Here is a 95,718-nt window from a genome sequence, read left to right as displayed (position 1 = left end):
TTGAGGCTGGTAACGACGGTGATGTCAATGATTTCTTGGAGTCGTTGATTGGTCAGCGTGGTGAGGATGGCAAGTCGGCGTATGACTTGTGGATTGAGGCTGGAAACTCTGGTTCTGAGCAGGATTTCTTGGATTCCTTAAAGGGTGACAAGGGTGATCAGGGTGAGCCTGGTAAGTCTGCTTATGAGTTGTGGGTTGAGGCTGGCAATGACGGTGATGTCAATGATTTCTTGGAGTCCTTGAAGGGTGATCAGGGTGAGGCCGGTGAGCCTGGTGTAGATGGTAAGTCTGCGTACGAGCTGTGGGTTGAGGCTGGTAACGACGGTGATGTCAATGATTTCTTGGAGTCGTTGATTGGTCAGCGTGGTGAGGATGGCAAGTCGGCGTATGACTTGTGGATTGAGGCTGGAAACTCTGGTTCCGAACAGGATTTCTTGGATTCTCTCAAGGGTGAGAAGGGTGATCAGGGTGAGCCTGGTAAGGATGGTGAAGACGGCAAGGACGGCACTGGCAGCTCGAATGCCGGAATCGGTTCCGGTAGCTCGATTGGTAAGTGCACCACTGAAGAAGCCGCTGGTTTGATTGCTCTGCTGGGTGTTCTGGGAGCTGTCGGAATTGCAAGTGAACCTGCAGTATCCGATTTCCTGAAGAAGACTGGTAACACGAGTGCTGAAATCTTCGGGCCACTGAAGCTCTCCGGTCCAAACCGTCCGGCATGGTTGGTCTCAGTAGACCACGCGCTGGCACGAGTCGGAACCTCCTTTAGCGAATTGGCTGGTCCTTTCGCTCTGGTTGTTGGCGCGGTTGCTGCACTGGGTGCTATCGGTGCAACCTGTGCGCCAGGAAGCAAGAACTCCTAAGCCAAGTTCTTAACAAGTAGATGAAGTAATAGGTCGCTTCCCCATCTAATACCAAGATGTGGGAGGCGACCTTTTGCTATTGGTGATGTGTCACATAAAAGAGCGTTTTCCGGAATAGTTTCGCCAGGATGGTAGTTGCCAGGATTAAGAAGCTATTTAAAAACAACACAAAGGATGCGCCGTGGCGGATACTCCCAACCTCATGCACGACTTCGGCTTTGATAAAGGTCAAGGTCTGGAATTTGGTATTTATACTCTAGGTGACCACCTTCCCAATCCGAATGATGGTTCCCGGGTTAGCGCCAAAGAGCGGGTGCAGGAATTTATCCGCTACGCGCAAGCTGCTGAACAGGCAGGGCTGGACTACTTCGGATTAGGTGAATCGCACCAGGAATTCTTCGCCTCCCAAGCTCACGCTGTCATCTTGGGTGCTATCGCGCAGGCAACGTCCACTATGCGCATCGGTAGCTCCTCGACGATTATTAGTACCTCGGATCCCGTCCGCGTCTATGAGAATTTCTCCACGTTGGACCTCATATCCAACGGACGTATCGAGCTGGTTGCGGGGCGCGCATCACGCGTGGGACTCTTTGAACTTTTAGGATATGACCTTCGCGATTATGAAGAGCTCTATGAAGAAAAGCTTGAGTTACTACTGCAGATTAATCGTGAAGAATCCGTAACGTGGTCCGGACAATTCCGTGCACCTTTAAATGAGGCCGAGGTTATCCCGCGGCCGACTGAAGACCGGCTGCGCATCTGGCGGGCTGTTGGCGGCGCACCAGGTAGCGCGATTAAAGCCGGATTCGCTGGTGTGCCAATGGTCATGGCGCACCTCGGCGGAACTACCTCCATCTTTTCCCGCACAGTTGATGCTTACCGACAAGCAGCAGAACACGCTGGGTTCGACCCCGCTACCCTGCCAATTACTACCGCTGGTTTCTTCCACGTGGCAGAGACCTCGCAAAAGGCACTGCAGAATACCTATCGCTTCATGAACGACGGCATGATCCGCACCAATGGGCAAGGTCTGTCGAAGCAAATGTACGCCCAAAACGTTGACCCCATGAGTATTGCGAACATGGGAAGTCCGCAGCAGGTTATTGAAAAAATCTTGCATCAGCACGAAGTCTTTGGACATCAGCGATACACTGGACAGATCGACTTTGGTGGTGTGCCATTTGATGAAGTCATGAAGCAGATTGACATCATCGGCGAGGAAATTCTGCCAGCCATTCGCAAATACACGGCTGCCGATACACCGGCTACAGATGAGGAGAAAGATAATTAATGCGCGTCGTACTGATTTCAGGCTCTAATGTCGGCACCAAGACCAAAACAGTATCGGAGTATTTAAAGCAAGCTTTTGCAAGCTACGAGGCTGATATCGACGTCGAAATCATTGATCTGGCCGAGGTCGACATGGTCTTTTCCGATGGCCGAAACTACACCGAATACACCGGTGATACAGGAGTTATCGCGCAGAAGATCATGCAAGCTGATGCGTTAGTCATCGGCACGCCTATCTTCCAAGCTTCCATCCCCGCGGCGTTGAAGAATGTCTTCGATATCTTGCCCACTAATGCCTTCCGCGACAAGGTCGTCGGGATGTTTGCCACCGCCGGTTCAGCCAAGCATTATCTCGTATTAGCGCAGCAGCTACAGCCCATCGTGACCTATATGAAGGGCCAAGTCGTGCAACCTTATGTCTTTGTTGAAAGCGCCGATCTGCTGCGTGGAGAAATAGTAAACCACGATGTCCTCCAACGATTGGATCGTCTAGTAGAAGACACCGTGGTGTTGACCCAGACCTATCAAAAGATCCGGGATGAAAAAGACGCCGAATACGGCTTTTAGTGTTCGCCCCCTGCAAACTCCTCGATGATCTTTGCATTGAATGCTGGCAGATCATCCGGGGTGCGGGAAGAAACTAGCCCGTTATCGGTGTGCACTTCCTCATCCACCCAGGTAGCGCCAGCATTGCGCAGGTCGGTCTGAATGCTAGGGAAAGACGTTAGAGTACGGCCCTTGAGCACATCGGCATCGGTTAAAATCCAGCCGCCGTGGCAGATAACGCCGGTTGGTTTCCCAGCGGCGAAGATATCAGCCACAAGCTTCACAGCGTGGGAATCCATGCGAATCTTATCGGCATTGCCGGTGCCGCCGGGAAGAATCAAGGCATCGAAATCCTCTGCCTTAGCTTCCGCAGAAGTCTGATCTACCTGCACTTCCGTGCCATTCTTACCGGTAATTGGCTGGTTCTCAGTCGAGATAATGGTCACCGTTGCGCCAGCTTCTTTGACTGCATCTACTGGGCTGGTGAGTTCCGAATCTTCGAAACCATGGGTTGCGATAACTGCTACTTTTCGGTTGCTTAGTTCTGCCATTGTTCCTCCTCCTTTGGTGGAGACTACGTGCTGACAGCCCCCAGCCTAACTACATCATCTTGGTCTTCGCCAGCGCTTCATTCAGGCTCGAGGTGTACTTGGCCAAAGGCTTGCGCAAGATCACGCCCAGAATCAGAGCGGGGATGATAAAGAGCAGCAAGGTAGCTATCGCAATCCAATAGTCGGCGTCATAAATACCTGCGAGTGCTGACCTGAATGCCCGGATCGCATAGGTTGCCGGTAGCCACGGACTAACACTTTGGAACCAATGCGGCAGAAGCTGCAGAGGGTAAGAACCCCCAGCACTGGAGATCTGAATAACCAGCAAGAACACCGCCAGTGCCTTACCGGTATTGCCCAAAGCTACTGTGAGCGCGTAAATCAGCAGCATGAAAATACAGGACGTGACCCAGCCAGCCAGTACCAGCAGGAATGGGTGGGCAGGTTCGAGCTTGACGAAGAAGATAAGCCCCAAGGTCAACAACGTGGATTGTGCTAGTCCAATGAGGGCGAATGTGCCGTAGCGTCCGAAGTACTTGGCAAAAGGTCCGATCTCTTCCGGCTCTTCTGGTTCTGCTGGCTCTACTTCTACATCTTCTTCAGAGTCATCTTCGTGGGCAGCACGGGATGGGCGGTGCTTGGTGAGCTTAGCGACGACATCGGTGCGCAGTGCGACCGATGCAAGGATGGCACCAACCCAGAGTGCGAGAGTTGTGTACAGCGGAGCCATACCTACGCCGAAGCTCGCAACCGGGTAGATGGCCTGGCGGTCGACTTCCACCGGAGCGGCAAGTGCCTGTGCGAAGGCTTCTGGGTCATCACCAACAATTGCGGCGATCTCTGATAGGTCTCCAGTCTCGCTGGCGGTGTTGATCCGATCGCGTAGATCATTAAGCCGGTCGGCATTTTGATCGAGCGTGGCACCGACATCGTCAAGCGCTGCACTCGCCCCTGACAAGGAATCGGTGTTGAGCTGAATATCGCCTTCTGGTAATTCGATGGTGTCGCCAATACCGCGCAGGGTCTCCCCTAGCTGGCTGATCTGGTCACGAATTCCAGAGTTGCGGACATCCTCGATGGCGCTGGCTGCTTGCTCTAAGGAAGAGAAATCAGGACGCTCGGAACTGCCGGAGTCTGCTGCAGCGCGCAGGCGATCGCGCACGCTTTCTTGGGCCGCGATGGCTTCATCTAATTGGCCGCGAATGGTAGCCGCCTCTGCTGGCAGCACCGGACGAAGGCGGGTGTTGATGGTGTCCTTGAGCCCGTTATAAGCATCGATATTGAGCTGGACATTGTCCGCCAAGGTATTCAGCGTCTCCGAGCGTGTTTCACGTGAAACGTCGGCGGTGTCGTAGAGCGCATCGATGCGGTCGCCTACCGTGGCATAGCTTTCGCGGGTGGCAGATAGCGCACCGTCGAGGGCATCGGAAGAGGAAGAAATATCAGCGATACCGTTGCGGGTGGTGTCGGGAAGTTCTGGCAGTGGTGCATCGACAATGCGCTGCGCGCTTTCAACCAGCGGGATGGCAGATTCGGTTAAATCGCCCATCGTTCGTGCCGTGCGTGCACCATTGCGCAGCTGCGTCTGCAGGTTCTCAGCGCGGGCCTCAATGCGATTGAGGGCATTTTGGGTGTCATCTTGGTCGAGGAAATCCGACAGTGAAGACACCAATCCCAAGGAGACATCACCGACGGTGCGGGTAAAAGTCTCTGAGATATTGGTCGTGAGTCCCTGGGCGCCTTTATTAGCGATAGTTGGCGCTAGCGCATTCTTTTTCTCATTGGTGTGCAGCGCGATTTCAGCCGGTTCTGAACCATTGGCGTAGAAGGTCAGCATGTCGTCGCTGAAGGAATCGGGCAAGATGATCGAGGCGTAGTACTCCCCTGACTTCGTGCCTTCTAAAGCATCAGCAGCATCTGTAATAACCCAATCCATTTGGTCATTTGCGCGAAGCTGGGACAGCACTTGTTGACCAACGTTGACCTCGACGGGGAAGAAATCGCTGGTGTAGCCTTCATCCTCGCTGGCCACGGCAATCTTTAGGTCCTTGGTATTACCAAAGGGATCCCAAGCGGCAAGTACGTTAAACCACGTAAAGAGCAGCGGAATGATGATGAGAAAGAGCAACAGGCACGTTGCCATGACGCTGCGGCGAACTTTGGAAAAGTCATTTCTAATGACAGAAAGGGCATCACGCATTACTTCTCCCCTTCCGTACTTGCTGTGGTTTCTGTAGCTGCTGCTGAAGCTTCGATGGTGTGTAGTCCGCCGGCCTGGGCAGAAACAGATTTGTGCAGCGTCTGGTCATCGAGCTGGACGATTTCCTCGGACTGCTTCAGGGACTTGCGAATGTAATCGAAGGTGATGACCAAACCCATGAGCAGGAGCGTCCAGGCGGTCCAGAACCCAAGCAACAGAGCTTTGGCATCGGGAAGCGCCCATGCGGCAACAGCAAGGACGATGATGCCAACTACACCGATGCCTGCGGTGATGTGGATGCGGCGGGTGTAGCGATCGGCTTCATTTTGGATGCTTTCGGCGAACCCCTCGCGGTCTTCTAAAGCGCGAACGATGTCCGCGAGGCGGTAGCCATCACCGACGATCTGCACGTTCTCAGATTCAATGAGCTCGCTTTTGGCCATCTCTTGGTTAAAGACGGTGCTGAAATGCCCGAGCTTTCTGCGCAGGACGATACCCAGGAAGAAGGCGACGACGCCCATGAGTGCGAGCATTCCCATAAATTGCAGATAGTGGGTGCCGTAGAAGCCACCGATGGTTTCGCGCAGAGCATCGATGCCGTAGGAAAATGGCAGGAAAGGATAAATAGCCTTGAAGAATCCGGGCAAAAGCTCAATGGGATAAAGGCCTGATGCGCCGGGGATCTGCATGATGACCAGCAATACGGCGATAAATTTGCCCACCAGTCCGAGCGTGGAGGCCAAGGCATAAATGATGCTTAGATAAGCCAAGCCCACTAGGACGGCGGTGCCGATGAAAGCAAAGGCATTGACGGTTTGTACACCGATGATCAAGTTGCCGGTAGCAACGATGCTGGCTTGGAGTGCGACCATAATCGCCATCAAGATGAAGCGGCCGATATAGGCTTGGCGGACGCTTAAGCGCTTAAACCCTTCGGTATCAACCTCGACGCGGAAGACGACCATGAGCATGAAGGCGCCAATCCACAAAGACAGGTTGGTAAAGAGCCCCGCCATGGCAGACCCATAGGAGTTGACCTCATAGACGGGTTCGCTACTAATGGTGACTGGCTCGGCAAAGAAAGAGCCAATATCGTCAGCATTAAGCCCGGTGATGGTTTGTAGTGCCTCGGAGTTGGAGCTGGCGGTTAGTGCCAGGATATCGCTGCGGACATCGCGTACGCCGTCTTCTAAGCCGGCCAAAGTAATATCAAAATCATCCAGTGCCCCGCGGGTGGACTCTAATTGTGAGACCACTCCGTCGATGAGGTTATTGGCCTCCCCAAGGGTTGCGCGTTGGCCTTCTAATGAGCCTGCGAAAGAACCGGCCATGGTGCTGAGATTGCTCAAAGCGCTATTAAGTGAGGGGATGCCATCGCCGACGGCATCGCGGAGGGCCTGGGTCGCCGCGCTGGTATCTTGCGCGGCGGCATCGATGGCACCAGCGGCCTCGGAAATAGCATCGGCGGTATTGGCCGTATCGGAATTCAAGCTAGTGACATCGCTAAGCAAGCGCTCACTGGCGGCATTGCTGGCTTCCAAACGTTGCAGCGTGTCTTCTAAAGGCGCCGCTAGTTCGGGGCTGAGTGCGCTGTCATTGAGTAAGCCTTGCACTTGTTCGATGGCAGATTTACCAGCCTGGATGGCATCGTTAGTCTGCTGACCGGCAGTGTCCAAGCGCCCACTAGTTTGCTGCAAGGTGGCATTAATATCGGCGATGGAAGCATTCGCGTTGGCGGTGCCTTCCGCGACGGCAGTCGTGCCATCGACGAAAGCCGAGGTGGTCTGATCGGTAAAGCTGGTGACTTCGGTTTGGATTGACTCTGCTAGATCCTGGACCTGCGCGAGGGCGTCTTCGCCTTCGACAAGAGCCTGGTCCACCTGCGCGATGGTGTCTTTAGCGCCAGTCATGGAAGCCTCAGCCTCACTTAGGCGGGCTTTAAAGTCCTCTAGTCCCCCACGCGCGGACTGCAGGTTCGCAGCGGTTTCCCCGAAGGTGGTATTCGTGGTGTCGCGCGCATCCAAGATGGCGTCTTCTAAAGACTTGCCTTCGTCGCTGATGGTGTTAGCTGCAGCGGTAGCAATTTCTTGCTTGAGCGCAGAAGTAATGGACTGATCGATACCGGTAGCGCCACTGTCAGTGATCTGCGGTGCGATAGCGCTGGATTTTTCATTGACCCGGTATTCCAACGTAGGCCGGGTCAACGTGCCTTCTGTAATAGCTAGAAGGTCTGAGGTGAAGTTTTCGGGGATGATGATGCTGGCATAGGTCTCCCCGCGCCGCAGTTGGTCCTCTGCAGTTTCCGCATCTTGAATCAGCCACCCCAATTGATCATTGCTGGTGAGTTGCTCAGTTACTTGCTTTCCCACATCTAAATGGCCAATGGCCTCAGAATCACCTCCGAGATCCTCATTGACTACGCTGACCTTAATATTCTGCGTATTGCCATAAGGATCCCAGAAGGCAGCAATGTTAAACCAGGAATAAAGTGCTGGAACAAAAAGCATGCCAATTAAAATGATCCACGCTTTGGGCACGCGCCCTAAGCGTTTGATGTCACGAGTAAAAATCTTCCAACTTTGGCGCACGCAGGCGAGTCTACTCAGAGTTTTTAACCTTGTTAAACTCGACAAACGTTAAAGTGATTTTGCCAGTGAATTACTTTTAGAAGGCTATTGCTGGGCGATGAGATTGCCGGCGAAGTAGGCATCGACAAGCTCTGGCTTATCAAGCGGCAAGACCGCACCGACGTACTGATCTGGGCGCACGATAACAACAGCGCCATCACGAGAGATTCCACGGGCATCAAAGATGTCCTGGTCCTTGTCCGCATTCCACACGTTCTCCCAGTTGGTGATCTTGTACCTACCGTTAAGAGGGCGGAAAATGCGTGGGGCGTCCGCATGCTCATAAGTATGGTGATGCTGCTGGTAGATCACCTTGACATCAACCAGAGCATTTTCATCGGCACGCTCTGGCGTGTACTTGGCAATGGCCTCGCTGACAACATCAGCCCACTGCACCACCGGCGAGTTCTGATCGTCCGTGCTTGGTGCAGTCTGGTCGGCGAAAACATAGATGCGGTAGCGGCCATCGGCAAAATGCTGGTGACCAAGGTGCAGCAGACGCGCATCCGCGCGACGCTTAGCAACATAAGACTTAAACCGCTTGCCCACCGGGAAACCAGTGGCCAGATCCTGATAGGTCGTATCGCCCACGATGGCATTCGATGCATACTCAGTGAGCATGCCCGCGGCGAACTCTTCCGCAGCCACGTAGTACTTCTCCACAGCTTCTGGATCTTCGAGTTCCTCAACAGGAGTAGCCATCAGCGTGGACCATTCGCGGTCAAAGTTAATAAGGTTCTGTGCCGCTGGCTGGCGCTCACCGTGGTACGTGCACAGCAAATCTTCCGGCGCACGGCCATCCAGCACATGCCCGAGCTTCCACGCAATATTGAAACCATCCTGCATGGAAACATTCATGCCCTGACCCGCCTTCGCGGAGTGGGTATGGCAAGCATCGCCGGTGAGGAAAACGCGTGGAGTCTCATCATGATCGTGGAAAGAATCCACCAGACGGTGACCGACCTCGTAGACCGAATGCCACGCTACTTCCTTAACATCAATGGTGTACGGCGCATAAATCTCATTCGCCTTGCCCACGATGGTGTCAATGGTGGTCTTGCGGATCTGACCATTGTCATCCGCCGGAACCTCACCTAGGTCAATGTACATGCGTGAGAGGTAGCCGCCCTCACGTGGAATGTGCAGTGCCGAGCCAGCCTTCGAGTGAATCGCAGCCTTGGTGCGCCAATCCGGGAAGTTGGTTTCCACCACAACATCCGCCACACCCCACGCATGGTTCGCCTTATCCCCCGCCATCGTGCGGCCGATGGACTTACGCACACCAGAATGCGCGCCGTCGCAGCCAACCACATACTTGGTGTGAATGACGCGCTGATTGCCATCGGTATCTTCCACCGTGACAGCCACTGGGCGCTCACCGTCTTGCTCAACTTCCAGGCTCACAAAAGACCAGCCGTAGTCCGGAGTGATGCGCGCCGGGCCGTACTTGGCAAAGCGGGCAAAGTAATCCAAAACGCGCGCCTGGTTAACAATCAAGTGTGGGAATTCAGAGATTCCAAATTCATCATCAAGCGGGCGTGCACCGCGAACGATGTTCTCTGGATTCTCAGGATCCTTGTTCCAGAAAGACATCTCAGTGATCTCATAAGCTTCATCCGTAATTTCGGTAGCGAAGCCGAAGGCCTGGAAAGTCTCCACGGAACGCGACTGAATGCCGTCAGCCTGCCCCAGCTTCAAACGGTGCGGGCGACGCTCAATGAGGCGCGTATTGACGTTTGGGAACATGGACAGCTGAGCCGCCGCAATCATGCCCGCTGGCCCGGAACCAACAATGAGCACATCCATTTCGTCTGGAAGCTCAGTGTCGCGGTCTACGCCGTAACCTTTGGCGGGCAAAATTCGTGGATCTTCAGATACATAGCCATTGTGGTGAAACTGCATGGGGCTCTCCTAGGGGGTGTTTCATCTGAAAGTGAGTGTGATGATTCAAAGAGGTGAACGTGACTGGCAACTAAATGCTGTCGCTACTGTGACGCATACCCTATGCGGTGAATCATATATGATGTTGACCCGTCGGGCAATAGCGAATCACAAAACAGAGATGAAACAGAAGAGTTTTAGCGCTAGTTGAAGATGAAGTGGTTTCTAGATTGCTCTTCTTCGTGGTCTTTGGACAGCGGGATGCCCTTGCGTTCCTTTAGTAGGAATGCACAGATAAAGCCGATGACACAGGCGCTGACCAGGTAAATGGATACCGCGGTGGTGGAGCCAGTGGCTTCCACAAGGGCCGCTGCGATCATTGGGGCGAAGGCACCACCCAGGACGGAACCCAGCGCGTAGGTGATTGATACGCCGCTGGCGCGAATCGACGCTGGGAAAAGTTCTGCGTACATGGCGGATTGCTGGCCATAGGTAAGTCCCAGACCGACCGTCAGTGCAATAAGTGCGAAGTACAAAAGACCCAAGTTAGCAGTGTTGACCAGTGGAAATAGTGCTGCAGCGGCGATGGCTTGGAGCGCGAAACCGATAAGGTAGGTCGTGCGGCGGCCAATCTTGTCGGAGATAAATCCCGCGAACAAAGTAAAGAGCATCCAGGTAAATGCAGAGAGCGTAACCGCGTTGAGAACATCACCGCGGGCAAGACCTACTGGGCCATCTGGGTTGGAGGCATAAGACTGGATGTAGCCGCCGGTGGTCATATAACCCACGGTGCCGTTGCCAGCAAAGACCAGAGCCGCGACGATAACCAGCGGGGTAAAGCGCTTGAACAGCAACTTAGCTGGGTTTTCGGCTTCGACTTCCTTGCGCTCAGCCATCTCTTCAAAGACAGGGGATTCATCAACGCCCATGCGCACGAAGTAGCCCACGGCTACCAGGGCGATGGAAAGTAGGAAGGGCACGCGCCAGCCCCACTCCATGAAAGCGTCACCTGGCGCAACCCAGTTCATGATGGATAAAACTGCCGATGACAGCAAAAGACCGATGGGTACACCAATCTGGGGGCCGGCGCCGAACATGCCGCGCTTTTCCTTGGGCGCGTGCTCAACTGCGAGCAGGACTGCGGAACCCCACTCGCCACCTGCGGAAATACCTTGAATGATGCGCAACAGGATGAGCAGCAGTGGTGCAAGGTAGCCCAGCGTGTCATAGGTGGGCAGCAGGCCGATGAGGGTGGTTGCCCCACCCATGGCAAAGAGGGTGACCATCAGGACGAAGCGGCGGCCCAGGCGGTCGCCATAGTGCCCGGCTAAAAAGGCACCCAGAGGGCGGAAAAGGAAGGAAATTCCCACCGTCAGAAAGGCGATGATGCTGGCTAGGCCACCTTCCAGTGGGCCGAACATGACCTTGTTAAATACGAGGCCGGCGACCGCTGCATAAAGGAAGTAGTCGTACCACTCGATGGCTGTGCCGATCGTGGTGGCCGCAAGCACTTTGCGGCGTTCGCGTCGCGAAACGCTAGTTGTCGTGGTCATTGAAACCCTTTCAGTTGTGGTGCTGCTTGTAGTCTATGAAGGTTTGTGAGTTGACCCACTTGCCCTATGGAATGAAATGATATACGATTTGTGTCAAATATCAATGAGCAGAAAGGAATTCTTCGTGACTGTTCCTTCGTTCCTCCCGGATAACCCGGGCAAAATGATTGCTGTCCATGTGGCGTTTGAGTCGCGGGCGGCACAGCGTGGACGTCGGCCTAAGTATCCGAGCTACTTCATTAAGGCAACTAGTACTCTCGCGGAATCTGACGGAGTAGTAGAACGCCCCGCCGGCACTGAGTTGTTGGCGTTTGAAGGTGAAGTCGCTTTGATCATCGGCAAGCCGGCGCGCAACGTCTCCCTTGACAAGGCTTGGGAGCATGTTGGCTATGTCACCGCGGCCAATGATATCGGTTTATACGACTACCGGGCGCAGGATAAGGGCTCTAACACCCGTTCCAAGTCGCGCGATGGCTACACCCCGATTGGGCCAGAGCTTATCGATGCCCAAAGTATCGACCCCAAGTCCCTGCGCCTGCGCACCTGGGTCAATGGCGAAGTTGTCCAAGAAGACGGCACCTCCGATGAAGATCTAATCTTCCCGCTGGCGCAATTTGTTGCAGACTTGTCGCAGCACATGACCTTGGAGACCGGCGATATTATCTTGACCGGCACCCCGGCTGGCTCGACCGTCATCGTTCCTGGTGACGTGGTCGAGGTAGAAGTCGATGTCCCTGGTGGCGTGACTTCGGGTCGTTTGAAGACCACCGTCGTCGAGGTCGAATCCTCCTTTGACCCGGCAGTGGGCATGTTGCCGAATGTGGATGACAAGCAGCGCGAAGATGCTTTTGGTGACCGTGAGTCCGCTGGTCTGCCACCAGTTGAAGATAAGCAGACCATCTCGCCAGAGCTGAAGGCCAAGCTGCAGAAGGCTCCAACCGCGGGTCTTTCTGCTCAACTGCGCAACCGCGGCAACGTGGATTGCTTTATTGAAGGTGTCTTCCCGCAAACCACTGGTACCAAGCTGGTCGGCGTGGCTCGTACCTTGCGCTTTATTCCTTTCCGCCCGGACCTGTTTAAGTCCCACGGTGGAGGACTGAATGAGCAAAAGGCTGTCTTTGATTCCGTGCGCGAAGATGAAGTCATCGTCATCGAAGCCCGCAGCACACGTGAGGCCGGAACCTTGGGCGATATTCTGGCGCTGCGCGCGCAAGCTAATAAGGCAGCTGGCGTGGTTACCGATGGTGCTGTGCGTGACTATGAAGAAGTAAAGCGCATTGGCCTGCCGGTCTTTAGCCAAGGTCCGCACCCATCAGTTCTAGGCCGCAAGCACGTGCCATGGGATTCCGATATCACCATCGCATGTGGCGGAGTGGCAGTACAGCCAGGAGATATCATCGTCGGCGATGATGATGGCGTTCTTGTCATCCCACGCGATATCGCCGAAGAAGTCGTGGACGCAGCACTGCGCAAAGAACACGAAGACGAATGGGTAGCAGCCCGCGTTGCCGAAGGCGCAAGCCTAGACGGATTGTTCCCGCCAACCGGCAAGAACAAAGAGGCCTACCAAGAATACTTAGCGGCGAATCCTGATGACAGCGCAACTAAGTAATCAATCCAAAGCGGAGCAGGCCTATGCGTGGATCCGGGAGAAGATTCGCACCCGTGAATATGAACCCGGATACCGCTTGGTGCTCTCGACCATCGCCGATGCACTGCAGGTCAGCGTCGTTCCAGTACGCGAGGCCATCCGGCAGCTCGAGGCAGAAGGTTTAGTCACCTATGAGCGCAACGTGGGCGCTCGGGTTTCTACTTACAACCAAGCGGTGTACTTCGAAACCATGGAGACCATCGCGGTGTTAGAAGGTCGAGCCACTGCCCTGTCCGCACCACTGTTGACCGCGGAGGATCTGAACCAAGCCCGCCGCATCAACCAACAGATGCGGGACCTGCTGAATAATTTCGACCCTCTTGAGTTCACGCACCTTAATAAAGAATTCCACCAGACGTTGTTTAGCAAGTGCCCGAATGCTCGGTTGGTGCAGTTGCTTTTCGATGAATGGGAGAACCTCGAATACTTCCGCGTCTCTACTTTTCGGTATGTGCCACACAGAGCAGAGCAATCAGTAGAAGAGCACGACAGATTAGTAGCGCTTATCGAAGCTCAGGCAGAAGATTTCTACATCGAATCTCAAGCCCGCAACCACCGCCTGACAACCGCAACGACCTACCGCCAACGTTTAAATTCCGAAAGTCATCACGAAGAACAAGGAGTGCACAATGACTAACAACGATGCAGCAAAGCCACAGGATTTGCCAGAGAAGATCCTTCACTACATCAACGGTGAATTCGTCCCATCCGTCGACGGCGATGAGTTCGATGTCATCGACCCAGTCACCAACCAGACCTACATCAAGGCCGCATCCGGTAAGCCGGAAGACATCGACAAGGCAGTCGCTGCAGCTAACGATGCCTTCAAGAACGGCCCTTGGTCTTCCATGCTTCCTCGTGAGCGGGCTCGCGTCCTCGATAAGATTGCAGACGTTGTGGAATCCCGCGCGGATGTTCTGGCTACCTGGGAGTCCTTCGACTCCGGTCTGCCAATCACCCAGGCCACTGGCCAGGCAAAGCGCGCAGCAGAAAACTTCCGTTTCTTCTCAGATCTGATTGTCGCGCAGGCCGATGATGCCTACAAGGTTCCAGGCCGCCAAATCAACTACGTCAACCGCAAGCCCATCGGCGTCGCTGGTCTGATTACCCCTTGGAACACTCCGTTCATGCTGGAGTCCTGGAAGCTTGCACCTGCTTTGGCTACCGGTAACTCTGTCGTGCTCAAGCCAGCAGAGTTCACCCCGCTGTCCGCTCAGCTGTGGGCTGGCATCTTTGAGGAAGCTGGCTTGCCAAAGGGCGTATTCAACCTGGTCAACGGCTTCGGTGAAGAGGGCTACGCTGGTGACCCATTGGTCAAGCACCCAGACGTGCCACTGATTTCTTTCACCGGTGAATCCCGCACCGGCCAAATCATCTTCGGCAACGCAGCACCGCACCTCAAGGGCTTGTCGATGGAACTCGGCGGCAAGTCCCCCGCCGTCGTCTTCGATGATGCCGACTTGGACGCAGCTATCGATGCCACCATCTTCGGTGTATTCTCCCTTAACGGCGAGCGTTGCACCGCTGGCTCCCGCATCCTGGTCCAGCGCGGCATCTACGACGAGTTCGTCGAGCGCTACGCAGCGCAGGCTAAGCGCGTCAAGGTTGGTCTTCCATCCGATCCAACCACCGAAGTTGGTGCACTGGTCCACCCAGAGCACTACGAGAAGGTCACCTCCTACATCGAGATTGGCAAGCAAGAAGCCAAGCTGGCCGCCGGTGGCGAGCGCCCCGCAGAATTCCCAGAAGGCAACTTTGTACAGCCAACCGTGTTTGTCGACGTGGATCCATCGGCACGCATCTTCCAGGAAGAAATCTTCGGCCCAGTCGTAGCAATCACGCCATTCGACACCGACGAAGAAGCACTCGAGCTGGCCAACAACACCAAGTACGGCCTGGCTGCCTACATCTGGACCTCCGACCTGAAGCGCTCCCACAACTTCGCGCAGAACGTCGAAGCCGGCATGGTCTGGTTGAACTCCAACAACGTCCGCGACCTGCGCACCCCATTTGGTGGCGTCAAGGCATCCGGTCTGGGTCATGAGGGCGGCTACCGCTCCATTGACTTCTACACCGACCAGCAGGCTGTTCACATCAACTTGGGCGAAGTCCACAACCCAGTCTTCGGCAAGCAAACCAACTAGTTTCCTTTATCCACCACTCCCCTTTTAACCCCACTAGGAGTCATCATGACTGAAGTCCAAGCCCCAGATATCCTGCGCTGTGCCTACATGGAGATCATTGTTACCGATCTGGCCAAGTCGCGCGAATTCTATGTCGATGTTCTCGGCCTCGTTGTCACCGAAGAAGACGACAACGAGATCTACCTGCGCTCCATGGAAGAGTTCATCCACCACAACATCGTGCTGAAGCAGGGCCCAGAAGCGGCTGTCGGCGTATTCGGCTACCGCGTGCGCACCCCAGAAGATGTGGATGCAGCGGAAGCTTTCTACAAGAACCTCGGCTGCCGCACCGAGCGCAACAAGGATGGCTTCGTCAAGGGCATCGGTGACTCCGTCCGCGTCGAAGACCCACTGGGATTCCCTTATGAGTTCTTCTACGAAGTCGACCACGTAGAGCGTCTCGCTTGGCGCTATGAGCTTTACAGCCCAGGTGCTTTGGTTCGCTTGGACCACTTCAATCAGGTCACCCCAGATGTGCCTAAGGCTGAGAAGTACATGGAAGACTTGGGATTCCGCGTCACCGAGGCAATCCGCGACGACAAGGGCACTACCTATGCTGCGTGGATGCGCCGCAAGCCAACCGTGCACGACACCGCGATGACCGGCGGCGATGGCCCGCGTATGCACCACATCGCATTCGCTACCCACGAAAAGCACAACATCTTGGCCATCTGCGACAAGCTCGGCGCACTGCGCAAGTCCGATGCCATCGAGCGCGGCCCTGGTCGCCACGGCGTCTCCAACGCTTTCTACCTCTACCTGCGCGATCCAGACGGTCACCGCGTGGAAATCTACACCCAGGACTACTACACCGGCGACCCAGACAACCCAGTCGTTGTGTGGGACGTGCACGATAACCAGCGTCGCGACTGGTGGGGCACCCCAGTTGTTCCTTCCTGGTACACCGACGCTTCCCGCGTCCTGGACCTCGACGGCAACCCCGTTCCTCTGGTCGAGCGCACCGATGCCTCCGAGCTGGAAAAAACCATCGGCGCCGACGGTTTCTCCTACACTCGTGCAGAAGACGAGCAGGACATGCCAGAGTGGAAGCAAGGCGAGTACAAGTTGGGTCACCAGCTTTAATCGCAGGAGGAGTAATCGACGATGCTATCTCAAGACCAGCTAGAAGACATCGCTAAGCAACTGCATGAAGCGGAAAACAGCCGCACCATGATTCCGCGTTTGACCGCAACTTATCCCGATATGACCGTGGAAGATTCCTACGCGGTGCAGGGAAAGTGGGTCGAGCGAAAAGTCGCCGACGGCAAGCGCTTGGTTGGCCGAAAAATTGGCCTGACCTCGAAGGTCATGCAGGAAGCCACCGGCATCACCGAGCCAGATTATGGCGCGATTTTCGAAGACCAGATCTTTGAAAACGGCTCTGTCATCGAGCACGCACAGTTCTCGAATGTGCGCATCGAGGTCGAGCTAGCCTTCGTCCTCAAGGAGGACCTGTCCGGCCCGAATGCCAGCATCTTCGATGTTCTGCGCGCGACCGAATATGTTGTGCCCGCGCTCGAGATTCTGTCTTCGCGCATTGAGATGGAAGGCCGCACCATCGTCGATACCATCTCCGACAACGCCGCGCTTGGCGCCATGGTCTACGGCGGCAACCCCGTCGCCCCGGACGCCGTGGACCTGCGGTGGGTCTCTGCCCTGCTCTACCGCAACGAATCCATCGAAGACACCGGCGTCGCCGCGGCCGTGCTCAACCACCCAGCGATGGGCGTCGCCTGGCTGGCCAACAAACTGCACGCGCACGGCGAAACCCTCAAGGCCGGCGAAATCATTCTGGCCGGGTCGTTCACCAAACCAATGTGGGTTCACCCAGGCGATACCGTCCACGCCGACTACGGCGAGCTAGGAGCAATCACATGCCGTTTCCAGTAGAACTTCCAGACACGTTTGCCAAGCGCGTCACCGATGCGGACAGCGCGCAGGTAGGACTCTTCATCTCGTCGGGTTCGGAAACCAATGCAGAGATCGTCGCTTCCGCAGGCTTCGATTGGCTGCTTATCGATGCCGAGCACTCCCCTTACGGCCTTGAAACCATCACCAGCTTGTTGCGCACTGTTGCGGCCTATCCTGCTACCCCAGTGGTACGGATTCCAGTCAACGACACCGTGCTGATCAAGCAGTACCTGGACTTGGGCGCGCAAAACCTCATGGTTCCGATGGTGCACAACGCCGAGCAAGCCGAAAAGGCAGTCGCCGCGATGCACTATCCACCCCGCGGAGTCCGCGGTATCGGTGCAGCACTGGCACGTTCCTCCCGGTTCAATGGCGTCGATGACTACCTGAACAAGGCGAGCGAGACCGTGAGCCTAACCGTCCAGGTCGAGTCTGCCGAAGCGGTAGAAAACGCCGCAGAAATCGCTGCTGTCGACGGCGTCGATGCTATCTTCATCGGCCCTTCCGACTTGGCTGCATCCATGGGTCTTTTAGGCCAGCAACAGCACCCTGACGTGCTAGCTGCTGTGGATACGACCTTCAAGGCAGTCCGCGATGCCGGCAAGCTCGTTGGCATCAATGCCTTCAACCTCGAACAGGCCCAGGCCTATATCGATGCTGGCGCATCCTTTGTCTGCGTCGGCGCTGATGTTCAGCAGTTGGCGAGTGCTACCCGTGCCCTCGTGGAGAAGTTCAAGGGCTAGAACGGTGGGTCTTCAGGATTGGTAGGAACCTTCGCGGGTTCCTCCGATTCTTCTGACTTCTCGGTTTCTTCATTTCCTTTCTCTTTTTGCTTCATAATTTCTTCGGCAAGCTCGTGCGCGAGCTTTTCAGCCTCCTCCAGAATCCGCCGTTCATTCTCTGCGCGTTCATGCTCCAGAAGTTTCTTCTGAATCCGTGCCCATGGCGCGATACCGTCATTAATGTCGAGGTCGAGGCCCATTTTGTGGATAGCTTCGAGCAACGCGAAGACGTTGTCATTGGCCATGAGCGGATTTTCTCCCTCAAAGTCACCTTCGCGCAGTAATGCTTGAGCTAATTTCACGTCATCGACCCATAACTCGTCGATAATGTCACGCTGGTCTTGCTCGCGCTTGTCCTCTTCGGCGCGCTTTTTGTAGTATTCATCGATGGCATCGGCAAGCTCATGCGCACTTTCCTGCGCATTCTTGCGCCGCGCTGCAATCTTTTGTTCAAAAGTCTGCAGCCAATTCTTCGCACCTTTACCGATAGGTCCGTCTTGTGCTGTGTCAGAGACCCAGGTGCCGTCCTCGAAGAGCCAGAACACGACATCCGAGATGGGATCGACGATATACATCGCGCGAGTATCAGTCTTGATGTTGTGATGGTGCTGGCACAGGGCGAACAGGTTCGACGGCGAGGTCGGACCACCCTCATCAAAGTTGTGGCGGTGATCCAGCTGGCAATTCTGTGCGGGAACCGAGCAGCCTGGCCACCGGCAGGTGCCATCGCGGCCTTCGACGAAGGTACGGATGGCATCGGTGGGTTGGTAGCTTGCTGTCTCCGCATGAGCAGCTTCATCAGCGTCGATGATGGTTGCGCCCTCGCGCAGCCTTTCGACGGTCTCTGGGCCCACCCACCCGAAGCCTTGCAGGAAGGCTGGCGCGTTCTCAATGTCCTTTGCGCTAAACAGCACCAGCTTGGTTACTGCATCCTTGGCTGGGGTGTCGCCGCTGAGGACTTGCAGCATGGCCTCCGCGCGGCTGATGCCTAGGGCATCAGCGGTTGCTTTGACGCAGTCCTCGGCTCTTTGGATCTCTTCGTGCGGTGCTTCTACCGCTAGTGAGGAAGAGTTAGCGGTTAGTTTGTCTTTGACCATGCGGCGCTGCGGCCGTGGGTCTTTCACCGGAACACGGTCATCGAACTCATTGACAAGCTCCCGGACTCGCTGGCTGATGCGTTTTGCCGAAGGGAGCTGCTGATTTTCTAGGCGTGGAGTGAGATAGTGAGCAATCTTGCAGTCTATCTCTTGGATGATGTCCTCCCCTGCATCATTCCCGAGCTTCGACAGGGCTGTATCGATGGCGATAACTCGTGGGAAAGCCAAATGCCAGTGCTTTTGAATCACCGCGTATAACTGCGGCAATTCGTTGGTGAGACGTTGTAGGGCGAGGAAAGTTTTGGTGACTACTTTGACAGATTGCCCATAATGGCGGGCGCACTGTTCGGAAACTAATTCGAAATCTTCTTCTAGTTCAGGAATTAACTTGAGCCACGCGTCATATTCGGCGTAGCGGGCGGCGGTGTAAAGTTGGGCTAAAGGTTGGGATAGGTTGTTAACTGCATAGAAATGATCAGCCATAACATTCTCATCTGTTTAGAACTAACTTTCAAACATGATGATATAGCCACCGATCACTCTTGCGCTAGTTCGAACAAACAATCGAAATCAAACTGTTACCTCATGTTCGAGCGCGGGAAAATATCCTCGCCAGTCCATGCGGTAAATAGAATTCGCGTGATGTTATCTAGGGAAGCTTCGCGTGGGTTTCCGTAGGATTCCTCGTGTACTTGGCGGGCGATACGCGGGATATCTGCATAAGACATTCCCAGCGATGCCAAGGAGGCAGGGGCTCCTAGTTTGGTGGCCAGCTCCCACAGTCGTTTCGCGGGATTCTTCGTGCCACCGAGCGCACGCGATAATGCCCCCACAGCAGTTGGTATTTCTGGCTGGTTAAACGCTAGAACATGCGGCAACATCACGGTGTGAGTCTCCGCATGTGGGAGGTTGAGCGTCCCGCCAAGAGCGTGGCATATTTTGTGGTGTAGCGACATCGTAGTGGAGCCTAGGCAAGCGCCGCAGAGCCAGGCGCCATAGAGGGCATCGCTACGCGCCTGAAGGCTTTCTGGGTTGGCGGAAATCGCGGGCAAGGCGGTGGTTAATGCGCGAACGCCCTCTTCTGCCATGAGCGAAACAATTGGTGAGCGATCGGGTGCGTAAAGTGCCTCCACAGCATGCGCGATGGCGTTGAATCCGCTGGTCACGGAGGTATCTACGGGCAGGTCCGTGCTAAGTGAGGGATCGTAAATAACACTTTTGGGCAGGACCTTCTCATCGCGGCCGGTTTTCTTCTTGCCAGAAGCCGTACTCCCCCAGACCGTGGTCATCTCTGAACCGGCATAAGTCGTTGGAATGGCAATAGTGGGCAATCCCAGCTCAAGTGCCACGGCTTTGCCCAGTCCAATTGCAGAACCACCGCCGATGCTCACGCAGCCATCAGCGCCTAAGTTTTCAACCTCGGCGATTACATCCTCGGCTAGCTCTTGAGGCACGTGCATGACTGCCTTGGGGATGGTGGTGAGATGGAAGGCGCCGAGGGCATCGGCAAGCAACTGCCCCAGTTCTTTCTGGCCCGGCGAACACAACACCACAACCTTTTTCATCCCAAGGTGTTCAAGCTCTTCTGTGATGACATCAAATGCCCGCACGCCGAAGCGCACGCGCATGGGAAGTGCCTGGTAGGTGAACTGCTGGGTCATATTCTTCTCCCCTATCTATGGTCGCAAGACGCGGGTGCGAAAGGCGCTCGGTGACTCTCGGAACTCTGCTTTAAAAGCGCGCGAGACCTGCGAAGGATCATGAAGGCCGTAGCGCGCGGAAACGGTGGCGATGGAATCGCCTTTGTGCAAGGGGTTGGCTAAATCGGCGCGGATGCGTTCCAAGCGCCTAGTTCGAATATAGGCGCCCACGGTGGTCTTATGCGCAGAAAAGCGCATGTGCAGCTGACGCACGCTGACAAACAGCGCCTGGGCGATAGACTGTGGGCCCAAATCCGCGTCAGCAAGATGCTTATCGATGTACTTTCGTGCCTGCTCAAATAACAAATTCTCAGGCTGCGAATCCAGCTCAGAGGCGAATACCGCCACCAACATATTCAGCGCTGACTGCAATAGCGCACCTGCGTGTGGGCCTTCAAGGACTTCGATATTGTCTGCGAGCTGTTCAAAGAGCGGAACCATGACCCTGCCCAGACCATGGTCGCGGGAAACTGGGCGTGCTGTGATCGTTTCGATTTGAACTGGGGTGAGGTGCAGATAGCTCTGCGGAAAAAGTACGACGAGCGAATGCTGGTCCTGTAAATACTGCAGCTCATACGGACGGTGGGTGACATACAGAGCCAAATCCCCCGGATTTAGCTGACATTCGCGGCCATCTTGGCGCAGCGTTGAATTGCCGCGCAGCTGCAAACTGAGCTTGCAATAGGAAATATCCGCGTCCCGAATGTCGCCAGCGCGCCGGGTGACAGAGTGCGCGCCGGTGCGCATATCAAATAGAGACACATCCCCTGCTGTGGCGGCTCTTAGCTCTACCTGGAAAAATGCGGGATCGTGGGCGTTGATATGCAGCTTGCCAAAAGCCTCGTCTGAAGCAATGCGCCACTGGTTAAGATCCAGATGAGAGACGGGTAAATGTGGCATAACCCAACTATATCGCCTGGCGGGTGGGTAAGAGTCTCGTTGGGAAACAACAACTGTGCGCGCAAACACAACACGAAAGTGACGTGAGCTATATCCTAGTGGTTAGTGTGATTTTAACGGTTACTAACTAATAAGGAGCACGTCGTGTCTCAGTTCGATACCTACGATTCCCTACTCAATTCCATCGTTGCGGAATCTGGCGATGAAGTAAAAAACCCAGCCACCGGTGAGGTCGTCGGCATTGCGCCTGCTGGTACCCCAGAAGATATGGAACAAGCCATTGCGCGCGCCCGCGAGGCGCAAAAGGACTGGGCCAAGCTGGGTGAGGAAAAGCGCAATGAGCTGCTGCTCGCTGCTGCCGATGCCATCGAAGCTGCGGCAGAACCCCTCGCGGAGCTACTTTCTCGCGAACAGGGCAAGCCGCTCAACGGCCCGAATGCCCGCTTCGAGGTCGGCGCATGTTCGGCGTGGCTGCGTGCCACCGCTTCCTTCGAGTCTCCTGACCACACCGTTGTGGAAGACGGCGAGACCACGGCGAAGGTCTTCTACCGCCCACTCGGCGTGGTTGGCGCAATTGGCCCATGGAACTGGCCAATGATGATTTCCGTATGGCAGCTGGCCCCAGCATTGCGCATGGGTAACACGGTTGTCATGAAGCCTTCCGAATACACTCCGCTGTCTGTTCTGGCGCTGGTCAAGGTCATTAACAGTGTGCTGCCAGAAGGCGTGCTCAACATCGTCACTGGCGATGGCAAGGTGGGTGCGGCGCTGTCGACGAGCCAGGGCATCGACAAGCTGATGTTCACTGGCTCGACCGAGACTGGCCGCAAGATTGTTGAATCGACCGCCGCTTCCCTTGCGCGCGTGACTCTGGAGCTCGGCGGCAACGACGCTGGCATTGTGCTTGACGATGTTAACGCCAAGGAAATCGCCGAGGGACTTTTCTGGGGAGCTTTCATCAACACTGGTCAGACCTGTGCCGCGATGAAGCGTCTGTACGTTCCGGAATCTATCTATGACGAGGTCGTTGACGCGCTCGTTGAGGTGGCCAAGAATATGCCGATGGGCGTGGGTCTGGAAGAAGAAAACGTGCTGGGGCCGCTGCAGAATAAGCAGCAGTTCGATATCGTCGACAAGCTGGTCAAGGCTGCTAAGGACGGCGGCGCACGCGTGCTTGTCGGCGGTGAGCCTGACTACGACCAGCCGGGTTACTTCTTCCCTACTACCCTGGTCGCTGATATCGACAACGACAACCCATTGGTTGCCGAGGAACAGTTCGGCCCAGCCCTGCCGATTATTAAGTACTCGACTGTCGATGAAGCCATTGAGATGGCCAACTCTCTCGATGTGGGCCTTGGTTCTTCAGTCTGGTCTGCTGACCGCGAGCGCGCCCTTGAGGTCGCCTCGCAGCTCGAAGCCGGTACCACCTGGATCAATGCCCACGGCAACGTGGACCCACGCATCCCATTCGGTGGTACCAAGAACTCCGGCTACGGCGTCGAGTTCGGTGTGGAGGGCCTCAAAGGCCTTGCCTACCCACACGTTGTAAACGGCTAATTTACCCGCTCTAAACGGCGTGCAAGCTGTTCGTGGTGATGCCCAGGTAAACAATGGGCATTCACCACTTTTTCTAGGTTTTCTTTGGCACCCATCTTCACGGCGAACGCTTCAGCCATAGTCACGCCGTGGCTCGGTGCTTCTTCAAGAATTATCTCGTCATCCGGGGTGATGGTGCCAGGGGAGATAACTCGAAAATAAGCCCCGCAGTCGCCACGCGCCGTGAACTTTTTCACCCACCCTTTTTCTTCTAGCCAAGCAGCAAAAGTCGCGCATGGGGTACGGGGGACAGAGACCTCTAGAACCGCGGTTCCAATTCGAACGCGCTGATTGATGACAAGACCACCCAGGTCGATGCCCTGGGTGGTGAGGTTTTCGCCAAAGGAGCCATCGTAAAGCTTTCTACCTAGCTCATCTTGCCAAAAGTCCAGCTCTTCGCGCGAGAATGCATACACGGCTTTGTGTTCACCGCCGTGGTGCTGGTCATCGCCAATAAAATCTCCGGTTACGCCGGAGCCGTCGCCGTAATTTGGTCCGGGCGCGAACACGGAGATGGATTCGGCCGGCTGTTTATCGATCCCGGTGCGGCTGTAGGTACCAGCCGCATTGTGGCGGGGGACGGCAATATTGGTGGAGATAACGCGTGCGTTCATGCGTCTATTTAACCACCCGCAGGAGCAAGCGGCAGCTTAGGTGAACTGACGGATCAGGCGGTCAATCGCAGAGGTGTCAATGGTAACAACACCCAGGGACTGGGCGAGTGCTACCAGTGCACCAATGACAGCAGCCATGATGCCCGCGCCAGCAAGCCCAGAGAAGGCGTTGCTGGAACCAGAAGCAACAGGCTTCTTGTCATCATCGTCGTTTCCACCGTTGTTGCTGCTGTCGGTCCACCAGGTGTTTTTCGCTAGCTTTGCGATGTCAGTGTTGTCAATGTAACCACCGCGCACTGGGTCGGTGCCCTTGACCTGGCCCATGATGTCTTCAGAGCCCGCGCCCTTGAAGAAGAAAGGAACTACCTGGTTGGTGTGGTCGCCGGAGTACCACTCGTGAGTTGGCAGGGTAGACGTGTCACCGGCCATGACATTCCACTTGCCTTCTTCTGGCTCGTTCATGCCGGAGAGGTAGCCGGTTTCGTGGTCAGCGGTAACAATCAACAGGGTTTCTTCCCAGTTGGAGTTGGTCTCAACCCACTCGATGGCGGCGTCAACGGAAGCGTTGAAGTCCTGCATTTCTTCAATCTCACGTGCGGACTGGTTAGCGTGACCAGTCCAGTCAATAGCGCCGCCCTCAATCATGACAGTGAAACCATCTTCGTCCTGGCCCAGGACATTCAGCGCGCCAGTGGTCATGGTTGGCAAATCAACCACGTCATTCATCGGGTCGCTGTATGGGGTGGAGTTCTCATCGCCCGTGCGGCCTTGCTGCAAGGTTGAGCCAACCTGAGGGATACCGAAGTACTTGCCGCCTTCAGCAACTTCGCCGTTGGCGAGTGCCTCGAACTGCTCATTGTTTTCCATGAATTCCCAGTCGGACTCACCAGATGCCAAAGCATCGAATTCTGGCTGGTCGATGTATTCGTAGGCTGGAGTAGCGCGGAGGTTATTGCTGTCATCGTAAAGCGGGTGACCAGCGCCCATGATGACGCTCAAGTCGGACTCAAACATCTCCTTGGCGATCTCGTCAAAAGCGTTGCGATCCGGGTTGTGAGCTGCGAAAGCAGCAGGGGTTGCATGCGAGAAAGGTACGGAAGAAACGACACCAGCAGACTTGCCCTGCTTGATAGCCATCTCAGAGAGGTTTTCCATGGCGTGTCCATAGTTGGACATACCCAACACGCCGTTTTCTACCTTGGTGCCAGTAGCCATCGCGGTACCTGCAGCGGCAGAGTCAGTGATGATGCCTTCCTGCACGTACTCATGGCTGGCCCAAGCCTGCTCTGGATCATAGGAACCGCCCATGGAGTAGGTGGTCTGCGATAGGCGGTTGAAGTCCTCATAAGACTGAACGGAGTTGCCCTCTTGTTCCTTAATGTCTTCAGAACCGAACTCGCCGTCAACCAAGTACTTGGACTGGCCGGATTCGTAGAGGTTGTTATAAGCAACGTGGTTGTAGCCCATGCCATCACCAATCATGTAGATGATGTTCTTCGGGCCGTTGGATTCCTGGGCAGAAACCGGAGCAACAACAGTTGCGGAGATAGCCAAGCCAGCAGCGATCGCGATAGCGCGATTAAAACGACGCATTAAATTTTCCTTTAAGCAAGAAATGAATTGAACATCCACAGGCTAGGAACCCAAAGTTGCTAGGCAGAGAAATCAAAGTTAATTGCCAGCAAACAATAAGCAACTAGGAAATATTTTGTTCATAAAGCAATTTCTGGTTTGCTAATTGGCCTGCTCAACATAACTTTTGAGCGCGCCGGGGGAGACGTGCCAGCGACCTGAGTGCGATGGACTCGACATCGTGATGTGGCTAAGCGCAGGGGAGAAGTATCCAACTTACGCTGCTGGTGGGTTGACCTACTAGACTGTGATGCTATGACGAACCCTAGTGAAACCACTACGCACCGCTATACCCCGGAACTGGCGACTGAGATTGAACAGCGCTGGCAGAAGTACTGGATTGATAACGGCACTTTTGATGCCGCCAACCCAGTAGGGAAGTTAGCCACCGATAAGCCATTGCCTAAGGACAAGCTCTTTGTCCAGGACATGTTCCCTTATCCTTCCGGTGCGGGTCTTCACGTTGGTCACCCGCTGGGTTATATCGCAACTGACGTCTTTGCGCGCTATAACCGCATGCTGGGCAAGAACGTTTTGCACACTTTGGGTTATGACGCTTTCGGTCTGCCGGCGGAGCAGTACGCTATTCAAACTGGTACGCACCCACGCACGACCACGATGGCGAATATTGAAAACATGCGTCGTCAGCTGGGCATGCTGGGCCTGGGTCATGACCAGCGCCGTTCGGTAGCTACTACGGATCCGGAATTCTATAAGTGGACGCAGTGGATCTTCCTGCAGATTTACAACGCTTGGTTCGATGAGGATCAGAACAAGGCGCGTCCAGTTTCTGAACTGATCGCGGAATTAGAAGCAGGCACCCGCACCACCAAGGATGGTGCTGTTTACAACGACTTGTCTAAGGCTGAGCAGGCTAAGGCTGTCGATGAGTTCCGCCTGGTTTACTTGTCCAACTCCACTGTGAACTGGTGCCCGGGTCTGGGTACGGTTTTGGCGAATGAGGAAGTTACTGCTGATGGCCGCTCTGACCGCGGCAATTTCCCAGTCTTCCGCAAGAACTTGAGCCAGTGGATGATGCGTATTACCGCGTACTCGGATCGCTTGTTGGATGACCTGGAGCTGCTGGATTGGTCGGACAAGGTCAAGTCCATGCAGCGCAACTGGATTGGCCGTTCCCGCGGTGCAGAAGTAACTTTCGATGCCCAGGGCCATGACATCCGCGTATTTACTACCCGTCCTGACACCTTGTTCGGTGCTGAGTACATGGTGCTGGCTCCTGAGCACGAGCTGGTGAAGGAACTGGCAAGCACCGAAGATTACGGTGCGGATATCAACACCAAGTGGACCTACGGCAAGAGCAACCCACAGGATGCTATCGATGCTTACCTGAAGGACATTGCGTCCAAGACGGAGCTGGAGCGTCAGGAAAACAAGGAAAAGACCGGTGTATTCATCGGTGCTTATGCCACCAACCCGGTCAACGGCAAGCAGATCCCAATCTTCATTGGTGACTACGTGCTGATGGGCTACGGTACCGGCGCGATTATGGCTGTGCCAGCGCACGATACCCGTGACTACGAGTTCGCTACTGAGTTTGAGCTTCCTATCACCGAGGTTGTTGCCGGCGGCGACATCACCGAAGAGGCATACACCGGTGAAGGCACCGTGGTGAACTCCGCGAACGATAATGGCCTAGACATTAATGGTCTGAGCAAGTCCGATGCCATCGCCAAGACCATTGAATGGTTGGAGTCCAAGGACTTAGGCGTTGAGAAGATCCAGTACAAGTTGCGTGACTGGCTCTTTGCCCGCCAGCGCTACTGGGGCGAGCCTTTCCCAATCGTCTACGACGAAGACGGCCAGGCACACGCACTGCCTGAGTCGATGCTGCCGATTGAACTGCCAGAGGTCGAGGACTACCAGCCGGTGTCCTTCGATCCGGATGATGCTGATTCCGAGCCACAGCCACCATTGGCGAAGGCCAAGGAGTGGATTGCGGTTGAACTCGACCTGGGTGAGGGCACCAAGACCTACTACCGTGACGCGAATGTCATGCCGCAGTGGGCTGGTTCTTCCTTCTACCAGCTGCGCTACATTGACCCGGTCAATGATGAGGCAGTAGTAGATATTGAGAATGAGCGTTACTGGACTGGTCCACAGCCAGATGTTCACGGCCCGAATGATCCAGGTGGCGTTGACCTGTACGTCGGCGGTGTGGAGCACGCCGTGCTGCACTTGCTGTACTCCCGTTTCTGGCACAAGGTGCTCTATGACTTGGGCCATGTCACCTCCAAGGAGCCATACCGTCGCCTGTATAACCAGGGCTACATCCAGGCGTATGCCTACACCGATTCCCGCGGCATCTACGTGCCAGCAGCCGAGGTAGAGGAGAAGGACGGCAAGTTCTTCTACAACGGAGAAGAGGTCAACCAGGAATACGGCAAGATGGGCAAGTCGCTGAAGAATGCGATTGGCCCGGATGATTTCTGTGAGGAATTCGGCGCGGACACCCTGCGTGTTTACGAGATGTCGATGGGTCCTTTGGATACCTCACGTCCGTGGGCAACCAAGGATGTCGTCGGTGCGCAGCGCTTCTTGCAGCGCCTGTGGCGCCTGGTCGTTGATGAGACCACCGGTGAAACCACGGTTACGGATGCAGAGCTTAACGATGAAGACTTGAAGCAACTGCACCGCACCGTCGCCGGTATTCGCGATGACTACGACCACCTGCGCGCGAACACTGCTGTGGCGAAGTTGATTGAGTACACCAACTACTTGACTAAGAACTACGGCAAGAGTGTTCCACGTGCTGCGATTGAGCCAGCATTGATCATGACGGCGCCGGTTGCACCGCACATCGCGGAGGAGCTGTGGAATAAGCTCGGCCACGAGGACACCATCACCTTCGTTGACTTCCCAACCTTTGATGAGAAGTGGCTCAAGGACGATGAGATTGAGATTCCAATCCAGGTCATGGGCAAGGTCAAGTCCCGCGTATCCGTGCCAGCAGATGCCGATCAGGAAACGGTACTGGCCGCCGCGCTTGCCGATGAAAAGATCGTCGCGCTTACCGATGGCAAGACCGTGGTCAAGAAGATTTACGTCCCTGGACGCATGGTTAACCTGGTCGTGAAGTAAGAAAGCAGCCCGGCAGCTTTCTTACGAGCTCATTAGAAAAGTCCGAGCATCCTGCAATTATAGTGCAGTGATGCTCGGGCTTTTTGGAAATAACCTTCTCCTTAGCCATTAGTACAGTTGATTTTTTGCACTTTACTTCTGGTTTTGGAAGTAAGAAAGGTTATTTTCCATGTCTAAAGCTAGTTTAAATTTTCACTCTAGAGTATTTGGTTTCAATGCTTTCAAGGGCGCAATCGTCGTCATTTTCGCAGTGCTTACTGCATTCTTCTTCTGGAGCAATGACTACACTGTTGCGGCAATTCTGGCCGTCGCAACCATGGTGATTGCCGCTTTCAATATCGCCGTCGATGCAAATCCGCAGCGTATCAAAATATTCGCGCTGTGGATTCCGGTGCGTACCATCGATATTTCAGACATCAAGAACATTGAACTGCTCAGTAGCGCTCCTTTGTCAGAGCGCGCCACGCTAGGCGTGCATATCTTAGATGGTTCTTGGTCTTACCATGCGGGACCAGCCACAATGCGTATTGTCACTCACAGTGGAAATCACATTCGGGTGAGCGTGGACAACCCAGAAGCTCTTCTCGCTCTGGTAAACAGCAGCTCCCCAGCACCGACGGGAGCTTTTCGCTCATAAACTACCCGGAGATCTAAAAAGCCCGAGCATCCGGCAATTTAAGTGCAGTGATGCCTGGGCTTCAATTATTTAGTCCTCGCGCAGGTAGTACTTCAACGCGTTGGGGTGCTTGGCCAGTGGCGTGATTTTTACGTCCATGTATTTGAACATGGGGAAGCCGCTGAGGATGGTGTGCAGCTCATCGTGGTCATCGACGTCGAAGATGGAGTAGTTGGCGTACTCGCCGACGACGCGCCAGATGGCGCGCATGATGCCTTTTTCTTGCAAGTTGCCGGAGTATTCCTTCTCGCGGGCCTGGAAGTCAGCGGTTTGTTCAGGGGTGAGTGAATCGGGGAAATTTACATCCATGCGTGCCAAAAACAGCATTCGTATTCCTTTCTACTTTCGCGTGAATTTCTCGATCTGATCCCAGTCAGGGTTCAACCCGGTGCCGGGACCTTCGGGGACAAAGACTTGGCCGTCGCGGTACTCGATGTCGTTTTCGACGTAGGTTTCCTTCAGTAGCATTGGGCCGAAGAGCTCAGTGCCGTAGGTGACGGCTGGCGTTGAGGCGCAGAAGTGTAGGGAAGCGGCGGTGCCGAAAGGTCCTTCCAGGGAGGTGGCGCCGTGGCAGGCGAGACCGGCGCTCTCAGCGATGGCGGCGGTCTTCTTGGAAGCGAGCAGACCGCCGAGCTTGGTGGTCTTGATGGCGACGACGTCGGCGGCTTGCTTCTTGACTACGGCGAGCGCATCGGCAGGGGAGCAGACGGACTCATCGGCCATGACAGGCACGCCAATGCGCTGGGTGATCTCGCGGAGGGTGTCCAAGTCATCGGCGGGGGTTGGCTGTTCAAAGAGCTCTACGCCGGCCTCAGCGAGAACTGGGAGGAAGCGCAGAGAAGTTAGACGGTCCCAGCGGGCGTTGATGTCGATGCGGAAGGAGACGCGGCCATCGAGGGCATCGACAAGCTCTGCAATGCGGGAAACGTCTGTTGCTGGATCGCCAGAGCCCATCTTGAGCTTGAAGGACTTGTGCCCATGTGAAGCAATGCGCTCTTCAACCTCGGCTACGGCCTGCTCGAGCGGCAGTACGCCGAGTGCCCAGGTGCAGTCGAGGCTGTCGCGGAACTTGCCGCCGAGGAGGTCTGCGAGTGGGATGTTCAGCGAGCGTGCGTAGGCATCGAAAAGAGCGATCTCTAGCCCGGCCTTGGCAAAGCGCATGTTAGCAACGTGGCGTTCCCAATCGTGCACGATGCCGGAAATCTCCGAAGCCTTACGGCCAATGGTGGCCGGTGCCAGGTATTTTTCGACGATGACCTGCATGGTCTCAACCGTCTCCCCGCCCCACCAAGCGCCACCAGGTACGACACCCTCGCCGAATCCCGTGGACCCGTCCGACAGCTTGACCTGCACGAGTAAAATAGGCTGCTCATTAGCGGTAAAAGTCGCGAATCCGTGCGGACGGATAAGTGGAACATCTAAGATTCGGGTTTCAATAGCTTCAATAATGGGTGCTGACATGTAATTATGCGTCCTTTCATGACTAAAGCCTCGTATCCCACATTAGCCGTGGCGGCCACTGTGAACACGAGGCGATAGGGGTTTAACTAGCGGAGAGGATTAGTCTTCCTTATCCAGCGCGAATGGGTAAACAACCTTGTTGGAACCATCTGCCTGTGGTTGAGGATCCAGAACCAGCTCAGGCTTAACTGCGGAAGCAACGTCATCCTGCAGGTGCTCATCACCAACGAAGTACAGCTGGGTGGTGATGGTGCGGTAGCCAGGGTGCTTGATGCGCAGGTGCAGGTGCGCTGGGCGCCATGGGTGGCCATCGTAGGAATCAATGAACCAGCCAGTTGGGCCGTCGTGAGGAATACGGTAAGGAGCAGGCTGCAGGGTCTTGATGTTGTAGTTGCCCTCTTCATCGGTCACGATGGTGCCGCGCAGGTTCCACTCTGGGATATTTGGCGCGAACTGGGAGTAGTAGCCCTCCTCATCCGCGTGCCACAGCTCAACGGTAGCGCCGCCGAGACCATTGCCGTCGATGTCGGTGACCTGACCAGTGAAGTACAGTGCCTGTGCTTCGCGGTCCTTATCGCGCATTGGCATCTCGCACTCAGCAGGAAGCTTAGGAGAGTTGTCTACGTAGTAAGGGCCCTCAATGGAACCCTGGGTGCCGGTGTAGCCCTTGCGGTCGTAGTTAGCCTTTTCCACAACGTGCTCGTAGAAGACGTCCAGCCACAGTGGCCACTCGCCGTTTTCGCCGACCTGAATCATCCACCACTTAACAACTTCGTACTCGTCGTAGGTGATCTGGTGCTTCAAGGTGATTTCTTCAAAAGCCTTGAAGAGATCCTTGTAGATGGCTGCTGCGCGCTCCGGGGAAGTATCCGCGTGCGGTGCGCGGGTCTTCTTAAACTTGTCCGTTGCCGCAGTGCCGGATGCTTGTGCTGTTGCGGTTTCTGTTGCCGTATCCAAAGCCATGGGAAAGCCTCCTTGTATAGACTTCACTGCCTTGCGGTAATGAAGCTAAGTGTATTTGTGGGAAGTGCAGCGAGTTGTACATCGGTGCGGGGGTGATGCTCCACAGTATCTCCCGCGGTGTCGTCGAAAAATTACTTGTGATGTGAACTGCTTGCTACTTAATACTGTGGCCTAGCGCATGGCCTAAGTCAATCGAATTTCATTACGTAAAAACTTTATCCGAGCGATAGGCCCTGCTTTTTAAAGTAAAACTGCAGCTAGTTGAGCTTAAATGTTGCAAAGTGCGGCTAGCGAACGTCAAGACCCTACTAAACCCTAGGATCGTACCTAGTGTTCTATCTCCCCAACCTCCGTATGGTGAGTCCTACATCACGGATCGTGACTGCGTGAGATGCAGCAGGAAATGCATCTTTCATGAATCGGTGAAAACACAATTCGCACACCTGAAATTGGGTGTGAATCTGCGGGGTATCCCGTGGAGACGATGTAAGTCCCCAAGGCTAAAATTCAAAGGAGCGTACACATGTCTGTACAAGCGCGCCGTAATTCGGTAGATGAAACACTGGAAAACGCACTGGACTACCGTCCTGAAGAAGGCGTTGTTCGCGTCAACCGCAAGGTGTTTACCGACCAGGAACTTTTTGACCTGGAAATGCGCTACATCTTCGAAGGCAACTGGATCTTCCTCGCGCACGAATCCCAGATTCCAAATGTTGGCGACTACTACACCACTAACATTGGCCGTCAGCCAATCATGATCACTCGCTCCAAAGGCGGCGAGCTCAACGCACTGATCAACGCATGTTCCCACCGCGGTGCGATGCTGTGCCGCCGCAAGACCGATAACCGCACCACGATCACTTGCCCTTTCCACGGCTGGACCTTCTCCAACGATGGCCGCCTGCTCAAGGTCAAGGACGAAGAAACCGGCGGATACCCAGAAAACTTCCGCAAGGACGGCAGCCACGACCTGCGCCGTGTTCCACGCTTTGAAAGCTACCGCGGTTTCCTCTTTGGTTCTTTGAATCCAGACGTAGTTGACCTGGAAGAACACCTCGGTGATTCACGTGCTGTCTTGGACATGCTCATTGACCAGTCCCCAGAAGGCTTGGAAGTCCTGCGTGGTTCTTCTACCTACACCTACGACGGTAACTGGAAGCTGCAGGCTGAAAACGGTGCGGATGGCTACCACGTTTCCTCCACTCACTGGAATTATGCGGCAACTACATCGCGTCGTGACTCCGGTGAGTCCAAGAATGAAACCCGCGCGATGAGTGCTGGTGAGTGGGGCAACCAGGGTGGCGGCTACTTCTCCTTCCCGAATGGCCACCTCATGCTGTGGAGCCAATGGGCAAACCCAGAAGACCGCCCAGTGTATGACCGGCTGAGCGAACTAAAAGAACTGCACGGTGAAGAGCGCGCAAACTTCATGGTGGGCGCATCCCGCAACCTGTGCCTATACCCAAATGTCTACATCATGGACCAGTTCTCCACTCAGATCCGACGCCTCGAGCCAATCTCTGTGGATAAGACCAAGGTCACCATTTACTGCATCGCGCCCAAGGGCGAATCTCCAGCTAACCGTGCAAACCGCATCCGTCAGTACGAAGACTTCTTTAACGCGACCGGCATGGCTACTCCAGATGACCTGGAAGAGTTCCGTTCCTGCCAGAAGACCTACCTGGCTACCTCGTTCCCATGGAATGACATGACCCGTGGTCTTCACCAGCAGCAAAGTGGTCCTAATGAGTTGGCTCAGAAGCTGCAGCTCAACGAGGTTCTCTCCTCTGGTGCACGTACCGAAGACGAAGGTCTGTACCCAATCCAGCACGGCTACTGGGAAGACGTCATGCGCGCTGCGGTCAAGATGGACGCTTCTGTCAACAAGGATCTCTTCGATGAAAAGGCCGCAACTGAATCCGCGCGTGAGTATGCACTCGCCGCTGCCGCACGCAAGGAAGCCGCTGAAGCAGCAGCCGCAGAAAAGGCTGCCTCCGGAGAGGGCGCACCACGTCGTTCGCGCCGCTCCCGTCGTCGATAAGCAACTGCACGCCGGCACTTTTCATACAGATTCTTTTTCTCAACCTTCTACATACGGAGAGGTCTACCCACCATGTCGCAAGCACTAATGACCCAGGAAATTACCCGCACGGAAGTAGAAGACTTCCTCTACTACCAGGCCAGATTGCTCGATGACCGCCACTTTGAAGAGTGGATCGAATGCTTCACCGAAGACGCCGAGTACTGGATGCCCGCGTGGGACGATGACGGTGAACTCACCGAAGACCCACAGTCTGAAATCTCGCTCATTTACTACCCGAACCGCGCAGGTCTGGAAGACCGTATCTTCCGTATCCGCACCGAGCGTTCGTCGGCTACCTCTTTGCCAGACCCACGCACTGGTCACAACATCACCAACGTGGAAATCCTGGAGCGTCGCGAGAACGAAGTAGATATCCGCTTTAACTGGACCAACTACTACTACCGCTACGAGACCACCGATAACTACTTCGGCACTACGTTTGCCACCTTGGACCTTTCCACTGGCAAGCCACTGTTTAAGAAGCAGCGCATCATCTTGCGCAATGACTTCATTCACCACATCGTCGACGTTTACATGGTCTAGTCCGCAGACCACAGCCGATTTTTCGGACCCTGAAATTCTTAAAAGGAGGACATGATTATGTCTACTAAAACCGAGCACAAGATTGCATTGGCCTTTGAAGACGGAATTACCAAGTTCATTCCGTGTGCCGAAGACCAGACCGTTGCAGATGCTGCCTACCAGTCCAAGATCAACATTCCTTTCGACTGCCGTGACGGCGCCTGCGGTACCTGTAAGGCATTCTGTGAATCCGGCGACTTCGATGAAGGCGAATTCGTAGATGACGCAATGACCCAGGACGAGCTGGATAACGGCTTCTGCTTGCCTTGCCAGGCAAAGCCACGCTCCGACATGGTCTTGCAGATTCGTACCACTTCCGTTCTGGCAAAGACCGGTCCGGAAACTTTCACCGCAGAAGTAACCAAGGTTGGAGCTCTTTCCGGCACCGTATTTGAGCTGGAGCTCGAGGTAGAAGACCGTGAGCGTCTGAACTTCTTGCCTGGCCAGTACATCAACATCACGGTGCCTGGCTCTGAAGAGACTCGTTCCTACTCCTTTGCTACCGGTCCGGATGAAGACAAGATCGGCTTTTTGATCAAGAACACCCCTAATGGCTTGATGACTAACTGGCTCAAGGACGTGGCGAAGGTCGGCGACAAGTTGGAATTTGAAGGCCCAATGGGTTCTTTCTTCCTGCGTGAGCCACTGCAGCCAGTGCTTTTGCTGGCCGGCGGTACGGGCCTTGCACCGGTGATGTCAATCATGGAAGCTTTGGCCAACGACGATCTTCTCGATGTCCCAGTGCGCCTCATCTACGGTGCTAACACCAGCGAGGACCTGGTCCGTTTGGAAGAGATCGCTGCATACAAGGATCGCATCGATGACTTCGACTTCTTCACCGTGCTTTCTCAAGAAGAAGGCCACGAGCGTTGCGGATTCGTCACCGACCACATGGATCCGACCGAGCACCTCGCTGAGGGCGAAGCTGACTCCTACCTGTGTGGCCCACCACCAATGGTTGAAGCAGTACGCAAGTACTTCGACGGCCACGACACCCCACCGCTGAACTTCTACTACGAGAAGTTCAACGCTAATCAGCAGCCTGGTGCCGCTGAAACTGGCGAAAAGGTTGCGGAAAAGGCTGAAGAGGTCGCAGAAAAGGTCGGTGTTTAGATGACGATGCCAGTGGGCGGCGCCGCCGATGAACAAGGAATTTTCACCCCGCAGCGTTTCAAAGACCAAATTGTTATTGTCACGGGCGCAGCCCAGGGCATCGGCTTTGCCGTAGCCCAGCGCGTTGCCCGCGAAGACGGCACGGTGGTCTTAGTAGACCGCGCTGAGCTGGTGCACGACAAGGCGAAAGAGCTTGCCGGCACTGGAGCGGGCAAGGTGTATTCCACCACCGCTGACCTAGAAACCTTTGCTGGCGCACAGTCCGCCGTGGACTTTGCACTAGAAAAGGCCGGGCGCGTGGATGTCCTTATTAATAACGTCGGTGGCACCATCTGGGCAAAACCTTATGAGCACTACACGCCGGAGGAGATTGAGAAGGAAATCAATCGTTCTCTCTTCCCCACGCTGTGGATGTGCCGGGCGGTATTGCCAGCACTGATCGATACCTACTCAGGTAAAGATAATGGTCAGGGCGTTATCGTCAATGTGTCATCAACAGCAACTGGCGGTATCAACCGTGTGCCTTATGCAGCAGCCAAAGGTGGTGTCAACGGCATCGTCTCAGCACTTGCACACGAAGCAGCACACCATAATGTGCGCATCGCTGCCGCAGCACCAGGTGGTACGTTGGCGCCAGCGCGCGCAGTACAGCGCGGTCCATTGCCTGATGATGAGCAAGAGAAGGCGTGGTACCAGCAAATTGTTGACCAGACCGTGGAGTCATCTTTGATGAAGCGTTATGGCACCTTGGATGAGCAAACCGCACCCATCTGCTTCTTGGCATCAAAGGAAGCAAGCTATATTACCGGTTCTGTGCTTCCGGTTTCCGGCGGTGATCAGGGCTAAGACCTACTGATGGTCTAAACGTTCTTCCAGGTCCATTTCGAGTACAGAAAGTAGACAGGCTGCACGAGCTTCTATCAGTGAAGCTTATGCAGCCTGTCATTTTGCATATGACGACGGCTTTTTCTTCTAAAATGACTTCAATGGCCACTAATAAATCGCAGCGCGGCGGAATTGATCTGTCGTTATTGGCCCGTCCCGAGATCCAAAAGGTGATGTCGGAGATTAACAACTTAAGCCCAGGCATTGGCCAGATTCTAGCTATCCATGGGGATTCTGGGACCGGCAAGTCTTCGCTGGCGCGTTCAATCCTGCGCAATCTTCGTGGGTGGTCGGCCTATTCAATGTCAGCTACCTCGGATATGAGCACTGAGGAAGTTATCAACCGCATTAACTTGGTGCTCAATGAATCCGGCCGCGATGATGTTGAAGCTGCAAGTGATGATCCACTGGAAGCGATGGTGGGCGTGGTGGATGTGCCTTTTGCATCCACGTTGGTACACATCGATGATGCGCACTTGTTGCAAGCATCCACGGTGGAGGCCATCGGGGCTGCGCTGAGTACATTAAGAGATGGCCGGTTTATCGTCTTGTTTACCGGGGCATCGAACGCGCCTTACTTGGCGTACGCAGACAGTATTGCGCAACTAACCCCCATGAAGGTAGAGGAAGTTCAAACCTTTGCTCTGTCAGATGTCGGCGCGCGCATCCCGATGGAATTGGCAGAACGCATCCAATCCATGTCGGGCGGATACTTGGGCAAAGTACATGAATTATTAACGGCTCTGCCTGCTGATTCGTGGAATAACCGCAATATCACGGTTAAGATACCGCAGCAATGGATTAAACGGTGGGAGGAAAAATCCCAGGGGCTTAGCGAAGAAACCTTGTTGGTACTCCAAGCCTTGTCATGCGTTGATGAACCAGCAACGTTGGATCTCATTGAGCAGATGGTGGATATCGAAGATGTGGATTGGGCCATCGAAGCGGCTATTGATGCTGGTATCCTGACCGTAGTTGCCGGGGTCTTTCCACCGGTGCTGGAATTTAGCGCGGTGGAGGATAAGTCCACCGTCGGCGGGATCGTGGGCCCTGCGCGCCGACGCGCTTTTCATAAAGGTGCGCATGAATTTTATGCCGCCCGCGGAAATCAAGCACAAGCGCTGGTGCACCGCGCGCGAGGTTTAAGCAGCTACGACGAAAATGTTGCCACTGAGCTGGCAGAAACCGCCGATAGCCTAGGCAGCGCCGGGCGTTGGAAAGAAGCTGCTGAATTTTATCAGTTAGCTTCTGAATTGGCTGCTACTGAGGCACAACAACGCCAGTATGAGCTCAACCAAATGGAAGCTTTAGTTTCCTCCTCGAATATTCGCGCCGTAGCCCATCGCGCCCGCACCTTAGACACCCGGGCTCCAAGTATGTGGCGCGATTCCTTGCTGGGCTATTTGGCTATTCACCAGGGACGACGCAATGAAGCTATGTCGCGTTTTAGCAACGCGATGCTAGATAAAAACGCGCCTGATGAAGTACGTGCACAGCTAGCTGCGCATAAAGCATTGGGAGAAATTGCTAACTGGAATCCGCAGGGTGTTATCGATGCCGCAGAAGAAGCGGTGAAATGGGGCGGACCTGAATCAGAGCCCGCCTTGTCCGCAAGCTACATCGCCAACGTCGCGAAATCAGCACTGAACGGCACAAATGTCGATATGCCTGCTATGCCCGGGGAGTCCCAAGTTCTAGCCCAGCGCCGTCATATGGTCGTGGGCTGGGTCAAACTGGCCAATGATGATCCGGTTTCTGCCCGCCAAGAGCTCCAGCAGCTTCCACGCGAAGAAGGCGCTACCCGTATCGATTTGTGGCAGATTGCGTGGCTTGCGCGCGCGGAGTTCTTACTCGGTGAATGGGATGATGCGCTCGCCACGGTGGAAAAGGGACTGTTCCAATCCGATTACTTCGGGATTGACCTCCTTGATCCGTTATTGCTGTGGACTGGTGCGATCATTTCGCAACTGCGGGGTGATTATTCCATCGCTGCGGATTACCGAAACCGTTTGATCATCAGCAACGATGCCTTTGTCATTCAGAAAGTTCCTGCTGCGATTACACGCGTGGTCACGGGCTTGCGGGAAAACCAGATGGTTGATGCTGTCCGTGCGACAGACCAGCTCATTGAGTTAGATAAGAAACAATCTATTAGTCAGCCCGGATTTTGGCCATGGCGCGACTTAGCTGTTCACGTGCTATTAAAAACTAAGCGTCTGGAAGAAGCGGATGAGCTTCTCAGCGTTGCAGAAGAAGATGCTAACCGCGTAAATAATCTGGGCCTCCAAGCCCGCCTGGTCGCTGAGCGTGCGCATCAAGCGTTGGTGTTGGGCGAAGCTGACCGTGGGGTAAAACTGTATGAAGAAGCCATCGACATGATGGCTAATACCCACATGCGCCCCTATCAGGGCAGAACGCTTTTTGCCTTCGGCCAGGCGCTACGCAGGTTGGGTCGACGCCGGCACGCCGATGGCTACTTAACTCGCGCAGCCGAGGTCTATCAATCCATGGGCGCGCATGCGTATGTAGAAAAGATCAACCGAGAGCGCCGTGCCGGCGGCCTGGGGCCGCGACAAAATTCGGTGTCTTCGCTAACGACACAGGAGCTAGAAGTCGCACAGCATGCCGCGAGCGGGTTGACCAACAAGGAAATCGCCGCGCAGCTCTTCCTCTCGCCCAAGACGGTGGAGTTTCACCTCACGCGTATCTACCGCAAGCTGCGCATTCGCACCCGCACCGAACTCCCAGCAGCGCTCGCCCAAGCCCTTCGTGAATAAACGAGCAAAAGAAAAAGCCTGCAGGCGCGTTCGTCCTGCAGACTTCCTCTTACTCATGATGAGAATATTTATTTAGTAAAGTGCGCGCGCAGGGCGTCGGTGACTTCCTGCGGTGCCTCGATGGTGGGCACGTGCGCACCGGGCTTGATTTCCACGTAGGTGGATTCGCCGCTGACTGCTTCGCCGATGCCTTTGAGCACCTCAGGTGGGGTAGAAGGGTCATCGGCGCCGGCAAGAACCAGCACGGGGACAGAAATCTTCGGGAGTTCATCCGCGAAGTCCCAGGCGGCCAAAGCTTCAGAGCAAGATGCGTAGCCTTCAGCCGGGGTAGTAGCAATCATGTTGCGGTAGAAGGCAGTCGAAGCGGGGTTTTCAGCGATCCAGCCTTCGGAGAACCAGCGGCCCACGACGGCATCGGCAAGCGCGGCGGTGGAATCCGCACGCACGGTCCGCGCGCGCTCATGCCAGGATTCTGGGGTGCCAAACTTCGGTGCGGTGCACAAGAAGGCAGCCGAGGTGACCTTCGGATCATTAGCCGCGAGGTACTGCGCAACCGCGCCACCAAGGGACAGACCAACTACGCCGTAGGTGTCAACGCCGAGCTTTTCGATGGTTTCTTGCACGTCACTTGCCAGATCCGTAATGGAGGCAGGACCCTCAATAACAGGGGACTGGCCGTGGCCGCGGTGGTCAACGGCGATGACGCGGAAGACATCGGAAAGCGCATCGAGCTGCGGCAACCACATATCAATTGTGGAGCCAATCGACCCTATGAACACCAAGGTGCCCTGTGGAGTCTCCGCCTTGCGTGGTCCGTATTCAACAAAGTGCAACTGTGCCATGTGTTTCTAGCCTTCCTTTTCTACAACTGCTGCCATGCCCTGACCGCCACCGATGCACATGGTGGCAAGACCCAGCTTGCCGCCCTCGCGCTTGAGGCGGTGCGCCAATGTCACCAGCATGCGAGCACCGGTCGCACCAACTGGGTGGCCCAAGGAGATGCCAGAGCCCCAAGTGTTCAGGCGGGAATCATCCCATGCCAAGTCCCACTCCTGCAGCACAGCGAGTGCTTGTGCTGCGAAAGCCTCGTTGAGCTCAATTGCATCCAGGTCATCCAAGCTGACGCCGGTGCGCTCTAGTGCCTTCTTGGTTGCTGGAACTGGGCCAACGCCCATGGTCTCTGGCGCAACGCCTGCAACAGCCCAGCCCTTGAGGCTTAACATCGGGGTAAGTCCCAGCTCAGCAGCCTTCTTGCGGGTGGTGACAATCATGGCCGCAGCGCCATCGTTTTGCGAGGACGCGTTGCCCGCGGTCACGGTTGCTTCCTCATCAATCTTGCCGCGGATAGAGCGCAGCTGAGCAAGCTTTTCTGGAGTAGAACCCTCGCGTGGACCCTCATCGGTGGTCACAACGGTTGGCTCCTGGCCGCGCTTCTTGGCTGGAACGGTAACTGGCACGATTTCTTCCTCGAACCAGTTCTCTGCCTGTGCCTTCAGAGCACGTTCATGCGATGCGGCTGCCATCTGGTCTTGTGCTTCACGGGTGAGCTTGTAATCGCGGCGAACGTTTTCTGCGGTTTCAATCATGCCGCCAGGAATCGGGTGGTTCTTACCACCGGCGGTTTCACGTGCCTCAGCCAATCGGTCACGCAACTGCATGTCACCGCCTTTGACACCCCAACGGATGGAACCGTCAACGGTGTACTCGGTGCGCGACATGGATTCCGCACCACCAGCAATAATCAGGTCAGCTGCACCGACTGCGACGTGCGCAGACGCGGTCATGACTGCCTGCAGGCCGGAACCACAACGGCGATCCAGCTGCATGCCTGGTACTTCCTTGCCCAAAGCCGAGTTCAGCGCGACGATGCGACCAAGCGCTGGTGCTGCACCATTCGGGCTAGCCTGGCCCAAGATAATGTCATCGACGTCCTTGGCAGTGACTCCGGTGCGCTCCACGATGGCATCGACCACGGTGGTAGCTAGATCTTCTACCGGGATATCCTTGAAGATTCCGCCGTAGCGTCCCACTGGAGTACGCAGTGGGGAGCAAAAGACAATGTCATTATCGTTGTGGTTGGTCATTGAAGACTCCTTCATTTATTTAAGGTATTTGAAAATTAGGGATTAATTGCTGGCCATGACCAGGTCGCGGGAAATCTCGCTTGCGGTAGATAGCAACACCGGCAAATAATTGCTGGTTAATTCATGTACAGATGTCACCGCAGATTGCGTCGAGATATTAATTGCTGCGACGACGTTGCCATCAGCATCAAAGATCGGGGCTGCAAGAGAGCGCAGGCCAAGTTCTAATTCTTGGTCTACCAAGGACCAGCCTTGGTTGCGTACAGCAATGATTTCTTCGAATAGTTGCTCCTTATCTGTCAATGCCCGCGGGGTCAGACCGTGCTCCAAAGGAACCGAATCCAAGAAGCTACGAATCTCGGCGTCCGGCATGCCGGCCAAAATCACGCGGCCCATCGAGGTCGAGTGCGCGGGAAAGCGCGTACCGATGGTGATGTTGACCGTCATGATCTTGCGCACCGCCACACGCGAGACGTAGTGGATATCCGTGCCATCAAGCACCGACATCGAACAGGATTCGCCCACCTGCGCGGAAAGTCCTTCCAGCCGCGGCTGGGCCAGCGCCGGCAGAGTAAGTGCTGACAGGTAGCTATATCCCAGCTCTAGTACGCGTGGGGTGAGCGAAAATTGGCCGTCATTATTTACGGCGTAGCCTTCTTCCACCAAGGTGTGCAGGAAGCGTCGAGCTGCCGCGCGGGATAGGCCGGTTGCAGTAGCCACCTGCGACAAGGTCTGCGATGGCGCGGTGGCATCAAAAGAGCGAATCACCATGAGACCTCGGGCAAAGGACTGCACGAAGTCACTTGAGGGACTAGTCATAACTCTCCTTCCAAGGTTGCCACACACACCATAATTGTGCGTATTGCGAACCGTTGTACTAATGATGAACTTGAGTGTAGCATGAGGCACATGGTTGATAAAAGGACTAATTCCGCCACAGAGGCGGTGCAAGACATTGTTTCGGGATCCTCGATCGCCGTCGGTGGCTTTGGGCTGGTAGGCATTCCTACCGTGCTCATCGAAGCCCTACGCGCTTCGGGTCCAAATGACCTCACCATCGTGTCCAATAACTTGGGTGCTGATGGCTTCGGCTTGAGCTTGCTGCTCGAAGACGGTCTCATTTCCCACTCGATTGGCTCCTACATTGGATTCAACAAGGAGTACGCACGCCGTTACCTGGCAGGCGAGCTCACCGTGGAATTCACTCCACAGGGCACTTTGGCTGAGCGCATGCGCGCTGGCGGCGCAGGTATCCCAGCGTTTTACACCGTTGCCGGTGTGGGCACCCAGGTTGCTGACGGCGGCTTGCCAATGCGCTATAACTCCGACGGCACCGTGGCTCAGTACTCCGAGCCTAAGGAAACCCGCGAATTCAACGGTGAGACCTTTGTGCTGGAAACCGGTATCCGCACCGACTTCGCGCTGGTTCACGCGCACAAGGGTGACCGCTACGGCAACCTGTCTTTCCGCAAGACCGCTGAAAACTTCAACCCAGATGCAGCGATGAGCGGCAAGGTCACCATCGCGCAGGTAGAACACTTCGTGGATGTATTGGATCCAGAAGAAGTAGACCTGCCAGGCATCTTTGTCGACCGCGTTGTCGTGGTCGGTGAGCAAGAAACAGGAATTGAGTACAGGACGGTGCAGAGCTAATGACTTGGACACATGATCAAATGGCGGCGCGTGTAGCTGCCGAACTAGAAGACGGTCAGTACGTCAACCTTGGTATTGGCATCCCAACCAAGGTGCCAGGATTCGTTCCTGCTGATAAGGAAGTTATCCTGCACTCCGAAAACGGCATCCTCGGCGTGGGCGCATACCCCACCGAAGAGCAGCTGGATCCAGAACTCATCAACGCCGGCAAAGAAACCATTACTGCCGCGCCTGGTGCGAGCTACTTCAGCTCCTCGACCTCTTTTGCGATGATCCGCTCCCGCTCCGTTGACGTTGCAGTTCTCGGTGCGATGGAAATCTCGCAGTACGGCGACCTTGCCAACTGGATGATTCCCGGCAAGATGGTCCGCGGCATGGGTGGCGCAATGGACTTGGTCCACGGTGCTGAAACCATCATCGTGATGACCGACCACGTGACTAAGAAGGGCACCCCGAAGATTCTCGCAGAGTGCGCACTACCTCTAACCGGCGCTAAGTGTGTGGACAAGATTGTCTCCACCCACGGAGTATTCGATGTTGACCCTGAAGAAGGCCTCACGCTTATTGAGCTGGCCCCCGAGGTCACCCTTGACGAGCTCAAAGAAATTACTGGCGCACCATTCAAGGTCGCCGAAGGCGTTGCCTAAAAAATCTCTGTTGCAGGATTAGTCCTCAACTTATTTAAATCCCGGCGAAGTTTATCTCGCCGGGATTTTTGTGTCCTGGTTGTACCCCGATACTTACCCCCTTGCGTGAATTCTTCGTGTCCCGCCACGAGTAGAAACCGCAGCGCACGTATGGTTTTTATCATCTGCCGGTTTATATACGACTTCGTCGTTATTTTTGTTTTCAAAGTAAAGGGAAAACTGTGAGGATTTCAATCCAACAAATAATGTCAGGGCTTACCGCATTAGCGGCCGTTCTTACCTTGGCTGGAGCAGTGGTAAGTGCTGCTTCATTTTCTGGTTCAAGCACAACTGGGGAAGGTCGTGCGCACCATCAGACTGTAAATTCAGAGAACAATACTGCGCGTGACGTGATCGTTGATGGTGTTGCGCTTACTGCGCACGAAGCAGCGTTTATTAAACGCCTCAATGATTACCGGGAATCCAAGGGCTTGAACCGCCTTACTGTCTCTCAGAAACTGACTGATACGTCGCGGGAATGGTCGAAGACTATGGCTGAGACCGGGCGTTTTGAGCACGGCAATGCTTGGAACGTCGGCGAGAATATTCTGCAGAATTCTACCGGCACTTCAAAAGCGAACTTTGAGCAATGGAAAGCTTCCGCTGGGCATAATGAGAATATGTTGCGACCTAATTACGGGACCGTCGGATACGGGCAGGTGCGTGCCGCTGACAATCGCTACTACGCCACCACGCAGTTCCAGCTTCGTTAAGTCTGGCGTAGAAATCCCGGGAGCGGCCTATTTGGCATTCTGCTTGCCGGGATTTTGTTGTTTCTGAAGCAAGAAGTGCATGCGTAGCGGGAGTAAAAGTGCGCTGAGAGGACATATCGCCCTTGGCGAAGAACGGGAATTCCCCTAAAGACGAATGGTCTGGCTCACGGTTTGATTGGCTTATGTGAAAAATCATAAAAGATTTTCATATCCATTGTGGCCACACTTTAAAGGAGCAGCGATGACCACATCTTCTACTTTGCCTTCAAAAGCTTCCAAGACATGGGAGTCACCGGCTCATAAGCGTACAGTTTACGGCGTCTTAGCCATCGTAGCTATAGCCATTTTATTTGATGGCTATGACCTTGTTATCTATGGTGCCGTCTTGCCCAATCTATTGGCGGATCCAACCCAAATCGGCCAACTCAGCCCAGCAGTAGCTGGCACCCTAGGTTCCTGGGCGATGATCGGCGTGGCCATCGGTGCGCTATCTGCCGGTGCTATCGGTGACCGTTTGGGTCGTCGCCGCGTATTTCTCACCGCTATTGCCTGGTTCTCGCTTGGTATGGCGCTGACCGCGCTATCGACTTCCGTTCTCGCCTTCGGTGTTCTGCGCTTTTTCACCGGCCTGGGCGTGGGCATTATCGTCGCAACGGGTGGAGCAATCGTCGCGGAATTCGCGCCTGCTGGGCGCCGTAACTTCTTCAACGCCATTGCTTACTCCGGTGTCCCCGCCGGTGGCGTGATGGCGTCTTTGGCAGCACTTGCATTAGAAGATGCAATTGGCTGGCGCGGACTCTTCATGATTGGCGCAACCCCTATTCTGTTCTTGCTGCCTCTTGCATGGTTTATGCTTCCGGAATCCCCAAAGTGGCTGGTTGTTACCGGTCGTTCCATGCGCGCGCAAGAATTGTGCCGAAAGTTCGGCCTACAGGAATCCCAATTCCTCACCAAGCCAGTCAGCCGGGAGGCCGCCGCCAAAGCTCACGTCACCCCATCGAGCCCCACGGGTAAATCCGGCTTTGCCGCAATCTTCTCCCGTGTATATCTCCCCGGGACCCTGCTTATCGGCACCATGAGTTTCATGGGTCTGCTATCTACCTACGGTTTGAATACTTGGCTACCTGTGATTATGGAAAATAACGGCGCATCCGCAGCACACTCCATGTACACGCTGTTGTTCCTTAACGGTGGTGCGGTTGTCGGTGGTCTGTTTGCTTCCATGATTGCTGACCGCGTTGGCGCGAAGGCAGTTATCACCGTGACCTTTACCCTGGCGGCTATCTCGTTGATGATCCTGCCGTTTACCAACAACGTCTACCTGACCTACATCCCAATCGTTATCGCCGGTGTTGGCGTGCTGGGTACCCAGGTTCTAACCTACGGTCTGACCTCGAACTACTTCGACACCTCCGCTCGTGCCGCCGGTGTTGCTTGGTGTGCTGGCTTCGGTCGCCTCGGCGGTATCGTCGGCCCGATGGCAACTGGTCTCATGATTGGTGCCGGCTTCGGCCCCACTTGGGCATTCGGTATGTTCGCCGGTGTCGCCGTCATCGGTGTTATCTGCACCGTGCTGATTCCGAAGTCTCCTGCAGTTGAACAGGTAATTTCCACCGAACCAACCGCGTCCCCCAATGCATCCGCGAAGGTTACTGAGGGTGTTTCTTAAAACCCCTCACCGCTAGTATTGCGGTGCACAAATATAGACGCACGCATAAAAATGAGACTCAGGGAAAATCCTGAGCCTCATTTTTGTCTATCTATGACTGACTTTGTTCGCGGTTAGCCCAAAACCCTGCACCGAAGGATAAAAAGACGGTGCCATCGAAGACATTACCGGCCTTGACCTGGGTATCACCGGGGAAGAGAACCGGTAGTTCGCCGGCGGGGTAATTGATGGTGGCAATGAGGAAAGTCTGCTTGGTCAGCTGGTTGGTACGCTTCTTAATTTCAGCAATCTCGCCCACGAGCTTGGCATAAGGGCTTAAATCACGCGGGCTAAAATCCTGGTGGAATTTCTCCGCGGAGGGACTAAACAGCATATTCGGGGTGGTCTGTTGGTTGCCGTCGGCGTCTTGTGACGTAAAGGCTTTGTCGGATGCGGCCCAAGTGGCGGCGTCATCGAAAAGCTCATACTCTTTTGCCCACGCGCTCAACGCGCCCTGCGGGGTGCGGATGCTTTGACCCCCAGCTGGATTGCCTGGAGGCAGGGCGAAGAATTCATCGCTCGCGGCAATCACGTTATTGAAAATTTCGCCGTTATCCGCGCGGCGTATAGCGACATGCGCGATGAAATCCCCAGCGCGGTACGCGGTGGCATCAATCGGGGTATCGGTTAAGAAACCGGGATTAGTCCGCCACCCATCCTCATCTTTAAAAGCAGACATGCGCGGGCCTGTCGGATCTTGATAGACCACCACACCTTCAAAACCGGGAAAGGTGATGCCTTTCCCGCCGGTCTCATCCATGAGGTCATACATCAAGTCATCGAAGGAATCATAGGTGAAACCAACTGCCGCATATTCGTTGTCCATCATGATTAACAGTCTAAAGACTAATCGCAATCGCGGGGCAGCTGGTAAGTTGAGATTATGTCGCTCAAGGATCAGCGGTTATCCCGCCATATCCTTTGTCCTCTTTCCGGAAGATGAGCATTTCGAAATCAATACTTTCAGCGGAATTCCATTGCTCTATGCCAAGGTGGGCTTTTATTGGTTGGACACCGCCTATGTCATCGCAGGTGTATTGATGTAGCGGTGGTTCTCACGCGCTGCGGAGAATGCTTGTTTCAGCGCGTGAGAAACGTGCTAGTTCACATCATCGAGGATGAACTTCGCGGCGCGCTCAGCAATCATGATGGTCGGGGCGTTGGTGTTGCCGGTAGGAACCAGCGGCATGATGGAAGCATCGGCAACGCGTAAGCCGTTTAGGCCATAAACGCGAAGGGTGTGTGGGGAGACCACGGCAAGGGCATCGGTGCCCATCTTGCAGGTGCCAACTTGGTGGTGATAGGTCACTACGCTGCGGCGCACGTAATCTTCTAGGTCGTCATCGGAAACATCTGCGCCGGGGTAGATTTCCACGGGACCCCATTCAGCAAGGGCTTCTTGGCGGCCGACTTCGCGGGATTCTTTGACGGACGCTACCAGCGCATCCATATCGGATTGCACGCTGAGTACTCCCACGTCGAGTGCGATCGGGTCATCATCTTCCGGACCAGTCAGCGTTAGCTCGCCGCGGGAGGCCGGACGCACCAGTCCGCCCATCAGCGTAAAGGCATTGGCGGGGCCTTCCATGTCCTCGTTGTACATCGGGACGGAAAAATACAGCGGCTGGGTATCCGGCACGGCCTTATCCGGAGCAGACTTGGTAAACACGTGCACCTCAGCCGGCAGTACAGGGGAGGCAGGGATTTGCTTCTCTGTAGCTTCAAAGATGACGGGGGAGAGGATGTGGTCGTGCAGGTTCTTGCCCACACCAGGCAAGTCATGGGTCACGGTCACACCCAGGGCTTCAAGTTCGTCAGCAGGGCCGATGCCAGAGCGCAGGAGAATTTCGGGAGAGTTCAAAGCACCAGCACACAGGATGGTTTCTTGTGCATAAAGCTTATCGATGCCACCCTCACCCCTTATCTCCACGCCCTTTACGGTGTCGCCGTCCACGATTACACGTTGAACCTTGGCGTCGGTGATGATGGTGAGGTTGTCATGATCCGCCACTGGCTTGAGATACGCGTGCCAGGTGTTGAAGCGATTACCGTCGCGGACATTGGCCTGGATCCGGCCGATACCTTCGGGGTTGCCGGAGTTGTAGTCTTCGTTGAGCGGAATGCCGGCTTGTTGCCCGGCTTCCAACATGGCGTCTTGCAGTGGATTGGTTTCATAATCGCTGCGGACATCCAGAAGGCCGTCATGCCCGCGGGTTTCTGGGTCACCGTCGGGATAGTTTTCAATAGCTTTGAAAGCTGGCAGAACTTCATCCCATGACCAGCCGTCACAGCCGAGATATGCCCAGGTGTCATAGTCTTCCTTTGCCCCGCGCACCCAGATGGTGGCGTTCAAAGCATGGGAGCCGCCCATGACCTTGCCGCGCGGAATGTGCAGTTCACGATTATTGGCGTGTGTCTGCGGCAAAGTGCGATAGTCCCAGTCCTGCTCGCTGTGCCACAACTTGCCTAGGTCATAAACCTTGGTGATATCCGGATTGGTGTCATAGGGGCCGGCTTCAATAATCGCGACGGTCTTGCCGGCATCGATTAGTCTGCGTGCAATGACATTTCCTGATGAGCCCGCACCCGCAATGATGAAATCAAAATTCTGCTCAGCCATGAACAACCTCCACTAATGTGTTGCGTAACAATATTGGAGTTAAATGTAAGTCAGTTCACTCAAGTTGTCAGGTATTTACGCGCATTCTAGTTGTCATTGCGTGCTGTGCTGCTACTTCTGCGCGTAGATGATGCCCATAGCAAGTATGGAAATATAAGAACCAGTCGATTGTTGTAACGTATTCAAATAATGGACATATTGGAAACGGTGGGGTGAAGTGCTAGTGGAAGTTTCTGATTTCGAAGCTGCTATTGAGGCTGTGAACAACAGAGATGAAGCCACGCTAGTGGCTTTGTTTAACCAGTTTTCTGCAGAGGAATGGAGTGAAGTTTCGTATGAGTGGAAGTTTGATAATGCTGAGAAAGTAAGTGATTTCATTCAAGAAGTCGTCAAAATTCTTCCAGCGAGTGTGGAATTCGAGAGAATTCAGAATTTAGTTTATGAATATCTGTTTCCTCTTGTTCATCTTCCGGGGTCGGTTGATCTAGCTGCTACAGCTTTGGTGACGTTTTGGAATAGACACCAAAATGGTGACCCTAATGCTCTGGTCGAGGAATTAAAGGACTTCGAGGAGCATCCTGATGGCGATCGAGTGGCTGAAATAGCTGCTACGGCTAAAGGGATCGACTTCCAGAAGTGAAGTCCTCAACCTGACCCATGAAAGAGCAGTACTGCATAAAATGCAGTACTGCTGTTAAAGGGTTTCGCGGTTACTTCTGCGCGTAGATAGTGTCCTCCTTTTCCACCAGGGTCAGCACGTCGTAGGAAGCGACGAGGACGTCGTCTTGGTTGTAGAGGGCGGCGTCCCAGCAGACCTCACCGTAGTCATCGGTCACACGTGGGGTAATTCGCTTGGCGGTGAGCTCAATGCGCACGGAGTCGTCGTAGGTGACCGGCTCGATAAAGCGCAGGTTTTCTAAGCCGTAGTTGGCAAGGACTGGACCTGGAGCAGGTTCAACGAACAGACCCGCGGCCCAGGAAACCAGCAGGTAACCGTGGGCCACACGCCGTGGGAAGAAGGGGTTGGCCATGGCGGCTTCTTCATCGGTATGCGCGTAGAAGGTATCACCGGTTTCCTTCGCAAAGGCCAGGATTTCCTCAAGGGTGACCTTGCGCAGGTCAGAGGCGAACTGGTCGCCGATATTGAGCGTTGCCAGGTCCTTGCGGAAGGGGTGCACGCCGGTGCCATCGATGACATCCTGACGGGTCACGCGGTTGACTGCCGCGCCGCGGTGCCACTGGCCAGTCACGGCAGTGAGGTGATCCGGGCTGCCCTGAACCGCGGTGCGCTGCATGTAGTGCAGGATGCCGCGGATACCGCCGAGCTCCTCACCACCGCCGGCGCGGCCTGGGCCACCGTGGACCAGGTGTGGCAGTGGGGAACCGTGGCCGGTGGAAGTCTTTGCATCCACGCGGTCCAAGAAATGCACGCGGCCGTGGTAGGCAGCAATGCCGCGGCCATATAGTGCGGCGAGCTCGTCATCGTGAGTAATGACAGAAGCCACCAGGGAGCCAGCGCCCTTGGCAGCGAGCTCAACTGCCTCAGTTGGCTCGTTATAGCCAATGACAGAGATGACCGGGCCGAAAGCTTCGGTTGAGTGCACGGCTTCGGCCTGGGCATCATCGAAACGCAAGATGGTCGGTGCGAAGAAAGCGCCGTCGAGCTTATCGGCGCCGCCGTAGACGACCTCGCCGCCGGCATCGATAAGATTCTGCACTGCCGATGCCACATCGTCACGCTGCTCGATGGAAACCAACGGCCCCATCGTCGCATTCTCATCGCGCGGATCGCCGGGTACAACCTTGGACTCCAGACGCTGCGACAACGCTGCGATAAATGGCTCCACCAGGTCATTGGGCACTATCGCGCGGCGGATCGCCGTACACTTTTGTCCAGCCTTCGAGGTCATCTCATTGAAGACAGCCTTGGTGTAGGCCTCAAACTCCGGGGCATCTTCGGTGACATCGGTGCCCAAAATCGCCGAGTTGAGGGAGTCTGCCTCCGCGGAGAACTGAATCCCGCCCTCCAGGACATTCTTGTGCGCACGCAGTGTATTCGCTGTCTGCGCAGAACCCGTAAAAGCGACGTGGTCGCGGAAATCCAGGTGGTCAAGCAAGTCGCGTGCGGAACCAGAAATCAGCTGCAGCGAACCTTCCGGCAAAATCCCCGACTCCAACATCAAACGCACCAGGGCCTGGGTGACAAAGCCAGTTGGCGTTGCTGGCTTGACGATGCTCGGCACGCCCGCAATAAATGACGGCGCGAACTTCTCCAACATGCCCCACACAGGGAAGTTGAAGGCGTTAATCTGCACCGCAATACCCGGAATGGTGGTGTAGATATGCCGGCCGATGAAAGAGCCGTCCTTGGAAAAGACCTCCGGCTCACCATCGGTGACCACGTGCGCATTCGGCATTTCACGGCGGCCCTTGGAAGAAATGGTGAACATGGTGGAAATGCCGCCATCGACGTCAACAAAATTATCGCGCTTATTCGCACCCGTCTTATGCGCCAATGCGTTAAGCTCATCGCGATGGTCCTGCAAGAAGATGGCCAGTTCTTTAATCTTCAAAGAACGCTCATGAATGGTTAACTCTTGCAGGTTCTTACGGCCGATATCGCGGGCATAATCAACCGCGGCGGCAATATCTAAACCTTCAGCGGATACGCGCGCGACAATCTCACCGGTCGACGGGTCAGCAACCTCAGTGATACGGGTTGGATTGTCCGGAGTAAGCCACTTTCCAGATAAAAAGCTGGGGACGATGGTATCGATAAGGGAGGTAGTCATGGTTGCCTTTCTAAAACATTACGAAGAAAAGAAGAGAGAAGAAGAATGCAAAAGTATGAGCCGTGGACGATTGAACTGGGAGAACTCGATGAAAAGATGGGGGTCAAGGTACTTGAGCAATCAGCCACCAAGGTAGTTGCCACCATGCCTATCGATGGCAACCGGCAATCCCTCGGCCTGCTCCACGGCGGGGCCATGGCGTGTTTGGCTGAAGCGGTTGGAAGCTGGGCCGCTGTTATTCACGCCTCTACCTTGGGAAAGGTAGCCGTGGGCGTGGATATCAACGCCACCCATCATGCTTCCGGCTATGCCGGGATGGTCACCGCTACCGCCACCGCATTGCACTTAGGCCGCAGCCTGACCAGTCATGAAGTTGTCATTGCTGATGAATCCGGCCGCCGTTTGTGCACGGCGCGTATCACCAATGCTGTTATTGAGAAGAAATCTTAGGATTTTTCTCAATAACAGCATTAACCGATGTTGAACGATTACGAACTTTGTGAGTAATCGTAAAACCCTTTGCCGGACTTGCGGCCCAGCTCGCCGCGGGCGACCATGTCCCGCATCAACTGCGGCGGAGCGAAGCGCGCACCCAGGGTGGACTCGAGGTACTCAGCGATGCCTAAGCGGACATCGAGGCCCACAATATCGGTAAGCTCTAGCGGCCCGATGGGGAACTTGTAGCCCAGCACCATCGCATTATCGATATCGCGTGCAGATGCTACGCCCTCTTCCACCATGCGGATTGCTTCCAAGGCGATGGCAACGCCCAAGCGGGATGATGCAAAGCCTGGTGCATCCTTAACTACCACCGCGGTTTTGCCGAGGTCTTCGACCCAGCCCTTCGCGGTTTCGACCAAAGCGTCTGGGGTGGATTTCGCGATAACGACTTCCACCAGCTTCGAGGCTGGCACTGGGTTGAAAAAGTGCAGGCCAATCACGTCATTAGCCACGGTATCTGCCAGCTGTGAGACCGACAGTGACGAGGTATTCGTCGCGATAACCGCCTCCGGTGCCGCCTGTGCGATATTGCTAAACGCCGTGGTCTTGAGCTCCATGGACTCTGGAACTGCTTCGACGACGAGGTCAAAACCAGCGAATTCTGACACCTCGGTGGAGAGCGTCAGACGCTCTGCCCAGGACTCGAAGGTGCCTTCGGCACCGCGGTCGATGGAACCTTGAATGGCCTTTTCCACCCGAGCTTTCGCGGCCGCAACCGCATCGTCGTTGATGTCGACGACTTTCACATTCGCGCCAGCGGCCAAAAACGCGTGCGCAATGCCCGCGCCCATGCGGCCACCGCCGAGCACCCCAACCTTTTCCGGTACAGCCATGTTCCGTCTCCTTAAACTCTTCTGATTCTTACTTCTTCTTGCGGTCTAAAAATGCCTGCATACGGTCAAATTTTGCTTCGGATTCAAAGAGCACCGCCTGCGCGATATTGTCTATTGCCGGATGTGCTTCCACGGGCATATCGAAAAGCTGCTTGGACAGCCGCACTGCCAGTGGATCCAGCGCGGCAATCTTCTTCGCCCAGGCGCGGGCACCGTCCTCGAGCGCTTCTGGTTCGAAAAGCTCGTTGACCAGGTGGGACTGCGCGGCTTCCTCGCCGGTGAGTACGCGTCCGGCCAGCAGAATCTCTTTCGCCAGCGGGTTGCCCACGGCTTCCTTCAGCCGCCATAGCGCGCCTGCGCCAGCGATGATGCCGAGGTTCGCCTCGGGTTGGCCGAATTTCGCGCCGGGCGTGGCAATCCGGAAATCTGCTGCCAGCGCCAGCTCCAGGCCACCGCCGAGGGCGAACCCGTCGATGGCTGCAATGACTGGCGCGGGCAGTTTCGCTATCCGATGAAACACGCCCGAATTAATCCCGCGCAGCGCATCCTCGCGGCGGCGCTCACGCAACTGCGCGATGTCGGCGCCAGATGCGAAAATACCGCGCGGGCCCTTGGAGGTTTCCGCAACGCAGCCGGTAATTACTAGAATCTGCGGGTCACGCTCGAGCAATCCACACAATGTGTGGAATTCCTCGACCATGGTTTCATCAATCGCGTTGCGTACCTCCGGTCGGTTCATCCGCGCAATGACAAAGCCGTCTTCCACGGTGACCTGTAGCGCCGAGAAGTCCTTGGTGGCAGTCTGAATATCAGTCATTAGACCCTCTCAATCGCAATCGCTGTACCCTGGCCTACGCCAATGCACATGGTGGCAATTCCGCGGGTGCCACCTTCGGTTTCGAGCCGGTTGAGCAGCGTCAACGTGATGCGCGAACCGGAAGAACCCAGTGGGTGGCCCAGTGCAATCGCACCGCCCCACGCATTGGTCTTCTCCTCATCCAGATCCAGTTCGCGGATACATGCCAAAGACTGCGTCGCGAAAGCCTCGTTGAGTTCTACTGCGTCAACGTCGTTGAGGTCCCAGCCGGTGCGGCTGAGAATCTCGCGTGTTGCCAGTACTGGACCCATGCCCATGATTTCTGGTTGTAGACCACGTGCCGCATTCGCTACCACTCGGGCGCGGGGTTTGAGCCCCAGCTTTTCGATGCCTTTTTGTGAGGCCACGATGACCGCGGATGCGCCATCGTTAAGTGAGGAGGAATTGCCGGCGGTGGTGACATCGCCAAGCTTGGTCACCGGACGAAGCTTGGACAGCACCTCTGGGGTTGAACCTGGGCGTGGGCCTTCATCGGTATCAACGATGGTGACATTGCCCTTGCGGTCTTTGACCTCCACGGGCACGATTTCGGCATTGAATTTTCCATCTGCAATCGCTGCGAGTGCACGCTCATGGGAGCGGGCTGCAAAAGCATCGGCATCCTCGCGGCTGATGTTAAAGACCTTGGCTACTTCCTCAGCCGTTTCGGGCATGGAATAGGTCATCTTGTCCATGCCGGCGAATTTCTTGTTCACAAAACGCCAGCCGATGGAGGTATCAAAGACCTCGCCCGGACGGGCGAAAGCTGTCGTGGGCTTTTCCATCACCCATGGTGCGCGCGACATGGATTCGACGCCGCCGGCCAGGACGATATCTGCTTGCCCGGACTCGACCATGGCGGTGGCCAGTGCAATCGCGGACATACCTGATGCGCACAAGCGGTTGACGGTAATGCCTGGCACGGTATCCGGGTAACCAGCAAGCAGCCAAGCCAAGCGCGCGACGTTGCGGTTTTCTTCACCCGCACCATTGGCATTGCCGATGATGACTTCATCTACTGCCGCTGGATCGAGCCCGGCCTCTTCGACGGTCTTTTGAATAGTCAGCGCCATCAGGTCATCAGGGCGTACCGATGACAACGCGCCGCCGTACTTTCCCACCGGGGTTCTAAAACCTGACACCAGGTATGCACTTGAATCAGTCATGCTTGTCCTTCTTGCTTGTACTTAACTAGGAACTATTGAAGTCGTTCTCGCTGGTCTAAATACCTTTAAAGACGGGGGCGCGCTTTTCATTAAAAGCGGCGAAACCTTCGAGGTAGTCCTCGGATGAACACAGCGCGCCTTGGGCAAAGTTCTCATCATGGACGGAGTCCCACAGTCCGGTCTTGGAGTCGCGGATATCGGCGACGAGCTTCTTTGAGGCCACAAAAGCCTGCGTTGCACCGCGGGCTGCGCGTTCAACTTTTTCGCGGGTGAAGTCCAGGAGGTCATCGGCAGGCACTGCGCGTGAGAACAATCCGGCTTGAACAGCTTCGGCACCGGAAATCATGTCACCGGTGACAATCAGGTCCATCGCGCGATGCGCGCCGAGCCTTTCGACGAAGAGCGCATGTCCGCCCGAATCCAGCGTCGCACCGAGATTTGCGAACGGTGAGCCGAACTTTGCATCTTCGGCGACGTAGACAATATCTGTGGCAATAGCCAGACCGAGTCCGACGCCGAGGCAGACACCATGGACTGCGGCGAAGGTCGGTGCAGGAAACTGCGACATCTGCTTGAGCACCGGGGTGACCTTGTTGGCCAAGTAGTCGGTTGCGTCGTCATCGCGTGGATCTAGGCCCTTGATGTTGCGTCCAGCGCTAAAGCCACGGCCTTCCCCACGCAGAAGAAGCGCGCGGACACCGGCTTGTTCAGCCTCGGTATAAGCCTGCGATAGCTCGGTGAGATCCTCAGGCGCCAGGGAGTTCATGGCCTTGGGATTATTGAGTACGACCTCCGCAATTGTGCGGTCCTCGTTGAATAATAAGTCAATCATGTGCCGCCGCCTTAAGCATCAAAATCAAGCTTGATTGAGGCGGTCTTTGGACGGGACTGGCAGGTGAGGATGTAGCCCTTTTCAATCTCGTCTTTTTCCAAAGCAAAGTTCTCAGCCATATCTACTTCGCCTTCAACCAGCTTGGCGCGGCAGGTGCCGCACACGCCGCCGGCGCAGGCGAAAGGAACATCGGGACGCACGCGCAGCGTTGCGTTGAGCAGAGTTTCATTGGCGGATTCAGGGGATTCCACCTTGCCGGAGAGACCATCGAGGTTGAAGGTGATCTCCACATTCTTGCCATCGGGGTCTGCTTCGACGTGACGGCCGGTCTGCTGCTGGCTGCCGGTGGGCTTGCCGGTGGTAAAGAGCTCATAGCGCACAGCCTGCTCATCAACCTTGCGGCCATTAAGTTCATCGCGCACGAGCTGGACGAGTTCGAAAGGTCCACACAAGAACCACTCATCGATGGCTTCGGTACGAATGACATTATCCAGCAGAAGCTGCAGCTTTTCCGAGTCAATGCGACCCGAGAACAGTGGGTTCACGCGCTGTTCGCGCGAGAGCACGTGGTGCACAGCAAAGCGGGTTGGGTACTTGTCCTTGAGGTCACCGATTTCCTCGGCGAACATGACTTCGCTGCCGCCCTTGTTGGCGAAGATCAGCTCGAAAGTGCTGTCATCGCTTTCGGCGAGGACGGTCTGCGCAATCGCCATGATTGGGGTGATGCCAGAGCCCGCGGCGATTGCCACCAGATGTGGGTTATCAATTTTGGAAATTTCCTCGCGGATGACCTCTGGGTTATTCAAGCCCGTGAGGTGGGTCTTGGACACGAACGCGCCCTGTGGGTTCATCACGTCAATCTGCGTGCCCGCTTCCAAGGTGTCATTAGCCCAGGTGGAGAAAATACCGCCACGGTCGCGCTTGATAGCAACGCGCAAACGCCCAGGACGAGGGACATCACAGATGGAATAGGAACGACGGTGTTCCTGGCCATCAATCATCGCGCGCAGTGCAACGTACTGGCCGGGGATGTAGTCATAGTCATCCTGAAGTTCTTCGGGGATATCGAAGGAGACTTCTACCGCATTATCGGTAAGCGGACGAACCTTGGAGACCGTCAACGTGTTGAACGTGGCCTTTTTCTTTTTTGTCGGGTTCAGCGAAGCAGTCATTAGTGCACCTTGAAGTAATCGAAAGGTTCAAAGCAGTCGCGGCAGCTGTACAGCGCCTTGCAAGAAGTCGAACCAAATTGGGCGAGTTTAGAAGTATTTTTAGACCCACAGCGCGGGCACGCAATCGGTGTCGGCGCAGCAAGTGTTAAAGGAATCGGGCCACTCTTCGCAGCCTTGCCGGTAGGAGGTGCAATGCCATATTCACGCAAGTTCTCCCGGCCCTCTTCGGTCATCCAGTCCGTGGTCCACGCTGGTTGCAACACCAGGTCAACCGTGACGTGGTCGAAGCCGGCGGCTTTTAAGGCATCGGTGACATCGGCGGTGATGTGGTCCATCGCGGGGCAACCTGAGTAGGTGGGCGTGATGGTGACGATAGCTTCGTCACCGACCAGCTTTGCATCGCGCAGAATGCCTAAATCAGCAATGGAGATAACCGGGATTTCTGGATCCGGAACCCGTGCTGCAATATCCCACACCGCAGCGTCCTGTTCATCGACAGGGCGAAGCGGGTGGTCAGAAGGGTTAACGGTAGGTTTATCAAAAGGGTGCGGGGATGTTGCGGCAGACATGGCTAAAGCCTCCTTCTACCAGGTTGCGCCAGGGTGCTGGCGTGCCAGCGATTGCATTTCGGCCAAGATATAGCCGCGGTGTTCAGAAAAGCGGCCGGTGCGCTGACTCGATCGCGCAGGCTTGACCTGGGGGATTTCTACATTGGACTTCTCCAGCACTTCGGTGATGCGTCCAAGTGCTTCATCGCGCAAGGTTGACGGCAAGACAGCAATGTCTCTTGCGGCCAACTCTTTGTGAAGGTCGAGGTCCTCGAAGAGTTCTTCCAGGTAAGGCCACATGTAGTAGATACCAGCAGAGATGCGGCGGTGTGATTCCTCGGTGCCAAGACCAAGACGCAGCATCCACTGGTTGGAGTGGTCAACGTGGTATTCCACTTCCTTGATTGCCTTCGCAGCAATCGCAGCGATGGTCTCATCGGCAGAGTCTTGCAGCTTGCTATACAGCGCGTACTGGTAGTGCGAGAAGAGCAATTGCCTAGCGATGGTCTGTCCGAAGTCGCCATTTTCCTGCTCCACTAGGCGTGCTGAGCGGAACTCTTCTTCGGTGCGGAAATACGCCAGGTCATCTTCGGTCTTATCCCACGCGCTGGCCGCGTAGGTGTAGAAAAAGCGCGTGTGCCCAATTAAGTCGAGTGCGATATTGCCGAGCGCGATATCTTCTTCCATCTCTGGAGCACGTGAAATCCACCAGCCGAGGCGTTGGGCGAGGATCAGGGCGTCATCGCCAAGCATGGCGGCATACTGCGCGACCTGGTCATCAGCCTTGATCCCGGAGTTACGAATATCTTCAGTAGAGATTGCATCACCCAAAGATTGGGTGGTTGCGGAATCTGCTGCAGCGAATCCACTCATAGGTGTGGCACTCCTTCGCTCTTGTTGTAGTAAGTAGCGTGGCGGTAAGCCTTGCCCTTCGCGGATTCGAAGAAGCCGCCCTTGGAATCTGGGTCGGTGGAAGAAATTGCTTCAGATGGCACAACCCATACGGAGCTGCCCTCATTGCGGCGGGTGTACAAATCGCGGCCATTGCGCAGTGCCATCGTGGCATCAGGTGCGTGCAAAGAACCAGCGTGAACGTGTGATAGACCGCGGGAGGAACGAACAAAGACCTCCCACATTGGCCATTGGTTTTCAGTCATGGGGTGACTCCTTAAATATCAGAGGATTAGGCCGAAAGTGCGGATTCGGCGCCGTGGTACTTCTTGGCAAATTCAGCAGCAGCCTCACGAACCCAGGCACCGTCTTCATGTGCCTGGCGGCGGCGCTGCATACGCTGCACGCTGCATGGGCCTTCACCCTTGATGACTTGCTTGAACTCATCCCAGTCCAACTCGCCAAAGTCGTAGTGGCCGCGTTCTTCATTCCACTTCAGGTCTGGGTCTTCAAAGTGCAAGCCCAAAGCCTCTGCCTGCGGAACAATCATGTCCACGAAGCGCTGGCGCAGATCGTCATTGGAGAAGCGCTTGATATTCCATTCCATGGACTGCTGGGAGTTCGGGGAATCTGTATCTGGTGGGCCGAACATCTGCAGTGCCGGGCCGTAGAAACGATTAATGGCTTCTTGCGCCATCTGCTTTTGGGCTTCGGTGCCGTGCGCCAATTCGTAGAGGATCTCCCAGCCCTGACGCTGGTGGAAGGACTCTTCCTTACAGATGCGCACCATCGCGCGGCCATAGGGAGCATAAGAAGCGCGGCACAGTGGAACCTGGTTAACAATCGCAGCACCATCAACCAGCCAGCCGATTGCGCCGATATCAGCCCAGGTGCGCGCCGGGTAGTTGAAGATGGAGGAGTACTTGGCGGTGCCATCGAGAAGCTGTTGCACCATCTCATCGCGGGAGGTTCCCAGGGTTTCTGCCGCGGAGTACAGGTACAGGCCGTGGCCGGCTTCATCCTGGACCTTTGCCATCAAAATGGACTTGCGCTTGAGCGAGGGCGCGCGGGTAATCCAGTTTGCTTCAGGCTGCATACCGATGATTTCGGAGTGCGCGTGCTGGGAAACCTGACGCACTAGCGTCTTGCGGTAGGCCGCTGGCATCCAGTCGGTGGGTTCAATGCGGGAGTCGGCGGAGATGAGTTCATCGAAAAGCTTTTGCCCGGCGGCGTCGTCTTCGCCAACCGAGCTAAGGGAGCGAGCAGTGGTTGTCATGGGGCAACCTTCCTTTGAAAAGTTCATTACTTACTGACTGGTTGGTCAGTATATGGCTAAATGTGATGCACGTCAATATTTAGCGAAGATTTGACGTGGATTTAGTGCGCGACTGGCCGTTTTCGGGCCTCTGGCTTGCCGGGAAGCTGCCGGAAAGTGCCGCGGAATTCGGCGATAGGCTGGCCTTCTTTGGTGAGATGTACATCCACGATGCCGTTGCGGCCCCAGTGTTGTTTGATTTCTGCCGTACCGTGAATTTCATCGCCGTCAAAGGCAGGGGCGATGTAGTGGATGGAATTGTGCACGGCCACGGCGACTTCGCCGGGCGAATTGCACGCCCCGGCAAAAAGTGAATCGGCAAAGGTAAATAGAAACCCGCCCTGGGCGGTGAGGTGCCCGTTGCACATTTCCGGGGTGATGGTGAAAGTGCCTTCGCAGCGGCCAAGGGATAAAGAAGTGATGGTGATGCCGAGATTCGCGGTGGCGAGATCATCGGCGAACATGGTGCGGACGTGGGCGAATTGTTCTTCTTCGGCGACGCCGGGTGCCAAAATCTTGCGCATGCTGTGCTCCTTGTGCGGAAAAATTCTGCGCAGCCATGCGGAAACCAGAGGTTTAAAGGGTGTGGTGGGAGATAGTGTACATGCTGACTGTCCGTTCGGTTTCTTTAACGCTGTGGCCAGCGCTTATCGGCACATCCGTGAGGCGGGGACTATCTGAAGTGAAGTTTCTTTGCTTGAATGTAAGACGTGAACCCTCCAGTGAAAGTTACTCCCTCTCCCAACCGCGGACGCCCCGGCTATTCCCGCGATGATGTCATCGATGCCGCGGTGCGCGAATTTAACCAGCGCGGTTATGAGGCAACCAGCATGGGTCATGTCGCCAGCGTGCTGGGGATTTCTAAGTCTGCCCTGTACCACCATATTTCTTCCAAGGAAGAGATTTTGAAGTGCGCGGTTACGCGTGCGCAAGATGCGCTTGATGGGGTAGTGGATAAGGCGGAGGCAAGTGATGCTTCGCCAGGCGAGAAGGTCCGCGCGCTTATTTATGGCTCCATTGAGGTGCTGTGTGCTGACCAGGAATCGGTGACTTTATTGCTGCGTCTGCGGGGTAATTCCGAGTTGGAAATGCGCGCCTTGCAGCGGCGACGCGAATTTACCCGCCGCGTAATTCCGCTTATTGACGCCGCGCAGGCCTCGGGCGAGATTCGCTCTGATCTGGATACCGGCGTGCTCACGCGTTTGATGTTCGGCACCGTCAACTCAGTTATTGAATGGTATGAGACGGGTGGGCGCCTCTCGCCCGATGAGATTGCCCGCCACGCGGTCGTGTTGCTCTTTAACGGAGCTGCACAGAGCTAGTTTTGCCAGCATTTTCTCTCGGGGGATTGCGTAGCGTTTTGCGACGTGGCTAAAAAAGATTTTTAATTGTGTTGCAAGTAACACGAAGACTTAGTACGCTTCAACCATGATTTACCTGACCGATTGGTAAGTCAGTAAGTGAATTTTTGCCACGCAGGGCGCTGCGCGCGCGGACATCTGGTCAGAGTCTGCGACTTCTTCCAGGGTTTCAAAACCTGAGAAGATCGCGCTGTGGTGACAAGTTCAGATGACATTTAGATCTCTGCACAGCCAGTGGGAAACCTGGTTTAAGGGTGTGGACCCCCAGACTTTCCCGATGAGAAAGGCAATACCTTGACCGCCATTTTTGACATCTTTTCCAACAATCACGGCCCCCAGATGGGCATTGAGTACGCATCCCGTGATGAAATCATCGCGCTGCAAACCCAGCGCGCGAAGAATGAATTGCGCCATGCGTACTACAACGTGCCACACTACCGCCGGAAATTTGATGAAATCGGCGTGCACCCCGATGACTTCAAGGAACTTTCCGACATGGCTAAGTTCCCATTTACTGATAAATCCACCCTGCGCGCCGAGTACCCCTTTGGCATGTTCGCAGTTGGACAGCACCAGATTGCACGCATCCACGCATCATCCGGCACCACCGGCCGTCCCACCGTGGTGGGATACACCCACAATGACATCAAGATTTGGTCAGAGTTGGTAGCACGTTCTTTCCGCGCGGGTGGGCTGCGCCCATCCGATAAAGTCCAGGTGACCTTCGGTTATGGCCTCTTTACCGGCGGCCTCGGCGCGCACTACGGCGTTGAAGAACTCGGTGCTACCGCCATTCCAACCTCTGGTGGTCAGACCGAGCGCCAGATCCAGCTCATGCAGGACTTCAAACCAGATGCCATCTTGGGAACCCCGTCCTACATGCTGACGCTGTTGGATCGCATGAAGAAAGAAGGCATGGACCCGCGTGAGTCTTCGCTGCGCGTCGGTGTCTTCGGTGCCGAGCCATGGACCCAAGGCATGCGCCATGAACTTGAAGAAGGATTCGGCATCGATGCCACCGATATCTATGGCCTCTCTGAGGTCATGGGTCCTGGCGTAGCTCAAGAATGTGTGGAGACCAAAGACGGCCTGACCGTATGGGAAGACCACTTCTACCCAGAAATCGTGCACCCAGAAACTCTCGAGCCGCTTCCTGATGGTGAATATGGTGAGCTTGTCATCACCACCTTGACCAAAGAAGCGCTGCCGATCATTCGCTACCGCACCCACGATCTCACCCGCATCTTGCCAGGCACCGCGCGTTCCATGCGCCGCTTGGACCGTATCACCGCACGCAATGACGACATGATCATCTTGCGCGGCGTGAACTGCTTCCCGTCCCAGTTCGAAGAGATCATCACCGAAGACCACCGCTTGCGCCCGCGCTATCAGTGCGTGCTCTCGAAGAAGGGCCGCATGGACCACCTCACCTTGTTGGTCGAGCGCGACCCGCAAGCCACCGAAAAGGACGTGGAAGATTCCACCGATTGGCTGGGCAAGCAAATCAAGCAACGCATCGGCGTCACCGTCGAAGTGCTTGTCCAAGACCAGGTCAATAGCGGCGATGGCAAAGCCAAGCGCCTTGTTGATAACCGCCCTAAAGATAACCACTAAAGCTCTAACCCCCGATATTTAAACCCCGACGCCTATCGTCGCCGATTTCCCGGAGGTTTGTAGGACATGACTGCTTCTACAACTTATAACCCACAACCAGCCGCGGGCATGACCGCTGAACACAAGCGCGTGCTCGCAGGCTCCATGGTCGGAACCACCATTGAGTGGTTTGACTTCTTTATCTACGCCCAAGCAGCCGGGCTGATTTTCGCTGCGCAGTTCTTTGACCCTGTGAGCAACGAGAATCCGTCGCTCGCGCAGATTATCTCTTGGGCGTCGCTGGGTATTTCTTTCCTCTTTAGGCCACTCGGCGCGATTTTGGCGGGGCACCTCGGTGACCGCATGGGGCGCAAACCAGTCCTGGTCATCACCTTGCTGGGCATGGGCGTGGCGACTATGTTGATGGGGCTTTTGCCGACCTATCACGCCATCGGACTGGCAGCGCCACTCCTGCTGGTGCTGCTGCGCATCTTGCAGGGCATGTCAGCCGGCGGCGAATGGGGTGGTGCGGCACTTTTGACCGTCGAGCACGCTCCGAACGGTCGTCGTGGCTTCTTCGGTTCCTTCCCACAAATCGGCGTTCCTGCTGGCATGGCGCTTGCCACCATTTTTATGCTGGTGCTCTCCAGCGTGCTTTCCACGGAACAATTCCTGGCCTGGGGCTGGCGGATTCCATTCTTGTCCTCTGTTATCTTGATTGTCTTGGGCTACTTTATTCGCCGCGCGGTGGAAGAATCTCCAGCGTTTGAGGAAATGCAGGAGCTCAAGAAGGATTCGTCCGCACCCCTGGCAGTTCTGTTTAAGAGCCACTGGGCCACCGTCTTAAAGTGCGCATTGATTTTTGCTGCGAACAATGCGATTGGCTACTTCGTCATCGCCTACTTCCTCGCATACGGCACCAAGTACGTTGGTTATGAGCGCACTGATGTGCTCGGCGCATCGCTGGTAGCCTCTGCATTCTGGCTCGCCTCAACACTGTACTTCGGTAAGCTATCTGACCGCGTCGGACGCAAGCGCACCTTCATCATCGGTTATATCGCACTCGCCATCTGGTGTGTCCCGATGTGGCTGCTCGTTGATACCGGCTCCATCGCGATGTTCTACCTCGCAGTCATCGTCACTGGAGCCCTCCTGGGCCCAACATACGGCCCGATGTGTGCGCTATTCGCCGAAATGTTCCCGGTTAAGGTCCGATTGTCTGGCGTCTCTATCGGCTACGCGATCGGCTCCATCATCGGCGGCGCGTTTGCACCAATGATCGCAGAAATCCTCTACACCACCTTCAACACCTCTATGGCGATTGCTACCTACAGCGTGGCCATCTCGCTCATTTCGCTCATCGGTGTCCTCATGGTGCCTAAGGGCATTCAGGATAAAGACTTGCACGTGTAGACCACATGTAGAAATTGCTTTTGGCAATTGCCATACTTCGGCCAGTTGCTTTTAAGATCCACCTGTTAAGTTAGGTCAATCATGATCTCAACTTCGACCCGCATGCCCCAGGTGATAAAGCCACAGCGCAGTATTTCTGTGTCTGTGGCTATCGCCTTGTCCACAATCATCATTGTGTTGGTGACTTTGGGCAAGCCTTTCGTGGACATTCCCGGAGTGGTCGATGGGTCAGCGCATGCTATTCGCAGCATCGATGCGCAGCTTTTCGATGGCTTCGACCGCCCCAATTATTGGTACGCCCCTTGGACAAACTCGCTGGGCAATATCGCGCTATTCATGCCGCTCGCGGCCGGTATCTATGCGCGCACGAAAAGCTTTATTGCCGCGGTCGGCATTAGCTTTTTCGGCTCGCTGGGTATTGAAATAACCCAGTACATCTTCGCACTGGGTTATACCGATATCGATGATGTTTTCTTCAACACCTTAGGCGGCGTGCTGGGTGCCGGCGCACTCGCGCTGATTCCGCACAGCGAGCACCGCGGCCTCATGCGCCTGCTAGTCATCTTGCTCGCGATGCTCTTGGGTGCAATGACCGTCCTCGGACTCCGGTATCACGTTTAACTCACTAAACGTGATACTTAGAAGATGGAATCGCTCCACCAGCGGCGCTCGGGCAGGCCAGCGCGGCCGCCTTCCTCGTCAAGCTTGATGCCGACGAACTGATAAAGATTGACCACGTTGTGCTCAAAGCCCCACTCAGAACCTGCCATGTACATTCCCCACAGCTTGGCGGTAGGCAGGCCAACCAGTGCCACGGCCTGATCCCAGTTGCCCTTCAAGTTCTCACACCAATCGCGCAGCGTGCGCATGTAATCAAAGCGCAAAGATTCGGTGTGGACTATCTCGAAACCAATATCTTGCATCGACCTAGTGATCGTGCCGGAGCCAGATAACTCACCATCGGGGAAGATATAGCGGTCAATAAACGTCCCCTTGGCCGTCTTGTGATTATCCGGGTATGTGATGCAGTGGTTGAGCATCACTCCGCCTTCATGCAGCTTGTCGTGCATAAACTCAAAGAAGGCCTGGTAGTTATCCACGCCAATGTGCTCTAACAAGCCAATGGCGGAAATGCCGTCGAAGCCGGATTCTTGCACATCGCGGTAGTCCAAAAAGCGCACTTCCGCTAAGTCCTCGAGGCCTTCTTCTTTAATCTTTGCCTGCGCCCAATTAGCTTGCTCGCGCGAGAGCGTCACACCGAGCGACTTCACCCCGTGACGTGCAGCGTAGCGCACCATGCCACCCCAGCCGCAGCCGACATCCAAGTGCGTATTGCCGGGCTTTAAGTTGAGCTTTTCAAATACCAGGCGGTACTTATTTTCCTGCGCTTCGTCCAAGCTGGCGTCTTCCGTGGGGTAGTAGGCGCAGGTATAAGTCATCGCTTTGCCTAAGAACAGTTCATAGAAATCATTGCCGACATCGTAATGGTCGGAGATAACATCCGCGTCGCGCTCTTTAGAGTGCCGCGATAAGCCGCTGCGAATGGTGCGCTCAATCCAGGAGGCACGCTCTACCTTCGGCACCGGCTGCACCTGGATAGCGCCCATCGAGCCCAAAGAACGCAAAATCTTCGCCATCGTCGCAAAATCTGGGGTCCGCGTCTTGCCGTTCAGCTCACGCAGGGCGTCAAAGATGCCATAAGGGTGCGCAAGATGCTCACCTTCTACCGTAAGTCCCTCGGTGACAAAAGCGCGCGCCAGCCCAACATCGCCAGGTGCCGTCACGATATAAGACAAACCCTCTGCCGAGTTAATGTTCACCGTGTACTTTGACTCAGGTGAACCAGAGGTGGAGCCGTCGAAGGCTTTCCAATAAAAGGGGTTATGGCCGTCGATGAAAGCGTCAATAATTTCCCCGACAGTCATGGGTTCAAATGCAGTACTCATCGTTAAGATCTACTTTCTTGTGCTCGATATTTAGTGTTGTTTTGTAGTTATTGACCGCTGACGGTCTTTTCATACAGGCCAGGAAAGCGCTGGTGTGGGTCGTAGATGTCCTTGAGCTGGTGCGGCAAGGTCCCGCCGTAGAGCTTTTCGAATTCCTCACGGCTATAAAAGGCCTCGGAGTACAAAGACTTGTGCCCGCCAAGTGCGGATACTTGCTTTTCAATGACCCGGTTAAACGCCCCCGGCTGCGCATCCGCGGAGACGTGGTCACCGGGCACCGCGGACCAAAACCCGAAGTTAATCCACGTGGTGTTCGTATCAAGCGGATACAAAGGCCACGGTACGTTGGCATCTTTGGTTGTTTCGCCTGTGCCAACTAGCCCGGCTGACGATGCCCTTAGCTTAATCGGGCACAACCACACCGGCTGAATATCGCACGCGCCAAAGAACCACATCAGCCAGTCAGCGATGTGGTTGACGGTGACTTCAATGTCTTGGACTACGCGTTCGCGGTGCGGTTCGCCCTTGCGCTTATTAATCAACCTGTGCTCGACATCGTATTTGCGATCGATGCCGATCAACTTCCAGTAAAAAGAGCTGCGCCGCAGCTCACGCGGCCACAACTTGCGGATACTGGGCTGCTGCGCGCCAAATGCACGCGAGCACCAGATAGGATTCTTCCGGCGAAAAAGATACGCCATCTATCCCGTGCAGCGGCTGGCCATCAAATTCCTGGCTCTCAACGTAATGCGCAACGGCATCTTCATAGGTTTCTAAATCATGAAAGCGCACGTGGTTTAACTCGATGAAGTCCGTGACTTCTTCCAGCTCAATTTTTAACCGCACGGCATAGCCCAAAGAACCATAAGAGTTCGGGAAAGCGCGGAATAAATCTACGTTCTTCTCCCGCGAACACGTCACGATCTCACCCGTGCCGGTGAGAATAACCATCTCCAGCACTGATTCATGCGGCAGGCCATTGCGAAAAGATGTGGACTCCACACCCATGCCGGTTACCGCACCACCTAAGGTGATGGTCTTTAACTGCGGAATGACAAAAGGCGCAAGCTTATGCGGCAATGTCGCATCGACTAAATCCTCATAGGTGCACATGCCTTGTACTTGTGCGGTGCGCTCCACCGGATCTACTTCGATGACCCCGTTCAAGCCGCTGACATCTAAGCCCGCCGACTCGCCAGTGCGACCGCGAAAGAGGTTCGATGTTTTCTTCGCCAACCGCACGCGCTGCCCGTCAGGTACCGCTGCGAAGCTCTTCGTGAGTGTCTCTACGCCCTGCTGGTGGCGGTGCCACCCGACCGGAACGATTTCTTCCGCGTCAACGCTACGCTGCTGGATTAATGACCCTAGGGCATTAGTGATGCTGCCCCCGATGCTTAGCAAATTCTGGGAAACACTCATGTAAGGCCACTTTAACCCCTTTTGCTCCCGCGCGCCCAGCAAAGCTGGGACCCAAGTTAAATCAGCTTGCGTTCGCGCGCGACCGTGACCGCAGCCGTGCGATTATCCACGCCGAGCTTTTGATAGACGTGGATCAGGTGCGTTTTCACCGTTGCCTCGGAGATAAATAATTGCTGCGCCAAGGTCTTATTCGAAGCGCCGGTGGCCAAAGCCTGCAAGATTTCAATCTCGCGAGCAGAGAGCGCTTGCTGCGGCCTGCCCACACGCTCTGCCAAAAGTCCTGCGACCTCGGGCGATAAAGTGCGGCGCCCTTCAACGGTGGCGACGACGGCATCGTGAAGCACTTGCTCTGGGGAATCTTTCAGCAAATAACCCAAAGCCCCAGCTTCCACCGCGGCAATAATATCGGCCTCGGTGTCATAAGTCGTCAAAATCAGCACCGGTGGCCCGTCATTATCGCGCACGCGCCGGGTCGCGGAGATGCCATCAACGCCTGGCATCTGAATATCGCAGACCACGACATCGACAGCGAGCGATTCCGGTGCAAAAAGCCTATCGACGGCCGCGCCGCTGGAGCCTTCAGCGACCACTTCGATATCGCTAAAAGAATCCAAGATAGCGCGCAGACCCGCACGCACTACGGGGTGGTCATCAATCAGCATGACTTTAATGCTCATCGCGGTCCTCTCTTTCACTAGTTAGCGGTAACCGGGCTGCTAATGCAGTGCCACCGTTAGGTTGTGACTCCACACTCATCGTGCCACCTAAAGATGCAATGCGCTGCTGCAAACCACTCAGGCCAAAGCTCGAGCTAGAGGTGGAGTTCGAGGCAGCAGCAGTATCCATGCCGACGCCATCATCAACAATGTCAATGGTTAAAGCATCCGCAAAGATACCTAAGGTCACCACCACAGTAGAGGCATGGGCGTGCTTGACGACGTTCGACAGCCCTTCTTGGGTACACCGCAATGCAGCTGCGGCAATCGGCTGGGGAATAGCCGTGGTGGTATCCCCGGCAAACTCTAGACGGAACTCCGTGTCTTCCCCCAAACCTGCGCCCCGGTCGCGCATGCGTGCGACCGTGGAACGTAAAGCTTCCGGCAAAGACTGCTGCACATCTGGTGATGCCAAATCGCGCACAAACCGCCGTGCCTCAGCCAAATTATCTGCCGCGACCGATTCAATCGTGGCTAATTGCGAACTCGGATCCGCACTACTTTTGGCCGCGCGCGCCAACAACACAATCGAACTTAAACCCTGCGCTACGGTGTCATGAATCTCGCGCGAGAGCCTTTCGCGCTCCTCCAACCGGCCCGCTTGATGCTCACTCGCCGCTAGTTCTTCTTGCGTGGCACGCAGCTGCTTGGCGATGGCCCGGTGGTGCTCAATTTCCGCATGCAGCGCGCGATAGGCAAAGAAAATGGCGATGGCAAAGACCGTGCCAATCAACGGTCCCACAGCAGATGCCACACCCCAGGTATCAGGATGCAGCCATAAAGGCACAAACGCTGCGACCAGCCACAACCCCAGTGAGATCAAAAGCGCCGGCACCAGCGCTGCGATATGCAAGGTCAAAAGCACCAGTGGAAATTCCAACCATAAAAAGTCCTGCGAATGCGTCAGCAACATTAACCACAGCACCAAAATGCCTGTCAGCCACGCATATTTGGCGCCGTTTGAAATTTCCACCTGCGCCCGCGCGCGATGCCGCTCTAAGACCGTGCCGTACACATACAACCCAGCCATCAACACGGAAAAGAGAGGGACGGCGGCGCTATGCGGGGCATCGAAAAGCGAGCGAAGCACACCGAAACCCAATAAAAAGGCAAACATGATGTGCAAGCCCACCCGCAACGCATCAAGCACGCGTACCAGCGAGGAAAAATTCGAAGTACTCACGCATCAAGGCTAGCGTGACAAATAGGGGACAAGGAATCAACCAGACGGTTGATTAGCAAACCAACCAGCGACCCGATTACAACGTGACCTGCGCAAACCACAATAGAAGTCATGTTCTTAAGTCTTCGAGATATCGCGTACGCCCGCGGCCGGTTCGCGCTAATGACCGGCGTCGTCGGGATGATCACACTCCTACTAGTTATGCTCTCCGGCCTAACCGGCGGGCTGGGGAAGCAAAATACCTCAGCGCTTGAGGCCCTTGACCCAGCCGGCGTGGTCTTTAGCTCGGAGGAGCCTTCCTTTACCGAATCCGCCATTACTACCGATGACATTCGCGCGCATGACAACGCCACCGCACTGGGTGTGGGGCAAACTCGCATGGAAGCCAATGACACCGCCGCAGGCGTGGGCATTTTCGGCCTGGCCGAAGGCAGCGCCATCCCCGGCACGGAGGAAACCATCGGTGAGGGCATTGCCATTGCTGAGACCACCGCCGAGGAACTAGAGCTTGCTTTAGGCGAGGAAGTCACCTTGGCCGGACAATCCCAAGAAATTACTGCGATTGTGCCTGACTGGTACTACTCCCACTCACCTGTAGTGTGGACCAGCCTTTCTAACTGGGCTGATATCACCCACGCGCCGGCCGATGTGCGCGGCACCGTGCTGCTTACCGATGCTGACGACGCGGATGCAGTCTCCCTCAAAGAAGCCTTCGCAGGACTTGCCTCCTACTCCTCGGAGCAAGGCTCCTTGTTGACCATGCAGGGTTTCCTCTACGTCATCTCTGCTCTTGTGACCGTGGCCTTCTTGACCGTGTGGACCATCCAACGCACCCGCGACTTGTCGATTCTGCGCGCATTGGGCGCATCCGGAAACTACTTGCTCAAAGACTCCCTGAGCCAAGCCGCAGTCATTTTGACCATCGGCGCAGGCCTTGGCGGTCTTATCGGCTGGGGACTTGGTGCCCTTGCCTCTGGTGTCCTGCCCTTTGAACTAAGCGCTGCCACTGTGGTTGTTCCCACCGTTGGCATCTGGCTGCTGGGACTACTTGGCGCGCTGCTTGCTACCCGCAAGGTATCTCAAACTGACCCAATGATTGCTCTCGGAGGAAATGCTTAACATGAACAACAACACTCACGCACTCGAAATTTCGCAGGCCACCGTGGTCTACCCCGATGGAGAATCCACCGTCACCGCATTGGACAAGGCTGATTTATCCGCCAAGCCCGGTGAGCTGACCGCCATTATCGGTGAATCCGGCTCCGGTAAATCCACCCTGCTCTCCGTTGCCGCTGGCCTGGTTGTCCCGACCTCTGGCCGCGTAGAAGTCGCCGGCATTGATTTGACCGGCGCGGATGATAAGACCCGTTCCAAGGTGCGCCGTGAGAATATCGGCGTGATTTTCCAGCAAGCTAACCTCTTGGCATCGTTGACGGTGCGCGAACAGCTGCTGATTATGGACCACATCCGCGGGGTGCGCATGCGCCCGCAGCGTGCCGATGAGCTGCTTGAGCAGGTTGGTCTGGCCAACCTGGGTAGTCGCCGCATGGCGCAGCTTTCCGGTGGTCAGCGCCAGCGCGTGAATATCGCGCGCGCTTTGATGGCCGAGCCAGCGCTGTTGCTTGCCGATGAGCCCACCTCCGCCCTGGACTCCTCTTTGTCCCAGGAGATCATGGCGCTGATTGCGAAACTTACCCGTGAGATGAACACGGCCACCGTGATGGTCACCCACGACCGTCGCCTGCTGGACTACGTCGACCAAGCCGTCGAAGTCCGCGACGGGCGCGTTAGCGACGCACGCGTCGCGAACGCAGGGGTGTAGCACTCGTTAGCAACCCACTAGATCCGCAAAGCTTAACGGGTGTTTAACTTGGCGATAGCTCGGCTTAGTGCCGTGGCTATCGCCATTGCTGTCGTTGGCGCATAACCTTCCGGCTGTTTGGCTGACAGCGCTGCAGCATGCGCGTGAATAGCTACCGCCGAAAGCAGGGTTTCCTGCATCGAGTGTTGCATCGAATCTTGGGTGGGGCGATGTACGGAGTGCCAGGCGAGTAAAGCGCCGATAACGCCTGCGAGAACATCGCCAGAACCTGCGGTAGCCGCGAAAGAATTCCCGGTATTGACACTTACCGGCAGCTCATGCGGGGAAGTAATCGTGGTGATACGCCCTTTGAGCAGGATGTGGCAGCCAAGCTCATCACTAAGCTGCTGCTGGCTTTTACCACCTAGACGGGCGAATTCGCCGGCGTGCGGAGTTAAGACGGCCCCGCGCACACGCTCGCGCAGGTGCGGATGCTGGGCAATCAGCGTGATGGCATCAGCATCGATAACCACCGGGAGTTTGGAATCTAGGATTTCTTCGAGCTCAGAAAGCGCAGCATCATCGGTCCCGCGGCCAGGGCCCACCACCCAGGCATCCACGCGCCGGGCTGCGGCGACGTCCTTGACGGGCACCACCTCAGGAAAGTTCGTGATATCGCCGATGGTCAGCACCATCGAAGTAGTGGTATGTAATGCACCTGCGGTACACATGATGCCAGCACCTGGGAATTGCTCACTTCCTGCAGCGATCCCTGTGACACCGTGGGTGTATTTATTATCAAAAATCCCTGGAATAAGCCGCGGAATGGGACCGGTATCAGCCAGGCGAGCAATACCTTCAGGCAGCGGCGATTCCCACAGGTTGCTATCGCAGCTGGGCTCAGCGCTGGTATAACCCACGGGCGCATGCTTTTCGATGACCTCCGCTAGCCCAATATCCGCAATCAACACCTCGCCGCACTCAGGATGCTCAGCATGCACAGTGCGGGCATGTCCAAAGGTAATCGTGGCATCGGCAATCACGCTGCGCTGGGTTCCACAGCCCGTGGGAGCATCGATGCTCAAGATCTTTTGCCCACGCGCCATAAGGGCTATTACTTCCTCGGTGGCTTCACGCGAAGAACCTAAGCCAGCGACCGCGTCAATTACTAGGTCATAAATTCCGTTCGTCGAAGCGTCTTGCGTTGAGGCGTTTTGCGCGGATGCATCTTTATCTGGGACGACCTGTCCGCCAGCTGCAAGGAAAGTAGTGTGTGCTGTTTCGTGCGCGGTGTCAGCCGTTAGAACGGCGTGCACTGTGTGACCCAGGAGAGCTAAATGCGCGCCGGCAAACAGCCCATCGCCACCGTTGCCGCCGGGCCCGGCGACCACAAGGACGCGGGCAGGCTCTGTCAGTCCAGGCGTTGGGAGCAGCGCGGCGGCGACTTCCGCGCAGGCATGAGCGGCTTTCTTCATCAGCGCATCGGGCTCTACTTCGCGTGATAGAAGCTCTGCTTCAGCAGCGCGCGCAGCCTCCAGGCTAAAAACCGGGCTTAAAGCAGGGGCTATCGTTGACACGTCGCGCACCAAAATACCTTTCGACCTTCCATAATGCGTGAGACCACCGGCGTGCCGCAGACATAACACGGCAAGCCCTCGCGTCGGTAGACATAGACTTCACCACCGTGGTCATCCTTGCGGGGATCGCGTCCCATCGCCTCAGGGGTGTGCTCTGGCGCGACCGTATCAATCCGGCCCACGTCCACGCCATCTTGCATCAATGCCACGAGGTCTTGCCAGAGCGCGGAAAACTCGGCATCGGAAAGCTCATTGCCCGGGCGAAACGGCACAATCTGCTGGCGGAATAACACCTCGGTCCGATAAATACTCCCCACCCCGGCAAAGAGTCCCTGGTCTAACAACAAGGACCCAATCGCACGCTTGGAACGCTGCACCTTTGCCTGCAGCGGTGCCGGATCGGTGCCGGCTATCAGCGGATCCCAACCGACCTTCGCAAGCTGTGCTTCATACTCTTCTTCCGTAAACAGCCGGCACCACTGCGGACCTCGTAAATTCGCCGCTTGCTCGCCATTCGAAATGTGCAGCCTAATCTGCCCACGCAGCGTATCCGGGTCTTCAAATAAAAACTGCCCGATAAGCCCTAAGTGGATGTAGACGATGTGGGAGGGCGAGGGGGCATCGAAAAGCAAGAAAAGATGCTTCCCCCATGCCTCAGCGCGCTCCAAGCGGTGCCCATCTAACTGCTCGGCCTCCGCGGCAAAACGGCCCTGAGGTGAGGACACCTGCAAATCCATCCCGCGAAAATCTTGATTAAACGTGTGGGCTAAACGGTGAATTACGTGTCCTTCAGGCATATTGAATAGTTTATAAGTTTTTCCGGTACATTCAGTGATTGAACGCGAACGAGAAAGGCACACTAGATGACGCATGCACAAGGATTCGACCGAGAGAAATACATCTTGTTGCAATCCGAACACATCAACAAAAGGCGTGCAGACATCGGAGGCCGGCTCTACCTAGAAATGGGAGGCAAGCTTTTCGACGACATGCACGCCTCTCGCGTTTTACCAGGCTTCACGCCGGACAATAAAATTGCGATGCTTCAGCGCATTAAAGATGATGTCGAGATTTTGGTGTGCATCAACGCCAAAGATATCGCGCGGCAAAAAGTCCGCGCCGACTTAGGCATCTTGTACGAAGATGATGTGTTGCGCTTGATTGATATCTTCCGCGAGCGCGGATTTTTGGTCGAACACGTTGTGATGACCCAGTTTGAAGAAAGCAATGAGCAGGCAGTCGCAGTAGTTGAGCGCCTGCGCCGATTGGGTCTCAAGGTTGCGAAGCACCGCACGATTGCCGGTTATCCCACCAATACTGATGTCATTGTCTCCGAAGAAGGCTTTGGCAAGAATGAATACGCCGAGGTCACCCGCGACCTCGTGGTGGTCACCGCGCCAGGACCGGGCTCGGGCAAGCTGGCAACGGCACTGTCGCAGGTCTACCACGAGCTGAACTCCGGGAAGACGGCTGGCTACGCGAAGTTTGAAACCTTCCCCGTGTGGAACCTGCCGCTGGAGCACCCAGTGAACCTGGCTTATGAGGCTGCGACCGTGGACTTGAATGACGCCAACGTCATTGACCACTTCCACCTCAAGGCGCATGGTGAATCTGCGGTCAACTACAACCGCGACGTCGAAGCCTTCCCGCTGCTGTCCGCCCTGTTGGAGAAAATGACCGGGCATGTGCCTTATCAGTCTCCGACGGACATGGGCGTCAATATGGTGGGCTTTTGCATCACCGATGATGAAGTCTGCCGCAAAGCCAGTGAGCAGGAAATCATTCGCCGCTATTTCAAGACGCTTGTCGATGAAGCCCGTGCCGGCCTGGATGATGTCTGGTCTTCGCGCGCCGCTGTTGTCATGGCCAAAGCTGGCATTAAAGAAACCGACCGCCGCGTAGTGGCACCCGCACGCATGCGCGCTGAGGAAACCGGCGATGCCGCATCTGCCATTGAGCTTGCCGATGGCACCATCATCCGTGGCCGCACCTCGGAACTTTTGGGCTGTTCCGCAGCGATGCTGCTCAACGCACTCAAGTACTTGGCCGGTATTGACGACGAGACCTTGTTGCTCTCACCAGAGTCCATTGAGCCGATTCAATCTCTCAAGACCAAGCACCTAGGCTCGCTGAACCCGCGACTGCACACCGATGAAGTATTGATTGCGCTGTCTGTGTCTGCAGCGAAAGACGAGAATGCGCGCCGGGCTCTTGATGTCATCAAGCAGCTGCGCGGTTGCGACGTGCACACCACCACGATCCTGGGCTCGGTCGACGAAGGCATCTTCCGTAATCTCGGCGTGTTGGTAACCTCCGACCCAGTCTTCGCGCGCAAGAAGGCCCTGTACCAAAAGCGGTAGATTTTTCCTTTCGGAAAATCTACCGGAAATCTACCGAGAACTCCTATCGGGAGGAAAACCTGAAGCTCAAAGTACCGTAATTCCACAAAGTGGAATTACGGGTTTAGACTAATGCCCGTGAGCATCGGCAAAATTCTTCTCTACTACAGCTTTACCCCTCTCAAAGACCCAGAGGCCATCATGTTGTGGCAACGCGACCTCTGCGAATCCCTGGGTCTGAAAGGGCGTATTTTGATCTCCGAACACGGTATTAACGGCACCGTGGGCGGAGACATGGAAGCGTGCAAAAAATACGTACGCAAAACTCGGGAATACCCAGGCTTTAAGAAGATGGCCTTCAAATGGTCCGATGGCGATGCCGAGGACTTCCCACGCTTGTCGGTCAAAGTCCGTGATGAAATCGTTGCCTTCGGCGCGCCAGGTGAGCTGAAAGTCGACGAAGACGGTGTCATCGGCGGCGGTGTGCACCTCAAGCCAGAAGAGGTCAACGAGCTCGTCGAAAAGCATGGCGATGACGTGGTCTTCTTCGATGGCCGCAACGCGATGGAAGCCGAAATCGGCAAGTTTAAAAATGCCGTGGTGCCCGATGTGAAGACCACGCACGATTTCATTAAAGAACTCGAATCCGGCAAGTATGACTGGATGAAAGACCGCCCGATTGTCTCCTACTGCACCGGCGGTATTCGCTGCGAGATTCTATCCGTGCTGATGAAAAACCGCGGATTCAAAGACGTCTACCAAATCGACGGCGGTATCGTGCGCTACGGCGAAAAGTATGGCAACGAGGGCCTGTGGGAAGGCTCCATGTACGTCTTTGACAAGCGCATGCACCATGAATTCGGCGCTGGCGTCAACGACCCCGGATTCATTCAACTGGGCCACTGCGTGCAGTGCGGTGCCGGTACCAATACCTTCGTCAACTGCGTCAACGAAGACACCTGCCGCCAGCAGGTGCTGCTGTGTGATGACTGCGCTGCGCACACCGCGACGGCCAACTGTGGTCGTGAGGATTGCCAACAAGTAGCAGCGGAGCTTGCCGCAGCGGAGCACACTGCGTCGAGCTCCGCTGCTGAAAAGAACTAGGAGTTCAGCACGTTCGAGAGCTCCAGCAGGGTTTGCAGCAGCCAGAACATGCAGTGTGGAACCATGATCCAAAAGGCGCCCATCCAGGGGCGCCAGCGTAAGTAGCTGCGCAGTTTGCGAACCAGAATAAGCCCGGAGGCTAAAAGCCCAACGATGGGGACGATTGAGGCGCCAATGATCCAGATGACGCGCTGAGTATTGGAACAAAACCACACTGCTTCGCCGGCGGTACACTCTGGGCCGCCCACCAGGCGGAAAATGACCACGAGGCCGAGTGCAATTGCGAAAGACAGCGCGACCGTGATGATGGTAAACCACACGGCTTGACGTGTGGAGGCGCGGTTTAATTCGGCGATTTTCGCCGGGTCTGGCTCATCGGCTAAGTCATCGAGCGAGTGCGGTTCCGGCCGCGGCATATTGGTAAAGTCCGCGTCCGTGGACAGATCATTTTCAGGGTGATCTGGACCTGTGAAATCAAACCGACGAGCGCTCATACATTTAAGCCTACTAGCTTGCTTTCCGCGAAGGCCATACGATGATCGGTACCGAAAGATGCGGCAGCAATTCCGTGGCGCGGGAGCCAATAAATACGCGTTCGATAGCGCCCATTGGGGTAGAGCCCAAACAGATTAAATCGCCCTTCTTCCACTTCAGCGAGTCAACAGCTGCGCGCCATCCCTTTCCAGAACCAATCTCAGTACGGATTTCTAGATCGGGAAATTGCTCGCCGACCTTCTCGCGTGCGATATCGAGGCGTCCCAAAGAATGCTCGCGCCACTGTGAAGTCAGCTCCAAAGCAACGTCCAGGTTGTCATGAATAGGCGCGGCAACTAGCCCATGCGAAGAGAAGACGACGATCCTTAAGGGAACGTTCCATTGGGAGGCGAGCTGGGCGGCATCGAGAAGCGCGGGCAAATCATTGCTGCCTTGTTCCTCAGTCATCGCAAAATTCAAACGCGTGACGCCGTGCTTGGATAGTTTCACCGCGCGCGGGGTAAGGCCTACGGGAATAGGCGAGTAGTGCAAAAGGCTATCGGCGGTCGAACCTGCCACGAAGCGGCCTTTCGCGGCACCTTGATTGGTTCCCAAGAGCACCAGGTCGGCATCGAAGTCTTCGGCTGCCTGGGTTAAAAGCTGCGGTTTGGAAGGACCATCCATGAGCACGGAATAGTCCTTATTCCACTGCTCACGCGCAATCCCTGCTGCCTGCAAAGTATTTTTAACCGCTTGCTTGCAGGCCTTGGCTTCCTGGGCGAACCATTTATGGTACTTTCCGCCCAATTTCTGCATGGAAACCTCATGCCAGGGCTGGACGAAAGCGGAAACTACCCGAACCTCAATTTTTGTGGTGCGAGCAAGCCAAGCGGCATACTCGATCGGTTCAGTGCCGCCGGAAGCCGGCGTCCAAGAAATGAGGATGCGAAAAGCGCGATTATCTGAATTCAGCGGCATAAAGAAACAACGTCAGGTCAAAGGGATGCGTTCTACACCCTCATCTTAGAGATTCGACACTATTTCTGTGAATCCTGGGTAGGGCGATAAATTTCCGCGAGCTGATTAATCAAATCAGAAACCTCACGTGCTGTCTGTAAACCTTCGGCATCTAGCCACCGCAGAATCTCCGCTAAAGCCTCGGCGCGTTCGCTGCTAACGCGCTGAAGTTCGGCTTCGCCCTTCTTCGTCAGCTGCACCATAACGCCGCGGCGGTCTTTTTCATCGCGACTGCGCTCAATAAGATTGCGTTGTTCTAATTGATAAAGCGCATTAGATGCCGTGGGCATGCGGATAAGCTCAGCGGCCGCGACCTGGCTAACGCGCGCTGCGCCGCGAGCTTTGAGCTGGTTCATAATCGAGACCTGTGAAGTCGTAAGCGATCCACCTTCGGTGGTGCGCTGAAAAATCACGACTAATTTATTAAGCGCCGGTTGAATATCCGTTGCGACTTCAAGGGCGTCTTCGAGACTGGACGGGGAGTTTTTATTAGCTTCGGTCATAAAAATATGATACCGCCCACCTTGCTCGATGTGTTGTTAATTGACCAAAACGTTAGGTTTTGGACCCTAAAATATTTCTGTATAAAGCTAAACCACGCTTTCGGGAGCTAACACATGTGAGAGCGTGTCCGAAAGCGTGGTTTTGCAGGCTAGTTTGCGTCGATGATGAAGGCTTCGAGTGCAGCGCGCGCTTCATCGTCAGGCATTTGCTGCGGCGGGGACTTCATCAAATAAGCCGACGCCGGCAGGATAGGTCCGCCGATGCCGCGGTCGAGCGCAATCTTCGCCGCGCGCACCGCGTCGATGATGATGCCGGCGGAGTTTGGGGAATCCCATACTTCGAGCTTGTACTCCAGGTTCAGTGGAACCTCACCGAACGCGGAGCCTTCCAAGCGGACATAGGCCCACTTGCGGTCATCGAGCCACTCGACGTAGTCGGACGGGCCGATGTGCACGTTGCGGTCTTCCTTCTTGCCCGCGAGCGGGGAATCCTTCAAGTTGGAGGTAACAGCCTGAGTCTTGGAAATCTTCTTGGATTCCAAACGGTTGCGGTCCAACATGTTTTTAAAGTCCATGTTGCCGCCGACGTTGAGCTGCATGGTGCGCTCGAGGCGCACGCCGCGGTCTTCAAAGAGCTTGGCCATTACGCGGTGGGTAATCGTCGCGCCGACCTGAGACTTGATGTCATCACCAACAATAGGAACGCCAGCGTCGGTGAATTTTTGTGCCCACTCAGGATCGGAGGCAATAAAGACTGGCAAGGCATTGACGAAAGCGCAGCCGGCATCGATAGCAGCCTGGGCGTAGAACTTATCCGCTTCTTCTGAGCCGACCGGAAGGTAGGACACTACGACCTCTGCGCCGGAATCTTTCAGAGCCTGGACGACATCAACAGGCTCTGCGTCAGATTCTTCAATAGTTTCCAGGTAATGTGTGCCCAAACCATCTAAGGTGACACCGCGCTGTACTTCCACACCCAGGTGTGGCAGCTCAGCAATGGTGATGGTGCAGTTGCGGGATGCGCGGGTGGCATCGGAAAGATCCTGGCCTACCTTGGCTGCATCGACGTCGAAGGCTGCAACGAACTCAATATCGCCAACGTGGTAGTCGCCAAACTGCGCATGCATGAGGCCGGGAATTTTTTCATCGACCGCGGCGTTGCGGTAGTACTCCACGCCTTGGATAAGGGAAGTGGCGCAATTGCCAATGCCAACGATGGCAACCTTTACTTGTGAGGCCATTTTCTAAACGTGCTCCTTGATTATAATTTTTGGTTAAGCCTTGAACTCCCAACCCTAGGGAGGAAGGCCTCTCAAGTGCTACTTCGTGGCGAGGTGGATCGATAAAGTTGATGATATGAAGGCGGAAAAAGTGAGTGGCATAACACCTCAAGTGGCGTATAAGCACAAGGTGTCTCATGAATGGGAACGCGCAGCAACCCTTCGTGAGCTGCGGGCCGGACGGCTCGCACAAGACGATGTCTGCGATGCTGACTTTTTGCTACGCGCGGCAGCCACCCACCACGGTGTTGATTCGAAACGTGCTTGCCCCATTTGCGGCTCTGTACTGCGCAATACGCGCTGGGTCTATGGCGAAGTGTTGGGCCGGCGCGCGGGTAGTGCCCGCAGCGAGAAAGAAATCGCCGAATTTGTTGCAGAAGGCTTAGAATTTACTGTTCATACCGTAGAGGTTTGTCGAAGCTGCCGATGGAACCACCTTTTAACCTCCGAAGTTGCCTTTCGAAAGTGTTAACGTGCATGTATCGCAGTAGTATTAGACCCCAGTGATATACCCGGCGACTATTAAAGCTATATGGAAGTAAGGCGCGTTTAGGTGAGCGATAAGAAGGAAACGACTCCGTCTGCAGGCGGTAGGCGCAGGAAAAGCACCCGCCGTTGGCCGTGGATTGTGCTCATTATTGCCGCAATCTGCATCGTCATTCCCGGCGGAATGTTTGCGTATGCGTATGTGCAGTATGAGGTTCCCGAGCCAGAAGACCTGGCAAATAACCAGATTTCGACGATCTACGCTTCGGATAACAATACGCAGCTCGCGCGGATTGTGCCGCCGGAAGGCAACCGCACCCACGTGAGCTTAGAAGAGATCCCAGATCATGTTGAAAGCGCCGTTTTGGCTGCTGAAGACCGTGACTTCTGGACTAACTCAGGTTTCTCTTTTACCGGCCTGATGCGCGCGGTCGTCGGCAAGGTTACTGGTGATGACTCCGCCGGTGGTGGCTCGACGATTACCCAGCAGTACGTGAAAAACACGCTGGTGGGCAATGAGATCTCCTACGTGCGTAAGGCACGTGAGCTGGTGTATTCCATCAAGATGACCAACCAGTGGTCGAAGGAAGACATCCTCAACGCTTATCTCAACACCGTTTACTTCGGCCGCAACGCTTACGGTCTGCAGGCCGCTTCTTTGGCGTACTTCGACAAAGATGTTGAAGAGCTCACCGTTGAAGAAGGCGCCATGCTCGCCGGCATTATTCAGGCGCCAAGCAACTGGGACCCAGCCGTTAATGCTCAACAGTCTGAGCAGCGCTGGAATTACGTGCTCGATGGCTTGGTAGACATGGATGCTCTGCCAGCCGAAGAACGCGCTGGCATGCAATTCCCGCACACCGTAGAACCATCGGCGGTGTCGGCTTATACTGAAGCCACCGGTGCGAATGGGCACATTAAGAACAAGGTGATTGAGGAACTCGAAGAAGTTGGCATCTCCGAAGATGACGTCAACACTCGCGGTTTGCGTATTACCACCACGATTGACCCGACGGTGCAAAATGCCAGCGTCGATGCAGTAGATGCCAACCTTGCTCCGCTGCAAGAAGATGCGCGTGCGGCAGCGGTGACCATCGATCCATCGACAGGCGCAGTGCGCGGCTACTTTGGTGGTAACGAGGCTGAGGGCTGGGACTACGCCAATGGTCCTACTGAAACCGGTTCGACATTTAAGGTTATGGCCCTTGCGGCAGCGCTGCAGCAGGGAATTCCGCTGAGCCAGAACTACTCTTCGGCGCCTTATGACCTGCACGGGATTACCGTGGGTAATGTTTCAAATAACACCTGTGGCGTGTGCTCTATTGAAGAAGCGCTGATGCACTCCTACAACACTTCCTTTATGCGTCTGCAGGCGGATTTGGAAAACACCACCCAGGACACCGCTGACATGGCTTATGCCTTGGGCGTGGCCAAGTCCTTGCCGGGCATTGAGCGCACCTTGACTGAAAATGGCGAGCAGCCTTATGAAGGCATCGTGCTGGGTCAGTACCGCTCCCGTCCGCTGGATATGGCTGTTGCGATGGCAACTTTGACCAACCGTGGCGTGTGGCACGACCCGTACTTTGTCCAGCGCGTAGAAACCAACTCCGGTGAAGTGCTGTACGAGCACCCCGTGGATGAAGGCGAGCGCCGCGTTTCCCAGCAGGTAGCTGACAACGTTATCCAGGCGATGAAGCCTATTGCGGGATGGTCCAACGGTGCTCTAGCCGGTGGCCGCGAGTCAGCTGCGAAGACCGGTACTCACCAGTTGGGTGATACGGGCCTGAACAAGGACACCTGGATGATTGGTTCGACGCCACAGTTGGCATCGGCTGTCTGGGTGGGTGCTGCGGATAATGCCTCTGCGATTAATAACGCCTGGGGTGGTGTCATGTACGGCGCCGGTGCACCAACGCAGATTTGGAAGCAGATTCTAGACACTTCGCTTGCCGATGCTGAGTGGGAGTCCTTCCCACAAGCCGTGCCCGTAAGTTACGGTTTCAATGAGCTCTCCAACGCCACCGCGTGGGATCCATCGTGGAACTATGACTCCTCCGGTGATGCAGCAACGACTGAAGATTCTGAGACTGACGGTGAAGGCACCGAAGGTGATGAAGACGGCAACGATGAGGCGAACCGCGAAGAAGAGCAGTCGCCGGAGAACACGAGCCCATCCAACGGCGGTGGTGGAGGCGGCGGCGGCGGTGGTGGAGGCGGCGGCGGTAATGAACCGAACTTGCCGCAACCGCCGACAGTCGATGATGTCATTGGTGACTTAGAAGATCTCTTCAACTAAGCACTGGCCAAAGGACCGACTTAAGGATCGTGGGGTTTAGCCGGTGATGGGCCATAATGATAGCCATGAGTGTTGTCACCATCATCGGCATTGTGTCAATTGGCTTGGGCTTTATCTGCGTTCTGAGCGCTTATTACACCTTCCATCGCGGTAAAGACCGCCGGGTTCCGCTGGCGCTGGGAATTGCAGCGCTTGTCCTTTTGACCATCATTCCGGTTACCTGCGCGGTATTTTATGCTGCGACCTCGCACGGCTATTAAATCCACAGAGATTTTGCTGGTGCGGGGGATTTTCGATCCGTGCTGCTTTGCGGTACGCTGTTGAGGTTGCTTGACGCAACGTACCCTCCTGCCATGTCCGCAAAGGTGATGTGGCCGAAACTACTAGACCATAGGAGGTGATGAGGTCCGTGCGTCACTACGAAGTCATGATCATTTTGGATCCGAGCCAAGATGAACGCACTGTAACCCCGTCCCTAGACAAGTTCCTCGAGACCGTTCGCTCTGAAGGCGGCAAGGTTGAGAACGTTGATGTGTGGGGCAAGCGTCGCTTGCTGTACCCAATCAACAAGAAGGAAGAGGGCGTTTACGCTGTTGTAAATCTCGAGTGCGAGTCTGCGACCGTGCTGGAGTTCGACCGTCGCCTGAGCCTGAACGACTCTGTTCTGCGAACCAAGGTTCTGCGCACAGACAGCAAATAACGGATACTGGGGCTTAACTCATTAATCCGATTCTCAAGGAGTAGGCAAATACCATGGCACAGGGCGATACCAATATCACGGTTGTTGGCAACATTGTTGCTGACCCAGAGCTGCGTTTTACCCCGTCGGGTGCACCAGTCGCGAACTTTCGCGTAGCGTCCACCCCGCGTCGCTTCAATTCCCAGACTAATCAATGGGAAGACGGCGAGGCTATGTTTTTGACGTGCAACGTTTGGCGCCAGGCAGCTGAGAATGTCGCAGAATCCCTGACTAAGGGCATGCGCATTGTCGTTACCGGTCGTTTAAAGGCACGGTCTTTCCAAACCCGTGAGGGCGAGAATCGTACCGTCTTTGAAATTGACGTTGATGAGGTCGGGCCATCGCTACGCTATGCCACCGCACAAGTTAACCGTAATCCACGTGAGGGTGGACAAGGCGGCAACTTTGGCGGAAATCAAGGCGGCGGACTACCTGGTGGAAACCAGGGCGGCGGCAACCAAGGTGGCTTTGGTGGAGGATTCGGTGGAAACCAATCTTCCGGTGCGCAGTCACAGCCAGCTAATGACCCTTGGAACTCCGCTCCACCAGCTGGTGGATTCGGCGGAGATGACGAACCCCCGTTCTAAATTTACTGTCAGCGATTAATCAACATTCAACTTAAAAACATATAAGTGAAAGGCAGGGATCATGAAGCTGATCCTCACCGCTGCCGTTGATAACCTCGGCGCTCCAGGCGAAGTTGTTGAGGTTAAGAACGGTTACGGACGTAACTACCTGCTTCCACGCGGTTTGGCAATTGTTGCTACCCGCGGCGCTGAGAAGCAGATTGAAGGCATCAAGCGTGCACAGGAAGCTCGCGCAATCCGCGACTTGGACCATGCACGTGAGGTCCGCACTCAGCTCGAGCAGCTGGAGAAGGTCGTTGTCGAGGTCAAGACCTCCGACAAGGGCAAGCTCTTCGGTTCTGTTACCGCTGATGATATTGTTGCCGCAGTCAAGAAGGCTGGCGGCCCTAACTTGGACAAGCGAATCATCGAATTGCCAAAGGGCCTAGTCAAGAAGACTGGCAACTACCAGGTCGAGGTCAAGCTGCACGCTGACGTTCTCGGCAAGATTAATTTCTCGGTCGTCGCTGCCTAATAATTGGCGCGTTCGACGGTCATAATTTCTAGAAATTTATAGACCCAACGACAACAGCATTTAGCGCGCAGGCCCCGAAGTATCATTCCTATGTGAGGTGGGAATGGCATCGGGGCCTGTGCGCTTTTTATCTGTGGACAACTGTGCACTATTGTGGATAACTGTGGATAACTTCGCAAACCTGTGGATAACTTCAGCTAGATAGGGGCATCGAAAAGCGCTGCTCTTACCTGCTATTTTTGGAGCGGAAACCACCTTTGAGCTGTGCAAATGGGGAATGGTTCAAACTATTCCCCAGGGTTAAAAAGGGAAAACTGTCGCTGACCTGCAAATTGCACAGGCGCCTGTGGATAACTGTGGATAACTATCCCCAAGATGTGTTCAAGTTGTGCCCAAGCGAAGGTTGCGTGGACGTACTAGGCTAGAAGAGGCCTTTAATAATGAAAGGGAAAAGTCGATGACGTCGAGTATGGGAGCAAGTTTCGACGACGATAACTACCTGCCGCCGGAAGAGCCGGCGCCGGAGTCTTTCGATATCCCCGAAGCAAGCTATCCGTCCAATAATTACGGCGGTGGCCGACGCAAATACGGTAAGCGAGATGAGCTCGAAAACCCGCAACGCTACGGGGAGTTCCGTCAACCGCCGTCGGATAAAGATGCCGAACAGGGCGTACTCGGCGCGATGCTGCTGTCGCCCGCGTCAGTCATTGAGGTTATCGATGAAGTCGACCCGGAGGACTTCTACTATCCTGCGCATCAGCTGATCTATGCTGCGATGCTGGACTTGTACTCCGATGGCACCGACATTGACCCAGTGATTGTTGCGAGCCGTCTGGACCGACAGCAAAACCTGGAGCGCATCGGCGGTGCTGTGTACCTGCACACCTTGTTGGCAACAGTGCCTACGGCCGCCAATGCGCGCTATTATGCCGAGATTGTCGCTGAGAAGGCACTGCTGCGCAAGCTTGTCGATGCCGGCACGCGCGTGGTTCAACTCGGCTTTAACGGCGATGAGGACGCGGAAATCGAAACCGTGTTGGACTTGGCGCAACAGGAAATCTTTAAGGTTGCGCAGAAGAAGACTACGGAAGATTACAAGGTCATTGGTGACCTGATCATCCCGACCATCGATGAGCTCACCGCGCTGCAAAATAATGGTGGCCTAGAATCCGGTGTTCCCACCGGTTTCATTGACTTAGATAACCTCACCAACGGTCTGCATGCAGGACAGATGATTATTATCGCGGCGCGTCCTGGTGTTGGTAAGTCGACGTTGGCGCTGGACTTTATGCGCTCGTGTTCGCTGCACCATAATAAGGGCTCGGTGGTCTTTTCTCTGGAAATGAGTGCCTCCGAAATTGTGATGCGTTTGCTGTCTGCAGAATCTGAGGTCAAGCTATCGGATATGCGCTCCGGCAAGGTTTCTGGTGAAGACTGGGAGCGTTTGACCGATACGCTGAATCGGATTCAGGATGCACCGCTCTACATCGATGATTCCCCGAATCTGACCATGATGGAGATTCGCACCAAGGCGCGTCGTCTCAAGCAGCAACAGGGCTTGGATCTGGTCGTGCTCGACTACCTGCAGCTGATGAGTTCGGGTAAGAAGGTTGAATCACGTCAGCAAGAGGTTTCGGAATTTTCCCGTCAACTGAAGCTCTTGGCGAAGGAACTCGAAGTACCGGTTATCGCTATTTCGCAGCTAAACCGTGGCCCCGAGTCGCGTACTGATAAAAAGCCGCAGTTGGCTGACCTTCGTGAGTCGGGCTCGCTGGAGCAGGACGCCGATATGGTTATGCTGCTGTACCGTCCTGACTCCCAAGACCGCGACAATGAGCGTGCCGGAGAGGCCGATATTATTCTGGCCAAGCACCGTGGTGGCCCAATCGATACCGTCCAGGTTGCACACCAGTTGCACTACTCGAAGTTCGTGAATATGGCTCACGGCTAGTCCGCGATGTATTAAATTCATCACAGCCTGTTGGCCTAAAAGTCGGAGAGGCTGTGGCCCCACCGGTGCTCGAATGTATTTATACTGGTTAAGACGTTATTTACTGGTATTATGAGGCTTTCCTATCTAAGTATGACCATAGATAGGAAAGCCTTTCCATCGATGAAATCCCTGCTCACAGGTGGCAATGTTAGTGCTACCGACGAATTGTGAGGAGGAAAGATGAGTATTTCGGTATCCCGCACCACCACTGCGACCGTGTTGTCGAATGTTCCCCGCGATATCCGCGAGATTGAACGCCAGGCACCTCGTCCTTCGGGCTTTGCGGCATTTCTAGCCCGCGTCTTTGGTGCTAAGCATAATTAAAAGTATTCGCACGCTAAATGACAGCGTGTGTGGGCCTTCGCTGTTAACTCGCGAGGGCCTTTCCTTTGTTTTCCGGCAGGGTAAAGGCAGCGATGGCTGCGATTGCAAAGGCGCTGGCGAAGAGAACGAAGAGCCAGGGCTGTCCGGCAGCAGCGAGAATCGGCGGCACGATCAGTGGGGAGATGATCGAGGCGATGCGGCCAAAGCCAGCAGCAGCGCCGGTGCCGCGGCCGCGAATGTGGGTGGGGTAGAGCTCAGGGCCAATCGCATAGAGCGCGCCCCAGGCGCCGAGGTTGAAGAAGGACAGGAAGCAGCCGGCGATGATGATGCTGACCTCGGAGTCTGCGAGGCCAAAGGCGCCGGCGGAGACTGCGGAGCCGACTAAGAATACGGCAAGTGTTACTCGACGCCCCCAGACTTCAATGAGCCAGGCGGCAGCGGCGTAGCCCGGCAGCTGCGCGAGCGTAATGATGAGGGTAAAGCTAAACGAGCGCACCAGCGTAAATCCATCGGCGACCAACAGCGAAGGAATCCAGATGAATGCGCCGTAGTAGGACAAGTTGATGCAAAACCAAATAATCCACAAAGCAGCGGTGCGTGCGCGCAGCCGCGATGACCAGATAGAAGATTCCGTGGAGGAATCTTCTGGTGATTGTTCGGAGATTGCCTCAATAGCAGCCTGATCATTCAGGGGCTTGCCCTCGGCTAAAGCGGCGTTTTCGAAAGAAGTGACAATTTCTTCAGCCTCTTGATGGCGATTCTTCGCCTCAAGGTAGCGGACGGACTCGGGCAGGGCTAAGCGGACATAGAGTGCATAGGCTGCTGGAACCATGCCGATAGCTAATGCCCAGCGCCAGCCGGAGTCAGAGGCGCCGACGACGAAGGTGCCAATGACAGCGGCTGCGATCCAGCCGGCGGCCCAAAAGGCCTCAAGTAAAACCACCATGCGCCCGCGGATACGGCGAGGCGCAAACTCAGAGATAAGGGTTGAGGCAACAGGGAGCTCGGCGCCTAAGCCCAGCCCGACGATAAAACGCAGAGCAATGAGCACAGCAAGCCCGGTTGCCAGCGCTGAGGCGCCGGTAGCGAGCCCGTAAACCAATAAGGTAAGGGCGAAGACATGCCTGCGGCCGAATTTATCAGCCAGTAATCCGCCCAAGCTGGCGCCGAGCGCCATTCCGACAAAACCGGCGGTGGCAATCCAGGAGGTCTGGGTTGATTCTAAGTTCCAATGCACCGCTAGCGCGGCCATGATGAAAGAGATAAGTCCAACGTCCATGGCGTCGAGCGCCCAGCCGACGCCGGAACCTACCAAGAGCTTTTTGTGCTTGGAGGTTACCGGCAGCCGGTCAAGGCGCTCGTTTTTGCTTAAAGGTGAAGCAGTAGTTTGAGTCATGGGCGCTGATAGTAAACAACGCGGTAGGTTTCTGCCTAATGGGCTAAAACCTATTGGGTGTGGAAGGACCGCAAGCGTAGGGAGTTGCCAACCACGAACACGGAGCTAAAAGCCATGGCCAGACCTGCAAAGAGCGGGTTTAGGAAACCAGCAGCAGCGACTGGAATCAAGAGCACGTTGTAGGCGAAGGCCCAGAATAAATTACCTTTAATCGTGCTAAACGTCTTACGCGAAAGCAGGATTGCTGCTGCGGCTGAGCGCAGATCAGAGTTCATCAAGGTGATGTCTGAGGCTTCGATAGCAACGTCGGTGCCCGCGCCCATCGCCAAGCCAAGATCGGCTTGGGCTAAGGCGGCAGCGTCGTTGACACCGTCGCCCACCATCGCCACGGTCAGACCAGCATCTTGCAGTTGGCGTACTTTCGCGACCTTTTCTTCAGGCATCACGCCGGCAAAGACGTGAGTCTTATCAATTCCGACTTCCCGTGCAACCGCATGCGCCGCACCGGCATTGTCGCCGGTGAGCAGATACGGGGTTAAGCCTAAGTCCTTGAGCTGAGCAATGGCAGCAGCGGAGGTGTCCTTGATGGTATCGCGCACGGCAATAATTCCGGCCAGATTGCTATCGATGCGCACCACAATCGCCGTGGCGCCGGATTCCTCGGCGGCTGTGAAGGCATCGGCAAGCTCGCCAAGCTCGTCTTGGCTTGCGCGGCCGATGGATACCAGTGCGCCTTCTACAGTGCCGGATACTCCGATCCCAGCCTCCGATTGAAAATCAGAAACGGGCAAGATGTCATCGGCATGCTTGACGATGGCCTGTGCAATCGGGTGTTCAGATCCAGATTCCACTGCCGCGGCGTAGTTGATGAGCTTGTGTGAATCCACGCCAGGAGCAGGGATAACGTCGCTTACGCTCATCGCCCCGGTAGTAACCGTGCCGGTTTTGTCTAAGACGATGGTGTCGACTTTCTTAGTGGACTCGAGAATCTCTGGACCTTTAATAAGCAGGCCCAGCTGCGCGCCACGGCCGGTACCGACCAAAATCGCAGTCGGGGTAGCAAGACCCATCGCGCACGGGCACGCGATGATCAAGACCGATACTGCGGCGACAAAGGCTGGGGCAACGCCTTGTGCCAGCAGTAGGTGCGCAATGAGCGCAACGACAGCGATGATTACTACCGCAGGGACAAAGACCTGCGCGATGCGGTCAACGAGGCGCTGCACCGGTGCCTTGGAAGACTGGGCTTCGGTGACCAGCTTGGCCATCTGTGACAAGGTGGTGTCTTCACCCACGCGAGTAGCGCGAACAATGAGCTTTCCGGAGGTATTGATAGATGCGCCAGTAACGCGTGAGCCTTCCTGGACTTCCACTGGGACCGATTCACCAGTCAGCATGGACTCATCAACAGCTGAAAAGCCTTCGATTACTTCGCCGTCCGTGGCAATCTTTTCGCCTGGACGCACGACGAAGAGATCCCCAATGGCAAGGTCAGTGATGGGAATGCGGGTCTCTTTGCCATTGATAAGCAAGGATGCGTCTTTCGCACCCATATTCAACAGCGTGCGCAGCGCTTCTGAGGACTGCCCCTTCGCTTTGACCTCAAAATAGCGACCCAGTAGTAAGAATGTGATGACCATGCCCACGGACTCGAGATAGATATGGTCCATCTGCGCATTATTGGAGATAAGCTCCATGTGCATGCGCATATCGGGCATGCCGGCGTGGCCGAAAACCATGACATACAGCGACCAGAAGTACGCCGCTGAGGTGCCCATCGTAATCAGCGTGTCCATGGTAAATGAGCCGTGCTTAATATTTGTCCACGTCGCCTTGTGGAACGGGGCACCGCCATTGATGAAGACGATGGTGGCCAAAATGGCACTGAGCCATTGCCAGTAATCAAATTGCAGTGCCGGGATCATCGACACCAGCATGATGGGAAGGGACAAGGCGCCAGACATAATCGTCAAGCGCTTGAGATGGCTTGCTTCTTCCTCGCGGGCGATGTCAGCTGGGGAGGCGTCGACAAGTGTCTCCGCCTCGTCTTGTGCGGTAGGACTGGCGTCGTAGGCATCGTATCCGGCGTCCTGAATGACCTTGATGAGGTCCTGCGGCGCAGTCAAGCTGGGATCGTAGCTAACCGATGCAGACTCGGTGGCATAGTTAACGGTCGCCTTGACGCCCTCGACTTTATTGAGCTTGCGCTCCACGCGCGACGAACACGAGGTGCACGTCATGCCGGTGACGCCGAGATCGATGTGAGTGGTCATGGCGGATTAAACCACCTTGTAGCCTGCCTCCGCGACGGCGGCGGAGACCTGCTCATCTGTAAATCCTGCGCCTTCAACGGCAACCTGGCCGGTCTTGTGATCGGCGTTGACCGCGGTAACACCTGCGATTTCGCCGATTTCTTCCTGTACGGACATTTCGCAGTGGCCGCAGGTCATGCCTTCGACGGTGTAATGGGTAGTTGCCATGATGGATGCTCCTTAAAGGTGGATGAATGTGCTCTAACAATCTTCATGATATACCCCCTTGGGGTATCTGACAAGGGCGTGCTGCGGGAATAGTTTGTCTTTCGGTACCGTTGAACACCAACAGAGCGGAAAATCCGAAACTTATTTAAGGAGAACAATGGCAACCGTAGAAGTAACCAAGGAAAATTTCGAAGAAACCACCATCGGTGAGGGCATTACGATTGTTGACGCATGGGCTGAATGGTGCGGACCATGCAAGCGCTTTGCTCCAGTCTTTGACAAGGCTTCTGAAGAGCATGAAGACATCACTTTTGCCAAGCTTGATACCGAAAATAACCAGGAACTAGCCGGTGCGCTGCAGATTCAGGCAATTCCTACCTTGATGGTCTTCCGCGATGGCATCCAGGTCTTTAACCAGGCTGGTGCTTTGCCACCTGCTGCTTTTGAGGATCTGATCAAGCAGGTTCGCGATTTGGATATGGATGCTGTTCGTGAACAGGTTGAGCAGCAGAAGAATCAGGGCTAATTCCAGCAAGTAATTGCCCCTTTTACTCGACGCTTTCTTGTGAGTGACGCTACACTCGCTAGAAAGCGTCTTTTTAATTGATTGAGAACATTTACAAGGAGTGAGGCGGGCGATGGCTAACCCATTTTCTAAGGGCTGGAAGCACTTGATGGCATCTTTCGATCAGAAAATTGACGAAAATGCTGATCCTAAGGTCCAGATTAAGCAGGCTGTGGAAGGCGCAAAGAAGCGCCACCAGGAAATTACCGAGTCAGCTTCGGAGATTATCGGCAATCAGCGGCAGCTGGAGCTGCGGTTAAACCGTTTGCTGAAATCCCAGGATGATTTGCAAACGCAGACCCGTCGCGCTCTAGAGCTAGCAGACAAGGCGCAATCTGACGGAGATTCAGCTACCGCGCAGGAGTACAACAACGCCGCCGAGGTTGTTGCGGCACAGCTGGTTGCTACAGATCAGGAAATCGAACAGGTCAAAGCCCAGCATGAATCTGCAACGCAAGCTGCGAAGCAGGCGCAGGAACAGCAAAAGCAGTCCGAGGCGCGCCTGCGTGAGCAGCTCGCGCAGGTAGACCAGCTGATTGCGCAGGCGGACCAGGCCACCATGCAGGAGATGAATGCAGAGGCGCTCAGCTCCATGGATGATCTCACCCCTGATGGTTCGACTCCAACCTTGGACTCGGTGCGCGCAAAGATTGAAAAGCGCTACTCGAATGCACTTGGTGCCCAAGAGCTGTACCAAGCATCGGGCGGCAGCCGCATCCAAGAAGCCCTCGAGTCGACCGAAGATATGCGCGCAAAATCGCGTCTTGATGAAATCCGTGCCTCGATGGCAGGCGATAAGCAGCTTACCGCTGGCGATAAGTCTTCGGCTGAACAAAAAGACGCTAATGCTGAAGTAAACGCGGACGTTGAGGCTGAAGCGGTAGATCCAGAAGTAGCCGGCGATGCCGCAGCGAAGACGGCGTCCGACGATGTCCATGATGCCGAAATTGAACAGGTCTTAGAAGAAGCCAAAAAGGCTGTCGACGACAAAAAGTAGAGAGCATAAATAGCTTTCTACCGGCAAAAAGAAAGCAGCGAGGCCCCAAGTAAATGGTGGCCTCGCTGCTTTTATTTATGCCCAGTGATTTTTTGTAGCTACTGGGATTTATGGCGAGTGATATTGATTAAAACCCCGCGAATGCCGGAGTGGAATCCGTCGCGAAGATTCACGCGCTGCGCTTCACTCAGGGTGTATTCGTGGAGGGTTTCGCACGCGAACTGCAGCAAAGGGCGATCGATTTCTGGCGGAAGTCCACCGCCGGACAGGATATGAGCCTGGTCGCGTTGGTCAGCCGATGCAGCATTTTCAAACCACCAGCTCGCATATTGTTGGCCGACATCGAAAGGTGTTTGGAAACCAGAGGACGTCCAGACTTCTTCTGGCAGCGGAACATAACGTGAACGCAGCTTCCGTCGCGGCGCCATCATCGATGGCTTTGGAATTCCAGAAGGCTTTGGCGCTTCAGCGGCGTCCTTTGCATCCTCTGAATCCTGTTCGTCCTGCACATTGTCGGCAACCTCGGTTGATTCACCAGCTTCCGGTAGCTTCGGAGCTTCCGTGGCTTCTACAGCATCTGGTTCGGAAGGGGTTTCTGAAACCTGTGGGTCCGGATTCGGGGTGGAAGTAGGCACCGCGGCAGGCGTTGGGCTGGGCTTTGGTCCAGGGGTGGGAGTCGGTGCTGGAGTAGGAGTCGAGGTGGGTTCGGTGCTTTCCTCGGCTGGCTCCTCTGTTTTGATTAGCGGTGTGGAGGAGAAAGCGGCCTCGACCTCGGAAGGCTCGCCGCACTCATCGCGCGCAGGTAGTTCGTCTGCAGAAGAGGATTCGTCGTCTGTGGACTCTGGAACCACTGGTGAAATCGGACCTTCTAAAACCTGGATTTCCATACAGTCCTGGAAATCCTCGCGTGGATCCAAAATGGTAGTGGTGTCACAGGCGTGGCGCAGTGCCGAAGACATGGAATCCCAGCCGAATCCATAAAGGTGCACGCGCATGCCATTATTGGCTGCTTCGTTCACGCCGGGAATCATGTCCGCGTCACCGGAGACCAAGACAAAGTCGGTGAAGTGCTGATTCATGGCGGTGACCACCATGTCAGCAACGAGGCGAGTATCTACGGCTTTTTGTGTACGTCGCTCGCCCCATTCAATGAGCTGACCAGTGCGAAGTTGCACACCATCACAGGTGCGCAAGGCACGTTGGTAGCGGTGCGGACCAGTATCCGGAATACCGTCATACCAATTTTGACGGTGGACGGGATGGCCGATCTGGTTTTCGATCATAGACCGTAAAGTGGCTACGACCTCGGGTAAGTCAATTTCTAACTGGGCACGTGCACCGATTTCCCATGAGTTATAAAAGCTGGCCAATAAATAAGAGGTGTCAACAAAGACAACTGTGCGTTCAAGCATGGCTCCTAAATTCCGTTCATTTGATTCTAATTTTATTTGTATTCCTCTAGTTTGCCTCATCTGTCACACTACGTCGATATCCTTGCGCGAATCTGCTGGTAATTTCCATTTGTCCTGAGAAAGTATGCTGTTTGGCCCGTGAATTTATGTCGAAAGATAGGCAAAGCCTTGCGGATTAGCAGCGTTGGTTATACGGTTGGTTACATGAGTAACGAACCAACTTGGTTGGGGAGCTCAGTTCAACTTCTACGACAGGTGCAATGACTATGGCGATGGATAACTCAACGCAGCCGCTATTTAGGCAGATTGCTTCTTTGGTGGAGGACTCCATTGTGGACGGCGTCCTGGCGGAGGGGGCGCGAGCGCCCTCGACTAATGAGCTCGCTGATTTCCACTCGATCAATCCAGCTACTGCACGCAAAGGCTTAAATCTCTTGGTTGATGTTGGGGTGCTGGATAAACGCCGCGGTATTGGCATGTTCGTGTCTGAGGGTGCCATTGAGGTTATCCGTCAGCGCCGCCGCAGTGAGTTCGCGGCAGACTACGTCGCCCCGCTTATCGATGAAGCGGTGCGGCTGAATTACTCCCGCGCAGCATTGCTGGACTTGATCGAAAGAGTTGCTGAAAGCCGAGGGCTATACCAATGACCGACACTTCCACCGGGTTAGGACAAACCATGAATGCAATCGTGACTTCGAAAAGCTATGCGCTGGACCAGGGGCTTACCCATGGGGTGGTTGGCCCCAATGGCATTGGCAAGACCACGTTGTTGCGCAAAATAGCGGGGCAGCAACCATCGAAAGACCTACAAGTTTTTGGGCAGAAACCTTTTGATAACCGTGCGGTTATGGATCGCACCATCTTGATGGGGATTGATAATCCCCTCGTTGACGGCTGGAACATTGCCAAGCTCATGCGCCTGGGCAAAGCCCGGTGGGCAACCTGGAATGCAGAGCGTGCCGAGGAGCTCCAGGACCGTTTCGAATTGCCATCCAAGAATTACTCGGCATTGTCACGGGGTCAAAAGTCTGCGATGGGCATCATCATGGCAGTAGCTTCAGGTTGTGAGCTCATGCTTCTCGATGAACCCTATCTCGGTCTCGATGTTGAAAAACGCCAGGTGTTTTACGATGTGCTGCGCGAAGAGCATGGCCGGACCATTGTTATCTCGACCCACCACCTCAATGAACTCTCTGGGCATCTGGATACGGTGCTCATGGTCAACGGTATGAAGCACGGCGCGGTGGAAGAGCTTATCGACGGCATCTTGGAGCTAACCGGCCGCTCAGAAAACGTTGACCGTCTGCTCAACCGACTGCAGGTAAAACCGCTCTCCCGTGAATCAACTGCCCTAGGAGAGCGCGTGATTGTTGATGCCATTTCCCTTGGACCGGACCACGTCTTTGACGCGGCAGGTGATGTCGATGTCCGCGTCCGGGAAGTAAACCTAGAAAGAGCAGTCCTCGCTCTAGGTGAGGAGGGACTTGCATGAACGCGCGCTTAATGTGGGAACTGGTGGACAAGCCGAAATGGGCATTTCGGCTGGTTATGTTCGTATTTCTAACCTTGGGGATTAGTACGGGTACGCGCATGCAGTACCTCTACCTAGTTGTCATGGGCCTTATTGCGTTAATGGGACCTGCAGGAGATGCTTTCTGGATACTGGGATTAAGTCGACGCGATTACAACTTTCAACGCCGGATAGAAGTTGGGGTTTCGGTAACGATATTTGTCGTTGTCATCCTGCTGATTACCCAGATGCCATCTTTTCTCATTGCTGGGTATTTGGCCATTGCTGCAGTTGTCTTGTTTTGGGATTTGGCCATCCCACAAACAGATAAGTCGAGGAAGAAAGAGTTTCTCTCTCAATCTAGTGGCCGAACTAATGAGGGCCGCTTCCCTCCGACAATTGAAGGCCAGCTGATTGACCGGCCACAGGTTAAAGGTTGGATACTCATCGTGTGCTTAACCGTAGTCACCAGCCTTATTTACTGGGGCATAACAGTGATCTGGGGTGGTGAGTGGTCGCAGACTATCTCAATCCTGGCGATTATTTGGACAGCTATGTTCTTCGTGGTCTACCAAGACACTTTGTCGAGCTCCCTACGTGAATACGTGACTTTCGGTGGAACTAGGACGTTCTGGGCTAAGCGCACCATGCTCATTAATGCGGTTGTGCCCGGTCTGCTTATTGCTGCTGGTGCTGTCGTGCCGCGATGGCATTTGATTAGCGCACTCGGCGCTATCTATCTCTTGCTTATCCTCATGGTCATTGCCCTAGGTCTAACTGCACGAACAAGCTGGCCCGTAACCGCACCTGTCCTCATAGGGGCAATAGCACTCGAGGTGTACATAGTCATCGGTATAAACCACGAGAGCTATATCCTGCCGACCATCGCGGCGGTCGCAGGGTATGTAGTTGGTGGACTCCTGCTTCCATCTATGGCTAGAAGAACCGATATCTACTCCGGAGGCCTGGCTCGATGGCTCGGAATGGCATCAACGACAAGCTAAGCATCAAAGCGATGTTTATAGATCAATCGTTTATGTGTGTTTACCTGGGGATTTGTGTTGGTTCGTGTGGGTGTGTAACTTTATGTGAGTCAGCGAGACCGACAAC

General features: G+C 55.3%; 85 protein-coding genes and 2 pseudogenes. 44 read left to right on the top strand and 43 right to left on the bottom strand.

The genetic code is table 11. From position 1 onward, the window contains the following. From C5Y44_RS13340 to C5Y44_RS12360, 3 genes and pseudogenes are all read left to right on the top strand, one after another. Positions 1–860, top strand: a pseudogene (locus tag C5Y44_RS13340) (hypothetical protein); the annotation flags it as partial. 181 nt (positions 861–1,041) lie between these two features. Then, positions 1,042–2,151, top strand: a complete 1,110-nt coding sequence (locus C5Y44_RS12365; RefSeq protein WP_233189982.1) for an LLM class flavin-dependent oxidoreductase — start codon at positions 1,042–1,044, stop codon at positions 2,149–2,151. Beyond that, positions 2,151–2,717: an NADPH-dependent FMN reductase gene (locus tag C5Y44_RS12360; RefSeq protein ID WP_105325207.1), complete on the top strand. Its 567-nt coding sequence runs from the start codon at positions 2,151–2,153 to the stop codon at positions 2,715–2,717. Before C5Y44_RS12365 ends, C5Y44_RS12360 begins: the two co-directional genes overlap by 1 nt. On the opposite strand, the gene C5Y44_RS12355 is transcribed toward C5Y44_RS12360, so the two are convergent. The 5 genes from C5Y44_RS12355 to C5Y44_RS12335 form a co-directional block, all read right to left on the bottom strand. Next, positions 2,714–3,247, bottom strand: a complete 534-nt coding sequence (locus C5Y44_RS12355; RefSeq protein WP_105325206.1) for a type 1 glutamine amidotransferase domain-containing protein — start codon at positions 3,245–3,247, stop codon at positions 2,714–2,716. The genes C5Y44_RS12360 and C5Y44_RS12355 overlap by 4 nt on opposite strands. Before the next feature lie 49 nt (positions 3,248–3,296). After that, the gene (locus tag C5Y44_RS12350; protein WP_105325205.1) at positions 3,297–5,447 is read right to left on the bottom strand and encodes a YhgE/Pip domain-containing protein; all 2,151 of its coding nucleotides are present in this window, start codon (positions 5,445–5,447) and stop codon (positions 3,297–3,299) included. Then, the gene (locus tag C5Y44_RS12345) at positions 5,447–8,035 is read right to left on the bottom strand and encodes a YhgE/Pip domain-containing protein (RefSeq protein ID WP_105325204.1); all 2,589 of its coding nucleotides are present in this window, start codon (positions 8,033–8,035) and stop codon (positions 5,447–5,449) included. Before C5Y44_RS12345 ends, C5Y44_RS12350 begins: the two co-directional genes overlap by 1 nt. A gap of 84 nt (positions 8,036–8,119) precedes the next feature. After that, positions 8,120–9,976, bottom strand: coding sequence for an FAD-dependent monooxygenase (locus tag C5Y44_RS12340; RefSeq protein ID WP_105325203.1), 1,857 nt, complete (start codon positions 9,974–9,976; stop codon positions 8,120–8,122). A gap of 182 nt (positions 9,977–10,158) precedes the next feature. Then, positions 10,159–11,508 (bottom strand): MFS transporter, encoded by a 1,350-nt coding sequence (locus tag C5Y44_RS12335; protein ID WP_105325202.1) that lies wholly within the window; start codon positions 11,506–11,508, stop codon positions 10,159–10,161. Between the two features lie 124 nt (positions 11,509–11,632). On the opposite strand from C5Y44_RS12335, the gene C5Y44_RS12330 reads away from it, so the two are divergent. Genes C5Y44_RS12330 through C5Y44_RS12305 form a run of 6 tightly spaced genes read left to right on the top strand, consistent with a single transcriptional unit; the run spans position 11,633 to position 17,996 of the window. Next, positions 11,633–13,120, top strand: coding sequence for a fumarylacetoacetate hydrolase family protein (locus tag C5Y44_RS12330; RefSeq protein WP_105325201.1), 1,488 nt, complete (start codon positions 11,633–11,635; stop codon positions 13,118–13,120). Beyond that, complete coding sequence (locus tag C5Y44_RS12325) at positions 13,101–13,796, top strand: GntR family transcriptional regulator (RefSeq protein ID WP_105325200.1); 696 nt, start codon at positions 13,101–13,103, stop codon at positions 13,794–13,796. The genes C5Y44_RS12330 and C5Y44_RS12325 overlap by 20 nt, the downstream gene beginning before the upstream one ends. Continuing rightward, positions 13,789–15,303, top strand: a complete 1,515-nt coding sequence (gene hpaE, locus C5Y44_RS12320; RefSeq protein WP_105325199.1) for a 5-carboxymethyl-2-hydroxymuconate semialdehyde dehydrogenase — start codon at positions 13,789–13,791, stop codon at positions 15,301–15,303. The genes C5Y44_RS12325 and hpaE overlap by 8 nt, the downstream gene beginning before the upstream one ends. Before the next feature lie 45 nt (positions 15,304–15,348). Next, positions 15,349–16,425 (top strand): 3,4-dihydroxyphenylacetate 2,3-dioxygenase, encoded by a 1,077-nt coding sequence (gene hpaD / locus C5Y44_RS12315; RefSeq protein ID WP_105325198.1) that lies wholly within the window; start codon positions 15,349–15,351, stop codon positions 16,423–16,425. A 21-nt stretch (positions 16,426–16,446) separates the two neighbouring features. Next, a complete protein-coding gene (gene hpaH, locus C5Y44_RS12310; protein WP_105325197.1) occupies positions 16,447–17,232 on the top strand; it encodes a 2-oxo-hept-4-ene-1,7-dioate hydratase in 786 nt (261 codons plus the stop codon). After that, the gene (locus C5Y44_RS12305; RefSeq protein ID WP_105325196.1) at positions 17,217–17,996 is read left to right on the top strand and encodes an HpcH/HpaI aldolase/citrate lyase family protein; all 780 of its coding nucleotides are present in this window, start codon (positions 17,217–17,219) and stop codon (positions 17,994–17,996) included. Before hpaH ends, C5Y44_RS12305 begins: the two co-directional genes overlap by 16 nt. On the opposite strand, the gene C5Y44_RS12300 is transcribed toward C5Y44_RS12305, so the two are convergent. The 3 genes from C5Y44_RS12300 to C5Y44_RS12290 form a co-directional block, all read right to left on the bottom strand. After that, positions 17,993–19,615, bottom strand: coding sequence for an HNH endonuclease signature motif containing protein (locus C5Y44_RS12300; protein ID WP_105325195.1), 1,623 nt, complete (start codon positions 19,613–19,615; stop codon positions 17,993–17,995). The two genes, C5Y44_RS12305 and C5Y44_RS12300, sit on opposite strands and share 4 nt — an antisense overlap. Positions 19,616–19,710: 95 nt before the next feature. After that, positions 19,711–20,793 (bottom strand): maleylacetate reductase, encoded by a 1,083-nt coding sequence (locus C5Y44_RS12295; RefSeq protein ID WP_105325194.1) that lies wholly within the window; start codon positions 20,791–20,793, stop codon positions 19,711–19,713. Between the two features lie 15 nt (positions 20,794–20,808). Next, complete coding sequence (locus C5Y44_RS12290) at positions 20,809–21,732, bottom strand: helix-turn-helix domain-containing protein (RefSeq protein ID WP_105325193.1); 924 nt, start codon at positions 21,730–21,732, stop codon at positions 20,809–20,811. A 144-nt stretch (positions 21,733–21,876) separates the two neighbouring features. Here C5Y44_RS12290 and C5Y44_RS12285 point away from each other — a divergent pair, with 144 nt between their 5' ends. After that, positions 21,877–23,289: an aldehyde dehydrogenase family protein gene (locus tag C5Y44_RS12285; RefSeq protein WP_105325192.1), complete on the top strand. Its 1,413-nt coding sequence runs from the start codon at positions 21,877–21,879 to the stop codon at positions 23,287–23,289. Here C5Y44_RS12285 and C5Y44_RS12280 read toward each other — a convergent pair. Both C5Y44_RS12280 and C5Y44_RS12275 read right to left on the bottom strand, forming a co-directional pair. Next, on the bottom strand, positions 23,286–23,942 hold the full coding sequence (locus tag C5Y44_RS12280) for an MOSC domain-containing protein (RefSeq protein ID WP_105325191.1): 657 nt from the start codon (positions 23,940–23,942) through the stop codon (positions 23,286–23,288). The two genes, C5Y44_RS12285 and C5Y44_RS12280, sit on opposite strands and share 4 nt — an antisense overlap. 36 nt (positions 23,943–23,978) lie before the next feature. Next, on the bottom strand, positions 23,979–25,535 hold the full coding sequence (locus C5Y44_RS12275) for an alkaline phosphatase (RefSeq protein WP_105325190.1): 1,557 nt from the start codon (positions 25,533–25,535) through the stop codon (positions 23,979–23,981). A gap of 294 nt (positions 25,536–25,829) precedes the next feature. On the opposite strand from C5Y44_RS12275, the gene leuS reads away from it, so the two are divergent. Both leuS and C5Y44_RS12265 read left to right on the top strand, forming a co-directional pair. Beyond that, the gene (gene leuS / locus C5Y44_RS12270) at positions 25,830–28,673 is read left to right on the top strand and encodes a leucine--tRNA ligase (RefSeq protein WP_105325189.1); all 2,844 of its coding nucleotides are present in this window, start codon (positions 25,830–25,832) and stop codon (positions 28,671–28,673) included. 169 nt (positions 28,674–28,842) lie between these two features. Beyond that, the gene (locus tag C5Y44_RS12265) at positions 28,843–29,310 is read left to right on the top strand and encodes a hypothetical protein (protein ID WP_105325188.1); all 468 of its coding nucleotides are present in this window, start codon (positions 28,843–28,845) and stop codon (positions 29,308–29,310) included. A gap of 69 nt (positions 29,311–29,379) precedes the next feature. On the opposite strand, the gene catC is transcribed toward C5Y44_RS12265, so the two are convergent. From catC to catA, 3 genes are all read right to left on the bottom strand, one after another. Next, a complete protein-coding gene (gene catC, locus C5Y44_RS12260; protein ID WP_105325187.1) occupies positions 29,380–29,676 on the bottom strand; it encodes a muconolactone Delta-isomerase in 297 nt (98 codons plus the stop codon). A gap of 12 nt (positions 29,677–29,688) precedes the next feature. After that, positions 29,689–30,810, bottom strand: coding sequence for a muconate/chloromuconate family cycloisomerase (locus tag C5Y44_RS12255; protein ID WP_105325186.1), 1,122 nt, complete (start codon positions 30,808–30,810; stop codon positions 29,689–29,691). A 99-nt stretch (positions 30,811–30,909) separates the two neighbouring features. Next, on the bottom strand, positions 30,910–31,773 hold the full coding sequence (gene catA / locus C5Y44_RS12250) for a catechol 1,2-dioxygenase (RefSeq protein ID WP_105325185.1): 864 nt from the start codon (positions 31,771–31,773) through the stop codon (positions 30,910–30,912). A 523-nt stretch (positions 31,774–32,296) separates the two neighbouring features. Here catA and benA point away from each other — a divergent pair. From benA to C5Y44_RS12225, 5 genes are all read left to right on the top strand, one after another. Beyond that, complete coding sequence (benA, locus tag C5Y44_RS12245; RefSeq protein WP_105325184.1) at positions 32,297–33,814, top strand: benzoate 1,2-dioxygenase large subunit; 1,518 nt, start codon at positions 32,297–32,299, stop codon at positions 33,812–33,814. A 72-nt stretch (positions 33,815–33,886) separates the two neighbouring features. Then, complete coding sequence (gene benB / locus C5Y44_RS12240; RefSeq protein ID WP_369831096.1) at positions 33,887–34,399, top strand: benzoate 1,2-dioxygenase small subunit; 513 nt, start codon at positions 33,887–33,889, stop codon at positions 34,397–34,399. A 57-nt stretch (positions 34,400–34,456) separates the two neighbouring features. Continuing rightward, positions 34,457–35,551, top strand: a complete 1,095-nt coding sequence (gene benC, locus C5Y44_RS12235; RefSeq protein WP_105325215.1) for a benzoate 1,2-dioxygenase electron transfer component BenC — start codon at positions 34,457–34,459, stop codon at positions 35,549–35,551. Then, positions 35,552–36,397 carry a 1,6-dihydroxycyclohexa-2,4-diene-1-carboxylate dehydrogenase gene (locus C5Y44_RS12230; RefSeq protein ID WP_105325183.1) on the top strand — a complete coding sequence of 282 codons (846 nt, stop codon included), beginning with the start codon at positions 35,552–35,554 and terminating at the stop codon, positions 36,395–36,397. It begins immediately after the preceding gene. Between the two features lie 140 nt (positions 36,398–36,537). After that, positions 36,538–39,213: a LuxR C-terminal-related transcriptional regulator gene (locus C5Y44_RS12225; protein ID WP_158255486.1), complete on the top strand. Its 2,676-nt coding sequence runs from the start codon at positions 36,538–36,540 to the stop codon at positions 39,211–39,213. 68 nt (positions 39,214–39,281) lie between these two features. Here the strand turns inward: C5Y44_RS12225 and pcaD are convergent, their stop codons facing one another. The 3 genes from pcaD to C5Y44_RS12210 are packed head-to-tail and all read right to left on the bottom strand — an operon-like array spanning position 39,282 to position 42,116. After that, the gene (pcaD, locus tag C5Y44_RS12220; protein ID WP_105325181.1) at positions 39,282–40,055 is read right to left on the bottom strand and encodes a 3-oxoadipate enol-lactonase; all 774 of its coding nucleotides are present in this window, start codon (positions 40,053–40,055) and stop codon (positions 39,282–39,284) included. A 6-nt stretch (positions 40,056–40,061) separates the two neighbouring features. Next, positions 40,062–41,297, bottom strand: coding sequence for an acetyl-CoA C-acetyltransferase (locus C5Y44_RS12215; RefSeq protein ID WP_105325180.1), 1,236 nt, complete (start codon positions 41,295–41,297; stop codon positions 40,062–40,064). Positions 41,298–41,339: 42 nt separating this feature from the next. Continuing rightward, the gene (locus C5Y44_RS12210) at positions 41,340–42,116 is read right to left on the bottom strand and encodes an IclR family transcriptional regulator C-terminal domain-containing protein (RefSeq protein ID WP_105325179.1); all 777 of its coding nucleotides are present in this window, start codon (positions 42,114–42,116) and stop codon (positions 41,340–41,342) included. Positions 42,117–42,206: 90 nt separating this feature from the next. On the opposite strand from C5Y44_RS12210, the gene C5Y44_RS12205 reads away from it, so the two are divergent. The 4 genes from C5Y44_RS12205 (at position 42,207) to C5Y44_RS12190 (ending at position 46,018) form a co-directional block, all read left to right on the top strand. Continuing rightward, positions 42,207–42,950, top strand: coding sequence for a CoA transferase subunit A (locus C5Y44_RS12205; RefSeq protein WP_105325178.1), 744 nt, complete (start codon positions 42,207–42,209; stop codon positions 42,948–42,950). Continuing rightward, positions 42,950–43,597, top strand: coding sequence for a CoA transferase subunit B (locus C5Y44_RS12200; protein ID WP_105325177.1), 648 nt, complete (start codon positions 42,950–42,952; stop codon positions 43,595–43,597). Before C5Y44_RS12205 ends, C5Y44_RS12200 begins: the two co-directional genes overlap by 1 nt. Before the next feature lie 221 nt (positions 43,598–43,818). After that, positions 43,819–44,349, top strand: a complete 531-nt coding sequence (locus tag C5Y44_RS12195; protein ID WP_146108504.1) for a CAP domain-containing protein — start codon at positions 43,819–43,821, stop codon at positions 44,347–44,349. A gap of 259 nt (positions 44,350–44,608) precedes the next feature. Next, a complete protein-coding gene (locus tag C5Y44_RS12190; protein WP_199186059.1) occupies positions 44,609–46,018 on the top strand; it encodes an aromatic acid/H+ symport family MFS transporter in 1,410 nt (469 codons plus the stop codon). Positions 46,019–46,109: 91 nt separating this feature from the next. Here C5Y44_RS12190 and C5Y44_RS12185 read toward each other — a convergent pair whose 3' ends face one another. Then, positions 46,110–46,886: a hypothetical protein gene (locus C5Y44_RS12185; protein ID WP_105325174.1), complete on the bottom strand. Its 777-nt coding sequence runs from the start codon at positions 46,884–46,886 to the stop codon at positions 46,110–46,112. Positions 46,887–47,156: 270 nt separating this feature from the next. Continuing rightward, positions 47,157–48,677 carry a GMC family oxidoreductase gene (locus C5Y44_RS12175; protein WP_105325172.1) on the bottom strand — a complete coding sequence of 507 codons (1,521 nt, stop codon included), beginning with the start codon at positions 48,675–48,677 and terminating at the stop codon, positions 47,157–47,159. A 223-nt stretch (positions 48,678–48,900) separates the two neighbouring features. On the opposite strand from C5Y44_RS12175, the gene C5Y44_RS12170 reads away from it, so the two are divergent. Further along, on the top strand, positions 48,901–49,317 hold the full coding sequence (locus C5Y44_RS12170) for a hypothetical protein (RefSeq protein ID WP_105325214.1): 417 nt from the start codon (positions 48,901–48,903) through the stop codon (positions 49,315–49,317). Between the two features lie 70 nt (positions 49,318–49,387). On the opposite strand, the gene paaZ is transcribed toward C5Y44_RS12170, so the two are convergent. Next, the gene (gene paaZ / locus C5Y44_RS12165; RefSeq protein ID WP_105325171.1) at positions 49,388–51,469 is read right to left on the bottom strand and encodes a phenylacetic acid degradation bifunctional protein PaaZ; all 2,082 of its coding nucleotides are present in this window, start codon (positions 51,467–51,469) and stop codon (positions 49,388–49,390) included. 45 nt (positions 51,470–51,514) lie between these two features. Between paaZ and C5Y44_RS12160 the strand changes: the two genes are divergently transcribed. Further along, entirely contained in the window at positions 51,515–51,919 is a 405-nt protein-coding gene (locus C5Y44_RS12160) for a PaaI family thioesterase (RefSeq protein ID WP_066841155.1), read from the top strand. A 38-nt stretch (positions 51,920–51,957) separates the two neighbouring features. Here the strand turns inward: C5Y44_RS12160 and C5Y44_RS12155 are convergent, their stop codons facing one another. The 10 genes from C5Y44_RS12155 to paaI all read right to left on the bottom strand — a co-directional run bounded on the left by C5Y44_RS12155 (position 51,958) and on the right by paaI (position 60,107). Beyond that, positions 51,958–52,803, bottom strand: a complete 846-nt coding sequence (locus tag C5Y44_RS12155) for a 3-hydroxyacyl-CoA dehydrogenase family protein (RefSeq protein ID WP_105325170.1) — start codon at positions 52,801–52,803, stop codon at positions 51,958–51,960. A gap of 28 nt (positions 52,804–52,831) precedes the next feature. Next, a complete protein-coding gene (locus C5Y44_RS12150) occupies positions 52,832–53,620 on the bottom strand; it encodes an enoyl-CoA hydratase/isomerase family protein (RefSeq protein ID WP_105325169.1) in 789 nt (262 codons plus the stop codon). Further along, complete coding sequence (locus tag C5Y44_RS12145) at positions 53,620–54,825, bottom strand: acetyl-CoA C-acyltransferase (RefSeq protein WP_066841161.1); 1,206 nt, start codon at positions 54,823–54,825, stop codon at positions 53,620–53,622. The genes C5Y44_RS12150 and C5Y44_RS12145 overlap by 1 nt, the downstream gene beginning before the upstream one ends. 55 nt (positions 54,826–54,880) lie before the next feature. Next, positions 54,881–55,657 carry an enoyl-CoA hydratase/isomerase family protein gene (locus tag C5Y44_RS12140; RefSeq protein ID WP_105325168.1) on the bottom strand — a complete coding sequence of 259 codons (777 nt, stop codon included), beginning with the start codon at positions 55,655–55,657 and terminating at the stop codon, positions 54,881–54,883. An 11-nt stretch (positions 55,658–55,668) separates the two neighbouring features. Continuing rightward, the gene (paaE, locus tag C5Y44_RS12135) at positions 55,669–56,829 is read right to left on the bottom strand and encodes a 1,2-phenylacetyl-CoA epoxidase subunit PaaE (protein WP_105325167.1); all 1,161 of its coding nucleotides are present in this window, start codon (positions 56,827–56,829) and stop codon (positions 55,669–55,671) included. Continuing rightward, a complete protein-coding gene (paaD, locus tag C5Y44_RS12130; protein WP_105325166.1) occupies positions 56,829–57,398 on the bottom strand; it encodes a 1,2-phenylacetyl-CoA epoxidase subunit PaaD in 570 nt (189 codons plus the stop codon). The genes paaE and paaD overlap by 1 nt, the downstream gene beginning before the upstream one ends. Before the next feature lie 15 nt (positions 57,399–57,413). Continuing rightward, complete coding sequence (gene paaC, locus C5Y44_RS12125; RefSeq protein ID WP_105325165.1) at positions 57,414–58,250, bottom strand: 1,2-phenylacetyl-CoA epoxidase subunit PaaC; 837 nt, start codon at positions 58,248–58,250, stop codon at positions 57,414–57,416. Then, positions 58,247–58,534, bottom strand: coding sequence for a 1,2-phenylacetyl-CoA epoxidase subunit PaaB (gene paaB / locus C5Y44_RS12120; RefSeq protein ID WP_006822194.1), 288 nt, complete (start codon positions 58,532–58,534; stop codon positions 58,247–58,249). Before paaB ends, paaC begins: the two co-directional genes overlap by 4 nt. Before the next feature lie 26 nt (positions 58,535–58,560). Next, entirely contained in the window at positions 58,561–59,544 is a 984-nt protein-coding gene (gene paaA, locus C5Y44_RS12115; protein WP_105325164.1) for a 1,2-phenylacetyl-CoA epoxidase subunit PaaA, read from the bottom strand. A gap of 101 nt (positions 59,545–59,645) precedes the next feature. Further along, positions 59,646–60,107, bottom strand: a complete 462-nt coding sequence (gene paaI, locus C5Y44_RS12110; protein WP_105325163.1) for a hydroxyphenylacetyl-CoA thioesterase PaaI — start codon at positions 60,105–60,107, stop codon at positions 59,646–59,648. Between the two features lie 198 nt (positions 60,108–60,305). On the opposite strand from paaI, the gene C5Y44_RS12105 reads away from it, so the two are divergent. From C5Y44_RS12105 to C5Y44_RS12090, 4 genes are all read left to right on the top strand, one after another. Then, positions 60,306–60,905, top strand: coding sequence for a TetR/AcrR family transcriptional regulator (locus C5Y44_RS12105; RefSeq protein WP_233189981.1), 600 nt, complete (start codon positions 60,306–60,308; stop codon positions 60,903–60,905). Positions 60,906–61,283: 378 nt separating this feature from the next. After that, positions 61,284–62,558 carry an AMP-binding protein gene (locus C5Y44_RS12100; protein ID WP_369831097.1) on the top strand — a complete coding sequence of 425 codons (1,275 nt, stop codon included), beginning with the start codon at positions 61,284–61,286 and terminating at the stop codon, positions 62,556–62,558. Between the two features lie 66 nt (positions 62,559–62,624). After that, positions 62,625–63,950 (top strand): MFS transporter, encoded by a 1,326-nt coding sequence (locus tag C5Y44_RS12095; RefSeq protein WP_105325160.1) that lies wholly within the window; start codon positions 62,625–62,627, stop codon positions 63,948–63,950. A gap of 81 nt (positions 63,951–64,031) precedes the next feature. Next, positions 64,032–64,571, top strand: coding sequence for a VanZ family protein (locus tag C5Y44_RS12090; RefSeq protein ID WP_105325159.1), 540 nt, complete (start codon positions 64,032–64,034; stop codon positions 64,569–64,571). A 17-nt stretch (positions 64,572–64,588) separates the two neighbouring features. Here C5Y44_RS12090 and C5Y44_RS12085 read toward each other — a convergent pair whose 3' ends face one another. The 4 genes and pseudogenes from C5Y44_RS12085 to C5Y44_RS12070 all read right to left on the bottom strand — a co-directional run bounded on the left by C5Y44_RS12085 (position 64,589) and on the right by C5Y44_RS12070 (position 69,148). Beyond that, positions 64,589–65,896 carry a class I SAM-dependent methyltransferase gene (locus C5Y44_RS12085; RefSeq protein ID WP_105325158.1) on the bottom strand — a complete coding sequence of 436 codons (1,308 nt, stop codon included), beginning with the start codon at positions 65,894–65,896 and terminating at the stop codon, positions 64,589–64,591. Between the two features lie 47 nt (positions 65,897–65,943). Continuing rightward, a pseudogene (locus C5Y44_RS12080) lies at positions 65,944–67,315 on the bottom strand (FAD-binding oxidoreductase). A gap of 56 nt (positions 67,316–67,371) precedes the next feature. Further along, entirely contained in the window at positions 67,372–67,992 is a 621-nt protein-coding gene (locus C5Y44_RS12075) for a response regulator transcription factor (protein WP_105325157.1), read from the bottom strand. Further along, positions 67,982–69,148: a sensor histidine kinase gene (locus C5Y44_RS12070; RefSeq protein ID WP_105325213.1), complete on the bottom strand. Its 1,167-nt coding sequence runs from the start codon at positions 69,146–69,148 to the stop codon at positions 67,982–67,984. The genes C5Y44_RS12075 and C5Y44_RS12070 overlap by 11 nt, the downstream gene beginning before the upstream one ends. A 177-nt stretch (positions 69,149–69,325) precedes the next feature. On the opposite strand from C5Y44_RS12070, the gene C5Y44_RS12065 reads away from it, so the two are divergent. Both C5Y44_RS12065 and C5Y44_RS12060 read left to right on the top strand, forming a co-directional pair. Further along, complete coding sequence (locus C5Y44_RS12065; RefSeq protein ID WP_105325156.1) at positions 69,326–70,333, top strand: FtsX-like permease family protein; 1,008 nt, start codon at positions 69,326–69,328, stop codon at positions 70,331–70,333. Further along, positions 70,326–71,036 carry an ABC transporter ATP-binding protein gene (locus C5Y44_RS12060; protein WP_105325155.1) on the top strand — a complete coding sequence of 237 codons (711 nt, stop codon included), beginning with the start codon at positions 70,326–70,328 and terminating at the stop codon, positions 71,034–71,036. The genes C5Y44_RS12065 and C5Y44_RS12060 overlap by 8 nt, the downstream gene beginning before the upstream one ends. A gap of 32 nt (positions 71,037–71,068) precedes the next feature. Here the strand turns inward: C5Y44_RS12060 and C5Y44_RS12055 are convergent, their stop codons facing one another. Continuing rightward, positions 71,069–72,592 carry a bifunctional ADP-dependent NAD(P)H-hydrate dehydratase/NAD(P)H-hydrate epimerase gene (locus tag C5Y44_RS12055; protein ID WP_233189976.1) on the bottom strand — a complete coding sequence of 508 codons (1,524 nt, stop codon included), beginning with the start codon at positions 72,590–72,592 and terminating at the stop codon, positions 71,069–71,071. Next, on the bottom strand, positions 72,580–73,389 hold the full coding sequence (locus C5Y44_RS12050; protein ID WP_105325153.1) for an Fpg/Nei family DNA glycosylase: 810 nt from the start codon (positions 73,387–73,389) through the stop codon (positions 72,580–72,582). Before C5Y44_RS12050 ends, C5Y44_RS12055 begins: the two co-directional genes overlap by 13 nt. Positions 73,390–73,455: 66 nt before the next feature. Between C5Y44_RS12050 and C5Y44_RS12045 the strand changes: the two genes are divergently transcribed. Together C5Y44_RS12045 and C5Y44_RS12040 are read left to right on the top strand one after the other, a co-directional pair. Then, complete coding sequence (locus tag C5Y44_RS12045; protein ID WP_066841190.1) at positions 73,456–74,952, top strand: DUF1846 domain-containing protein; 1,497 nt, start codon at positions 73,456–73,458, stop codon at positions 74,950–74,952. Positions 74,953–75,069: 117 nt separating this feature from the next. Then, positions 75,070–76,035 (top strand): rhodanese-related sulfurtransferase, encoded by a 966-nt coding sequence (locus C5Y44_RS12040; RefSeq protein WP_105325212.1) that lies wholly within the window; start codon positions 75,070–75,072, stop codon positions 76,033–76,035. Here C5Y44_RS12040 and C5Y44_RS12035 read toward each other — a convergent pair. From C5Y44_RS12035 to C5Y44_RS12020, 4 genes are all read right to left on the bottom strand, one after another. Next, positions 76,032–76,529: a hypothetical protein gene (locus C5Y44_RS12035; RefSeq protein WP_105325152.1), complete on the bottom strand. Its 498-nt coding sequence runs from the start codon at positions 76,527–76,529 to the stop codon at positions 76,032–76,034. The two genes, C5Y44_RS12040 and C5Y44_RS12035, sit on opposite strands and share 4 nt — an antisense overlap. 13 nt (positions 76,530–76,542) lie before the next feature. Continuing rightward, entirely contained in the window at positions 76,543–77,487 is a 945-nt protein-coding gene (locus C5Y44_RS12030) for a universal stress protein (protein ID WP_105325151.1), read from the bottom strand. A 59-nt stretch (positions 77,488–77,546) separates the two neighbouring features. Next, on the bottom strand, positions 77,547–78,029 hold the full coding sequence (locus tag C5Y44_RS12025) for a MarR family winged helix-turn-helix transcriptional regulator (protein WP_105325150.1): 483 nt from the start codon (positions 78,027–78,029) through the stop codon (positions 77,547–77,549). Positions 78,030–78,178: 149 nt separating this feature from the next. Beyond that, positions 78,179–79,270, bottom strand: coding sequence for an inositol-3-phosphate synthase (locus C5Y44_RS12020; protein ID WP_105325149.1), 1,092 nt, complete (start codon positions 79,268–79,270; stop codon positions 78,179–78,181). A 115-nt stretch (positions 79,271–79,385) separates the two neighbouring features. Here C5Y44_RS12020 and C5Y44_RS12015 point away from each other — a divergent pair, with 115 nt between their 5' ends. From C5Y44_RS12015 to C5Y44_RS13335, 8 genes are all read left to right on the top strand, one after another. Beyond that, the gene (locus tag C5Y44_RS12015; RefSeq protein ID WP_199186056.1) at positions 79,386–79,781 is read left to right on the top strand and encodes a DUF5318 family protein; all 396 of its coding nucleotides are present in this window, start codon (positions 79,386–79,388) and stop codon (positions 79,779–79,781) included. A gap of 81 nt (positions 79,782–79,862) precedes the next feature. Beyond that, positions 79,863–82,091 carry a transglycosylase domain-containing protein gene (locus C5Y44_RS12010; protein ID WP_369831095.1) on the top strand — a complete coding sequence of 743 codons (2,229 nt, stop codon included), beginning with the start codon at positions 79,863–79,865 and terminating at the stop codon, positions 82,089–82,091. A gap of 65 nt (positions 82,092–82,156) precedes the next feature. Beyond that, a complete protein-coding gene (locus C5Y44_RS12005; RefSeq protein ID WP_105325210.1) occupies positions 82,157–82,351 on the top strand; it encodes a hypothetical protein in 195 nt (64 codons plus the stop codon). A 149-nt stretch (positions 82,352–82,500) separates the two neighbouring features. Next, positions 82,501–82,791, top strand: a complete 291-nt coding sequence (gene rpsF / locus C5Y44_RS12000; RefSeq protein WP_171974897.1) for a 30S ribosomal protein S6 — start codon at positions 82,501–82,503, stop codon at positions 82,789–82,791. A 53-nt stretch (positions 82,792–82,844) separates the two neighbouring features. Next, the gene (locus C5Y44_RS11995) at positions 82,845–83,417 is read left to right on the top strand and encodes a single-stranded DNA-binding protein (RefSeq protein ID WP_105325148.1); all 573 of its coding nucleotides are present in this window, start codon (positions 82,845–82,847) and stop codon (positions 83,415–83,417) included. 61 nt (positions 83,418–83,478) lie between these two features. Then, positions 83,479–83,931, top strand: coding sequence for a 50S ribosomal protein L9 (gene rplI / locus C5Y44_RS11990; RefSeq protein ID WP_066796930.1), 453 nt, complete (start codon positions 83,479–83,481; stop codon positions 83,929–83,931). 457 nt (positions 83,932–84,388) lie between these two features. Next, entirely contained in the window at positions 84,389–85,882 is a 1,494-nt protein-coding gene (dnaB, locus tag C5Y44_RS11985; protein WP_191373278.1) for a replicative DNA helicase, read from the top strand. Between the two features lie 222 nt (positions 85,883–86,104). Continuing rightward, positions 86,105–86,248, top strand: coding sequence for a hypothetical protein (locus C5Y44_RS13335; RefSeq protein ID WP_158255485.1), 144 nt, complete (start codon positions 86,105–86,107; stop codon positions 86,246–86,248). A gap of 43 nt (positions 86,249–86,291) precedes the next feature. On the opposite strand, the gene C5Y44_RS11980 is transcribed toward C5Y44_RS13335, so the two are convergent. From C5Y44_RS11980 to C5Y44_RS11970, 3 genes are read right to left on the bottom strand one after another with little or no spacing between them, the layout of a single operon-like run. Further along, positions 86,292–87,644 (bottom strand): MFS transporter, encoded by a 1,353-nt coding sequence (locus C5Y44_RS11980; RefSeq protein ID WP_105325146.1) that lies wholly within the window; start codon positions 87,642–87,644, stop codon positions 86,292–86,294. A 50-nt stretch (positions 87,645–87,694) separates the two neighbouring features. Beyond that, positions 87,695–89,917: a cation-translocating P-type ATPase gene (locus tag C5Y44_RS11975; RefSeq protein WP_105325145.1), complete on the bottom strand. Its 2,223-nt coding sequence runs from the start codon at positions 89,915–89,917 to the stop codon at positions 87,695–87,697. Between the two features lie 6 nt (positions 89,918–89,923). Beyond that, the gene (locus C5Y44_RS11970) at positions 89,924–90,124 is read right to left on the bottom strand and encodes a heavy-metal-associated domain-containing protein (protein WP_105325144.1); all 201 of its coding nucleotides are present in this window, start codon (positions 90,122–90,124) and stop codon (positions 89,924–89,926) included. A gap of 58 nt (positions 90,125–90,182) precedes the next feature. Between C5Y44_RS11970 and trxA the strand changes: the two genes are divergently transcribed. Beyond that, complete coding sequence (trxA, locus tag C5Y44_RS11965; RefSeq protein ID WP_369831094.1) at positions 90,183–90,650, top strand: thioredoxin; 468 nt, start codon at positions 90,183–90,185, stop codon at positions 90,648–90,650. A 112-nt stretch (positions 90,651–90,762) separates the two neighbouring features. Then, positions 90,763–91,686 (top strand): PspA/IM30 family protein, encoded by a 924-nt coding sequence (locus C5Y44_RS11960; protein WP_105325143.1) that lies wholly within the window; start codon positions 90,763–90,765, stop codon positions 91,684–91,686. A gap of 98 nt (positions 91,687–91,784) precedes the next feature. Here C5Y44_RS11960 and C5Y44_RS11955 read toward each other — a convergent pair whose 3' ends face one another. Then, positions 91,785–93,098: an NYN domain-containing protein gene (locus tag C5Y44_RS11955; protein ID WP_105325142.1), complete on the bottom strand. Its 1,314-nt coding sequence runs from the start codon at positions 93,096–93,098 to the stop codon at positions 91,785–91,787. A gap of 272 nt (positions 93,099–93,370) precedes the next feature. On the opposite strand from C5Y44_RS11955, the gene C5Y44_RS11950 reads away from it, so the two are divergent. The 3 genes from C5Y44_RS11950 to C5Y44_RS11940 are packed head-to-tail and all read left to right on the top strand — an operon-like array spanning position 93,371 to position 95,612. Further along, the gene (locus tag C5Y44_RS11950; RefSeq protein ID WP_105325209.1) at positions 93,371–93,745 is read left to right on the top strand and encodes a GntR family transcriptional regulator; all 375 of its coding nucleotides are present in this window, start codon (positions 93,371–93,373) and stop codon (positions 93,743–93,745) included. Beyond that, the gene (locus C5Y44_RS11945) at positions 93,742–94,590 is read left to right on the top strand and encodes an ATP-binding cassette domain-containing protein (RefSeq protein WP_199186055.1); all 849 of its coding nucleotides are present in this window, start codon (positions 93,742–93,744) and stop codon (positions 94,588–94,590) included. The genes C5Y44_RS11950 and C5Y44_RS11945 overlap by 4 nt, the downstream gene beginning before the upstream one ends. After that, entirely contained in the window at positions 94,587–95,612 is a 1,026-nt protein-coding gene (locus C5Y44_RS11940; protein ID WP_105325141.1) for an ABC transporter permease, read from the top strand. The genes C5Y44_RS11945 and C5Y44_RS11940 overlap by 4 nt, the downstream gene beginning before the upstream one ends. The last annotated feature ends 106 nt before the right edge of the window (positions 95,613–95,718 follow it).

Origin of the sequence: Corynebacterium sp. J010B-136 (assembly GCF_002967075.1) — a bacterium.
Lineage (GTDB): Bacteria > Actinomycetota > Actinomycetes > Mycobacteriales > Mycobacteriaceae > Corynebacterium.
The sequence above is the reverse complement of the archived record's forward strand: the minus strand, read 5'-3'. Positions and strand labels throughout refer to the sequence as shown.

What these genes read in the sequence shown, in the direction of transcription:
- C5Y44_RS12360 (WP_105325207.1), top strand. Translation starts at nt 2,151, where the DNA reads ATGCGCGTCGTACTGATTTCAGGCTCTAATGTCGGCACCAAGACCAAA.
- C5Y44_RS12355 (WP_105325206.1), bottom strand. Translation starts at nt 3,247, where the DNA reads ATGGCAGAACTAAGCAACCGAAAAGTAGCAGTTATCGCAACCCATGGT.
- C5Y44_RS12350 (WP_105325205.1), bottom strand. Translation starts at nt 5,447, where the DNA reads ATGCGTGATGCCCTTTCTGTCATTAGAAATGACTTTTCCAAAGTTCGC.
- C5Y44_RS12340 (WP_105325203.1), bottom strand. Translation starts at nt 9,976, where the DNA reads ATGCAGTTTCACCACAATGGCTATGTATCTGAAGATCCACGAATTTTG.
- C5Y44_RS12335 (WP_105325202.1), bottom strand. Translation starts at nt 11,508, where the DNA reads ATGACCACGACAACTAGCGTTTCGCGACGCGAACGCCGCAAAGTGCTT.
- C5Y44_RS12325 (WP_105325200.1), top strand. Translation starts at nt 13,101, where the DNA reads ATGACAGCGCAACTAAGTAATCAATCCAAAGCGGAGCAGGCCTATGCG.
- hpaE (WP_105325199.1), top strand. Translation starts at nt 13,789, where the DNA reads ATGACTAACAACGATGCAGCAAAGCCACAGGATTTGCCAGAGAAGATC.
- hpaD (WP_105325198.1), top strand. Translation starts at nt 15,349, where the DNA reads ATGACTGAAGTCCAAGCCCCAGATATCCTGCGCTGTGCCTACATGGAG.
- hpaH (WP_105325197.1), top strand. Translation starts at nt 16,447, where the DNA reads ATGCTATCTCAAGACCAGCTAGAAGACATCGCTAAGCAACTGCATGAA.
- C5Y44_RS12305 (WP_105325196.1), top strand. Translation starts at nt 17,217, where the DNA reads ATGCCGTTTCCAGTAGAACTTCCAGACACGTTTGCCAAGCGCGTCACC.
- C5Y44_RS12300 (WP_105325195.1), bottom strand. Translation starts at nt 19,615, where the DNA reads ATGGCTGATCATTTCTATGCAGTTAACAACCTATCCCAACCTTTAGCC.
- C5Y44_RS12295 (WP_105325194.1), bottom strand. Translation starts at nt 20,793, where the DNA reads ATGACCCAGCAGTTCACCTACCAGGCACTTCCCATGCGCGTGCGCTTC.
- C5Y44_RS12290 (WP_105325193.1), bottom strand. Translation starts at nt 21,732, where the DNA reads ATGCCACATTTACCCGTCTCTCATCTGGATCTTAACCAGTGGCGCATT.
- C5Y44_RS12280 (WP_105325191.1), bottom strand. Translation starts at nt 23,942, where the DNA reads ATGAACGCACGCGTTATCTCCACCAATATTGCCGTCCCCCGCCACAAT.
- C5Y44_RS12275 (WP_105325190.1), bottom strand. Translation starts at nt 25,535, where the DNA reads ATGCGTCGTTTTAATCGCGCTATCGCGATCGCTGCTGGCTTGGCTATC.
- leuS (WP_105325189.1), top strand. Translation starts at nt 25,830, where the DNA reads ATGACGAACCCTAGTGAAACCACTACGCACCGCTATACCCCGGAACTG.
- C5Y44_RS12265 (WP_105325188.1), top strand. Translation starts at nt 28,843, where the DNA reads ATGTCTAAAGCTAGTTTAAATTTTCACTCTAGAGTATTTGGTTTCAAT.
- catC (WP_105325187.1), bottom strand. Translation starts at nt 29,676, where the DNA reads ATGCTGTTTTTGGCACGCATGGATGTAAATTTCCCCGATTCACTCACC.
- C5Y44_RS12255 (WP_105325186.1), bottom strand. Translation starts at nt 30,810, where the DNA reads ATGTCAGCACCCATTATTGAAGCTATTGAAACCCGAATCTTAGATGTT.
- catA (WP_105325185.1), bottom strand. Translation starts at nt 31,773, where the DNA reads ATGGCTTTGGATACGGCAACAGAAACCGCAACAGCACAAGCATCCGGC.
- benA (WP_105325184.1), top strand. Translation starts at nt 32,297, where the DNA reads ATGTCTGTACAAGCGCGCCGTAATTCGGTAGATGAAACACTGGAAAAC.
- benB (WP_369831096.1), top strand. Translation starts at nt 33,887, where the DNA reads ATGTCGCAAGCACTAATGACCCAGGAAATTACCCGCACGGAAGTAGAA.
- benC (WP_105325215.1), top strand. Translation starts at nt 34,457, where the DNA reads ATGTCTACTAAAACCGAGCACAAGATTGCATTGGCCTTTGAAGACGGA.
- C5Y44_RS12230 (WP_105325183.1), top strand. Translation starts at nt 35,552, where the DNA reads ATGACGATGCCAGTGGGCGGCGCCGCCGATGAACAAGGAATTTTCACC.
- C5Y44_RS12225 (WP_158255486.1), top strand. Translation starts at nt 36,538, where the DNA reads ATGGCCACTAATAAATCGCAGCGCGGCGGAATTGATCTGTCGTTATTG.
- pcaD (WP_105325181.1), bottom strand. Translation starts at nt 40,055, where the DNA reads ATGGCACAGTTGCACTTTGTTGAATACGGACCACGCAAGGCGGAGACT.
- C5Y44_RS12215 (WP_105325180.1), bottom strand. Translation starts at nt 41,297, where the DNA reads ATGACCAACCACAACGATAATGACATTGTCTTTTGCTCCCCACTGCGT.
- C5Y44_RS12210 (WP_105325179.1), bottom strand. Translation starts at nt 42,116, where the DNA reads ATGACTAGTCCCTCAAGTGACTTCGTGCAGTCCTTTGCCCGAGGTCTC.
- C5Y44_RS12205 (WP_105325178.1), top strand. Translation starts at nt 42,207, where the DNA reads ATGGTTGATAAAAGGACTAATTCCGCCACAGAGGCGGTGCAAGACATT.
- C5Y44_RS12200 (WP_105325177.1), top strand. Translation starts at nt 42,950, where the DNA reads ATGACTTGGACACATGATCAAATGGCGGCGCGTGTAGCTGCCGAACTA.
- C5Y44_RS12185 (WP_105325174.1), bottom strand. Translation starts at nt 46,886, where the DNA reads ATGATGGACAACGAATATGCGGCAGTTGGTTTCACCTATGATTCCTTC.
- C5Y44_RS12175 (WP_105325172.1), bottom strand. Translation starts at nt 48,677, where the DNA reads ATGGCTGAGCAGAATTTTGATTTCATCATTGCGGGTGCGGGCTCATCA.
- paaZ (WP_105325171.1), bottom strand. Translation starts at nt 51,469, where the DNA reads ATGACTACCTCCCTTATCGATACCATCGTCCCCAGCTTTTTATCTGGA.
- C5Y44_RS12160 (WP_066841155.1), top strand. Translation starts at nt 51,515, where the DNA reads ATGCAAAAGTATGAGCCGTGGACGATTGAACTGGGAGAACTCGATGAA.
- C5Y44_RS12155 (WP_105325170.1), bottom strand. Translation starts at nt 52,803, where the DNA reads ATGGCTGTACCGGAAAAGGTTGGGGTGCTCGGCGGTGGCCGCATGGGC.
- C5Y44_RS12150 (WP_105325169.1), bottom strand. Translation starts at nt 53,620, where the DNA reads ATGACTGATATTCAGACTGCCACCAAGGACTTCTCGGCGCTACAGGTC.
- C5Y44_RS12145 (WP_066841161.1), bottom strand. Translation starts at nt 54,825, where the DNA reads ATGACTGATTCAAGTGCATACCTGGTGTCAGGTTTTAGAACCCCGGTG.
- C5Y44_RS12140 (WP_105325168.1), bottom strand. Translation starts at nt 55,657, where the DNA reads ATGATTGACTTATTATTCAACGAGGACCGCACAATTGCGGAGGTCGTA.
- paaE (WP_105325167.1), bottom strand. Translation starts at nt 56,829, where the DNA reads ATGACTGCTTCGCTGAACCCGACAAAAAAGAAAAAGGCCACGTTCAAC.
- paaD (WP_105325166.1), bottom strand. Translation starts at nt 57,398, where the DNA reads ATGTCTGCCGCAACATCCCCGCACCCTTTTGATAAACCTACCGTTAAC.
- paaC (WP_105325165.1), bottom strand. Translation starts at nt 58,250, where the DNA reads ATGAGTGGATTCGCTGCAGCAGATTCCGCAACCACCCAATCTTTGGGT.
- paaB (WP_006822194.1), bottom strand. Translation starts at nt 58,534, where the DNA reads ATGACTGAAAACCAATGGCCAATGTGGGAGGTCTTTGTTCGTTCCTCC.
- paaA (WP_105325164.1), bottom strand. Translation starts at nt 59,544, where the DNA reads ATGACAACCACTGCTCGCTCCCTTAGCTCGGTTGGCGAAGACGACGCC.
- paaI (WP_105325163.1), bottom strand. Translation starts at nt 60,107, where the DNA reads ATGCGCAAGATTTTGGCACCCGGCGTCGCCGAAGAAGAACAATTCGCC.
- C5Y44_RS12100 (WP_369831097.1), top strand. Translation starts at nt 61,284, where the DNA reads ATGGGCATTGAGTACGCATCCCGTGATGAAATCATCGCGCTGCAAACC.
- C5Y44_RS12095 (WP_105325160.1), top strand. Translation starts at nt 62,625, where the DNA reads ATGACTGCTTCTACAACTTATAACCCACAACCAGCCGCGGGCATGACC.
- C5Y44_RS12090 (WP_105325159.1), top strand. Translation starts at nt 64,032, where the DNA reads ATGATCTCAACTTCGACCCGCATGCCCCAGGTGATAAAGCCACAGCGC.
- C5Y44_RS12085 (WP_105325158.1), bottom strand. Translation starts at nt 65,896, where the DNA reads ATGAGTACTGCATTTGAACCCATGACTGTCGGGGAAATTATTGACGCT.
- C5Y44_RS12075 (WP_105325157.1), bottom strand. Translation starts at nt 67,992, where the DNA reads ATGAGCATTAAAGTCATGCTGATTGATGACCACCCCGTAGTGCGTGCG.
- C5Y44_RS12070 (WP_105325213.1), bottom strand. Translation starts at nt 69,148, where the DNA reads ATGTTTGCCTTTTTATTGGGTTTCGGTGTGCTTCGCTCGCTTTTCGAT.
- C5Y44_RS12065 (WP_105325156.1), top strand. Translation starts at nt 69,326, where the DNA reads ATGTTCTTAAGTCTTCGAGATATCGCGTACGCCCGCGGCCGGTTCGCG.
- C5Y44_RS12060 (WP_105325155.1), top strand. Translation starts at nt 70,326, where the DNA reads ATGCTTAACATGAACAACAACACTCACGCACTCGAAATTTCGCAGGCC.
- C5Y44_RS12050 (WP_105325153.1), bottom strand. Translation starts at nt 73,389, where the DNA reads ATGCCTGAAGGACACGTAATTCACCGTTTAGCCCACACGTTTAATCAA.
- C5Y44_RS12045 (WP_066841190.1), top strand. Translation starts at nt 73,456, where the DNA reads ATGACGCATGCACAAGGATTCGACCGAGAGAAATACATCTTGTTGCAA.
- C5Y44_RS12035 (WP_105325152.1), bottom strand. Translation starts at nt 76,529, where the DNA reads ATGAGCGCTCGTCGGTTTGATTTCACAGGTCCAGATCACCCTGAAAAT.
- C5Y44_RS12030 (WP_105325151.1), bottom strand. Translation starts at nt 77,487, where the DNA reads ATGCCGCTGAATTCAGATAATCGCGCTTTTCGCATCCTCATTTCTTGG.
- C5Y44_RS12025 (WP_105325150.1), bottom strand. Translation starts at nt 78,029, where the DNA reads ATGACCGAAGCTAATAAAAACTCCCCGTCCAGTCTCGAAGACGCCCTT.
- C5Y44_RS12020 (WP_105325149.1), bottom strand. Translation starts at nt 79,270, where the DNA reads ATGGCCTCACAAGTAAAGGTTGCCATCGTTGGCATTGGCAATTGCGCC.
- C5Y44_RS12015 (WP_199186056.1), top strand. Translation starts at nt 79,386, where the DNA reads ATGAAGGCGGAAAAAGTGAGTGGCATAACACCTCAAGTGGCGTATAAG.
- C5Y44_RS12005 (WP_105325210.1), top strand. Translation starts at nt 82,157, where the DNA reads ATGAGTGTTGTCACCATCATCGGCATTGTGTCAATTGGCTTGGGCTTT.
- C5Y44_RS11995 (WP_105325148.1), top strand. Translation starts at nt 82,845, where the DNA reads ATGGCACAGGGCGATACCAATATCACGGTTGTTGGCAACATTGTTGCT.
- rplI (WP_066796930.1), top strand. Translation starts at nt 83,479, where the DNA reads ATGAAGCTGATCCTCACCGCTGCCGTTGATAACCTCGGCGCTCCAGGC.
- dnaB (WP_191373278.1), top strand. Translation starts at nt 84,389, where the DNA reads ATGACGTCGAGTATGGGAGCAAGTTTCGACGACGATAACTACCTGCCG.
- C5Y44_RS13335 (WP_158255485.1), top strand. Translation starts at nt 86,105, where the DNA reads ATGAGTATTTCGGTATCCCGCACCACCACTGCGACCGTGTTGTCGAAT.
- C5Y44_RS11980 (WP_105325146.1), bottom strand. Translation starts at nt 87,644, where the DNA reads ATGACTCAAACTACTGCTTCACCTTTAAGCAAAAACGAGCGCCTTGAC.
- C5Y44_RS11975 (WP_105325145.1), bottom strand. Translation starts at nt 89,917, where the DNA reads ATGACCACTCACATCGATCTCGGCGTCACCGGCATGACGTGCACCTCG.
- C5Y44_RS11970 (WP_105325144.1), bottom strand. Translation starts at nt 90,124, where the DNA reads ATGGCAACTACCCATTACACCGTCGAAGGCATGACCTGCGGCCACTGC.
- C5Y44_RS11960 (WP_105325143.1), top strand. Translation starts at nt 90,763, where the DNA reads ATGGCTAACCCATTTTCTAAGGGCTGGAAGCACTTGATGGCATCTTTC.
- C5Y44_RS11955 (WP_105325142.1), bottom strand. Translation starts at nt 93,098, where the DNA reads ATGCTTGAACGCACAGTTGTCTTTGTTGACACCTCTTATTTATTGGCC.
- C5Y44_RS11950 (WP_105325209.1), top strand. Translation starts at nt 93,371, where the DNA reads ATGGATAACTCAACGCAGCCGCTATTTAGGCAGATTGCTTCTTTGGTG.
- C5Y44_RS11945 (WP_199186055.1), top strand. Translation starts at nt 93,742, where the DNA reads ATGACCGACACTTCCACCGGGTTAGGACAAACCATGAATGCAATCGTG.
- C5Y44_RS11940 (WP_105325141.1), top strand. Translation starts at nt 94,587, where the DNA reads ATGAACGCGCGCTTAATGTGGGAACTGGTGGACAAGCCGAAATGGGCA.